Origin of the sequence: Pantoea allii (assembly GCF_002307475.1) — a bacterium.
GTDB classification, from domain to species: domain Bacteria; phylum Pseudomonadota; class Gammaproteobacteria; order Enterobacterales; family Enterobacteriaceae; genus Pantoea; species Pantoea allii.
Genome location: NZ_NTMH01000032.1, coordinates 57,127 through 172,189, shown reverse-complemented (window position 1 = coordinate 172,189; position 115,063 = coordinate 57,127). Strand labels below are relative to the sequence as shown.

Sequence of the window (115,063 nt, the reverse complement as noted above, 5' to 3'; positions counted from 1 at the left end):
CTGGCTGGCAGGGCAATCACCTGGTCGGCTTTTCCAGAGAAAACGCCTAAAACGGTCGAACCCAGTGCCATCGCGGCGGGCGGATCGGTCAGCATAACGCGGAGCCGCCAGGTGCGTGTTTGCGAATCGGCCTGCGGGCTGATATCGCGAAAACGGCCCTCTGCCGTTACGGCGGGGTTTGATAACAGCGCAATCTTAACTGGCGTGGTCGTTGCACTTTCAGAGAGTGTAGGTTCGGCAAGGTCAAAAACGGCATCGCGATCGCCGTCAGCAGCCAGCGTCATCACCGTCTGTGCGGCACTGACGACCTGCCCGGGTTGAACATTCACCGCCGTAATCACACCGGCCCCTGGCGCAGTAAGCTGTGTCCAGGCCAGATTATCGCGCGCGTTTTTAAGTGCGGCCTCACTGCTCTGGCGACGGGCGACTGCAGCCTGCCAGTCGCCTTGTGCGCTATCTAACTGCGCACGAGAAATGGCACCGCCCGGCATGAGCAGTTGCATACGGCGGAGTGTGAGAGCGGCAACGTGTTCTGATGCGCGTGCGCTGTTGAGGTCGGCAGTGGCACTGCTGAGCTGATTTTGGGCGGCATTATTCTCTAACGTGGCAAGTACCTGGCCTGCGTTAACGTGCTGACCAATATCGACGGCTCGGGCAATCACGCGGCCATCCAGCCTGAAGGCTAAGGCAATCTCCTCATGCGCCCGGATTTCGCCCGTCTGCGTCATCAGGCCCCCCGAGGAAAACGGCGGCACCGTTACGGTCCGAACAGGTCGTAGTGTTTCGTCCTGAGCAGGCTTTTCGTCTTTACAGCCTGCAAGCACCAGCATGCCCACCATCACGAGCAGTGACGGTACAACGTAATTAAAGATGGCAAGGTGACGCAGTGCCTGACGAGCAAAAGAAGGAAAAAAATCTGTCATAACCGTATTCCTTAAATGAGACAGGCTCATTTAACGTGGGTTATGTCCAGAAACCTTTTATGGATCATCAAGAAATGGTCAAGGTAAGCAAAAAATGCCTGACCAGGTTGGCTGACAGGCAGACTCGCGCGGTATTTTACGCAGTCTGCATGGCGTCATGTAAGGGCAGGGTAATGGTAACGTGCAGTCCGCCCTCTGATGGCAGCCGAGCCTGGATACGACCGCCATGAGCCTCAACGATAGCTTTCGCAATGGACAGTCCCAGACCGCTGCCGCCGGAATGGCGGGCGCGTGAAGACTCTGCCCGGGTAAAACGGTCAAAAATAACGGCTAAAAACTGAGGTTCGACGCCAGGCCCATAATCACGAAACTGCAGGGTGATCGCTGTGGCGGACGCCTGAGCATAAACGGAAATTCGTTTGCCTTCTGCAGCATAGCGCAACGCATTCTCCATCAAAATCGTCACGACCTGACCTAAGCGAGAAGCATCTCCCGTGTAAGGCAGCGATGCGGGCGACTGAACTTCTATTGCTACCTGCCCGGCCTCGGCCTGAAGCGCCAGCCAGGCGGTTCTCTCACGCAATAACTCAGCAAGGTTAAACCGGGTCAGACTCAGGCTGAGCTGACCTGCCTCTGCTAACGACAGTAAATGAAGCTCATCCGTCAGACGACTCAACTGCGTCAGCTGTTTCATGATCATGGAAAACTGCTGGGGTTCGGGTGCAAATACCCCGTCCACAATGCCTTGCAGGCGTCCCATTGCGGCGGTCAAGGGAGAACGCAGTTCATGAGCAATCGCGACATGCGACGCTTTAAGTTCACGTTCGTAACGCACCAGTTGCTGTGTCATCAGGTTGAAGTCTTCTGTAAAACGCACTAACTCTTGCGGCGCGCCATTAACCTGACCGACCGAGGTGCCGAATTTACCCTGTGCCACATCCCGTGCCGCGTGCGCCAGTTGACTAAATTGTTTCGCCAGTGGCAGGGCAAAGCGCAATCCCATTACGACAAAAAAGGGAATAATCACCGCGACCAGCACCGCTACGGTAATCCAGTCCGCAGACGCGATAGAGGGATCGGAGAAGCCGACGCCCCACCACTGATCGACAATCTGATGGAAACGAGCCGTATCGCGCTCCGGATGCACGCGCAGTCGAGAAAACTCCTCCCACAGCGCGGTTGGCATCCGGTAGTAAACCCAGAGCGTTTGCAGGGCAAACCTCAGCCACATACAGAACGCAATAAGAATGACGCTGCCTAAGCCGAGAATGAGTATACGAATGCAAATCCAGCGCCACATGGAGTCATGGGTTTTCTGCTTCATGGTTGTCTGAACCTGTAACCTACGCTGCGAACGGCGGGTAAAATTTCCGACATCCCTGCAGCTTCAAGTTTGCGACGCAAATTATACACATGCGTATCAACCACCCGCTCAAGGGCATCACTTTCTGGAAGGCAGTTCTCAAGTAAAAACAAACGGCTGAAAGGACGCGTGGGCGCGCGCATCAGGGTAACCAGAATAGAAAATTCCGTTGGCGTCAGATCGAGCCTGTGGACGCCATTAACCACGGCGGTAAGTGATTCAGGATCAACCTCCAGTCCCGCCCAGCAGAGCTTTTCATCTGGCACTTTCGCCTGCTGTGTGCGACGCAGTACAGCCTGAACACGTGCGACGACCTCTCCGGGATTATAGGGTTTGACGACATAGTCGTCAGCGCCATAACGCAATGCGCCAATCCTGTCGGGCGCTTCCCCCATCGCGGTTACCATGATGACAGGCGTATCACCGCTGCGCCGGATGGCAGCCAAAACTTCGGTGCCATTCATCACCGGCAGCATGACATCCAGCAGAATCAGATCGGGCTGCCAGCGCTGGGCCTGTTCCAGACCGGTCATGCCGTTGCTGGCGATCGCCACGTCATAGCCATCCCGTTTCAGATAGGCTTCAAGTACGCCCGCTGCATCAGCGTCATCTTCAATAATCAGCACGCGTTTCGTTTTCATTTGGGCCACCTTGACCGTTTCTCCATCGTTTCCTGGGCTTACGTTGACACGTTGTTTTTATACTCCAGCCTGGTCGCGACATCGTCGCCTTAGTGACACAACCTGATGAGATCAAGCAAAGTGATAATAACCGGAAAACATGCGCTTCACATGGTCAGTTTAATGCTGACGTTAAGTGTTCTGGCTAGAACCAAAGGAGGCAATTGCCTCCTTTGGCGCCCCTCGTCATCAGGCACGACAACGATCGTTCCATGAGTCTCTGTAGATAATATTACCCTCCGTATACTTCCAGGTAATTGCCTCATAACGTAATTCGAGTGTTTCCAGATGGTTGCTGCTCATACCTGTAGGGGCAAGGTAAGGGGAAACTGTCGTGATTTTGACGTTTTCCAGGATGATATTGAAATATTCAGACTCAATGCCCGATTCCAGTATTCGGTACATCTTGATCGTTGCTTTTTTCAATGTGCGGCCTTCACAGACGGCGCGATACAAAATAGGTGTCGTTTGGTCAAATTCTTTCACTATCGTGATCGGACTATGAACGCGCGTTCCGGTAAGTTTTCCCCAGCTTGGGTCAACTGGAATAGTGACACCGTGAGAGAATGATTTTAACTCGATAGAACCCAGACGGAGTGGCATCATGCAGCTACCGACTATCGGAGATCCGTTCTCATCTTCAAGCCATAAATGTGCGGGTGTAGACATATTATTTCCTTATAAATAAATTTACGATGATGCTAACGTTTGAACTTTACAATCTCACATATTGATAAAACAACCATCACAAATACAAAAAATACGGGGATAAGCCAGATTGGGCTGTCAGGAAAAAACAAACCCTGAACTAAAGCGAAAATTATTGTCAGCACTGCCGGGCCATAATACGAGATCAATGATCTGAATACCCGTCTGAAAAACCTTTTAATAAGATTCATCATGATTATCGAATCATCCTGGTGATGATATCTGCAATACCATCATCCGATGCCCATTGTGCTTTAAACGCCTCAGCCCGCTCAAACAATGGCTCTATGAGGAAGTACATCATTTCTAGTTGTTGCATGTAGAGTGCAGAGTAATAGGCTGGGTATTGGACGTGTAGGCGATGGGCACTATCTGCCGCTTTCTGTACCACGCCGTATATCCCAATAGCCCCTACAACCTCGCCCGCTCTTCGCCCTGCCAGTGAACTGAGTTCAAGACTTAGATTCATGCCTGCTGCGACAAATGATGCTGTTGCCAGAGCAAACCCAGCGTTTGTGAGTGAACTGGCGGCAATATGGATATTAACAGCCATAAGCATTTGTTTGATGCGCTCCAGTTGATCGGGGGTTTTATATTTAAATATTTCTTCGAAATATATTTTAAACATGTCATACGCAACATTGCCATGTTGCAAAAGATAAATAACGCTGTTTTTGAATCGAATGTCTTCGGTCTTTTGTTTCTGGCAGACATCCTGATATTCATCAGTAAAACAGGATGTGTAATACAGTGCTCGCGTTGTACCTGCAGCGATCGTCTCAATCTGATTTGATACGGCTTTTCCTGCACCCGCTAATGCATGGTCGAGTTTTAACGCAAGAATTTTATTAGCCTGAAAATAGCTGATAACTTCATTGCTGTAGTACATAAGTGCTCCTTGCTTATTTCATTAAATCCTCTTGCTCATTTTTGTCCAGGGGAAAGCGTCCGATAGACAGTCTGCCGCGAAACGGAAAATAATTCGGCCAGATCGCTTATTGAGTACTCACCGCTTCCGTGCATCCTGCAAAGCTCTTTTTGCTGTTTATCTGACAACTTTGGCTGTTTTCCTCGCCGTTTCCCTTTTGCCCTGGCGATGGCCATACCTTCGCGTGCAGAAAAATTCGCACTGTATGGCCTGATTTTGATGAAGGCCAGCAACTGGAGTATTTGGTCGCTTACGTCAGATGAGCTGGCGCTCGCAACCAGCCGCCCCGGAATACTGGCGCAAATTTATTGTATCCTGCAGACGAGTTATTTTAAGGCCAAACATGCTTTCTTTCATTTTCTACCGAAGGATGTGGAAAGTGATTTCGATTTTGTGATTCAGCGTTACTTTCGTTAAGTATCACTCACCGACAAAATCATTACCGGTCATCAATATTACGCCCAGCGTAAGCTTACTACCGACTTCTTTGGGTACCATCAGTGGTCAGGCTCTGTTGGTCTACAGTTAGATGCCCGTGCAGCGCAGATTGTGCGTCGTGATATCACTCCTGGATTTGTTGCCACCGAACTTATCTGCTGGCTGAATAAGAAAACCGTCCGGCCAGGATATTCCACGCTTCAGAACATCACCAGTAAAGCGCTGTCAACGGAACGTTAGCGCCTTTCCGCGATACAGAAACACAAAGTGCACTGAACTCACTCTTCTGCGCGGATGATCCAGAATGTTATAAAAGATGTCTTATCCAGCCTTTAGGCCAGATAAATCAGAAGGTTATCATCGATGAGAAACTTCATCTGGACCAGATGGTCTCCACGCTGGGGATGAAAGACATTACTCAGGGTGCCCTGATTCGCAAATGCCGTATGGCAAGCCCGCAAAATTTTGGCGGCTTCCCGCTCACAACCCTTAATGCGGATCAACATGCCCGTAGCGGATACAGTCAGTACAGTGCCAAGGGGGGGGGGTTTACGGTACGGATACCAGCGTAACGTGGAGTCACCAGTTTGCGTCAGGATGGGGGACCAGTTTAATCGGCGACTATCGTTGGCTGGATAAAAATGCTGCGGACAGTCCTGTGGTATTCCGTCACAATGATGCCTCTCTGACGGCGGCGATAACCTATTCTTTCTGATAGCGTTTGGACCAACAGCATAAACCTGACTGCTACTGGTCCATCATATCCTGTGACGATTAACTAAACCGTTGAAACAGGCGAGTAACAGCTTCAGCCTTTATGGCATGCCACACGTTCATAGCCTGTCGGCGATGTTTTTGAAGCGGCTTTGCGCTTTCTGCTATTGATTTTAGGCAGCCAGATTTTGAACTGTTCAGCCAGCAGTCTCGCCTGTTGTTCATCAACCGTACGGCAAATAAACAGCTTGCTCTTGGTTTGATGGGTCACATCGGTGGCGTAAATTTCGTAGCTACTGCCGCGCTGATCGTACTCAATATCGGTGAAATGCATGTGTGGCCACAGGCCTGTTCTGACCTCAAACTTACTCAATTCCATATTTGTTACCGTTCTGTTATTACTATGATTAATGTCGTTATCCCTGGTCGGGCCAGTAACTGTAGAACAAATTAGGATTTGTGCCACCGCCGGACAAATTTTTTACCTGACATTCCATTCTGTTGTATAAAATCAACGCATTATCCTCAAATGAAGACGGCTTTTAAGGAGAAGACGATGATTGTAAGAACGTGGCACGGATGCGTTCCGTTAAAACATGCAGAAGGGTTTGCCAGACATCTTCAAAGGACCGGCGTTGAACACGCCAGCGCGACATCGGGAAACAAAGCCGCATTCGTCCATCAGGAAACACAGGGAGAGTGGCAACACTTCTTTCTGGCGACGTACTGGGAGGATTTAACTGCGGTGAAAAATTTTGCTGGTGAGAACTACCACGTCGCAGTGACCTGGCCGGATGATGAACAGTTTGGGTTAATCTCTGATCCTTACGTTTTTCAGCATCAGGTGGACGAGATCGTGCCGCTGTAGATGCTTAAAATGGGCTCTATTCATGAAGAGGAAATGTGTTTGTCAGGGGCGAATACTGGCCCTTTGATATTATAAAATCCTTAACTTGATGGGCCCATTATCATCCTGTTTATGCGACAGACCTTTCCACGGCTAGCTGGATTTTCCTTCTGAATCCTGGATCAAAATGGCATATCAATAACGCCATCAGCGATGCCTTGTGCCAGTCCTTCACATTTATTTTGTAAAACGAAAATGCAGGCAAATGGAGCCCATCTGGACTATTGAAACGCTGGTCATCACCCGTTTGATGGCATCAATATAGCCATAATAATAGTCATAACAGCCTTGCAATAACTGAGCATCATCATGTTCAGTCAGAGGAAAGCGGCAGACATAACCTTTGCCTGTGGTCCAGCCGAATTTTTTATATCCTGATTAATGTCTGAGGAGGCATTCGCCCCGTCTGATGCCTTCTTATCAGGCAAAATAATGGTCGTTCCACGAATCATTTCCTTCCATATATTTCCAGGTGATCGCCTGGTAACGCACTTCAACCATCAGCACCCACTGTTATCGAATAAAACGATATGCACCACCCTGTTTGGACACATCCAGACGTAGGAATGCGCCAGCGCGACGTCGTGAAATTAAGCAGCCGGAAACACAGGGAGAGTGGCAACACTTCTTCCTGGCAACGTACTGGGAGGATTTAACTGCGGTGAAAAGTTTGCTGCTGAGAACGACAACGTCGCAGTGACTGACCTGCGTGATGATATGACGTTTGCGCTAACCTCGAATTTCAGTGCTGCGTCTGCTGAAAGTCCGTGCGTTTAACGGCTAAGGTGATCCACCGCCAGGCTGAAAAAATCGCAGAAGATAGCCGTCAGGGTCCTGAACCAGGAATTCTTTCTGACATTCATATTGAGCGCCGGTGTGATAACAATTTTCGCGCAGGGGACGAAAGAGGGGCGTTCCGTGCGTAAGCAGTCGATTGTAGAGCGTGTCGATATCCGCTACTTCAATCTGAAAATTGATCCCCCGTCCCAGAGGTCGGGCCAATTTTGCGGTCTGCCAGCCTTCTTCATGCATCTGCTCAATCATTAACTGTGCTTCACCATAACACAAATAGGCGAAGTCCGGCTGAGCACGTCTTATCCTGACTTTCCAGCCGATAACGTCAACATAAAAAGCATAAGACGCGGCAAAGTCCGCGACGGTCAGCTCGGGAACCATAGGGTTCCAGTAGAGAGTATCAGCTACGTTTTCGGCGCACATGGTTACGGGTAACTTTATGTAAATAAATAAAATAATGCGACTTGCGTTTTTTTTCAGCAATTGCCGCAACGCTATTTGTTTAAATAACAACAGGATTCTGCCGTCTAACTTTCAACGATATCAAGGCTTCTGTCAACCACCGCATATACCGAACACGCCCCTCAAAATTCTCTTTTTAGTACCTTCACGCAACTGTCAAACATATCTGTTTATTTAAAGTGATTAGTCTGGTAAAAGTGATAAATATCATGTCAATTTGTTAATTACATAAGGTGTTTAATGTTCGGTTAAGGTTGCGGGCGTATGATTTGATACCGGTATGAAATAAAGGTTTTGCTAATAATTTATTTCACCAGGCAGATTTTAATGATTTTGCTTGTTTTTCGCGGATTTTGGCGATTTTTGATGAACGTATACGACATTTTTTTCATTATTTTATTTCAAAATTGCGCTCAATTTGCTGGAAAAATTGCAAAACAGTTTAAGGATATTACTTAATGGCATTTCTTCCGTTTTCACGACCTTCTTTGGGTGAAGCTGAACTGTCTGCAGTGCGTGATGTGTTTGCATCTGGATGGATTACTACCGGGCCAAAATGTGCCGAACTGGAACGTGCATTCTGCCAGCTGACCGGGAATCAACATGCTATTGCCGTGACGTCTGCAACAGCCGGTATGCATGTGATGTTAATGGCGCTGGGCATCAAGGCAGGTGATGAGGTCATTACCCCTTCGCTGACCTGGGTTTCTACTCTGAACATTATTACCTTGCTGGGCGCAACCCCGGTAATGATTGATATCGACGTTGATAATCTGATGGTAACGCCTGAGGCCATTGAAGCGGCGATAACCCCTAAGACCAAAGCCATCATCCCTGTCCATTACGCCGGCGCGCCTGCCGACATCGATGCCATTTATGCCATCGGTAAACGCCACGGGATTCCGGTCATCGAAGACGCCGCACATGCCGCAGGCACTTACTACAAAGGCCAGCATGTTGGTGGACATGGCAATGCGATTTTTTCTTTCCATGCAATCAAGAATATGACCTGTGCTGAGGGTGGGCTGGTCGTCACGGATGATGCCGCGCTTGCCGATCGAATTCGCAGCCTGAAGTTTCATGGTCTTGGCGTTGATGCCTTTGACAGACAAACCCACGGCCGTCAGCCACAGGCTGAAGTCATCATGCCTGGGTTCAAATACAACCTGCCTGATATCAGCGCAGCTATTGCGCTGGTCCAGCTCGAAAAGTTGCCTGAAATTAACCAGCGCCGGGCGGCCATTGCGCAACGCTATCTGGAGGCGCTCAAAGACACGCCGTTCAAACCGCTGGTTCCGCCAGCCTGGCAGCATCAACATGCCTGGCATCTGTTCATCATTCGTGTTGATGAGCAGGCATGCGGTTTCTCCCGTGATGCGCTGATGCAGAAGCTTAAAGATCAGGACATTGGAACCGGTCTCCATTTCCGGGCGGCGCATACTCACAAATATTACCGTGAACACTATCCGCACCTATCACTGCCCGCCACCGAGTGGAACAGCGAGCGTATATGTTCGATTCCGTTGTTTCCCGACATGACCGACGATGACGTTGAACGCGTTATCAGCGCACTACGTGGACTGACTGGGGTTTAAATGTTCGACGATAAAGAGATTGAAAAAGTATCGGTGGTTATCCCGGTCTATAACGAGCAGGAGAGTTTACCGGCGTTGATTCAGCGTACCAATGACGCCTGTAAAACCCTTAATCTGGACTATGAAATCCTGCTGGTCGATGACGGTAGTCAGGACGCCTCCGCCGTGATGATTGCGGATGCAGCTTCACTGCCGGACAGCCATATTGTGGCTGTGTTGCTTAACCGAAATTACGGTCAGCACTCTGCCATTATGGCGGGCTTCAGCCATGTCAGCGGTGATCTGATTATCACGCTGGATGCGGATTTACAGAATCCCCCTGAAGAGATCCCGCGTCTGGTTGCTGCCGCTCAGGAAGGCTACGACGTTGTGGGAACCGTGCGCCAGAACCGCCAGGACAGCTGGTTCCGTCGTCAGGCCTCACGCACTATCAATCAGATGATTCAGCGCGTGACCGGCAAATCGATGGGCGATTATGGCTGCATGCTGCGGGCTTACCGCCGCCACATTATCGATGCCATGTTGAATTGCCACGAACGCAGTACGTTCATTCCAATTCTGGCTAACACCTTTGCACGGCGCACCATTGAATTACCCGTGACGCACGCTGAGCGTGAGCATGGCGATTCAAAATACAGCTTTATGCGCTTAATTAACCTGATGTATGACCTGGTGACCTGCCTCACCACCACACCACTGCGCATGCTGAGCGTCCTCGGCAGCCTGATCGCGCTGACGGGGTTTGCCTTTTCCCTGGTGTTGATTCTGCTGCGTCTGTGCTTTGGCGCAGCCTGGGCTGGTGATGGCGTCTTTATGCTGTTTGCCGTGCTGTTCATCTTCATAGGTGCACAGTTTATTGGCATGGGGCTGCTTGGCGAATATATCGGCCGTATCTACAACGATGTCCGTGCCAGACCTCGCTATTTTATTCAACGTGTTATCAATCCTCAGAAAGACCGTTCTGTACAGGAAACCGAGTAATGAAAACTATCGTCTTCGCTTATCACGACATGGGTTGTGCGGGCATCAATGCGCTGTTGAAAGCAGGTTACACCATCAGCGCCATCTATACCCATGCCGACACGGCGTCAGAAAATCACTTTTTTGGCTCAGTGGCGCGAATCGCGGCTGAAAATTCTATCCCGGTTTATGCTCCGGATGAAGTTAACCATCCTCTGTGGATCGATCGCATCAAATCGTCTGAACCCGATGTGATTTTCTCTTTCTATTACCGTAACCTGCTGTGCGATCAGATTCTGAACAGTGCGAAGCAGGGTGCCTTTAACCTTCACGGTTCACTGCTGCCAAAATATCGCGGACGCGCACCGTTAAACTGGGCGCTGGTTAACGGAGAAACCGAAACCGGTGTCACCTTACATCGCATGGTTAAAAAAGCGGACGCGGGCGAGATCATTGCTCAGCAGCGTGTCGCCATCGCCGATGAAGATAACGCACTAACGCTGCACCGCAAGCTGGTCGACTGCGCCACTGAGCTGCTGGAAAGCGCGTTGCCTGCCATGAAGCAGGGCAATATCGTCGGCACCGCGCAAAATGAAGCGGAAGCCACCGTAGTGGGTCGCCGCACGCCTGAAGATGGTCGGATTAACTGGGCATTGCCAGCCAGCCAAATCAATAATCTGGTGCGTGCGGTAACTGACCCATGGCCGGGCGCCTTTGCTTTTGCTGGCACCACCAAATTCGTGGTCTGGAAAGCAAAAGTATTATCTACTGCGCATAATGTTCGTCCTGGCACCGTGCTGTCTGCGGAACCTTTCGTCGTCGCTTGCGGCGAGGGTGCACTGGAGATTCAGACCGGACAGACCGCCAACAGTGTCTACATGAACGGTATCCAGCTGGCTCAGCATCTTGGCATGGTGAATGGCGCGCTGCTGTATTCCCAGGCCGTTGCAGCCGTTAAACGTCGTACGCGTGTATTGATTCTGGGCGTAAACGGCTTTATCGGTAATCACCTGACCGAGCGTCTGTTGCAGGACGACAACTTTGAAGTGTTTGGCCTGGATATCGGTTCAGACGCGATTAGCCGCTTTGTCGGTCATCCGCGCTTCCAGTTCGTTGAAGGCGATATCAGTATTCACTCTGAATGGATCGAATATCACATCAAAAAATGTGATGTCATCCTGCCATTAGTGGCCATCGCGACACCGATCGAATATACCCGTAACCCGCTGCGCGTTTTCGAACTGGATTTTGAAGAAAACCTCAAAATTGTGCGTGATTGCGTCAAGTACGGCAAACGCATCATTTTCCCATCGACGTCTGAAGTGTACGGCATGTGTACCGATGCGAACTTCGATGAGGATCACTCCAATCTGGTTGTCGGCCCGATTAATAAACAGCGCTGGATTTACTCCGTTTCCAAGCAACTGCTGGACCGCGTCATCTGGGCTTATGGTGAAAAACAAGGGCTACGCTTTACCCTGTTCCGTCCTTTCAACTGGATGGGCCCGCGCCTGGACAACCTGAATGCGGCGCGCATCGGCAGTTCACGCGCAATCACACAACTGATCTTAAACCTGGTGGAAGGATCGCCGATCAAGCTGTTTGATGGTGGCCGTCAGAAACGTTGCTTTACCGATATCAGCGACGGTGTAGAAGCGCTGTTTAAAATTATTGAGAATAAAAACAATAATTGCGACGGACAAATCATCAACATCGGTAATCCGGATAACGAAGCGAGTATCAAAGAGCTGGCCGAACGCCTGCTGGAAAGCTTTGAACGTCATCCACTGCGTGCCAGCTTCCCACCGTTTGCCGGTTTCCGCGAAGTGGAAAGCAGCAGCTATTACGGTAAGGGCTATCAGGATGTTGAACACCGTAAGCCATCCATCCGTAATGCAAAACGCCTGCTCGGCTGGACGCCAACTGTGGAAATGAACACCACGATTGATAACACACTCGACTTCTTCCTGCGTACCGTTGAGCTTCAGGACGACAAGGAATGAAGAAAGTTGGTCTGCGTGTTGATGTAGATACCTGGCGCGGGACAAAACTTGGCGTCCCCGCGCTCTTGGATCTGTTCAATAAACATGATCTTCAGGCGTCGTTTTTCTTTAGTGTCGGACCCGACAACATGGGACGCCATTTATGGCGTCTGATGAAACCGCGCTTTCTGTGGAAAATGCTGCGCTCACGCGCAGCATCACTTTATGGCTGGGACATTCTGTTAGCCGGAACGGCCTGGCCTGGAAAGCGGATCGGGGCAGGGATGCGCGATATCATTCGCTCAACCGCCGATCGCCATGAGGTCGGTCTGCATGCCTGGGATCATTTTGCCTGGCAAACCTGGGCGGGCGTCTGGAAAGAGCCGCAGCTCATTCAGCAGATTGCTATGGGCCGCGACGCGCTGGAGGCGATAACCGGTCAGGCAGTGACCTGCTCAGCAGTGGCTGGCTGGCGGGCAGATGGCCGGGTTATTCAGGCTAAAGAAACCTTTGGCTTCCAGTACAACAGCGACTGTCGCGGGACGGCGCCATTTCGACCGCAGTTAAGAAACGGCGAACTGGGTACGGTCCAGATCCCCGTCACGTTACCGACATGGGATGAAGTGGTCGGACCCACGCTCAGTGCCGAGCGTTTCAACGATTATATTCTGGAAAAAATCCAGGCTGATCAGGGCACGCCGGTTTATACCATTCATGCCGAAGTGGAAGGTATCAGTCAGCTTGATGCTTTTGATACGTTGTTGCAGCGTGCCCGTGCGCAAGGAATACAGTTTTGCCCACTGAGCGAACTCTTACCTGAAGACCTTGATACTTTACCCGTGGGTAAGGTCGTTCGTGGTCATATCGCTGGCCGGGAAGGCTGGTTGGGTTGTGAGAATTTAACAAGGTAAGCACCATGACTGCCACCAAAAAGACCCTTTTACTGGTTTCACTTTTTATCCTCTATTATTTAGTTCCTCTGGAGTTCCGTAATCTCTGGCAGCCTGATGAAACACGCTATGCCGAGATCAGCCGTGAAATGCTGCAAAACGGTAACTGGATTACGCCCCACTTCTTCGGTCTACGTTATTTTGAAAAACCTATAGCGGGTTACTGGATCAATACCGTGGGTCAGGCCATTTTTGGTCACAATAACTTTGCGGTCAGGATTGGTTCCGTCTTTTCTGTGCTGATGAGCGCGGTATTAATTTACTGGCTGGGATGCCGTATTTTTGTCCAGCGTAGCGTTGCTTTAACGGGCAGCGTCATCTTTTTAACGTCCCTGCTGGTGTACAGCATTGGCAGCTATGCTGTGCTGGACCCGATGCTGACGCTGTGGATGGTGGCTGCCATGTGCAGCTACTGGTTTGCCACTGAGGCGCAAAACACCCGGCAACGCATCGTGCGCTACCTGTTGTTGGGGCTGGCATGCGGCATGGGTTTTATGACCAAAGGGTTTCTGGCGCTGGCCGTGCCGGTGCTGGCTATCCTGCCGTGGGCCGTCTGGAATCAGCGTTTCCGCGAACTGATTATCTATGGCCCCCTTGCCATAATCAGTGCGGCGTTAATCAGCGCGCCCTGGGCGATAGCCATTCAGCAACAGCAGCCTGATTTCTGGCATTACTTCTTTTGGGTTGAGCATATTCAGCGGTTTGCCGAAGATAATGCGCAGCATAAAGCCCCTTTCTGGTATTACCTGCCTGTTCTGGTTGCCGGCTCGCTTCCCTGGCTGGCGTTGCTGCCGGGGGCATTGCGGTCGGGCTGGCGTGAACGTAAACAGTCCCCGGGTGCGGTTTATCTTCTGAGTTGGGTTGTTATTCCTCTGGTGTTTTTCAGTATTGCAAAAGGCAAACTGCCAACGTATATCTTGCCCTGCTTTGCGCCACTGGCCTTGCTGATGGCTGAGTATGCCTGGCAAAAGGCCCGCAATCACACGCGCGTGTTTAAAGTCAACGCGTGGATCAATGTCCTGTTTGGTAGCGTCTGCGTCGTGGCGTTGTTAGTGGTCTTTGCGCCCTGGGGATTAAGCCATCGACCTCTTTATGGTTCACACCAACTGCTGGCATTGACGATGGCCGTGCTGTCCTTTGCCGGCTGGGCCATCGTGGGCGTTTTCAGCCTGAAATCGCCACAACATCGTTGGCTGGCCGCAGCACTGTGTCCTTTAACGTTGGCGCTGTGTGTCGGCTCGGCCATCCCTGAAGGGGTTGAAAACACCAAGCAGCCGCAGGTGTTTATTCGCAGTATTGAAAGCAGCCTTGCTAACAGCCGCTATATCTTAAGTGATAATTCGGGTGTGTCATCGGCGATTGCCTGGACAATGAAACGCAGCGATATCATTGCATACAGTGAAAAAGGCGAACTGCAATATGGCTTAAGCTTCCCTGACGCACGATCAGCCTATGTCAGCAGCGAAGATTTCCCCCAGTGGCTTCAGGCGCACCGTAAACAGGGCAATGTCTCGCTTATTATGATGCTGGATCGAGGAGAAGCTACACCAACAGATTTGCCGCCAGCGGATGCCGTTTATCGCAACGGTCGGATGCTTCTGTTGCAATATAACGCGGCGGAGTAGCCGTGAGCCTGTTGTTGGTCTTACTGACCAGCCTGCTGACCTGCGCGGGTCAGCTCTGCCAAAAGCAGGCGGCGCGTCAAACAAACCGGGCTAAACTCACCGGCTGGCTGATTGCCAGCCTGGCGATGTTGGGCCTGGGGATGATCGTCTGGTTGTTGGTGCTGCAGCGTTTACCGGTAAGCCTGGCGTACCCGATGCTGAGTATCAACTTCATCTTAGTGGCGCTGGCTGCACGCTTTATCTGGCATGAAAAAATGACCCGCTGGCAATGGGCTGGCACCGTCCTGATTGTCGCGGGCGTCGCTATCATAGGGAGTTATGCATGACGGGCTATCTGCTGGCAATGTGTAGCGTTTTACTGGTGACGGTTGCTCAGTTGATGCTGCGCTGGGCAATGCACCAGTTGCCCGCGTTGTCTCTGCTAATGACGCACTATTCCTTCCACTGGCTACCGCTGCTGGTATTGTGCGGCGGGTTAACGGCTTACGCCTGCTCAATGGTGTGCTGGTTTTTAGCATTACGCCATCTACCGCTGAGTCGGGCTTATCCGCTGCTAAGCATCAGTTACGTACTGGTATGGCTCCTGGCTATCAGCCTTCCGCTGTTCGCTGAGCCATTCCATGCAGGCGCGATGGCGGGCGTGTTTCTGATATTGGCCGGATTACTCTGTATGTGCGTTAAACCTGGAAAAACAACATGAGCACCGCTCTGTCTCTCGGCAGATAAATCAGCCTTGCTGTTGGCTAATGGCAGGGCGCTTTTGCTGGGCATTGGGCGTGGGGAGCAAAGCGACGCTTTGGCCGCGCAGTCAGCATATTCGGATGGAGAAGGGCGCTTTCGCCTGAATGAAGCAGAGAAGGGATTGATCTTCTCTGTTCAACGGGAATCAGACGGGCTGGACAGTCATGCTGAATGTAGATGCGCCAGGAAGGCAAACGCCGGCATAAAGCCGGCGTTCGTTTTAGCAAGGATCAGAAAGTCTCCCAGTTACCTTCTGCCGTGCTGGGCTGACGTGGAGAGATCAGCGTCTTAGGTGCAGACTTCGGTGCGCTGTGGCTAATGGCCATACCACTTCTGTTCGCAGGCACACGGAAGACAGCGACGGTTTTCTCCAGCTCTTCCGCCTGGGATTCCAGCGAGCTGGCGGCGGCCGAAGACTCTTCAACCAGCGCGGCGTTTTGCTGCGTTGTCGTATCCATCTCCGTCATGGCCTGAGCGATTTGCGATATTCCGCGGTTTTGCTCATCGGAGGCTGCAGCGATTTCACTCATGATGTCTTTCACCTGGGTCACAGACAGTACAATCTCATCCATTGTGCTTCCCGCCTGATCGACCAGCGTTGAGCCTTCATTAACGCGGTTCAGCGAATCACGAATCAGTGTTTCGATTTCCTTCGCCGCAACGGAACTGCGCTGAGCAAGGTTTCTGACTTCGCCTGCCACGACCGCAAAACCACGGCCCTGTTCACCGGCTCGTGCCGCTTCAACAGCCGCGTTGAGTGCCAGAATATTCGTCTGGAAGGAGATCCCATTTATTACGCTGATGATTTCACCAATTTTACCCGAACTGGTCGTAATACCTTGCATGGTGGTGACAACGTTACGGATGATGTCACCGCCTCGCCCAGCGTTGACAGACGCTTCCGTTGCCAGTTGGCTGGCGTGGTGGGCGTTCTCGGCATTTTGCTTCACGGTTGAGGTTAACTCTTCCATGCTGGCCGCAGTTTGCACCACGGCAGCAGACTGCTGTTCAGTGCGCGATGACAAATCCATATTACCGGCGGCGATCTCAGAGGAAGCGCGTGCCACGCTGTTCACACCATCGCGCACGTTGGTGATGATGTTTTGCAGGCTCTCATTCATCACACTGACGGCCTGCATTAACTGCCCGAGTTCATCACGACGCGTGGTTGAAAGCGTAGCAGTGAGATCGCCTTCAGAGATACGCTGGGCAACGCTCAGGGTTTCTTTTAACGGAACAGTAATTGAGACGGTGATGCGCCAGGCCACTAACAAGCTAAGCAGAACACAAATAGCCGCAACGATTGCGATCTGGCTTTCAGCGCTACGTAATGCGTCAGCGGATTCAGACGCCTGATAGTTAAAGAGTCCAGCCACATATCCATTCAGCTTTTCTGCTGTAGCACTGAGCTCCGTCGATGCCGTTGATTCCTTACCCATGGCGGCAATGTAATCCACGAAAGCCTGTTTAAGTTTCGCTAAATCCGTTTTTTGCGTATTCAACACCGCCTGGATTTCGGGGACAGAAAGCGCTAACAACTGAGCACGTATCTGTTCGACAGAGGTAATGTTGCCATAAATTTCGGTCTTGCTGGACTCACTGGGTTTATCAATAAAGCGTTCTACATCACCCGCAATTTCCTTGAGGAGTGAGGCCAACCGCAATACCTGTAGCATCGCTTCGGGCTGAGCGGAAAGATTCAGCCCATCAAGGCTTTGTCCAAGAGAGAGGAGATCATTATCCTGAATCAACGTAGCCGCCGCTGAGGAGCTTTTCGCCGCACTGTAAAATGCCTGCCGCAGCGTCTGATAGTTTTGTATAGCGGTGCCTAATACACTGAGTTGTTCTTTGCCTTCGGTGTTCCAGTCAAATTTTTTCAGCTTATCAAAGTGGGTGCTTAACTGGTTGAGTGCACTGGCGTTAACCTGAGCATATTGATCATCTTTAGTATATTGATACAGCAGACGGTTCGTGCGTGCCTTGCTGAGAGCATTGACCATATCAACAGTAATATCCTGCTTTGCTGCATTCTCTTTGATGCTTTGAAAGCCTTTAAACGCTAAGAGAGCAATAGCCAGAGTGGCAACAATCAGCACACAAAAACTCAACCCCAGCTTTTTACCCATTTTCATATCGGAAAACGTACGCGTAATAGACATAATTTCACCCTGATAGGCCGATACAGAATTATTATTTTGCAGTCTGTATTTACACCACACTGCTTAATAAAACTTATCGACTGTCACAATGAAAACTTTAAAGACATTTTGAAATATAAATTCACAATTGTGACATGAATGCATTTATGTGGATTTTTATGTCTATTTCAGGCTTTGGTGTTAATAGTAAGGGCCAGGATAGTTAGGGAGCGAATAATTTATGGCGGATTTTTGCTGACATACTTTTACATTTATGGCCAATGTAAGCATAAATATTTAATATGATCTTAAGCGGAAGCCCAACTAATAATTTTATTAATATCAATAACATACATATAAATCCGTGCTCCATCAGTAAATTAACAGCTTAAAGCCTTAATAATCACTGGCGAAACCGAATCATTCACAAAAGATACGTTAACTTCTCTTAACATGTGTTAGCTGTTATGTAGCATTCTGGTTATAATTTGTATTAGTTAATTACAGAGATTAAATAATATTTCACCGACACTCCATCTATGAGAGGGACGTTTAATCTGATTAATCTTTTTCAACTATTTGGAAACAGGCTAACCAAACATGCAATATATGACCTTTCTTCTTGCTGCGTTAATTTTTTGCGGCTCTGCTGCTGCTGCCCCGTCGGCGTCAGAACCCGTTTCGCAACTCTCGCGTGCGCTTCATGAGAGAATGTTATTAATGAAGGATGTCGCCGCCTTCAAAAAAACCCACAATAAGCCGATTGAAGACCTGCCGCGAGAGCAGGATGTACTGGCAGAAGCCAAGGAGAAATCGGCACAAGCCGGGCTTGATCCGCAGTCCGTGACGGTGTTTTTTCAGGGTTTAATGGATGCCAGCAAAGCGATTCAGTATCGCTATCTGGCTGACTGGTTGGGCGCACCTCATTCCGTGCCGCCCGCAAAAGATCTGGCAGACCTGAGGAAGCAAATTAACCTGTTAGACGGACAAATTTTGCAAGCCATCAATCAGCAACTGTCACAGGGTGGTTTCACAAAAGATGAGCTGACCCATCTGCATCAGCAACTCAACGTCCAGCATCTGACGGATAACGATATCAACCACGTTTTACAGGGGCTTGAGCAAATCAAACTCAAAGGCTAACGCGTCGCAACGGGCCGACAAGCACGTTGAATACTTATGAACGCCTTCTCATACTTTTCGCAATGCCATCGTTAACACGCTATCCGCCCGTTAAGGCGGATAGCGTAAAATGTCGCCCGGTTAATTAGCCTGGCGGCTCTTATCACTTATTGTCCTAAATCGTAAATAGCGCGCCTTATCATGCTCAGCCTGTCGGGCGAGATAACGTACCCGGAAAATATCGTGCCGCGTGATCACCCCAACCACCTTGCCAGATTGTGGCACCGTCACGACGACAATACCGATTTCCTGATCTGCAATCTGACTGCACACCGTATCCGGGCAGGTACTGACAGGTTTTTCATCTTCCACCAGATCTTGCCAACGACTGTCTGGTGACTTGTTCTGCCTTTGCCAGTGAGTCCTGTCTTTACGCGACACTACAGATAAAAACACGACCACCGGGTAATGATGATGTGCATGGCGATCTGACATCCGTTCAATGACCTCACTCAGCGTGAGCGATGCATCCAACGTCGCGGGCGACGTTGAGATAATTTGCCGGGCTTTTGTGGTTTCTGGCGTATCGGTCGTATATTCCTGCTCGATGTGCGTGCGATGACACCGATGATAAGACGGTGCGGCCAGAATATGCAGCGCGTTGGCATTTCCCGACATCGGGTTTTCAGCAAATGAAAACTGTTTGTACCAGAACACATTCGTCATCAGTGCAATGAGCTTAAGCAAGGCAATGGCACCGAAAGCATTACCCGCGCCTGGCAGCAATCCCCTTAAAGTCAGTATAATGACGCGTTTCGTTACAGTGTGGTCGGCTAATTTGAGCCTGGCAGGTAAATCGACAGCGAGCTCCTGCATAATGTCTTCCTGAGCAAGGTAAAGGCGGGGAATTTACATCGCATCGCGACCTGGATTTAATGACAAAAGGTTATTGCATGTCACAGCCGAAGATGAAAGATGCTGATTACGCCTTACTGGCAAACTTCCGCGCGACGTTACGCACGTTTATCGCGTTTAGTGAAAGTCAGGCTCGCAGCGTTGGGTTAACACCACAGCAGCATCAGGCACTGCTGACCATTCGCGGTTCAGGAGCGGCAACCGCGACGGTGGGGTACGTTGCCGAGCGGCTGATTTTAAAACCGCACAGCGCATCAGGATTGATTAGTCGGCTGGAGGAAGCGGGGTTGATTACCCGCGAAGCGGATGCCGCCGATCAACGTAGGATGGCCCTAAAATTAACGCCTCAGGCAGAAGGCTTGCTTGAGGCGCTGTCTCTGGCGCATATAGAAGAGTTGAAAACCTTAAAGCCCTTGCTGGTGAATCTGGTCGATGATTTTGGTGGCTAAAACAGCCTTAAACGTGGCGGCAGAATAGCGGCGTGTTTCACCGTAAACTGTCTATATATTTCTGTGCAGATTGCATCACGACCTGTTTCGCATTGGGCGCAATGTCGCGTCCTTCAAACGCACTGTAAAGTCGTTCGAAATCATAGGGATCAAGGCGAGCGGCGATGTCGCTGATTTTAGCCGCCGGCAAAGGGAGCATATTGGGGTAACTCCACATAAAGGAGACGGCGTTCGCGCCAGCCGTGACCTGCACGACATCGCCTGACAGTAAGACGCCATCGTCTTTCGCCCAGTGCAGCACCGTGCCACCGTCGAAATGCCCTCCTAAACGTAACAGTGTCACTTCAGGCATGATTTCTTTGGCCTCGCCCTCCCATAACCGCAGGTACGGACTGTCGCGCATAATCCACTCGCTATCGCTGGCGTGCAGATAAATCGGCGCATCAAAAGCCGCCGCCCAGTCTTGCATCGTGCTGTAGTAATGAGGATGAGAAATGGCAATCGCACTAAGGCCGCCAAGTGCGCGAACAATATCAATCGTTGCATCATCAAGGTTAGGAATACAGTCCCAGAGGACGTTGCCCTGTGTGCCTTTCACTAAAAAAGCGCGCTGATCGATAGCAAATCCTGGCACCGTTTTCAGGCTCAACAAGGCTTTTTCATGCTGATACCATTTATTGCTGTGGCCTGCATGCAGTGCCTCAGGTGAAATCCATTGTTGCCCCTGTTTAGGGACATACTGACGTTCATCTTCACAAATTTTACAGTGCGCGATCTGAACATCCAGCTGTTGATAAGACGTGCCGCATGTGAGGCAAATTTTAATCATCACGGTCGCTCCGGTTAACCATTCAGATTAATTTTAGCGTTTTTACCCGGTGCAGGTTTCAATTTGTGCGAGGACAGTCGTCTAAAAACATGCCGGGCTGTATATCAAAAAGTCGCTGCCGTTCAGACTAAACCGTCCCACTTCACGCATTCCAAGGCGCTGGTGAGCCTGAATGGAATGATAATTGTCAGCCTGAATAAACAGAACGGGGGCTTTATTACCGTAATATCGGCACATTTCATCGTACAAACGCGCCAGTAAGCCCTGACCACGGGCGGCCGTGCTGATGCAGACCGGGCCGTAAATCCAGCACTGCTGCGCGGGCGGCCAGGCACGAAGCATCGTTTTCACGATCTCCGGACCTTGCTGGAACGATGTGGTGCTAAATAACACGCCGGCGATCCCAGAAGCGGATTGCGCGACCACCACAAAGGCCCCCGGATGATTCAACATCCCGGCAACCTTTTCGCCAGGAAAATCCCCGTTCAGCGTTCCGCCATTCCCCGCTGAGTTTTCCTGAAGCAGGGCAGTGATGCCTGCCAGGTCCTGCGACGTTGCTTGCCTGATGACATATTTATCCGAACTGACCATGCTCTCTCCCTCCTGAACCGGTGTTGCGGTGGCGTGTTATCACGCCTACCTCTTCGATGTGTTCCCTACTGTATCCCACGTCGCCCGCGACCATTTTAACAATGTCACGTTTACTGCCGACAGCAGGCAATGGCGGCGCGCTGGATTGGCGATATGTGATTTTGCACGATGTACCTGTGGAGGCGGAATATAAAGCCAGCTAACACATTCTCATAAAAAACCTGCTTCTAATCGCATAGAATACGCATACGCTTCCCCAGGTTTTTCGGGGATGATTTTAGCCATCAAAAAGAGGAAAAATGATGTCTGATAAACCGTTGAAAATCGTCACGCTACTGGGAAGCCTGAGAAAAGGTTCGTACAACGCAATGATTGCACAGGCGCTACCGCAACTGGCCCCACAGGGCGTGCTGATTGAGGCGCTTCCATCCATTCGGGATATTCCACTTTATGACGCCGATATTCAGCAAGAAGAGGGGTTTCCTGCCCCTGTTGAAAAGATCGCTGAACAGATTCGTCAGGCAGATGGCGTGATTATCGTCACACCGGAGTACAACTATTCTGTCCCGGGCGGATTGAAAAATGCGATCGACTGGTTATCCCGCGTTCCCAATCAGCCGCTCGCGGGAAAACCGGTGGCGATTCAGACCAGCTCCATGGGCGCGATCGGTGGCGCGCGTTGTCAGTATCACCTGCGTCAAATTCTGGTGTTTCTTGACGCCATGGTACTGAACAAACCGGAATTTATGGGTGGTGTCATTCAGAATAAAGTTGATGAACAGGCGGGTAAGGTGATTGAGCAGGGCACGCTTGAGCATCTGGCCAGGCAATTAGCGGCATTCAGTGATTTTATCCGCAAAGTTAATTAGCCTGGTTTTCCCGCAGGCGGTCTGAAAAAAACCACGCTTAAAAAAAGCGTGGTTTTTAAATTGAGGATTAGCGCAGTAAAGACAGCATGGTCTGTGGAACCTGATTGGCCTGTGCCAGTACAGATGAACCCGCCTGCTGCAGGATCTGTGCACGTGACATATTTGATACCTCGGTCGCATAGTCCGCGTCCTGAATACGGCTACGTGCAGCAGTCAGGTTAGTCACGGTATTATTCAGGTTGCTGATTGTAGATTCAAAGCGGTTTTGAGACGCACCCAACAGGCTACGTTGGCTGTCAACGGCCTTAATCGCTTTATCGATATCCGCCAGCGGGGTGCTACCAGAAGCGCTACCACTACTACCACCAGTGACTGCACCTTTCAGCACGTCGAAGCCGATAGCCGCGGTGCTGCGGGCTGTACCATTAACCGTCTGCCCGGTTGTCACACTGGTGTTCTGCACAGTACCTGAAGACGCGTTACCCGCTGCAGCCAAATCGAAGCTGTCACTTGAGCTAATGGTGATACCGATAGTCTGCCCATCCTGAGAACCGACCTGGAAATTATAAGTGCTGTTGCCTGAACCCGTGTTCAACACTTTAATGCCGTTGAAATCCGTCTGTTTCGTGTCACGGTCAATTTCCTGCATACGCTGGTTAACTTCGGCCTGGATAGAGTCGATATCAGAGGCTGAGTTAGAGCTATTCTGCGCCTGAACAGTCAGGTCGCGGACGCGCTGCAGGTTGTTGTTTATTTCATCCAGCGCGCCTTCAGCCGTCTGAGACAACGAAATCCCATCATTGGCGTTACGCGCCGCAACCGTCAGACCGTTGATATTTGACGTAAAGCGGTTAGCAATGGCTTCCCCCGCGGCATCATCTTTGGCACTGTTGATGCGCAGACCCGATGACAGGCGCTCAATCGCCGTACCGAGAGATGACTGAGACTTATTCAGGTTATTTTGAGTAATTAACGACAGGACGTTAGTGTTGATGACTGACATGGTAAATTCCTTCTTATGAGAACGTATTATTTACGCATTATTATTATCGAACCCTTCCTGCTAAACTTTAATAAAAAAAAGCCAGATAAGATTAATTATTGAATAAGTATTTTGTTGTAAAATCTCAGTTGTAAATATAAGAATTAACCGGAAAGAAATGATTATAACCCCACACAAAACCCAACCAAAAAACCAATTTCCTTAAGGTTAAACACGTTTTGTTACAGCGTAAGGCTTTAAAAAGCACAGATGATTAAAGGGGTTGCTCAGTATTCCACAAAGCGCTTATCTGCGACCTTTTCGCTAAAAGATGCTTTCATTAGAGAAACTGCATTAAATATTTAAAAATACATTGGGTAAGATATATCATTAACGAAATATAAAAAATGAATACTCACGTTAATGAGGTTTGTCCAGGCGCGAGGTTAAAGCAGTGGCGTTGACGATACCGCGCGGCATAAAAAATTCTGCATTAGTTTTTGGCTTATGACAAAGGCGATGTGTCTTGTCAGCGTGCGAGCACTCGCCTAATGGATATTGGCGCGGCAATGCGACGAGGTTCTGGATAAAGAGTTACGCCAAATTCATGGCTTATGGATGCGATAAAAAAGTGCTATTGAGGGAGTAACCAAATACCAGAGAAAACCAGGGCCTTATAATGGATAAATGCTGATGGCGCAGGAGCACCATCAGCATGAGAGGCAGGATGTTCAGCCTTGTGGCAAAACGGCGTGAGGCAGGCGTTACATCTTCGCGAACTGGGCAGACAGATAATCACCCGTCTGCGTCATTGAAGAGACCAGCGTACTCAGATTGGTAAATTCCGTTTTGTACTGTGCCATCACCGCAGTGATTTGATCGTTGACGGTATTGTACTGATCGGACAACTGTTTTAACGAGGTGTTAATCCCCGTGGTCGCATTTGATACTGTGCCGTTACTTGCCAGCATATCATTCAGTTTATTGGTCACCTGCGTGGCGAAACCTGTTGTTTTTCCATCCCCCGTCAAAAAGCTTAAAACATCTGCGGGTTGGTTGGTTAAGGCGGCATTCAGCTTCGTACTGTCTACCGTCAGATCACCTTTATCGTCCTGCGTTATTCCGAGCTGAGAAAGTACCTGAATACTTCCCGTACCCTGAGGATCGGAAAATTGACTGCGCAGACTGGTCTGGATATTCATTAATGTATTATCCCCCAGCAAATCGCCATTATCTGTACTCTGCGCCTGTCCTGCCTGAACCGGGGTATAGTTTGTCTGGTCAGCGATGGTTTTCTGCAGCGAATTATACGCATCAACATACGACTGAACGGCTGTCGCCATTGGCGAGGTATCTGTAGCAATGGATAAGGTTTCAGGCGATCCGCTGTTAACTTTATTAAGATTCAGCGTTACGCCCTCCGGCGCATCCGTCACGATGTTGCTGCTGCGCGTGATAGATAATCCGTTAACCTTCAATTGAGCATCCTCAGCGGCAACCTGCTGTGTCATACCGTTATTACTCCCGCCCTGGCTATAGTTAATATATTGCGACAATGTGGCATCATTTGTACTTACGGTCATGGCATTCGCCGTGCCGCTATCGCGCGCCGTCAGGGATAAATAGTAGGTATTGTCATTGGCCATAATCACACTGGCATTGACGCTACCTTGTTGCTTGTTAATCGCATCACGGATATCAGACAAGCTGGTCTGATTCTGATTTAACGTCACGGTTAACGGCGATTTCTGTCCAGGCTGGCTGATCGTAATCGTGCGTGAAGCCATGCTGCTGTCGCCCAGATCGGTCGTTTCGTCGCTTGCCGATTTGGAGAGCAGGGACTGCGACGCCGCTAGCTGGTCAACTTCAACAGAATAATTTCCGGCTGCAGCACCGCTGGCAAGCGTAGCCGTAAAGGCCGAATTCGAGCTGGTCACTTTTGTTGTCGCAATGCTGGAAGCATTTTCCAGCGCAGAAGCTGCAGTCTGCAATTTCGACATTGAACTTTGTACCACGCCCCAGGCCGTCAGTTGCGCATTATAAGACGCTTGCTGATTGGTTATGGGTGTCAGTTGCGCCTGTTCGGCTGACTGTATGTTGTCATATAAGGTATTGAGGTCGAGGTTAGTACCAGCGCCAAGTGTGCTTATGCTTGCCATATTCTTGTCCTGATGAAGTGACACCAGTGATTAAAATACAATGCATTAATTAGGTGTTTTTCTGATTTTAACGGTTGTTGCAAATCGGTTTATTGTCATTACACGACTATCAATTTTTTGTTAAGCCGGTAAATATATGTTAACAGAATAACAAATTGTAATTATTTGGTGGCAGCATTTGCCGTATTTCCTGACACCGTTATTCTCTCGTGTAAAACACCGTGATTATTAATCAACAGGTTATAGTCACGCCGCGCAACTTAAGTAAAATTCAGGCCAGCTAATCTCCAACGCAAGGTTATAAAGCATCCTTATAAGTTCCTGATCATCATTTCTGTCGCACGGATGCTAAACAGCCTGGTGATACTTAATACAAATTGCCTGTCACCTTAAAATTATCATCAATTAATCAATGAGATTACGTAGGGTTATCGCATCTTTCTTAATGCTTTTATTAAGTGCGACGTCTTCATCACTGCATAAAATATTTTATGAGCCCGAAACCTTACATTTGTTACATGGATTTACAGCTCATATCGAAAGGCTAACAAAGCGCTGTATCAGGGGGCAGTTTGGTCATCAAAAGCCTTATGCCCGTCAGGTTTGGGAGAAGTAGTAAAAATTTCTACTAATTGCCGTAGCTGCGCGTAGGCCAGTAGGAACGCTGCCACTTTAAAGTGACAGCCCTGCACAAACTGTGAAGAGAAGGGTTACAAAAGTAATAAATGGAATGACCTTCCCACTGTATTAGATACAACGATCAGTTAGTCATGTCGGGTTGTTTACCTTCTATTTTTACATGTTTCCAGCTTGCTGCTAAAAATCTCAATAAATCCGTTCTGGGCCGGCTTGCCCGGCTGGATAAGACGCAGTTCCACGCCATGCTCAAAGGCCCATTGATCCCGTGCGAGGCAGGTGAATTCCGGTCCCTGAACGGTTCTTATCTTAGCCGGATAGCCACGTAAGAGCGTGATACTGTCCAGAATACGCGAGACCTGAACGCCTGAAATACCGAAAGCAGCGGTGATCGTCAGACGCATATTTGTAAAATTACTAATAAAATTCAGTTACTTAAATTTACGGTTGCTGGTAAGTGCATCCATGGCAAATTCCATTGACCAGGTCCGGGCGAAGAAGCGGAAGCCGCTCAGGCGCCAGGCCCTTACGATGTCGTCTGCGCTTCACGCCCAGACCGTTAAGGTGGTAAATGCAGTATATCTGGGATGGGATTTTTTCTGACGTGTCAGAGGCAGCCTCTATTTTCAGATAATCGGGGATGAAGAGTGGCAGATGGCACGAGATATGCCATAAGTAGCGAAGCCATGCTATCTGTGATTTTGCCGACTGGCTCGCAACGTCAGCCGTGATTGTCTAGGGCATTTTTATACCGTTCATAAGCGGACAACCGGCAGGAAAAGCAGCCAGCGTTCTCCTAAAACGAACAGGATGTACAGCAAAAACGCCCGCGAGCCGTGGCTGCTTTTTACCAGCCTTATGGGATATAAGCCGCGGGTGATAATTAAAATATACAGCCGCCCTATGCAAACAGAGCAGAACTTCAGAGATGAGAAAAGTGAGCGGCTACGGTCTGGGACTTCGGGCAAGTAAAAGCTGGGGAGAAAAGCGGATATCGATGCTTTGCCTGGTCGCGACACTTTACAGCATCATCATGTGGCTGACAGGGTATTACCCTGAAAGTAAGGGAATAAACAGATGGTTTCAGGCTAACAGTGTGAAGTCGCGGAGGGTATTGTCGTATCTGACATTGAGTGAGAATGTCATCCGGCAGTCACCGGGGAGCCTGTCAGGCATTAACCCCGACAGGGTATATGCCGAGATGGCGAGAACCTATTGAAACATCATCATGGTGTATTGATGATGTTTCTGGGGATCCTTCAGACCGTAAGGGGCTTACTGATTTGGCCGTTCAGGTAAAACCTTACCGATCAGATAGACAACCGCGATAGACAAACCAATCGCTATCAGTCTTTCATGCCAGGTTTCATAGTGAAAGAACCAATAGCAGCACAGCAGGAGAAGCAACCCGCCTATGATTGCACCTGACGCTTCTATAAGGCTATACATGATGCGTTTACCTAAGCTCAATTTGGCAGGCCTATTATCTCTCATTAGCATTAACCTCCTTTTCTACCATCTCAATGATCCTTTCAAAGGCAGTGACCTGTCCCCCAGTATTAGATACAACCTTCAGTTAGTAATGTCGGTTGGTTTTTCTTAATGTTTCCCGTTTCGCCAGCCTGCTGCAAATTCAGACGGCGTTTGGTTATTCAGCGATGAATGAGGTCTGGAATGGAATGTACTGACGTTAAGGTTTATGGCTCCGGGGAGGATAATTTATCCGTACGAGCTGTACATGACGCTGCAATTAGTCATTTTTCGCGCCGTACGCCTATTTCTCCGTACCCGAACGGGCCTGCTTATTCGTAGCACCAGCGTCCTGCGTGGGCTGATTCGATTAACATTGCAATGGTAAAGTCAGGAACTTCAGGAACGCTTCGCCGACGGCGGAAAGGATTCAGTATCGTCAGCAGTGGCGGCTCGGGTGGATAGTACGTTTCAATAGAGAAATTCTCCCTGCTGACGTTGAATTGCATAAAAAATTCATTCATCAGCGACTGCGCCTCGTCTTTACTGAGATGGAGATCCGCATCCAGATCGGTTTCTGGCCTGAGTTCCTGCGCTGTGAAAACGCCGCGTCCGTTATGACGCTTAACCAGTGCGTAAATTTTCTCATCCAGTTCGTCGATTACCATAGTTTGTCATCCCCCCGTGCTATCCGGTTGTATTCCACAACGCTGTGATAACCAATCTGTGAAACATCAGCAGCCAGAATGACCCAGCCCGGTCCAGGTACCAATCTGCGCCACCATCCGTATTCTGAGAGTTGAAGGCGGATAACCTCCGACAAAGGAAGGGAGCTTTATGCCCCAGGGGAATTTGGCATCACCAAATACGCGCCTTGCAGCTTTTGAAGCATACGACGTTCCGGTAACCGTACCGCCAGGTTTTCTGCGTGTGGCGATGATATTGCGTCCTGAGAGTATGGCCACAATGGCACTGAAATCACGCACACCCAGTTGAAGAGCGACCTGTTCACAGAAAATTATAAAGAACAGTTCACCGGCAGAGAGATTCGGGCGCCCGGCATAGAAATAGGTCTGTCCCAGCTCCTCAGTTGTATCCACTTCCTGCTCCCGTAATCGCAGTTGCAGCTATATTCCTGATGTGAGTCTGAAGATACCGCTGAGAATGATGACTGGCAACCTGACCGTCAGGTATGCATGACCCGCCATCTGCGGGACTGACATCAGTTTCCTTCTGCCTTTTCCTCTTTCTGGTAAACCGGATCGGAGCCCTTTGGCAGAGTCAGGGAAATCTGGTGGTAACAGGCGAGGCGCTCACGGAAATATTCCCGCAGCGCCTCAGGATGCTGCAGTTCTGTTTCCATCGGGATGACAGGTTTATTCATCAGCTCTTTCAGGCAACGCCCGAGGCAGCATTTTCAATGAGGTAACAGATGGACGACGTTTACTCGACATTTTTCGCATAAAAAAATGACATTACTCGCCCGGATACCCGCCTTCTCCTCACCACCATTATTTCGGATCAATACAGCCCATAATCAGTGGGGTCAGGGATTCAACCAGCTTGCTGTATCACGAAAGCGACCTGAAAATCAGGGAGCACTGCACCGATACTGCTGGTTTCACTGATCATGTCTTTGCCCTGATGCATCTGCTGGGATGTGTGTTTTGTCCGCGAATCAGGGATCTCCACTTATAAAAACCCGGCGCTTCAGTCACTGATATCAACGACCACACTTAATCTGGAAGAGATCGAAATTCACTGGCGTGAAGTGCTGCGTCTGGCAACCTCGATAAAGCAGGGGACCGTGTATATAGAAAGAGTGATCGATGCCCTGAAACGTAAGGGGCTGAAGCTCAACGAACAACTGTTGTCGCATCTGTCACCATCAGGATGGGAGCATATCAATCTGACAGGCGATTAGATCTGGAAAGCAACCGTATACCGGCTTCCGATAAATTTCGTCGGCTGAGACCAGCTAAAGTCGAAAGGTTAAAAAAAAGCCTTAACGTACAATAATTTTCGATATCCAAACTGCCCCCTGTCAGGTATTAATTCCCCTGATCTGGACGCTTATTTTAAAACGCTCGGTCAGAAGTGACCGGGAATGACAGAGATAGAGAGTGTTAATTTTACAGGCGTTTTACCTGCAGCGGTTCAGCGCTACCGCAAAAAGCGTGCGTCAAACCGGAAGGGGATGTCGCGGGCCTGCTTAACAATCGCATTGAACGCGGGATGTTCAGGATTAAGCAGATAGTTTGATTCCACCGGCGAGAGGGCGCTAGGCACGCGTAATGCCACGGAACCACCACTTTGTACCCAGGCATCACCGAACAGGCGCAGTGCAGCAGGCCCTTCCGGTGCAGCCCAGTCGGCGGGTAGCTGATTGATATCAACCCACTCAATCAGTCGATCGGGAACCTCTATACTCAGGAGTGTAAAAGAGTCCAGCACGCTGGCGCTTTGCAGATGGATCAGCGTCTCCAGCATGGTCAGCGAGGCCGTTTCAGAAGCATAAACCATCGACACACCGACGCTGTTCCAGCGACCGCCACCTTCACGCGCACCAAAACCACTCCAGGCCGATCCCAGATAACGCGTCTTAGTCATGCGGTAGAGCTTCACGAATAAACACCGTGTTCGAGTCGGGTAATGAGTTTCAATACTTCATAAGCCCCGGTTTCAGACGCCACCAGATCGGCCGGTTTTTTATTGCCCAACGCGCGTGCAGGCTCATTGAGCCACTGGCGTGCTTTTTCTTTATCGCCCTCAAACAGCTCCACGGCACGATCCATCACGCGAATAAATCGCACCAGCCGTTCGCTCTGTTCTGCAGTGAAGCGACTCTTTACGCTACGAGTAAATGTCGAGCCGGCGATGCCGGTCATCCGGCGCAGCTCTGCCTGAGAAATTTGCGCCCACGTGACAATGCGACTGGCGACCGTACCGTCAAGGCCATCATCGATTTGATCCATCAGCACAACGCCGTCCGCACTGCTCAGACCGGCAAACTGCCACAGGCGATCGGGTTCTGCCGCGGATGCGGGTAATGTGAATTGTTTCATGATCACCTCCATTTGGTTATTTGATTATAGCCAAATGGCGATAGGGTTCAATGCACCATTTTTGCGCTGTCATATTTAGAAAATAAACCCGGTTTATTCTTTTATTGGCGGAGAAAACGGGGAGGGTAAGCAACACATCCTCTGGTTTTGATCTGGCATTCTGTGGTCAACAGCTGACAGAAGAAAGGGACATGCGCAGTAAGAGGGATGAACAGGGGCGATAACAGCCGAAGTCGCCTGTCTGCATGCGGCTGACGACAAACAGGTCGGTCAGCTGAACGTCATCATCACAGGTAAGCGGCACTCTGTGCTGTCTCTCGCTGTTTCGCATGACTTTTGCCATGACAGGATAGTCACCGTGACGAAAGATTGTCGGTGACTGTGATATATTGCCGCTCTTAGTAGTGCAGGCGCTGGGTTCAACCGATAGGGACTATCCGTTATGAAACGACACGATATCAACTCTTCAACATTATTTCGCAGTGCGGGATTCGATCCGACGTCTGGGGTGCTGGAACTTGAGTACCGCAACGGTACGTGCCGACGCTGGCTTGCTGTTCCGGCCCATACCTATCAGGGATTCTGTGCAGCCGTCGATCAGGACGCGTTTTTCCGCGAAAGCATCGACAATCGCTTTTTTTCTATGTATCAAAAGAGCGATGCATAGCGATACAAGATGACGGCTCATTTTTTCAGGCATGGCGGTGAAGATAAGCGTCAAACGCCGTCTTTCTCGCTAAGTGGATAGGGCGACGGCGATAAGGTGATTTTGCGGGTCCGTGCGAATTATCTTCCCTTCAAGGCAATCATTGAAACACTCACTGATTGCCTGAAAAAGACCGCTCAGATAACCCACTAATGGGCCACTCACCGCCGCTGAATTACATCATTTGCGGTTCGCGAATCGCATTACCTTTCTCGAAACGTGAAAGACGATAAGGTGCGATGTCTGTATAAACGGGATTATTCGTCAGCAATTGTGCGCACAAAAGCCCTGCGCCAGGACCAATGGCGAAACCATGTCCACTGAAGCCGGAAGCAATAAACATCCCTGGTATTGCACTTACCTCATCAATGACGGGCACTAAATCAGGTGTGGTGTCAATCCAGCCCGCCCAGGCATAATCAACTTTTATCCCATTCAATTCTGGAAATAAACGGGTCAACTCCGCAAGACCATTGCGAATGATGCTGTTATCCGGGTTGGGATCAAGGACACGGATTTTTTCAAACGGTGAACGGCTGTCATGATGCCAGCTTCCAGCCGCTTCAGGGCCCGAAAAGAACGAGCTGTTAAGCCGGACCTTGAGCTTTTTAGCCACTTTACTGCGATACATTGGATAGAACTTTGCAGCATAACGGATGTTTTGCGGTGCCAAATCAATTTGTCCAAGACCGGGCACGGCAACGGTATAACTGCCATCCTCACGGCGGCGAAGGCAAAGGTTAGGTGTGCTCAGACATCCTTTCACCACTTCAGGCGCAGCGGTCGTTTTGAACACCGTGCCCAAAATATTCGCTGCTGGGAGTTCAATGCCATATTGTCTGCAAAAACGTGAACTCCATGCTCCACCACAACAGATAACCCGGCTGGCGTTTACCCGCCCGCGTTCTGTCCATACACCTGAGACCCGGCCCGCACTAATGTCCAGTGCGCGCACCGCGCAGTGCTGAAATATGCTGGCACCCAAATTTTGCGCACCGCGAGCGATGGCCGGTGCTGCCTGCGAAGGTTCCGCGCGACCATCGGTAGGTGACCACACGCCGCCTCGCCAGGCCGTTTTATCTCCAATCCGTGCCTGAGCTTCCTGCGCAGATAAGAGATGACTGGTAAAGCCCATTTGCTTCGCTTGCTGACCCCATGTTTCCCAACGCGCCAGATCAGCATCGTTGACTGTGCCATAGAGAATGCCGCTGCGCCTGAAACCAAGATCCATTCCGATTTCGGCACTCAGTTCATCCCAGCGCTGTAGGCTGCGCATCGCCATAGGCAGTTCATACAAGTCACGATTCTGCTGGCGCACCCAGCCCCAGTTCCGGCCAGACTGTTCACCGGCAATAACGCCTTTTTCAAACAGGGCCACTGAAACGCCCTGTTTCGCCAGTTCATAGGCCGTTGACGTACCAACAATGCCACCGCCTATCACAACAACATCGACAGTGGTGGGGAAGACGGAGCTGTCATGGACGCTATCGACCTTGATTCGCATGGGTTAACCTTGTTTCAGATATGATGTCGCGGCGGAATATGCATAATCCACAATACACGGGCTTCTGTGTCGCTATCGTTGAAAATATTATGCGGGAGATGGCTTTTAAACTGAAAACTGTCACCCGCTTCGATTAAGGTTTTCCCCCCCTCTACTTCAAGGGTAAGTTTACCTTCCATTACTACACCTGCTTTTTCACCCGTGCCTGTCAGCATCTCTTCTGAACGTGTGCGCGGAGGAATACTGATATACATAAACTGAATATCGTGTTCGCCTGAGGGCGATAACATCTCTTTAGTTATCCCCAGTTTGCCAACATGAAAGTGCGGCCGCTCATGCCTGCGTCGCACGTAATGCTCTGCGCCCGGCCGCATTACGTCATCTTGTTCAAGGAAGGCTGTCAGTGGCACATCTAAGACCACACGAAGTTGCTCCAGAACGCGTATCGTAGGGTTAGCCAGATTACGTTCAATCTGGCTAATTGCGCCCGCTGACACATTAGCCTGTTGCGCCAGCTCTTTGATCGTCATGCTACGAGACTTACGAATTAATTTTAAACGTATACCAATGTTAGCCTCTGCTGCACTCAGCTCCTCTGCGTGCATTACCGCTGTTTTCATAACCATGCTCCTTAAGGTTTGTCGCGTCCCTGTGTGAAAGCGCGATCAGGGCATTCCCCATTTAGCTTTAATTTTTTGCAGTGACCCATCTGCTTTCATTGCTGTCAGCGCGTTATTAATATCGGCAAGCAGCTTATCGTTGCCTTTTTTCACACCAAACGCCATGGGCGAAATATGCTCGGGTTTATAATCATCTACAACATGCATACCTTTAAAAGATCCGGTTTTTTCCTGAACTTTCAAAATAGGATAATCATTCATGCCTGCCGCGATACGACCCAGTGACAAATCGCGCATCATATCTGAAGGGCTATCGTAGACTTTGACTTCTTTAGCAATGCCGCTTTTTATAAGGCTTTGCGTGTAGTCAGTGCCTGTCATAGTACCCACGATTTCGTCCTTAAGATCTTGTTGCGAATGGTAGGTTTTTTTATTGTCATCACGCACGACGAGTCCAGGCCCAAATGCAGTCACCGGCTGAGAAAAGGAGATGCGTTTTTCCCGCTCTGGCGTCGGTGTCATTCCCGCCACGATCATGTCAATTTTGCCTGCAATAACAGACTGAATAAGGGTGGAGAAGGGCACAGCGCTAAAATTAATCTCCAGATGCTGACGCCTGGCCACTTCGGCGGCGACATCGGGCATGAATCCTTCGATTTTTCCCGTTTTTGTATCCAGAAAGGTCGTTGGCGCACTGGATGGCGGGGAGCCCGCCGTCAACAACGCCGCATTAACACTGCAAGTGAAGCCTAATGCGGCAAACAACAAAGCCACACTTACGCACGATCGGTTAGACATGACGCACTCCTGCTTAAAACGGGGACCATTAACTTCAATATAATGAAATTAATTATCCTGCTGTCAATCATTTCTTTTCTAAAAAAAACCCCCCCTCACAAATGAGCATCAAACCCTTTGATTTGCGACTATAAGCGATCTTAAATGAAGGTTGTCGTACAAATAAGTTAATGCTATGACGCCATGAGAGGAAAAGTTTGACAGTATTTAACGGGGGAATATTCATTAAAATGAATTTTTAGCATGCCACCTAACACCGGCTGGAGCGCATAATGGACTGGAGCAGCATTCATGTATATCTCCCTTTTCTCTTGAAAGGGGCTGAAATGACAATCTACATCACACTGTTGTCGTTACTTATCAGTACGCCGCTCGGCCTGATCTTTGCTGCTGCAAAAATGTGCCCTTTTAAAATCATTTCATGGCCTGTCGCTGTCATCATTAACATCACCCGTGCGTTGCCCATGATTGTGGTGCTGTTTTACATCTACTTCGTTTTTCCCGACATTGGTATCACCCTTACCTCTTTTCAGGCCAGCGTGATCGGTATTGCTTTCTGTTTTTCTACCTTCCTCGCAGAGATCTTTCGTTCTGGCATTGAATCCGTGGATCGCGGTCAACTGGAAGCTGCACGTTCTATGGGAATGAGTTTTAGTAAAGCGATGCGGCGGGTCATATTGCCTCAGGCCTTTCATGTTGCACTGCCGCCTTACAGCAACACCTTGGTGATGATGCTTAAAGATTCGGCTCTTGCTTCAACGATCGCGGTAACCGAAATGACACGCCAGGGACAGCTTCTTGCTGCCTCGACCTTTGATAACACAACGGTATATACCCTGGTGGCGTTACTTTACCTGACGTTATGCATGCCATTGCTGGCCTTTACCAAACACCTTGAAAATCGTCAGAAAAGAGGAGCCTGAGATGATTGAAATTATTGATGTTCATAAGCGCTTTGGCTCAGTAGAAGTGCTTAAAGGGGTCAGTTTTCGCGTCGAAGAGGGCGAAGTGGTCTGTCTGGTTGGACCTTCAGGCTCCGGGAAGTCCACGGTGCTGCGCTGTATAAACGGGCTTGAGACGTATGAAAACGGTCAAATTCGCGTTCTCGGTCAGCATGTTGATAATAAAAGCAAAAATATCAATTTGCTCCGACGCCAGATAGGTATGGTTTTTCAGCGCTTTAATCTCTTTCCCCATCGCAATGTGCTTGAGAACGTAATGGAAGGCCCGATTTACGTTAATGGCGAATCACGCAATGCCGCAGAAAAACGCGCGAGAGAATTGCTGGAAAGAGTAGGGCTGGCAGACAAGGTTTCCGCGTGGCCTGCGCAACTTTCAGGTGGTCAGCAGCAACGTGTGGCCATTGCCCGAACACTGGCGCTACAGCCCAAAGCAATTCTTTTTGACGAACCCACCTCCGCCCTGGACCCCGAACTGGTCGGTGAAGTGTTGCAGGTTATGCGTAATCTGGCACAACAAGGCATGACAATGATCGTTGTCACACACGAGATGCAATTTGCACGAGAGGTCGCGGATCGCGTTTGTTTCCTGCATAGCGGTCAAATTGTGGAACAGGGGCAAGCCGAACAGGTCTTGCTGCGTCCTCAGGAAGCACGCACCCAGGATTTCTTGCGTCGGGTTCTGAGGGACTCCGGCGTGTCGAATATGATGAATGCGTAAACGTCAGAAAAGCAGTTCTGATCACGTAAAAATGGTTATTACGCGTTGTCAGTGCTGCGTCTTTCTGGCAGCTGCGGGGCCGGGAGAGTAAATGAACATATGAACGGGGGATCGGTGAACCTGTGTTGTGTTCATTCCCACGTTCATTTACCACCAGACCGTTCTGCTTTGCTGCATGGTCCTTTTAAGACCGAAGCTGAATGCCTTTGATAATGATGTCCTGAACACTCTTAACCGTTTGTTCAAAAAACACCGGATCGCTGAGCGTTTTACCGGTGATCGCCTCAACCTGCACGCCAAAATCCGCGTAATGCTGCGTAGTTGCCCACAGCATAAAAATCAGCTGCATCGGATCGACCGGTGCGATCAGCTCGTCTTTAATCCAGCCGCGAATAACATCCGATTTATCTTCCACCAGCGTTTTCAGGCTGCCACCCAGTTCCTGTTTTAGCAGTGGCGCGCCCTGCACCATCTCCAGACAAAACAATCTCGACGCCTGCGGATGGTCACGGGATACGCACAGTTTCAGACGGATATATTCGCGTATGGCTTCCAGTGGATGCTGATCGGACTGCAATGCTTTAAGCGGTGCTAACCAGATATCCAGCAGCCCTTTCAGCACCGCAATATATAAATCTTCTTTCGAGGGAAAGTAATAAAACAGATTGGTTTTTGAGACGTCAGCACGTTCCGCTACCTGCTCCAGTCGGGTGCCGTGGAAGCCATACAACGAAAAAAATTCCAGTGCAGCCGCCATGATAGCGCTACGTTTGGCGGCGACCGCCCGCGAGCGGCGCGTCAATGATTTCGACGCTGCCTGAGGGGACTTGCTTTCGCCGGCGGCAGATTCCGGGCTTTTGACCAATGGCTTCACAACGTCTCCATGACATAAACATCAAGGTGGAAAGCATAACAAATAGGGATAGGGGCGACTATCGTCATGCACGCCATTTATGAAAGCGGCGAAATAAGATCCCGCTTAACCGACTATTTAATAAATTTGCACCATTTGCGCTCAATCCTGCCTGATTTATGTGCAGTTATTTTTGAACAGGTGGTCCAAAACAGACCATCTGCTCCATAAAAAAATCAAACTCCGCTTTAACCTAATGAAAATAAACACTTTTAAAAACATGGCATCCACTTTGCAGTTGTTCTCTCGTCAGGAGATTTCAGCACGGTGCAATCAGTAACCCGCAGGACGCACTTAAGCCGCGCAGATATTTTCGCAAGCCCTTGTTGTGGTCCTTATTATTTTCAATCGAGGTGAGCTATGAAAATCGGTGTCTTTATTCCTATCGGCAACAACGGTTGGCTAATTTCAGAAACTGCGCCGCAGTACAAACCTACCTTCGAACTGAACAAAACCATTGTGCAGAAAGCCGAGCACTATCATTTCGATTTTGCGCTTTCGATGATCAAACTGCGCGGCTTCGGCGGTAAAACTGAATTCTGGGAACACAACATGGAATCGTTCACGTTGATGGCCGGTCTGGCTGCCGTGACCTCCCGCATTCAGCTTTACGCGACTGCCGCTACGTTGGTGATGCCACCGGCAATCGTTGCACGTATGGCTGCCACTATTGATTCCATCTCCAATGGCCGGTTCGGCGTGAACGTCGTCACCGGCTGGCAGAAACCGGAATACGAGCAAATGGGCATGTGGCCAGGCGATGACTATTTCAGCCGCCGCTATGATTACCTGACCGAATATGTCAGCGTGCTGCGCGACTTGTGGGGCACGGGCCACTGCACGCTCGACGGTGAATTCTTCAAAATGGACGACTGCCGCGTCAGCCCGCGTCCGCAAAGCCAAATGAAAGTCATCTGCGCCGGGCAAAGCGACGCAGGCATGGCGTTCTCCGCCAAACACGCCGACTTCAACTTCTGTTTCGGCAAAGGCGTCAACACACCCACCGCTTTTGCGCCGACCGCCGCGCGCATGAAAACGGCGGCAGAAGCCGAAAACCGCGACGTCTCCTCTTACGTTTTGTTCATGGTGATTGCCGACGAAACCGACGATGCCGCCCGTGCCAAATGGGAATTGTACAAAGCCGGAGCCGATGCCGAGGCGCTCTCCTGGCTCACCGACCAGAGCAGTAAAGACACCAAATCCGGTGCGGATACCAACGTCCGCCAGATGGCCGATCCGACTTCCGCGGTCAATATCAACATGGGCACGCTGGTCGGTTCTTACGCCAGCGTCGCCAGAATGCTCGATGAAATCGATACGGTTCCCGGCGCAGGCGGCGTGCTGCTGACCTTCGACGATTTCGTCAACGGTATCGAAAACTTTGGTCGTTACATCCAGCCATTAATGAAAACCCGCCAGCACATCGGCATTGAGCAGAAAGAGGTCGCATGATGAATGTTGTTGAGAATCAGACAGTGGTCCGCCGCGCGCCCCAAAATACCGGCGAGGAAACGATCCTCACAGCCCGTCCTGAAGCCATTGCCTTCACGCCGCAGCAAACGGCGCTGATTGTGGTGGATATGCAAAATGCCTACGCGACTCAAGGCGGTTATCTTGATCTGGCAGGCTTTGATGTCTCTGCCACTGCGCCAGTGATTGCCAATATCAAAGTGGCGATAGCCGCTGCACGCGTTGCGGGCATCAAAGTGATTTTCTTCCAGAACGGCTGGGACAATCAGTACGTCGAAGCCGGCGGTGCCGGTTCACCGAACTACCATAAATCCAATGCGCTGAAAACGATGCGCAAACGCCCGGAACTGATGGGTAAACTGCTGGCGAAAGGCGACTGGGATTATGACCTGGTCGATGAACTGCAGCCGCAGCCGGGCGATATTGTATTGCCCAAACCGCGCTACAGCGGTTTCTTTAATACGCAGCTCGATAGCCTGCTGCGCAGCTACGGCATTCATCATCTGGTATTTACCGGCATTGCGACCAACGTATGCGTCGAATCCACCCTGCGTGACGGCTTCTTCCTGGAATATTTCGGTGTTGTGCTGGAAGACGCGACACATCAGGCCGGCCCGGAATTTGCGCAGAAAGCCGCCATTTATAACATCGAAACGTTCTTTGGCTGGGTCTCCAGCGTGGGTAACTTCTGTGACGCGCTAGGTTACAAAACTGAACAAAATGCGGCCTGACCGCTTTATAAAAAGGACGATTAACGATGCCTAAAAGCGCCATTATTCCGGCTGGCAGCGGTGTTCCGCTGGCGCCTTTCGTTCCAGGTACTCTCGCCGATGGCGTGGTGTACGTTTCGGGTACATTGCCTTTTGATAAAGACAATAACGTCGTGCATGTCGGTGATGCCGCCGCGCAAACCCGTCACGTGCTGGAGATCATCAAAAGCGTGATCGAAACCGCAGGCGGCAGCATGGATGACGTCACCATGAACTCGATTTTTATCACCGACTGGGCAAATTACGGCGCGGTGAATCAGGTGTACGCCGAATACTTTCCGGGTGAAAAACCGGCCCGGTTCTGTATTCAGTGCGGCCTGGTGAAACCTGATGCGCTGATCGAAATCGCGTCCATTGCGCATATTGGCCGGTGATCCGTCCGAGTGTCCCCGTCCTCCTGAAGAGGAAACAGCATGTATTACAAGGTACTGGGTAGGAAAAATGCCGATGCAGAAACCGTGGTGCTCTCATCCGGGCTGGGGGGTTCTGGCAGTTTCTGGCAGCCGCAGTTGGCGATGCTCGCGGAGCATTTCCGGGTGGTGGTCTATGACCAGCACGGCACCGGGCACAGTCAGGGCACCGTGCCTGCCGGTTACCGGATGGAGGACATGGCCGACGAGCTGGCGAGTATGCTCAATGTGCTGGAGATCAGCCGCTGCCATCTGGTCGGTCATGCTTTAGGCGGCATTATTGGCCTGCATCTTGCACTGCGTTATCCGATGCTGTTGCAAAGTCTGGTGGTGATTAACGGCTGGACGACGCTTAACAGTCAAACGCGTCGCTGCTTTCAAGTCCGGCAGAATTTGCTGCTTAACAGCGGTGTCGATGCCTACGTCCAGGCGCAGCCGCTGTTCCTGTATCCGGGCGACTGGCTGTCTGACCATGAGGCGTTATTGCAGGAAGAGCACACGCACCAGGTCGCGCATTTTCAGGGAATGGAAAACCTGCTGCACCGCCTGCAGGCACTAATGGAGTCTGATCTGACGGCGTCGCTCAAAGAGGTGATCGCGCCGACGCTGGCTTTCAGTTGTAAAGACGATTTGCTGGTGCCGTGGTCGTGTTCGGTCGATCTTGCTTCACGTCTTCCTCATGGCGAGCATCGACACATGTTGTACGGCGGTCATGCAATGAGCGTGACCGACCCCGATACGTTTAACCCGATTTTACTGGATTGGTTACTACGGCACTCATCACAAGCGTCCGTTACGCCGTCCGGTTACATTTCCACGGAGACATCATGACCGATGCATTAACCGCCAGCGCACTGGCTACCTTATTCACTGAAGCCCGCACCCATAACGGCTGGCTGGATAAACCGGTGACAGGCGAACAGCTGAAAACGATTTACGCACTGGCGCGCATGGGGCCGACGTCGGCGAACTGCAGCCCGGCTCGTATCGTGTTTATTCAGAGTCAGGAAGCTAAAGAAAAACTGGCACCGGCACTTTCCAGCGGCAATCTGAAGAAAACCCTGAGCGCCCCGGTGACAGCGATTATTGCCTGGGACCCGGAATTCTATGCGTTATTGCCTGAGCTGTTTCCTTCTGGTGATGCCCGTTCATGGTTCACCTCCAGCCCACAACTGGCCCAGGATACCGCGTTTCGCAACAGCAGCTTGCAGGCTGCGTATCTGATTATGGCCTGCCGCGCGATCGGCCTGGATACCGGACCGATGTCCGGTTTCGACAACGCCAAAGTCGATGAAACGTTTCTGGCGCAGGAAGGCTGGAAATCCAATTTTCTGATCAACATCGGTTACGGCGACAGCAGCAAAGTGTATCCGCGCGCGCCGCGCCTTGATTTCGACCGCGCCTGCCGCGTGTTGTAAGCATCATTGATTAATTCTGAGGACCGGACCATGCAATCAACCCTGAACGCCACACTGCCCGCCATCGATGCGCCTGAAGTTGCAAAACAGGCGGCTGTAGAAAAACAGGAATACCGTGATGCGATGGCGTGCCTCGGTTCCGCTGTCAATATCATCACCACTGACGGCCCTGGCGGACGGGCAGGGTTCACTGCCTCCGCCGTGTGCAGCGTAACCGATGCGCCGCCGACATTGCTGGTCTGCCTGAATCGCTCTGCGTCGGTGCATCAGGCGTTTACCCAAAATCAGGTGTTATGTGTAAACACACTGGCCGATTGTCATGAGTCGCTGTCCGGTTTATTTGGGGGGAAAACGCCGATGGAGCAGCGCTTTGCCGCCGCCGAATGGACAGGTCTTGCCACCGGTTCACCGATCCTCACCAACGCGCTGGTGTCGTTTGACTGCACCATTACGCAGATCACCCGCGTCGGCACCCACGATATTTTGTTTTGTGAAGTCGTTGCACTCCAACGCAACGATGACTGCCACGGACTGGCGTATTTCGATCGACGCTATCATCCGCTGATGCGTCAGACAGCCTGTTAACTCAGTCCTCCCTCAACACAGTAAGGGTCGTGCATGGCAAATACCTGGTTTCCGCAATGGCGTAAAAGAGAAGGCAATCTGGATGGTGCGGTGATCGCGCCGGATGAACGGCTGCCGTTGGGCGCAACGGTGATCATGGGGCTGCAACATACGGTGGCGATGTTTGGTGCCACCGTATTAATGCCATTGCTGATGGGGTTTGACGCCAATATGGCGATCCTGATGTCGGGCATCGGCACGCTACTGTTTTTTCTGGTGGTTGGCGGGCGCGTACCCAGTTACCTCGGTTCCAGTGCGGCGTTTGTCGGGCTGGTGATTGCGGTAACCGGCTACAGCGGTCACGGCTCGAATCCAAATATCGGCGTAGCGCTGGGCGGCATTATTGCCTGTGGCCTGATTTATACGCTGATCGGTTTTGTGGTCATGGCGGTCGGCACGCGCTGGATTGAGCGCCTGATGCCGCCAGTGGTGACCGGGGCGGTGGTGATGGCGATTGGTCTGAACCTCGCGCCCATTGCGATTAACAGCGTATCGGCTTCATCGTTTGACAGTTGGATGGCGGTGATGACCGTGCTGTGTATCGGCTCGGTGGCGGTATTTACCCGTGGTCTGGTGCAGCGGTTGTTGCTGTTGCTGGGTCTGGTGGCGGCGTACCTGATTTACATGGCGATTACCAACGGCCTTGGGCTGGGCACACCGGTGAATTTCAGCGCAGTAGCCCAGGCACCCTGGTTTGGCGTACCCACCATTACCACACCGGTATTCAGCACTCACGCAATGCTGATGATTGCCCCGGTGGCGGTAATTCTTGTAGCGGAAAACCTTGGCCATATTAAAGCCGTGGCAGGGATGACGGGTAAAAACCTTGATCCTTATATGGGCCGCGCCTTTATCGGTGACGGCCTGGCGACCTTACTTTCGGCTTCAGCGGGCGGCACCGGCGTGACGACTTACGCTGAAAACATCGGCGTAATGGCCGTTACCAAAATTTACTCCACGCTGATTTTTGTCACCGCAGCGATCATCGCCATTGCCCTGGGCTTCTCACCCAAATTTGGTGCGCTGATCCACACCATTCCCGGCCCGGTGCTTGGCGGCGCGTCGATTGTGGTGTTCGGATTAATCGCCGTGGCGGGCGCCCGCATCTGGGTACAAAACCACGTCGATCTGGGGCTGAACGGCAATCTTATTATGGTGGCGGTCACGCTGGTACTTGGCGCGGGTAACTTTACCCTGACGCTTGGCGGCTTCAGCATGGGCGGTATCGGCACCGCGACTTTCGGCGCAATTTTGCTTAATGCGTTTTTGAGCCGTAGCAAAATGGCAAGCGCACAGCCGGAGATAAAGACTGAGGTGGTGGTGAAGGAGTAAGCCTCTAATTGAGAGTTAAGAAGGGCGGGCAGGGAGTGTTTCTGAATGAAGAGCCGGGTGTTTTCGTCACGTCTAAAGCGTGGTGGGAAATGCCCGGTTTTTGCTTTTAGTAGTAGGGGGCAGTTTGGATATCGAAAATTATTGTACGTTAAGTGACCTGCCAACCTTCAGTTAATAATGTCGGTTGGTTTTTCTTGATGTTTCCCGTTTCGCCAGCCTGCTGCAAATTCAGACGGCGTCTGGTAATTCAGCGATGAATGAGGTCTGGACTCGTTATAGTCCTGCCGCCAGTCATTGATCATTTTCCGGGCATGAAGAATATCGCTGAAACAGTGCTCATTCAGGCATTCATCCCGAAAGCGACCGTTGAAACTCTCAATAAATCCGTTCTGAGTTGGCTTGCCCGGCTTGATTAAGCGCAACTCAACACTATGTTCAAAGGCCCATTGATCCAGCGCGCGGCAGGTAAATTCCGGACCCTGATCGGTTCTTATCGTCGCAGGATATCCACGAAACAGCGCAATGCTGTCCAGAATACGCGCGACCTGAACACCCGAAATCCCGAAAGCGGCGGTGATCGTCAGACACTCCTTCGTGAAATCATCCACACAGGTCAGGCACTTCATCCTGCGGCCGCTGGCAAGTGCATCCATGACAAAATCCATCGACCATGTCAGGTTCGGCGCATCCGGGCGAAGAAGCGGAAGCCGCTCAGTCGCCAGTCCCTTGCGGCGTCGCCTGCGTTTTACACTCAGGCCGTTGAGATGATAGATGCGGTATACCCGCTTGTGGTTGACGTGAAGGCCCTCCCGACGCAGTAGCTGCCAGATGCGCCGGTAACCAAAGCGGCGGCGCTCAAGTGCCAGCTCTGTGATGCGTAGAGACAGCTGCGCGTCAGCAGCCGGACGCTGAGCCGAGTAACGGCAGGTCGACAGGGACAAACCTGCCAGCCTGCAGGCACGACGTTGCGACAGACCTGCGGCCTCACACATGACTTCCACGGCTTCCCGCGTCTGGTCTGTCGTCAGAACTTTCGGCCAAGAGCTACCTGAAGCGCCTCCTTATCCAGCATGGCTTCAGCGAGCAGCTTCTTGAGGCGGGCGTTCTCCTCTTCAAGCGACTTGAGCCGCTTCACTTCGGGAACTTCCATGCCACCAAACTTCTTGCGCCAGGTGTAAAAGGTAGCGTCTGAAATAGCATGCTTACGGCAGAGTTCCCGGGCTGAAACCCCGGCTTCGGCCTCGCGGAGAATACTGATGATCTGTTCGTCGGAAAATCGCTTCTTCATGGGGATGTCCTCATGTGACTGATGAAGACATTACTAACATCGCGGTGTGTTAATCAACGGGGAGCAGGTCACTACAGCCAGATAAGCCCAGCGTTTTCCCGTCCAGATATAAGTCACATCACCGCACCAGGCCTGATTAGGCTCGGTAACAGCAAACTGGCGATCCAGATAATTAGGGATCTCAATGTGTTCCTTAGACACCTTCTTATAACGATGGCCAGGTTGCTGACAGCTGATAATATTGAGCGCTTTCATTAGCTTTGTTGCCCGCCAGCGGCTCAGTTTTATACCTTTGGTGGTGACCATCGCGGCAATGCTTCACGCTCCTGCTGAGCCGTTACTTTCGCGATAAACTTCACGCACAAGGCTCAGTAATGCCACTCTCGTGGCGTCAGGCTTCCTGGGCTGCCGCCAGTATTTATAACTGCTGCGATGAACCCCAAACACGTTGCACACAACGGCAACAGGAAACCGCGCCCTGAGTTTCTCAACTAATGAGAATTGTTCAGGGAGTCTGACATCAAGAGCGCGGTAGCCTTTTTTAATATATCCCTTTCCATTTCAACGCGTTGAAGTCTTTTCTTTAGCTCGCGTATTTCAATCTGCTCAGGTGTCATGGGTGAAGCAGTGGGTGATTTTCCCGCTCGCTCTTCTTTCAATTGTCGAACCCATTTGTCCATTGTGGATTTGCCGACGTTCATTGCCGTAGCAGCGGCGGCAACGGTGTAATGCTGATCGAGTACAAGCTGGGCAGCTTCGAGGCGAAACTCGGGGCTAAAATTGCGTCTGTTACGTCCGGTCATAATGTCACCTGTTTTTACTGTGAGGTGATGATATCACCTCTATTCAGGTGGCCAAATTCAGTGTGCCACTACATTTACCCGGTATTCATTCTGCCGGCGTTAATCACAGAGACAGAGAAATGTGGCGTGGTCGATTACCAGACGGGCAAAATCTGTATTCCTGTAGCAGGTTTCCAATAAACCAGAGTTTTTATATGGAAATTTCATGTAACAGCGAAACAATAAACATGCATTTAGTTTATATTTTAATTGCGGTGTATCTTATCAATAAAACATCTTGTAAACCGTTTTACTAATCATTTTTACTCCTGAGATTTTTCTTATTTTTCGAAAAAAATTCAGTTTTAAAAAGACTGAAAACGTTAAGAAATTGATTAATATGAAATTATTATTCAGTTATCAGCTGTTTATCTGTAAGGGATTCCCGTTAAAGCCTAAAAAAAAGCATTTAAAAACATAAGCGTAACGACAAAATTTAAGCTTTTCTTATTGATTACTTTCCGTGATCCATTAATTCTTGTTGATGATGAAAAAAAATTAATCTAGATTGGACTTCGCTTAATCCTCACCAAGAAAAGTGTTTTTATGTCATCCATGAAAGAGCCCGTTGATTGAACTCATCTGTCTGGAGGTAAGTGTGATTTCAGAATTTGCTAAATCTTTTGACCTTGAGGCCCATTTCGCTGGCTGTGAGGCGGAAATAGTTAAATGGAGCAGTAAATTTCAGGAGCTCGGCTTTGTCAGTATGGACAATTTTATTCCTGAGCAGCTCCGTTACCTGATAGAGCTGGAAGTGGCTAACTGTCTTACTGAAACAGCAAAGCGGCGGGATACCAAAGTATCATCAACAGACAACAGCCCCCGCAAGTACATGAGCTGTAGTCGTCATGATATTTTCGCAATGGCCCGCCTTCTTCCGGCTTTTTACAGCGATCCTGCTCTTTTCAGAGTCCTGGAGCAGATTACTGCCGACAAGGTAATCAAAGTACCTTTCGAACCTGAGGAAATTGTTATCAACAGTCAGCAGTTACCTCAGGATGAACACGGGTGGCACTGGGATGATTACCGGTATTCATTGTTATTCATTGTCAGGGCCCCAAGAGAAGGTAACGGGGGGCTGGTCGAATTTGTTCCAAACACGGAGTGGGATAAAGAGAATCCTAATATCCAGGCCTACCTTGATAAGGGACCTGTATACCGTGAATATGTGCCGCAGGGTAGTTTCTATTTAATTAACGGTGCCGCAAACCTGCACCATGTGTCACCTTTAAAAGAAGCAGACTTAAGGATCATCGTATGTTTCTCCTATGCCGGTGCTGATGAAATTGATCGGGTCGTGTCACACGAGTCGATGGAAGAGATATATTCCCTTTAAAGGTATCTCTAACATCATTCAGGATTAAATATCGAGGTTACTTCAATGCCTACAGAAATTTATCCAAATTATTATGGCCCTGTTCAGGAAAGAAAAGGGCAGAATCTTTACGAATTATGGGAAAAGGGGATCCCGTTCGGTGACTCAATTACACCATCCGGTTTCTCACCACAATACATTTCCCGCATAATGGCCATTATTACTGCTAACACCCCCAAGGGGGCTCGTATAGTTTCCCTCGGGAGTGGTAACGGCTTCATCGAAGAGCGACTGATGAAAGCGGGCTATCAGGTAGTGTGCGTCGATTGCAACGAGGAGGCTGTGGCGATCACCACCCGAAAAGGTCTGGAGAGCATCTGCGCGGACTTCTTCGAGCTTTCCCCCCATATTTTAAAGGATGCAGCAACGATATATGCTGATGGCTTTTTTGGTCATTTATATGATTCCTGCAGCGGCCTGACACGCTCGTTACACCACCTGCAGGCATTACATCTTGATGATAATGCTAAAATTATCGTTTCAAATGATGCCCCGATAAAGGAGGGAGCGGATGTTGAGCCACATGGTTCGGTACCGAACTTCAGTTATTTATCATCAGAATATCTCAGAAAGCAGTTTAAAAAAATTGGTATTGATGAGCTGAGATCTGAAATATTTGAATATCACCGGCCAATATCAGGAATTCGCAAAAGAACGATTTACGTCGGAATATTAAATCGTTAAACAACATAACCTCCTGGTATTTTATAAAATCTAAATATGTGAATTACTATGACCCAATATAATAGCAGTGCCGCTCATAGCGAAAGCGCGGTACAGGGGGCCATGCCTCTCCTGTTTGTCGAGCTGTCTGAAGCTCTTGGGAGATATGACCATACTGTTTTAGATTCCATCGCGATATCTAAAATTATACCGCCAGGGAAATATAATAAAATCTTAGACGTTTGTTGTGGTATCGGCAGGGTGTCGCACGCGCTTGCAAACCTTGGCTATACCGTCACGGGGATTGATTTATCCTCGGAGCAACTTGACGTTGCAAGAAATCTGAAATCTGATGCTGTGTTTCAGCTTTGTGATATGGCCAGTCCGCCCGCCGGACCGTTCGACGCAATAGTAAATGTTTATACGAGTTTTGGTTATGCGGAAAATGAGACTGCAGATCAGAAAATCCTTTCTTCATGGCTTCAGTCACTGCGGACTGGCGGGCGGCTTATAATGGAACTGTCAGATATGGAAAGAGCATCGTGCGTTTTGGAACAGGACGGCCATACGCACAGAGAAAAGAACGGTGTTAAGGAAACTCTGATTGTTCAGGATAAGATGCTGACAGTAGATTACCGGTACAAAGGTCAGCTTCTGACGTGTAAAACACGTCTTTACTGGAAGGAGGAGCTTAAAGAAATGCTGATTAAGGCAGGATTTAAGGACATCCGCTTCTACGGCAGTTTTGACTTAACGCCTAAGTCTCCCGGAGACAATCTCGTTATCGTAGCGGAGCGTCCATGAAGAAAATTGTAATCTGTGATGCTTACTCCACTGGTGCCAAACTCGCATCCCTGTTTCGGGAGCAGGGTTTTACCGTTACGCATATCAGGTCCGGCGAAACACCTTCTCCTCATTATGAAAAAACGTTTCGTCCGGGCGACTTTGAAACCGACTTTGGTTTTTCGGGCGATGATTACTTGCAGGCTTCAGAAAAAATCTCACGGTTTGCCCCCGACTTTGTCATTGCAGGAACAGAGTCTGGCGTGGTTTTGGCTGAAGCGATAAGCCATCATCTTTCGCTGCCAAGCAATACGATCGAGAAAAGTGAAAGCCGGCGCGATAAGTTTGCCATGATCGAAGCAGTTAAAGATGCGGGATTAGATGTGCCGATGCAAGTTAAGGTAATGAATGCAGAAGACTTAAACTATCTGGATTTTAAAAATTTTTCATTCCCTCTTGTTGTAAAACCGGCTAACAGCGCTGGAGGTGATGGCTTCAGAATTTGCGACTCACGAGAAGAGGTTATTGCGCATTCAGGCCTGCTTTTCGGGCAACAAAATGCAATTGGGGAAACGAATTCCAGTGTACTGATTCAGGAATATCTGCAGGGGCAACAATATTTTGTAAACTGTACGTCTGTTAATGGCCGGCATTACGTTAGCGAGATCTGGAAAGATGATCGCATGCCCGGCCATAACGGATCACTCGTCTGCTGGAAAGAAGACCTGATGGAACTGACGGGGCATGTCCAGGCTGAACTCATTTCTTATACAACCGGCGTACTTGACGCACTCGGTATCAGAGAAGGAGCCAGTCACACGGAGCTCAAATATACGGACAGAGGTCCGGTTCTGATCGAAACCGCAGCCCGTTTACAGGGCACGATAGATGAGAGCGCGGTTCGTCGATGTACTGGGACGGATGTTGTCTCTCTGACGGTACTGCGTTACTCACAACCCGAAGTTTTTTCAGAATTATTTATTAAGTCATGTCCACGGCGCGCTTCCGTTTCATGTATCAGCCTGATTTCGAATCAGGAAGGCCGCATTGTTAACGCTCAAGGACTTCAGCACATCCGCTCGTTGCCTTCATTTCATTCAGCCATTCATCTCCCTCAGGTAGGCTCTCGTATATCAAAGACCCGCGACCTTTTTACTTCCCCGGGCATTATTTATCTTGTGGGTGACGACGCGACAATATCAGAGGACCATAAACGAATAAGGGAAATGGAGCTGGCCGGAGAAATTTTCCATGTTGTTGAATGACAGTAAACAGGTCAGTGAAACGCTGGCCAGACGTTACTCCTCCACGGGCGCGATATTTGTCCTTATTTATTCTGTGATGTCAGCGGCCAAAGAAGTGGTAATTGGTCATGTGGTTCAGGATACAGACCCAAATCTTCTTGTATTTCTATCGTTTGGTTTAGTGACCTTAATCTTTAACGCTGACATTATTTTTAACTTCCGGTCGTTCAGGAAAGGGTGGTCGATCTTTTCGAAAAGCTTCAGGGAAATTGCGCTGCTTAACCTGGAGACCGCTCTGGCCTGGGGATGCTTTTTTTGGGCAGTCAGGTACCTTGAGCCCGCGGTTGTCAGCGCTGTGACAGTAGGCATAAGCCCACTCTGCTCACAACTGCTCGGGATAGAATGCGATAATAACCGTAATGTTAAAATCCGGGTGTTTTTTTCGGCACTTACCGCCTTCTTTCTTCTGAGTTCAACCTACCTGGGGGTCAGCGCGATTGGAGATATAAATTCCGGCGCATTCTGGACTGGCGCATTGTTGTGCGGGCTTGGCGGTGCTGCAATTGCGCTGGTCACGTCCCGCTCCCGCCGACTTTATAAGCACGGGTACAACGCTTTCGATTTGATGCGTACGCGTTTTGTTTTACTGGTATGCCTGTCGGGTATATCTGCCTTCATGTCTGGTGATCTGACCCCCGGGTCCGGTACTTTCATCCTTGCCGGGATCATCGCGGTTCTCGGAATCGCTGTTCCGATTTTTGCTCTGCAGAAAGGGCTTGAGCGTTGTGGTTCAACGACCGTACTCCTGATCATTGCATGTGCTCCCGGATTTACGTGGCTGTTCCAGTTATTCGACTCGAGGCTCCACTACAGTGTTTCAACGGTGGTGGCAATCTGCTCACTTTTTCTTATTGCTTGCTGGAACGTTGTCTCTGAACAGAGGCAGTTAGACAGGAAAAACTGATCGCCCATCATTTTTCAATAACCACTGAGAGATATGCTCATGCCAATGTCTGGAACATTTCATCAGCGTTTAATACCACAACTCAGGGAAATAGCGCTGGAGTTTGGAACGCCTTTCCACATTTATGATGAAACAGGCATTCGCGAGACCTGCCGACAGTTCAGGTCTGTCGCAAAGGCAATTCCCTTTAAGCAGTACTTCGCTGTTAAAGCACTGCCAAACCCCTACATACTGGCTATCCTTCAGGAAGAGGGGATGGGATTTGACTGTGCCTCGGTCCCTGAAATTGAATTAGCATTACTGGCTGGTGCCCGAGGCCATGACATCTTTTTCACCTCCAATAATACGCGACCCGATGAATTTGAGGCAGCTGTGAGAGCCGGTGCAGTTGTCAATCTTGACGATATCTGTTTCCTCGACACCCTGCGGCCATTCCCTGAACGCGTCTGCTTTCGCATGGCTGCAGGCGCTCTTGATCAAAAGTGCACGTTCATGGGGGCGGCTGAAAACAGTAAATTCGGCGTTCCCCATTCTGAACTGGTGCAGGCCTTTCGACGTGCAAAAGACTTAGGCGCAAAGCGTTTCGGCCTGCATGCAATGCTGTGTTCAAACCAGAGATCGGCAGAGAGGGTGCTGGACGTCGCCGAATTAGTTATCACTCACGCCTTACATGTTGCAGAGAGTGCTGACGTCGCTCTGGATTTCGTTAACATCGGTGGCGGCATTGGCATACCATACAGGCCCGATGAAGAAGCATTTAATTTCCCTTTTTTTTCTGACGGTCTGGCAAAACTTCACGGGAAACACTTCGCTGATACCACGCAGCTCTACACAGAATGCGGCAGGTATGTGACGGGCCCACACGGGGTTCTGGTAACGGCGGTAAATACTGTCATGCACAAGTTTCGGACTTTTATTGGTGTCGACGCGGGAATGAGCGCCCTTATGCGTCCTGCTCTCTATCCTGATGCCTACCACCACATCACTGCTCCCTTTGTAGAACGTCCTCCCGTCACCGCTGATATCGTCGGATCACTCTGTGAGAACAATGATAAATTTGCCACCGGACGCCTCCTTCCGGAACCACAGCGAGGCGATTTGATAGTGATTCACGACACCGGCGCACACGGTGCAGCCATGGGTTTTAACTACAACGGGCGTCTTAGGCCAAAAGAACTGCTGCTTCAGCAAAACGGTACAGTGAAATTAATTCGCGAAGCCGAAACGACACGACACTATTTATCCACAATCCCTGATTTTGACCGGTTTTCTGCGTCCTTAGCTGAGGAAAAAAATTATTAAAGCTTAAAGCTGTCATCTTTCCTGATGTCGTCCATGAAACGAAAAAGGGGCCGACCGTCTTTATCAACAGCGTACTTTTTTGAATTCCCTGTATGAGTGATAGGACGGTTTATCAATATCATCAGTCCGGATCTCAGGAAGGGTATGAACACTTTCCGGATTAATCCCCGCGAGGAGGGAGGCAGTGCGGCCATCACGTTGGCGCGCACAGTTTGGTCTGAAATGGCGAAGGCTGAGACGCAAAACCCAACATTACCTGATCTGTTCGAGCTCCGGGAGTATACGATGCAACCTGAAAAAATTGATGAAAGTTTTTCTGCCTTCGAGCGCCTTCGACAGCTTTTGCATGGCGTTATGCCGGGTGCGTATCCGACACGACTGGACCTCGGTGAACCCCAGCAGCAGCTTCCTCCTTTCATTCAGGCCGCATTGTGCCAACATTCACATCTTCTGGCGAAGTATCCGGATAATTACGGTTCAGATAATCTATTACATGCAATATGTGACTGGATAGCCCGCCGCTACGAAGTCCGCTTATCAGAGGAAAACCTGCTGGTCCTTAACGGAAGCAGAGAGGGACTTTTCACCGCCATGCTGGCTTTATGCAAAGGAGGGCATGGTTCACGGGTTCTTATGCCGAATCCGGCTTACCAGGCCTACCGTGCTGCGGCTCTGATCATTAATGCTGAGCCCGTGCCAGTGCCTGCCGATCCGGCGTCAGGGTATATGCCGGATTACGGGGCTCTGCCTGACAGAATCCTGAACTCAGTTGAAGCCGTATATATATGTTCACCCTCCAATCCCCAGGGCGGAGTGGCATCAGCAGAATACCTTCTTGAGCTGCTGGCCCTGGCAGAGCGTTATGACTTCCGTATCTTTGCTGACGAATGCTATTCAGAGCTTTATGCCGGTGAACCACCAGCCGGCTATCTCGGGCTGGTTTCAGGAACCCAGTACAATCCGGAACGGATAGTCGTATTCAATTCGCTCTCGAAAAGGTCAGGTCTGCCGGGTCTACGCTCAGGCTTCGCCGCAGGCGGAGTGCAAAGCATAAGGCGAATGAGGAATCTCAGAGCAAAAGGGGGGGCACCTGTGCCGGGTGTGCTGCAAGAGATATCGGCCCTGGCGTGGGCGGATGAAGCACATGTGATTAAGGCACGTCAGGAGTGTCAGGAAAAATACGCACTGGTCGCTTCGGTTCTGGGGGATGTGTCAAATTTTGTCATCCCCAGGGCCGGTCTCTTTACATGGCTGAACGTAGGTGACGGAGTCGCCACAGCAACAGAGCTCTGGCGACAGAGCGGCATCCGTGTGCTTCCCGGTGAGTATCTTGCCCAGACTGTTGATGGCCGAAATCCCGGTCATGAATTCATACGCATCGCTCTGGTTCCTGAAATTTGTGTACTGGAGCAGGCTCTCCATAAGATAAGAAATGTGCTCTGTCTCTAACAGGGGACGCATTGACCGGGAGGAGAATGGAGTATGCCTTATCTGAATAATTTTCGATCTGGTCATTCAGTACAGGGAGAATCGCCAGCTTTTACGACGCGCGACAGGGTACATGGGCGGACCGAAAATAAAACCATATCAGTGCAGACACCTTATCTGTAAACGGTGTCTGCAGGTTTCAGTTATTATGCGTTTTCATCTTCCCCACAACCCGTACCAAGTGAGGGATCGTCACAGGCTTTATTAATCTCCAGATGGTGATGCCACGTAGCCAGTTTAACTGCACCTTCATTAACAGAAACATCAGGTTATATAAGAGGCATTGAACTAGTTGAACCTGGACCCAAATTTGCCGGAATGCGAAATAATGAGAAAAAAACAGTTGCTGCCTGTATTTTTATCTCCAGCATCGAAGACAAGACCGACCCTCAGTTATCTGATGTAGCTTATGCCATTTTTAACTCCCACAACCCCACCAAAGTATTTGTAGGTGACATTTATTCTATCCCCTTATCAAGACTGAAGGTCAATTTGGATAATGGCACCGTCGAAGAGGCATTTTCAGAAACTGAAATTGAAATGTTATATTCTGACTTTTATTTCAAAAACAGTACTGAAGGTAATGCTTAACAGCTAAATGCAGTTTTAACGGTGACTCATTGCTAAACTTATTTAATTGAATCTTATATATAAAATGCAGTCTTTATGGCCGTACCTAATGTGCAAAACAGTCCAAATCGCCAATTTTTGCTCAGTAATATGTAACTGTCTTTGTCGAAATTTTCAGGGTTGCTAATAAAATAACAGCAACAGAAGTGCACACTGACTTTTATGCCCAGATGTCGTGAGGACAGGCTCAGCCCGTGAACAGTGCCGCTGGTAACAGCAAACATGTAATTCGAAAGGTGCTTAGTTTTTGGTTTATACGTTAAAAGTTGATTATTTAACATAAATAGCATTTCCCGCTCTGCCTTAACGAACAGTGCACCTGCATCACGAGCAGGGATGCTCGCCATCTGGCAAATCATTACCGCCTGTTTCTGGTCATCCGGCAGTCTGACAAGCTGAATACGTGTTTCAGGTTGAGTGCGACCAGCTGCACCTTGAAATCCGTCCATAAATCAAAAAAACGAGCCTTGCCAGTGTGTGTCCGAAGTGTATACTTTTAACTCACACTCTGGAGGTGCGCATGAAATACAGAACTAACGTAACCATCGATAAAGAAGCCTATGAGGTTTTTTCATCTGCTGGCTTAAATCTCTCTGGAATGGTTAACGAACTTGTCATCAATGAGGCCCGCAGAATCCGAGCCGAACGCTGGAAAGAAGAAAACCGTGAAAGCATGAAAGCTTTCTCTGACTTTGTGGGAGAAGAGGGCTCGCTTTCTGATATGTACAGGAACTGGTAACGATGCAATTTGACGTTTACCCGCACATAAACGGAATAAAATACCCCTATCTTGTTGAAGTACAGAGCTATCTAATAGAAACACCAGGCCGTTTAATGGTTGTACCACTTGCACGTCCGAGCGAGTTTAAGGGGACAGGTGAACTTTATCCTCAAGTGCTTGTTAATGGCATCAAATACCGGGTTGTGACAACCGACGTGTCATCAGTCCCGATGAAAGCGTTAGGGGATAAAGTCGATGATGTCAGACAGTATGAAGAAATAATCAAAAACGCGATTTTCAGGCTCTTTTGGGGGTTCTGACACGTTTTCTCATCGCGCCGATGGACGGCGAAAAAACCTGCCATTGTTCTATAGGCCTGAAAATGTCATGTCGACGCGTCCACACAGCAGCGTTACGTCTGGTTGAATTTAGAATTCGCTGGAGCTTTTTATCTGCCGCAAACAATTGCTCGCGGCAGAAAATCGAAAACACCGCAACGCTATTCGGTAATAAACCAGAAAGCAGAGATTACGTAATCAGGCTGCGATCGTTCCAGAGTCGAAATCCACCCTCGAACGCCAGAGTGTTGTCGCCTTTGCGGCACTTTGGCGGAAGTGAAGCGAGTTTATCCACATTGCCGCCACCCAGCACCACGTAGTCAGGCTCCAGGGCTTTGGTCAGCATCTCCACGACATCGAAAACCCGCTCCTGCCATTTTTTGTTTCCCTTATCTTTCCGATAGGCTTCGCTCACATAGTGTTCGTAGCTGTTGCCCTTGCGGTAGGGTAGATGACCAATCTCCATGGGTTGAGCGACATTCTCGACGATCATGGCAGCACCCAGTCCGGTGCCGAGACCGAGGAACAGCATTCGTCCTCCCTGATAGGAGCCGAGCGCTTGCATCAGGGCGTCATTGACGATACGGACAGGGCAGCCAAATGCGTCCGCATAGTTAAACCCCACCCAGCCCTCACCAAGGTTGGCGGGCTCACTGAGCGGTTTATCGTGTGCCACTGGACCGGGAAAACCCATCGCGATCACATCGTAAGTCATGCCTTCAGCCATGGCCTTGACCGCCGCAACCATGTCAGCTGCAGACATGGTCTTTCCGCTTTCTGCCTTCTTTTCTTCACCGCCAGCGCTGGAGAGGATCTTCACATGACTTCCGCCGATGTCGATGGACAGAACGATAGGCTCTTTCTTTTTTAAAGTATGCTTTGTCATTTATATTTATCCATCAGCTCAAACGGGGTCAAACCAGCCGCCGGGGGGCGCAAAGTCCGCCATCGCGGCGGGTCCCCATGTCCCTGGCTTGTAGGCAGCGGGAACGGTTTTCTCATCCAGTATCGGCTCGACGATCTTCCAGGCCAGTTCCGCTGCATCTTGCCTGGTGAAAAGCTGTCTGTCTCCAGCCATGGCATCTCCGATCAGCCGCTCATAAGGCAGCATATCGCCAATACCATCGTCAAGCGCCGTTAGCTCGACGGCTTCACCTCGCATCTTTTCGCCGGCAGCCTTGCGTCGCGCGCCAATGCCGATCGTAATATCCGGGCCGAGACGAAAGCGGATATAGTTGGCAGGCTCGTCGGTAATGTCATCGAAAAGGGTAACCGGCGGTCGCCTGAAGCGCACGACCACTTCCGTCGCATGTGCAGGCAAATTTTTGCCGGCACGGATATAAAAGGGAACGCCACTCCAGCGCCATGTTGCAATGTGGAAGCGAACCGCAGCGAAGGTCTCCGTCGGAGAGAAACGGGCGACACCTGGTTCGTCGGTATAGCCTTCAAACTGACCACGAACCACGTCAGCGTCTGACAGGGGCGGCATGGCCTTTAGCACCTGTACCTTCTCATCAACCAGATCGTCGGACGCGCCGGACGCGGGAGGTTCCATGGCAAGCAACAGCAGCACATTGACCAGGTGGTTCTGAATCACGTCACGAATGCAGCCAACTTCGTCATAGAATTTGCCGCGTCCCTTGATGCCGAAGTCCTCGGCCATGGTGATCTGAACGCTTTCGACATGATCGCGATTCCATATTGGTTCAAGGAAGCTGTTGGCAAAGCGAAAGTAGAGGAGATTCTGGATGGCTTCCTTACCCAGAAAGTGGTCGATGCGGAAAATCGCGTCCTCATCGAAAACCTTATGAAGCACGTTGTTCAGTTGTTTTGCCGACGCGAGATCGCGTCCGAACGGCTTTTCCACCATCAGGCGGGCACCTTTCGCGATTCCGGCCTCTTCCAGACTGTTGGCGACAGTTTCGAAAAGGGAGGGCGGAATGGCAAGGTAATAGAGCGGATTATGATGGCCTGCCAGCGCATCCCGCAGCCCGTCGAATGTTGACTGAGTACGATAATCGCCGGAAACGTAGGACAGTCTGTCCGCCAGCTCGGCAAAGACCGTCTGATCGATCACATCGACATGCTTTTCAACCGCATCTCTTGCCCGCGCGATCAACTGATCGCGCGTCCAGTCCTCAAATGCCACACCGATGATCGGCGTCTTGAGCGCGCCATGCTTCACCATTGCGTAGAGCGAAGGAAAAATCATCTTGTGGGCAAGGTCGCCGGTGACACCAAACACCACCAGCACGTCTGAACGCTGCTGCGCCATTGCTGTGCTCCTCTACGTTACCTGGTTTTTTCCAAATGGCCGCCGAAGGCATGCCGCATGGCTGAGAGAACTTTTTCGGCAAACTGTGCTTCGCCACGAGAAGAGAAGCGCCCGAAGAGGGCCGATGCAAGAACCGGAGCAGGGACGCCCGTTTCCACCGCCGCCTGCAATGTCCAGCGGCCCTCACCGGAATCGGACACACGGCCATCATAATTGTCGAGATGCGGGTCCTGTTTCAATGCCTCGGCTGTGAGATCCAGCAGCCAGGAGCCAATGACCGAGCCATGCCTCCACACCTCTGTAACGGCGGGAAGATCGACATCGAAACGATAATATTGCGGGTGGGAAAGGGGTGCAGTTTCCGCATCAGCCTCTCGCTCGACGGTCCCGGCATTAGCGGCTTTCAATATGTTCAGGCCTTCGGCATAGGCAGCCATCACACCATATTCAATGCCATTGTGTACCATCTTGACGAAGTGTCCGGCGCCTGCCGGTCCGCAATGAAGATAGCCTCTTGGAGCCGTGCCCACGGCCGGGTCTTCCGCGATGCTCTGACCCGCACCGGGCGCAAGTGATGCAAAAATCGGGTCCAGGCGTTTTACAGCCGCCTGCGGGCCCCCAATCATAAGGGAATAGCCACGCTCCAGGCCCCAAACGCCACCCGATGTGCCGACGTCGATATAGTCGATGCCAAGAGATGAAAACTCCTCGGACAGGTCGATAGCCTCACGGTAAAAGGAGTTGCCGCCATCAATGATGGCGTCGCCCTTGGTAAGCGTTGATGCGAAGTCCCGCGCAATCTTCGGTGTGATCGCGGCAGGAAGCATGAGCCAGACCGCGCGCGGCGTCTCCAGCTTAGCAATAAGATCCGCTGGCGATGACGCGCCGGTTGCTCCCTCTTTGATGAGTGCTTCAACGTTATCGGCGTTCACGTCGAAGACGACGCAATCGTGGCCCTGTTTAAGAAGGCGGCGTACCATGTTGGCGCCCATGCGCCCGAGACCTACCATTCCAATCTGCATATCATTTTCCATTATCGATGCGTGTTTGATCTTCCTGTTCATTCACGACGTGAACGGTAAAGTCGGTGTGTTCCCAGTGTCCGACGTCAGGCCAGTAGAAGGTGAAGACAACGCAGGTTCCTGCGTCTTCATGTTGCAAAGGCAGGTCGACATAATAGGTTTTCAGCCCGGAACTGACTGCAGGCGTGTCAGAGACGGTAGCCCAGCCATCCGTGCTCCAGTGCACCAGGGCGTTCGCTTCCGTTTCCAGCCTCAGTTGCTTCCCGACAGGAAGCGAGGTCAGGCGGTTGTTAAAGCGCCATATGCGCAAATGCGATGCGGTCTTATTTCTGATATAGCGCTCGACGCCTTGCGGTGGCATATCGAAGACTGCGCCATCGTGGAGCGATCGCAGGAGTTTGATATGTTCGGAATGCGCCCAGACAAGCGGCATGGCGCTCCCGGAAGGCCGCCCGAAGAACAGTTCCTTTTCGGGAATATCGGGGCCGTCCCATATCTGTTCCGGTAACAGCCCGCCCGGGCCTGCCGATTTTTCCAGCGTGGATAATAGCGCCTCAGCCACATCATGCCTGCCCGCTGCCAGCTCGTAATGCGCACGTTCGCCCGCCAGCAAAGGCCAGGGACGTCCCTGGCCGATACCATCAAACGGCGCGCCGTCTTCATGCTCGCCATAGCCGTCGCCGGTGTACCGATACCATAGTGGACCCTGGGGTAGCTCGACACGAAGACTGTGGTCGATTGCCTTTATCGTATCAACGATGTGCGGGTCATCAGCGGCGCGCAGTCCAAAACGCACTAACGCCAAAGCATCCGGGCTCAGTACATCGGTGGTCGACAGAAGCGCCCGATCCGGCGTCTGGTTGCGGATCTCGGTATTGCCGGATGCACTGGCCTCATCCGTTACGCCCGACGGAGCAATGCGGACATAGTGACCGGAAATGCCGATCGAGCCGCAGAAATTTGGCTCTCCCGCAAAGGTCCATTTTTCAATCTGTTCATTCCAGCAGTCCGCAGTTTCTCGCAGGTGATTTGCCGCCGCCTCGTCTCCATCGACAGAAAGCAGGTCCGCGGCAGCAAGAAGGGCGCTAACCTCTACCGCCAGGGTAAAGGGGCTGTAGCCCGAGTCTTCCTCCCAGCGGTCCTCGCTGGTCGTCGGGCCGTTGGTCAGAATGTAGCTGGCCGCGCTGCGCAGCATCGGCATAAAATGTTTCTGCGCTTTCTTGTCGAGATGACCGAGTCGACGCAACATATCGGTAAGCAGAATGGGGAAGGCGCACTCATCCATCTGGATACCGGGCCAGTAAGGTTTTCCATCGAGCCACAGGTTCTGTGGCCAGCGCCCGGAGGGCTCTTGAACGTGCCGGAGATATTCGAGAATAGCGAGTGCTGCGTCGGCGTCGCCAGCGGCCAGGAAACCCCCTGCCGTTTCAACCAGGTCCCGCGGCCAGACCAGATGATAGCCGCCAAGATCGTCATCACCCTTCGAAAATCCCCAGGGTATTGTCAGGCTCGCGACAACGGCGCCGGGGGAATCGGCGTCTCTGTGCGAGGCCAGAACTGCTGTTGAAACCCGGTATGTATTTACGCCGTCCCGCTCTTTCTGGTCGAGTGGCATGAGCTTGTCCTGCCACGCTTGCCAGTTGCCGATATAGTGATTCCGCGCGGTGTCAAAGCCCGCTTTCAGACTGGCGGTTGCCGCCGCTGCGGCCTCGAATTCCGTTTGGCCGAAACCAACAGCCAGCGTGGCTTCACGGCAGTTGCTTGTGAACACCAGTTCCCCAGCAAGCGCGACATTGCCGTCATCCGCGCGCTGATATTGGTTGGCGAGGCGTCCGTGTTTTTTCAGCTGTTGCCAGCCGTCTGAAGTACCGACAAAACCCGCGCTCACTGCTGTCCAGGGTAGGTCGCAGACGAGCGCCAGGTAGCAAGAGCGACCCGTGGCAAAAAGCACGGGCTTGTCTTCAAATTCGCCGATCCATGCAGCGTTCATTTGTCCCGCATTCACCAGATGGGGTGCAAGCAGTGCGGTGACCTTGTAATCCTCGATATCACCCTTCAGAGCGGTGAAACGGACGCGTTGCAGCACGCAGGCACGAGCCGGATCTGTAATGATGTCCTTTTCAAGCCTGTAACGTCCGTCACGGGACGTGTTGCTGATTGAAAAGGCCGGAATGCCTGGCGAGCAGGTATTGATTTCGGTTGAGCAATCGCGCTTTTCTTCGGAAAAATACCCTTCCGGCCCCGTGATGACGAAAACGAAATCACGGGTGCAGGCGCTGTCGACGCGCGGATAATAGATTTCGTTGAGAACACCATGGCTTAAGGAGAACCAGACAGGGGAGTCTGTTGAAAGGGCCGTGCCGATTCCGCTCTTGGCACTTGATGTCCAGCGGGGTGCGATACCCGGCGCTCCCGGGGCGGAATCAACTTTAGCGCTTATTTGCTGGTCGCCCTCTCTCATGCACTTTTGCAACTGCAGGGCATCGCTGTCAGAATCTGCCATTTTTAGGCTACCTTGGCTGTATGCGTAGAAAAAATCTCAACCACGAGATTGCGGATAAAATCCTCTCTTCTCGCGGGCAAGACTGAAATATTTCTATACCAAAGCAAATTGCTTCAACGTAATTTTTTGCGGTTTTAATATCAGAGACAATATTGTTATAGCTGGTGTAGCTTTTTGGGTCAACTACCTGAAAAGTTTCAATACAATTGAAAGTGTAAAAACAAAAAAACATCTTAGTCATTAAGGATAAATAATCAATTAAGTATTAACTAAGCCTTTCGCACTTAAGCCAGCAGCAGGGAGAAATCAATTTTATTTTATCTCATTGACTAATGGATGGTTACTGCAGGGGCTATACGGACACACTGACATTGTTCTGATATGACGGAACCTGTACGCCAGGAGGCTTAAATGTGGTTTTTTGCACAAAAATACCCTCAGTCTCACGGGTATGTATTTCGCTTGAATTTATGATGAGCAGATGTTCGGTTCCACATCAGATGTAAATTTCAGTAGCGCATTTTTACACTCTGAATTCAGACGGGTTCTGTTTTTATCAGCGTTAGCTGAACCAGCGATGCCCGCTACATTATTTTTCGCCTGGGCCACCATCTTTTAAGCAGTGGCAGGCACCCGATGCAAAATGACGCCTGTTCATTTCAATATTATTTAGTCGGGATTGTCTGAAGCCATAATCGGAGGCGCACTGAATTCAGAACAGGAGAAACATTGTCGATTAATTATAAGGGCAGGGTGAGTAATACACGGATGAATAGCTTCTTGATCATTTTATATATCCTGATACGACTATTATTGAGTCAGATAATTTTTGAGTCATCTTCGATGAGGCGCTTAAATTATTTTAAGGATTTGATCGTCCCTCGAAATTTATTGCTTCAAAACATAAAAATAGAAATCGTTAAGTCGTTAAATACCATTAAAAAGAAAACCTATCACCGCTTTAATCACTGTCTGATAAGGCAAGGCATCACAGAACAGTGGGCCTGACGCATGAGCGGGGATACTCGCCATCTCGTGGGTCATAACCGCATATTCACGCTCATCTGGCACTCTCACAAGCGGGATAAGTCTTTCCGGTCGGGTGCGAGCTGGATACTTTCAACGGGCAGAAGAGGGATAGCAATCCTGCGATTTCACTGGCCAATAAGTCGCGGATTTTATCACGCAGAAAGGAATAGAGAGTACGTTTGCCCATATTGCGGTAGACAGTGAACTAAATTATTAAAACGCCTGTAATCATCACTGAAGCAACTATTTTCATCGTGAAAACAGTTTAATGCATCAAGCGCTTCAGTGTTTTCTTCCTGGTACTTGCGTGCTTTATATTGACGCAGTTCGGCGTCAAGCGCGGCACTAAGATTGATTCCGGCCTCACGTGCACGGCCAAGTAAGTTACGTACGTTCTACTGTCATCGTGACAATTTGTGGGACTCGCTGTTTTCCAGACATAATTAGCTCGCGTCTGACTCCGTCCAGACTACACGGCTTATTTAAGCGTAATATTAACGCGGCTGACAACGCTATGTGAATTCTGCGAAACCCGCAGGGGATTTATGGGCCATTTTTCGCGTAGCGCGATCGGTGCAGAACAGGCTTTAGAACGAAAAGGTACGCAGGTGAGGAGCCAGTGATGCCGGGGAGTCATCTGAGTACGTAATTAGATATCTTATTTAACATAAGATAGATTATGTGCACCGATATGATAATGGCTAAATTCAGATGTTCGCCTCTGGTTATATTGAGATGTCCGCATTATCGTCCTTTTTCCAGGCTTTCACAGCTGAGAACGCAACTGATGACGGCTTAGGATTCGGGGTGCATTACAATGAATGACGTTCCCCGCCTTAAAGTGGTTCATGACTTTGCCACCTTTTCTCATGGAACTCTGCTTAAGCACCTGCGCCCGCTGACGGATATCGGTCAGCAGGCGCAGGATATTTAGACCTTTGCGACAATTCGTCGCCAGGGATAGTCAGATGTACATCAGATCCCAGCCAGGTTAAGCATTATCCTCAATAATCACCGCTACGCACTGTCCTGCGCGTACTGCGCTGCCCGGTTGCACATTAACCTGCTGGATCACGCCGTCGCAGGGTGCCAGAAGCGGAATCTCCATCTTCATCGATTCCAGCACAACCAGAACATCGCCCGCGCGCACCCGGCTACCCACAGTGGTTTGCACTTGCCATAAATTGCCGGAAACAGGGCTTTCCACCCCCTGTTCACCCGGCTGTAGCGGCGCATCGCCGACTTCATCAGCCACAATCTCCTGACTGTCAAAATGGGCCTGACCGCTGGCGATCCAACGGTCGCGTTCAGCATTAAACGCCTGCCGCTGATGGTCGCGAAACGCAGTGATGCTCTGTGCTTCGCGTGCGAGGAACTGCTGATATTCTGCTAACCGTAGCGTGCTGTGTTCAATACGCAGCGGATAGCGGCCAAGTGGAAAATCACGACGAATATGCAAAAGTTCCTCTGCCGATACGGGATAAAAGCGTAGCTGATCGAAAAAACGCAACAGCCAGGGTTGACCAGCAAAATCAGCGACGTCGTGATATCGATTCCACATCTGAAGCGTGCGGCCCACAAACTGGTAGCCGCCAGGCCCTTCCATGCCGTAAACGCACAGATAGGCACCGCCAATGCCAACCGAATTCTCTGCCGTCCAGGTACGCGCCGGATTGTACTTGGTGGTTACCAGACGATGGCGCGGATCAAGCGGCGTCGCGACTGGCGCACCGAGATACACATCACCCAGCCCCATCACCAGGTAGCTGGCTTCAAACACCGTATTCCATACTGCTTCTTCATCAGGCAGATCGTTTATCCGGCGGATAAACTCAAGGTTACTCGGGCACCACGGCGCGTCATGGCGTACGGTGGTCATATATTTCTCTATGGCTTTCCGGCAGGCCGGATCATCCCAGGAGAGCGGCAAATGCACCACGCGTGTGGGTACCTGCAGGTCGTCGCTAACGCATACTGCCGCCCATTCATCGCGCACCCAGGTCAGCAGCGAGGCCAGCGTCAGGGTTTCAGGCTGAAAATGGATTTGCAGTGAACGAATCCCTGGCGTGATATCAATTACGCCCTTTCGGGATGGCGCTTCCAGTGCCTGCATCAAGGCGTGAATACGAAAACGCAGCACCAGATCCAGCTCCGGCTCGCCTGCCTCAAGGAGCAAATGGGTGTCGCCGGAAAGGCGCGCTACCAGGCGTTTATCTCCCTCGCCGCAGGTCATGATGATCGGTGACGTCAAGGGGGCCGGTTGCCAGGTGATTTTCTGCACCTCGAGTGTGGCTAACTCGTTGCGTCGTCCTTCAGCCAGTCGGCGGGCGGTAGCTAAATCCACGGCCACAAAACGCACTTTATCGCCGGCTTTAAGTTGCCCTAACTGCCAGAGGTCGGCTTCTATCACTGTCACCGGACAGACAAAACCGCCCAGGCTGGGGCCATCCGGCCCCAGAATCACCGGCATATCGCCTGTAAAATCTACGGCACCGACGGCGTAAGGATTATCGTGAATATTTGACGGATGCAACCCCGCTTCTCCCCCGCTGTCGCGCGCCCAGATCGGCTTTGGTCCGATCAGGCGCACACCGGTACGGCTGGAGTTAAAATGCACTTCCCAGTCTGTCGCAAAGAAAGTCGCAATATATTCTGGCTCGAAGAACTCCGGCGCGCCATGCGGGCCATAAATCACCCGCAGCGTACGCACCTGCGGGAGTGCCGTACGCAGCGCGATGGGCAGCGTTGCGCTGGTCTGGCTGGCAGCTCGCGGAGCCAGATGCAACACATCGCCGCCGCGCAGCGCCCGTCCGGCGTGACCGCCAAACTGACCAAGCGTAAACGTGCTTTTACTGCCCAAATAATCCGGCACCTGAATGCCGCCGCTCAGACAGAGATAGCTTCTGACGCCCGCGTGGCTAATCGCACCCAGCTTCAGCGTTGCGCCAGCCGGAATGCTAAAAACACAGTCCATCGGCACAGCAACATCCTCTAGCGTGGCAGCCAGGGGCGCACCACATATCACCGCCTGAACATAGGCATTAAATTTCAAAGTTGGCCCCATAAGGGTGATTTCCAGCGCGGCTTCCCCTTCGGCATTGCCCAAAAGCCGATTGCCGAAACGCAGGGCGCGGTCATCCATCGGTCCCGACGGCGGCACGCCCACCGCCCAGTATCCCAGCCGCCCAGGGTAGTCCTGAACGCTGGTTTGGGTTCCGGCACTCAGCACCTCAACCGTGGCGGCTCGATAACACAGTTGCTCAAGACAGCGGGTCCAGGGTTCGCCTGCGGCAAAGGGAGCGAACGCCAAAATTTGCATCAGGTACAAGCGATTAGTTTCTACGCCGTATAACCGGGTCTCCGCCAGCGCCTGCGTCAGCGTGGCGATAGCCTCATCGCGGCTGGGACGCCAGGCGATGGTTTTTGCCAGCATAGGATCAAAAAACGGCGGGACTTCGCATCCCGCTTCGACCCAGCGGTCAATACGTAGCGTTTCACCATCGGCAGGCGGGAAGACGACTTCGGTTAACAGGCCGGGCGAAGGCTGGAACTGTCGGCCGGGATCTTCCGCATAAATTCTTGCCTGGATAGCATGCCCCTGTGGTTTTAGCCCGGCAAACAAGTCATCCAGTGGGGGCAAATCGCCCGCCGCCAGTTCAATCATCCATCGCACCAGATCAACGCCCCAGACCTGCTCCGTTACGCCATGCTCCACTTGAAGGCGCGTATTTACTTCAAGAAAATAAAACTGCTGCGCCACGCTGTCATAGACAAACTCAACCGTTCCAGCGCTGCGATAGTTTACGGCTTTGCCCAGCGAAATGGCCGCCGCGCAGAGCGCCTGCGCCATGCCTTCAGGGAGATTGGGTGCCGGTGTCTCTTCAATCACTTTCTGATTACGCCGCTGTACCGAACAGTCACGTACGCCTAAAGCGATAACCTTCCCCTGCCCATCGCCAAAGATCTGCACCTCAAGATGACGGGCGCGCTCAATGTATTTTTCAAGAAACACGCCGGCATCGCTGAAATTGTTTTGCCCCAGCCGCTGGACCGTTTCAAACGCCTCCGCCAGTTCCTGCACATCCCGGCAGACGCGCATACCAATTCCGCCGCCTCCGGCGGTGCTTTTGAGCATCACTGGATAGCCTACCGCCTCTGCTGCGCGGCTGGCGTCGTCGATATCAGCCAGCAGTTCACTCCCTTCCAGCAGCGGCACACCTTCTGCTTTGGCCAGGGCTCGGGCGGTGTGTTTCAGGCCAAAGGTACGCAGCTGCTGTGGCGTTGGTCCGACAAAAATCAGCCCTGCTTTTTCACAGGCTTCGGCGAATGCGGCGTTTTCTGAGAGAAAACCGTAGCCAGGGTGAATCGCGTTGGCCCCGCTTTGCTGCGCCGCGGCGATGATTTTTTCAGCCACCAGATAGGTTTGCATCGCCGGGCCGTCACCGAGGCTTAAAGCTTCATCCGCATCGCGGATATGCAGACTGCTCAGGTCTGCTTCAGAGTACACGGCGATGCCCTTCACCTGCATGGCGCGCAGGGTACGCAAGATGCGGCAGGCGATCGCGCCGCGATTGGCAATCAGTAAGCTATCAAACATAAGCGGAACTCTCAGGGAAGCGGGCCGTCCCGCAACATTCGATGTTCCCCTGGGGCCGTCCCCGGGGCCAACCGGCACGTAAGATGGGTGCGTCGGTGTACGTGTTCAGGTGGTCGGTGCTAACAGCGAAAAGCCGGAAGGCCAGACATCGCTGTTACTGCCGTTGACTCAGTTCCATACCAGCACCTCTGCAGGCGTAGGGTTCCAGCCATTGCAGGGGTTGTTCAACTGCGGACAGTTGGAGATCAGCACCACGGCGTTACATTCGGCAAACAACTCAACGTATTTTCCTGCGGCCGATATACCGTCCTCAAAGGTCAGGCTGCCTTCCGGCGTCACGGGGACATTCATAAAAAAGTTGATATTGGCCCCGATATCGCGCTTATGCAGGCGGCCATCGTGTAGGCAGGCACAGAGAAAATTATCCCGGCAACTGTGCATATAGCGTTTGTCGTGGGCATAGCGCACGGTATTACTCTCCTGCGCGCAGGCACCACCAAGGGTATCGTGGCGTCCACAGGTATCGGCAACGATAGTCAGCAGCGGATTGCCGAGATTTGAATAGAGGACGCTGCCCGCCGTCAGGTAAGCGTTACCTTGACGACGTAGCGTGCGCTGCGGATCGTAGCGTTCGCGTGGGTTATCAGCATTGTAAAACAGCGTATCAATCGCCTGATTACCTTCGAGGTCGAGCAGGCGCAGCGTTTGCCCTTTCTTTACCTCAAATAGCCAGGGCTCTCCCGCCGGGATCACATGGCGATAAACGGCATCTTCAGGACGACGGTTACTGTTGATAAGGGTCATCACAGCCTCCTTACAGGGAAAAGAGTTGGGTATTGAGGAACGCGCGCTGATTTTCATCGCGTGTGAATAGCGCTTCCGTCACTGCCTGCACATCGTCAGCCTGATACCAGCTCAGTTGGATCGGGCGCGGATCGTATTCAGCGGCGGGGTCCTGAGGATGTGGCAGCGCAGTCAGTACTATCAGCGCATCCATAGGTGAAAACAGCTCGACGTAATCCCCCGCGCGACTATTGTCCCGGTGAAACGTAAAGCGGCCGTCTTTATCAACACTCACTTTGCTAAAGAAGTTGACAACCATCAGCAAATCTTCAAGGCCCAGATCCCATTTGCCCATCTCCACCAGGAGATTATCGACACCGTTACGGTAGAAGCCGTTACGCAGTTCCTGGTAGCGGCCCGTACCGTACTTATTACGCGTTTCCTCTGCATTGAGTACCCCGCCGAACGGGTCGTGCCAGCCGCAACTATCCGCGACAATACCGGCCAACACACGGCCCATATCGGAATAGAAGCAATGCCCGGCTGTCAGGCGAGCGGTATGTTGGCCCTTAAGCGTATCCGGCAGATTCAGGCGTTCACTTTTTTCGTGAGGGTTAAGCATCATCATGCTGACGTTAGCCCCGCCGTCGATATCGGTCAGGCGCAGAATTTGCCCCTTGCGCAAAATGAACGAGGTATGCGCCCCGCCGGGAAGCCGCTCTTCGCGCAGGCTGGGTGAGGAGTGAAAAAGTGCGGTCATCAAACTATCTCCTTAATGCATAAAGATTATTGTTACTACCGGTTACCAGTTGCGCCATGCGCGCTTCATTGAGCGGGATGTCGTAAGTCACGCGCGCGCCCCATGCGTTGGGTGCCTGGGGGTCAAGGCGCACTTTGTCGAAAACCAGCAGCCGGGTGCCCAGGTTGAAGCCTTCCGCAAGATCGTGGGTGACCATAAACACCGTCATTCGGGTTTCGCTCCACAGCTGGAGCAGCAACGCATGCATATCTTTGCGAATGCCGGGGTCCAGCGCGCCGAAAGGCTCATCAAGCAGCAGCACCCGCGGCTGCATGACGAAAGCCTGAGCAATCGCCAACCGCTGCTGCATCCCGCCGGAAAGCTGCGCCGGGTATTTATCGAGCGCGTGCCCTAGCCCTACTTTCTCCAGCATCAGTTGCGCCCGCTGACGGGCATCGCGTTTTCTTGCGCCAAACAAACGGCCAAACAGCGGTGAAGCCGCCAGTTCGAGACCAATGGCGACGTTATCCAGTACGTTAAGATGCGGAAATACTGAATAGCGCTGGAATACCACGCCACGGCTGCGATCGGGTTCCGCCGCCAGCGTCTTGCCATCGAGCATGATTTCTCCCCTGGTTGGCTTTTCCTGGCCAAGCAGCAGACGTAAAAACGTCGATTTACCGCAGCCGGACGCGCCAACCATTGAGCAGAACTCGCCCTCTTTCACCTGCAAATTGATGCGCTCCAGCACCACGTGGTCACCGTATTCCTGCCAGATATTTTTGATATCGATAAAACTCATCCCTGGCCTCCTTCCGCCCACTTGAAGCAGGTTTTATGCAATTGCCTTAAGGCCAAATCCATCAGCCACGCGATGAGCGTTATCCAGATGACATAAGGAATAATCACGTCCATCGCCATGTAGCGTCGAACCAGGAAAATGCGGTAACCCAGACCGGCAGTAGCGGAAATCGCCTCACCGGAGATCAAAAACAGCCAGGCCGATCCCAGCAGCAGTCGCAACGAGGTAATAAGGCGCGATAAAAGCTGGGGTAGCACTACCCGCAGGACGACCGTCCAGCTATTAGCACCAAGGGTTTGTGCTTTGATAAACAGCTCTGCGGGGATTTCGCGCGCGCGCTGTTCAAGGTCACGCGCCAGCATTGGTGTAATGCCGATAACGATGAGCATGACTTTCGATAGCTCATCTAACCCGAAAACGATAAACAGCACCGGCAGGATAGCCAGCGGTGGGATCATCGAAATCACGGTCATGAGCGGCGAGAGCGCCGCGCGATACAACGGGAAGACGCCAGCGGCGATACCAATACACAAGCCAATCAGCGAAGAGAGCGTCAGGCCAATCAGCAAACGGCTGAGGCTAATCAGCGTGTCAGCCCACAGCAGATACTCACCACTGCGCTTATCGGGGGTCAATGCCATCCGGTCAACGGCTGCGATCATTTGTGACAGACCAGGCAGCAGCTTGTCCTGCGGATTAGCCTCCAGCCGCACCGCCGAACCGATAAACCAGGTGGCGATCAATAACACAAACGGCAATAGCATTAGCGTCAGGCGCATCCCCTGTCGGGGATGGCGATTGATGTGGCGCATGACATGAACTCCCGAGATCAGTTATTACAGCTTGCCCGCAGCAGCCATCTTCAGATAGCTGTCGTCGAAACGCAGTTTGATGTTTGCTGTATTGCCGACGGTGGTGTTGCCGGGAAACATCATGCCGATAAAGTCAGCACTTTGTGCGCCCTCTCCCAGCAATCCTTTATCGAAGGAAAATGTCGCAACCCGCTGCATGGTTTTCGCCAGATCCGGCGAGGAGATAAAGGTCAGCGTGTCGGCAGGGGTCCAGAACAGATGGGTCGTTTTCAGCTGTGCTTTGTAACCGGCGAGATCAATGCCGGAATCGGCAGCCATGGCACTCAGCGCCTGCGTATCGCCAGCCTGCATTTTGCTCATCATTTCAAACCAGGCACCGGTCAGCGCTTTGCCCAAGGCGGGATTATCTTTTAAGGTTTGGGTATTCACGACCATCATATCAATCAGTTCGCCGGGCACTTCCGAAGAGCTGAACACTTCTGTGGTTTGCGGGGTCTTTTTGATAACCGAAAGCTGTGGATTCCAGGCCACTGCCGCCCGTACGTTGCTGGTGCCGAAAGCCGAGACAATATCCGCATCTGAGGTATTGACGACTTTAACGTCTTTTTCCTGCAGTCCGGCTTTTTCCAGACCACGGACCAGCAGATAGTGCGACACCGAAAGCTCAGGCAGATAAACCGACATCCCTTTCAGATCGCTGAGTTTTTTATTCACCCCTTTTAGCACGACACCGTCATTACCATCGGAATAGCTGCCGGTAATCAGTGCTGTCGTATCGACGCCGCCTGCTGCTGGGATGGTCAATGCATCCATATTGGTCATGGTGCAGCCGTCAAACTGACCCGCCGTGTACTGATTGATGGATTCGATATAGTCATTGAGTTGCACGATATTAATTTTGATGCCGTATTTACTGGCCCATTTATCGATGATTTTTTCGTTGCTGATGGTGCCCCAGGGCATCCAGCCCGCATAGATAGTCCAGCAGATGTTGAACTCTTTTTTTACTGCGGCGAAAGAGGGAAAGCTGGCCAGCAGCGCCAGCGACAGAAAAAGTGAGCGGAGGAGCGGCGATGTCTTCATGGTTAACCTCTGGTTGGCACAAAAAAAAACGGGAGCAGCGCGACACCCAAAGGTGCTGCTGTCTCCCGGGCTTTTGTCCCGCCGTGTAACCTCGCAGAGGTCGCCTGCTCTCGGACCAGACGTTCACCTGTGTGAACCGGAACCCTAGCTGGCTATTCGATAACAAATTGTGTGATGCGCTGCTTTCTTTTAAAACTTTAGCAATTGGCGTGCCAGAAATTAAAGGGTGATAAATCAGTAGAATGCATAATTTAAGGGCATCATGAGCACCAGAATGATGAGCGTTGAATGTGCGTTGCACATAATCAGTGCTGAGAGTGGCTTGTTTTGATAAAGAAATGGGCGCGGCCAGGCGAGATATTGTTCACTTACGTGCATACTTCCAGTGCCATGCTCCTCGTCATCAACTACAGTTAACTGATTCAATATTCAGTCAAAACAGGATTACCATGTCCTCTTCCCTGACATCACATCTCTTTGCTCGCCTGCGCCTGCTGATCTCCATCGCCGCAGGCGTAATCTGTTATTTCTTCTTGCCTGAGCAGTTAGGGGAATTACAGCGTTTGTTGATCGGCTGGAACGTGCTGGCATGGCTTTATCTGTGGTTTATCTGGTTTCGTATGCTGCGCACGGAGGCAGACCAAATCAAGCACATCGCCCAGATGCAGGATCAAAGCGCCACGTTGGTTCTGGGGATGGTGATTGTTGCCTGTATGATCAGCATCGTCGCGATCATGAGCGAGCTACCAACGCTAAAAAGTCTCACGGGTACGCCGCGCGCCCTGCATATGTTACTGACTGCATTGACGCTCATTGCGTCATGGGCCTTGCTGCCCAGTTCATTTGCTATGCACTATGCTCATCAGCACTACCTGCATCGGAGCCATGGCGTTATCCCGCTGATCTTCCCGGAAAAACCTGCCAATCCCGCCTATTGGGATTTTCTGTACTTCTCATTTACCATCGCGGTGGCATCCCAGACGGCTGATGTGGCAACGGGCATGATGGAAATGCGTAAACTCGCGCTGTTACAGTCGGTCATCTCGTTTATTTTTAATCTGGCTATTCTGGGGCTATCCGTCAATGTGGCAGCCAGCTTACTGAGCTGAGGTACTGCGGCGAAGGAGAAAAGAGGACAGCAATGCGTGGAGGAGCTGAACAGGGTGTGACAGGACAGAGAGGCGCGGGCGACCAAACCTGTGTAGCCCGTTCCTGCCGCCTCTCAGAGAGGGGCAGGAATAAACAGGAGGATTAACCGCCCTGCTGTTGCCCCTGCTGTTTACTGTCAGCCTCTTTCTGTTTCTTTTTGGCCATATGGTGGCCAACTGCGCAGCCTGCTGCTGCACCGGCAACGCCGTGATGTTTAACGTGACCCGCCACACCGCCCACGGCCGCGCCCTTCAGACAGCCTTTTGCCTCTGCCTGTGAACTCATCGCCATAAGCAGACCTGCGGTAACAAGAATAAGTGAAAGTTTTTTCATCGAATGACTCCCTGATAAATAGCGAAAACGGGTTACTGTCTTCTGAGCATAGCTAACCAGAACACTTCTGCTGGCCGGGGTGAGTAAATCTTCAAACCGTTTAACCGCCGTTAAGAATTTTATTTATCGTGGCGCAGATCGTTCATTTTTAAAGCGAAACGGTTAACCGGTAAGGAAAGATGTGATGGCAAACCGCGTTAAAAATGGGCATTAGCGATGCGATGCACATACCGTCTGAGCCGCGCAGGACAATATTAAAAAACCGCCCTTCGGCGGTTGAGATCCAATCGAACCATCACTATTCAGCTCAGGAAGTGCGGCAGGTCGAATTCAGGACATGTCATCCTGAGTGTCATCGTGCGGGCAGGGTTCACCGGTATCATCACAGGCAGTATTAATACGCAGACCGCTTGACAGCTTTTGATGTGCTGCAAGCTCAATTTTACCCGTATTATCCGGCTTGTTTTTCTGGAACAAAGAAGAAACTGGCTGTTGATCATTTATTGAAAATAAGTGATGCGCGTCGGGAGCCGCTAATGCTGCATTCTGAAAAGTAACAAACGTCGCGATCGAGAATACCGTTGTTTTCAGTGCCATTTTGACGGAGGAATTTTTCATAGCTTACCCTTAAGAGATTGCTCCTGGGATGACAGAACGCTCTGCTGTTCTGCTCTGTGCTGTATCTAACCTCAGCAGTGGCAAAATAGATCCTTTATATTTCCATTGTAAGACGGACCTAATAAATCAGATTATTCCTTGCCAGATCGTGACCTGTTTACATCACGCTTAAATTAAAATTATTCAATAAAATCATATAATAAATCAGATTAATGTCGTTTAACCTGGCTGCGAATACTCTCAGTAACGCACCGCGAATAACGTACCAAACCCAATTAGAGCAACGGGGAATAAAAGGCTGATGTTACCGCCTGGCTCCAGTCTTAAACGTGGCTTCAAACCGTAATGCCAACATCCGCGTGCGTGTAAACCCTGTGCCCAAGGCTGTCAGAAATTTCATGCTTTTACGGCGATCTTATTTGCGCATAACTTTCATGAGGAAACGTTAAAGACGCGCTTTGTTTTTCTGCTTTTGTTTACCCTGAAGCATCATTCACTATCAGGCCGCATTCGTGGCGGCTGGCTCGGGAAGCCTAAAATGAAAGTACAAAAACTTGAACAACCTGCTTCACTCAAGACACTTGAGCCATGGGGAACCGTGGAAGGTCTGCCTGGCTCACCCGAAATCGCACTGGCAGGACTGCAAAAGGTGATTCCGGGCCATGAAAACATTGATATGGGAATTTTTGAATGTACGCCTGGAAGTTATCGTCGCGGCGTTAAGCAAGCAGAGATGATGCATTTCCTGTCAGGAACGGGGTCGTTTACAGCAGATGGCGAAGCGCCGCAGCATTTTAAACCCGGTGACACCTTGTTCTTCGAAGCCAATACCGAAGGCACCTGGGTGATGGACACAACCATGCGCAAGCTCTACGTTATCTTCGACACGCTTTAAACGCCTGTGCACTGATTCACTCTGTAAGGGTGAATCAGGACAGCATGAAATTCACCGCATCGCTGGCATGAATTTTGGTGGTATCGAACACCGGTAACGCACTTTGCTGTTCTGGAATCAGCAAGCCTATTTCCGTGCAGCCAAAAATAATGCCTTGTGCGCCTTGCGTAGCCAGTTGCTGTATCACGTCAAGATAATAGTGCCGGGAAGCGTCCGTAAATATCCCCATACACAGTTCATCAAAAATGATGCGGTTAATGACCTCACGTTGCTCCGCATCGGGTACGACAGTGTTTATTGAGAACGACTTAGTCAGGCGACCCAGATAGAAATCCTGTTCCATCGTATATCGTGTGCCAAGCAAGGCAACACGGTTCATTCCTTTGCTCACTATCTCACGGCCCGTCGCGTCGGCAATATGTAAAAACGGCAAATCACAGCGAGATTCAATCGCGCCGGCAACCTTATGCATGGTATTGGTGCACAACACGATGGCATCAGCTCCGGCCATTGCCAGACCTTGTGCTGCCTCGGCCAGTAACTCACCTGCCCGATCCCAGTGACCACTGCGTTGGCAGGCTTCAATCTCATGGAAATCGACGCTGTGCAGAAGCAGTTTTGCAGAATGCAGGCCGCCTAACCGGGACCTGATCCCCTCATTAATTAAACGATAATAAGGGATTGTCGATTCCCAGCTCATGCCGCCAATAAGCCCAATCGTCTTCATCATTATCCTGTGAAGGGTTTTGCTACAAAAGCCATGAAACTGCTGATAATAGCGGCCTTAGCCCAACGGGCTATGGCCGTTTATCAGGCATTCACGTTCTGCTTTTGCCACTAAGATTTTTTGCCTTTTTCACTTGCCTGCTGCAAGGCAGTAATTACCGTTCCGGGGGTTAATACCTGAGGCAACACCACCGGTTTTCCGCCATCAGCCGGATAAACCACATAAAGCGGCAACCCACCACGACCAAAGTCACTGAGCGCCTGTTCAACGTCAGGATTGTACTTTGTCGAGTCTGCAATCATATAGATGGTGTTCGTGCGTGCCATGGCTGTTTTTACCGCCTGGGTAGACAGCGAGGTGCGTTCGTTTACCTGGCAGGTAATGCACCAGGAGGCGGTAAAGTTCACCAGGACCGGTTTACCCTGCCCTTTAATGGCATCAACGTTCTGAGGTGACCACGCAACCGCCGCCGCCGCAACAACATCTGACGAATCCGCTGCCGCCGTTGAGCCCTTAAGCGTGACTAAAGGGGGAACCAGCAAAACGATCACGACAGCCGTAGCGATGTGTAAAGCCCAATGCCGCCTCCCCATCATCTGCCGCTTCTGTGCCAGCCCATACAGCCAGGCGGCAAAACTCAGTAGCAGGCAGCAGGTTAGTATCGCCGCCAGCGCGGTTGAGCCTGCCTGGCGCTCCAGTACCCAGATTAACCAGCCAGCCGCACCTAACATCGGAAATGCCAGGGCATGTTTTAAGGTGATCATCCAGGCGCCAGGCGATGGCAGTATCCTGGCGACGATGGGGAAAAAGGAAATCATGGTGAAAGGCGCGGCAAAGCCCAGCGCCAGCGAAAGGAAAATAATAAAACTGATAAAGGGCGGCTGCGTCAGCGCATAACCTACCGCACTGGCCATGAAGGGCGCACTGCAGGGAGTGGCAACAATGATGGCCAATGCCCCTGTCAACGCGGAACCAATCAGCCCACCCTGGCTGCCCCCGACTTCGCCGACCCGCTGAAGTGATAATCCCACTTCAAACAGGCCGAACAGATTGAGCGCCGAGGCCAGCATCACCAGGACTAACACTGCAATCACCAGAGGTGATTGCAGTTGAAAGCCCCAGCCCACGGATGCCCCACCCAATCGCGCCAGCAATAACAGACTGACCAGTAAAACCATGGTGACAACAACGCCAACCAAAAACGCGAGCCCTTCTGCGCGAGCATGGGCTGGCCGGGCGTGATGCCGTATCAGGCTCAACGCTTTGAGCGAAATAACCGGAAACACGCATGGCATAAGATTAAGCATGATGCCACCCAGAAAAGCGGCGGCGATAGCAGTCAGCATGATTTATCTGTCCAGATCTGAGATTAAGCCGGGTTAGCCTGGCGGTATTTTTTCACGGCATCCAGCGTTTTCTGGATATGGGATTCCGGGTTTTTATCCGTATAGCTCAGTAAAATTTTGCCATCTGGCGCAATAACATAGGAGGTACGATCGGAAAGCGTTTTACCTTTCATCTCCATGGTACTTTTATATTCCGCGGCCACTTTTGCACCCGGATCGGCGGCAACGGTGAATTTATCGCGGCATTCAAGCTTTGAGAATTTCTCAATCTGGTCGGTGTTACCTGCGGTCACGCCGATAACTGTCGCACCCTGTTTTTTAAATTCATCGGTGGCTTCAGCAAATGCGTGTGCTTCTAACGTACAACCGGCACTAAACGCCGCTGGGAAAAAATAAAGCACGACCGGGCCTTTTTGCAGCGCCTGCTGCAAGGAGAAGGTTGTTTCTTTACCTGCCAGTGCGGCTTCCAGTTTAAAATCTGGCGCATTTGCACCGACCGGTAATGCAGCAAATGCGGAGGTCATCGGCAGGCTCAGTGCCAGGAGCGTTGCGGTCGTCAATATTTTCAGGTGATTCTTGATACGCATTATTTTTTTCTCCGTCGACAAGCAGGCAAAAGTGCCCTTGTACTTTAATACTAGGTTCGTTAGCTAAAAATGGAAAAATTAACGTCATGTGATAACGCGACTGCGTTGCCAGCGTGGTGATACGAAATAGTCTGGCATGTACTGTAAGATAGCCACACAACCGGTCATTTAGATATCCGGTTAACCGATAATTTTGTGTCAGACGGTAAATAAGGCACATTTAGGGAAAAGAGAGACGACCAACCTCGTAGTGTTGCGTGTGCAGTGCATTTTGCGCAGGCGCTTTTGTCCACAGGCAAAATGCTATGCGCCGCCAGTGAAAGGTATCCAGAGCAGAGACGCGTGCTACAGCCACGGATTGATTTGTGCACTGAGTAAGCCCGGAAAGTTCGCTGTATGCAGGAACGCGACTCACCGCCAGGGATGCAAAGCCAGCATGCGAGATATCTGGCCCTAAGTCAGCCGATAAGACCGGAAAGGTGTGCACCTGTGGCCAGCCGAAGTCCTCGGTAAGTTTTTTAAAACCGGCCCCGGACAGAAAACGGTGCAGGCTTTCTGCGTTCTGCCACAGATAAAATGGCGCATAGCTGTTTTCTTCACTGTATGTCGGGCTGTTGGATTTGCAGGCATAAAGCCAGGCTTTAAACAGGAGACCCGGAAATCCATCTTATGCCCATGGTCATTAATCCGGCGTTTAATGATTGTCATGTCGTAATCAGCAGGAAGAACAAACCGATATTGCATAGCAAGCATACTTTTCTCCTTAAGCGTGTGGAATAGCCGTCAGGCTAAACATTTTCCCATGACTGAAAGACCAGTCTTCAGATTGTGTGAAATGAATAATGACCATGACATCGCGGGGGTTTATGCCAATCGCTTGTTCAAGACGCCCGATCAGATCGCGATAAAAAGCCTGCTTTTGTTGAGTGCTGCGCGCTTTACCGGCGGTAACAGTAAACATAAGGAAGTCATCGCTACGGCCCGCTTCCCCGTCACACAGATAGTGTCGATCAAAAATGCGGCTACGATCGTCATAACAATCAAAAAACTGAAAGCAGTCACCGCGTGGTACGGCAAACGACGCTTCAAGTGACTGCTGTAAAGCATCAGAAACAGCCTCTCGCCACTGCTGAAAACGCGGTGTTGAGATAGCGATACGAGTGACAGGCATACAGGCTCCTTACTCAGGCTGTGCATTTTTGAAGACGGTCAACGCAGAAACGGCATTTGGCCATCCGCAATAAAAGGCAAGATGCGTTATCACTTCTGTTATTTCCTCATCAGAAACACCATTCTTCCGCGCGAACTGAAGATGCCAGTCCAGTTGCTCATGTCGAGACAGCGCAATAAGTGCACTGACCGTCACTAAACTTCTGTCCCGCGGGGAAAGCGCTTCCCGCTGCCAGATATCGCCAAACAACACCTCTTCACTGAGCAATGCCAGCTTTGGGGCAAGTTCAGCCATGTTTTCTCGGGTCACCTTTATAGCGTTCATTTATCTTCCTCTGGTGGATGTGGTAAAAAGATAAAACGCCTCAATAATTTATAAAATCAGAAATAATGGGACACTTAATCCCAAAAAACAGGACAGATAATGGCTAAAAGACCCGTTACGTTCGATGCGGAAACCTTACGCACTTTTGTGACCGGCATTGAGCTGGGTAGCTTTGCTTCCGCCGCTGAACGCTTAGGTCGTTCAACATCGGCCGTGAGCGCCCAACTTAAAAAGCTCGAACAACAGGCAGGTGCAGCGCTGGTGCAAAAGTCAGGGCGACATCTGGTTCTTACAGCCCAGGGTGAAATTATGCTTGCTTACGCGCGCAGGCTCATGAGTTTGAACGATGAAGCTTATGCAGCCGTTAAGGCCGTTGGTATCCGTGGCGAGCTACGTCTGGGTTTGCAGGAAGACTTTGGAGAGTCACTCCTTCCCACCATTCTTGGACAATTTTCACGTACGCATCCCGATGTGCAGATATCAGCAACGTTCACCCGTAATAAACCTCTGTTAGAAGCTATTCGCCAAAACGAACTCGATATCGCACTGAGTTGGCAGGGTAAAGAGAGCAGTGCTTATAGCCAGTCGCTTGGCACGTTACCGCTATGCTGGATAGGCGCAAAGGATCTGGATATCGGCACATTTTTCTTGCAGAACCGACCGTTGCCGTTACTGGTTTTTGATGCACCCTGTATGATGCGTAGCGCAGCGACAGCCGCACTGGACAGCATGAATATCCCGTGGCGTATTGCGTTTACCAGCAGAAGCCTGAGCGGTATATGGGCGGCGGCCGCAGCGGGGCTGGGCATTACGCTACGCACTGAAACAGGCATGCCGTCATCGTTAGGGATTATTACCGGGCAAAAATTGCCTGATGCAGGAAGCATTGGCGTCACGCTGCATTACGCAGAAAAAAATGTATCCGCAGCAGCAGCTTCACTCTGTCAGATGATAAAAGTACACTTTCCCGGTGCTCAGGCGCACTGACAGATTAAGGCGTTATTTTTTACTCTCCGTTATAAATATTCATGCTGTCCTGGTGAGTATGAAAACAAGAGACAATATTTCAGCGCGACAACGTATCTCTGTCCCACCAGCCGCTGATAGCACGATGAGCCAGGCGGAAAATATATAGCCAGGGTCTGAATGACACCACATTCATTTAATCGATCGATGAACGGTTAAGCGGAGCGTTAGCGCACGCTGGCTTAACAGGGTTCGCCGTTTCAACTAAGCGCCTTCATTCTCTAAGTCGCCATTACGCTTTAACTTACCCGCCGCTCTGCGCCTGATTCGGGCACCTTAATGATTTCACCTACAGTATGATGTAACTAAATCATCTTTAAAAAGAGGGGAAAAGAGGTCTGATTAGGAATGGTGTTGATTAAACGCGATTTAATGTCCTTGAGCAGTGGCTTACCTCTCCCTCAAAGCCATGTAACCTGAGTGTGTTATCGTCTATTTCCACCCGCGCAAAGGGCGCATCTGACGGACCATTCAGCATTCCTTTCATAGTGAAAAACTCGGTGTGCCCGATACGTGCATAGCCGCCACGATGATCGTGCCCGGCAAAACAGGCGCGTACCCGATAGCGAGTGAATAAATCCACCAACTCTCCGGCATTCATCAACATATGTGTATTCTCGGGTGCCAGAGGATAATGCCCCAATACCACGACGCTTTCCCCGCACTGTTGGGCGGCCTGTAACTGCTGCTCAATCCAGTCCAGTTGCTGTTTACCCACTGCGCCATTCCAGGGCTGTGCCTGGGGCTGCTGCTGGCGCTGGAGTCGGGCCAGCAACGCCGCGGCCTGTTCACGGTCTGTGCCGTTGAGTGCATTGCAGTAAACACTGATATCGTTGCCATCGTAGACAATGAAACGCCATCCGTTGAAACGGAAGGCGTAATAGCTCTTAGGTAAGGGAAGCTTTCCCTCAAGCCGTGCGGCTATAGTCTGCGCATCGTGATTACCCAGCACCACGGCATGAGGATGCTGTAAGCCTTGATACACAGGCAGCACCGCCGCATAGCTTTGCCAGTCGCGATCGACCAGATCGCCCAGCGTGACAACAAAATCGAGCGGCTGCGCGTTAAGCACCCCGATGGCCCGCTGTAGCTTTTGTAGTCCGTTGCGATAATAGAGATTATTGTCGATATCCGGCTCGATATCCGCATATTGCGGATCGGCAATCAGACCAAAACGAACCCTGTTATCCCCTGCCGCCACCGTCCGCAGCGACGGCGGTTGATAAAGCTGAGCGACTTCCGCCAGTAATGCGCGTTGTGGCAGACTAAGCGAGTGAGGCATTAACATGCGGGACACCTTAACGTATGCCAGCACGCATAAACGACTGGATAAACTGGCGCTGGAAAATCAGAAACAGCAGCAGTAACGGCAGCGTTGTCATGATCGTCGCCGCCCCAATAAGCGCCCACTGAACGCCCTGCTCCGGCGAAGAAAATAACTGCAGCCCGACCGTTAATGGCCGCACCTTAACAGAATCGGTAATCACCAGTGGCCAGAGAAAATCATTCCAGTGGAAGCTAACAGAAACCAGTGCAAAGGCGATATAAATCGGCCTGGCCAGCGGGATATAAATTTTACGTAAAATATAAAACCGGCTGGCACCTTCCACGACAGCCGCTTCTTCCAGTACCACAGGAATGCTTTTAAACGTCTGGCGCAGCAGGAAGATGGCAAAGGCCGAGGCGAAATAGGGTAAGGCAATGCCAGTCAAGGTATCGCGCAACCCGAGCGCGCCAATCGTTTTGTAATTGTTGAGGATCAACACATCGGGGCTGATCATCAGCTGTAACAGGATAAGCGCAAATAAAACCCCCGAATACTTCAGGCGAAAACGCACCAAAGGGTAAGCCGCCATGGTGGCCAGCACCAGCTGACATACGACGATCATTAACACCAGCAAAATGGTGTTGAGAAAGTAGCGGGCAAAGGGCGCAGCGTGCCAGGCGTCAATAAAATTCTGCAGCGTCAGGGGAGCAAAGAGCGTAAAGCTCCCCTGCTCTGCCGCCGGATGTATCGCCACCCACAGCGCGACCAGGATGGGAAGTAACCATAGCACCGCCGTCAGCCAGATAACGGCATTCAGGCACAGGCGACCAACAGCACATTGAGGCTTCATTGATAATGGGCTCGCTTGTCCAGTAACCTAAACTTAACCACAGCAATGGCCGCTAAAATCAGCAGTAACACCACGGTCATTGCCGCCGCTGCCGGTAAATCCCAGTAACTGAATGCGGTGCGGTAGATGTAAAACAGTAACAGGCTGCTGCTGTTGTCCGGGCCGCCATTGGTCATGGCAATCACCTGATCGACAATGCGAAATGCGTTCATTGATGCGTTGATTAGCACAAATAACGTGGTCGGCATCAGTAATGGCCACTGGACGCGTCGGAAGAAGTACCCGTGAGATGCACCTTCAATTTGTGCCGCTTCACTCAGTCGCGGATCAATCTGCTGCAGAGCGGCCAGATAGAAGATCATAAAGAATCCGGCTTCACGCCAGACGGAGACCGCCATCAGACACCACAGCGAGGTGCCTGGCTCCCCGAGCCAGTTAATGGGGGCAAAGGAAAACAGCGCCAGCAGCTTGTTCAGCAGGCCAAGCTGCGGCGTGTAAAAAAACAGCCACAGGTTGGCAATGGCAATCATTGGCAGCAGAGAAGGAATAAAAAACGCCGCACGAACCATCGCATTCCCTGCCAGCCGCCGGTTAACGGCCAGCGCCATCAGTAAAGCCAGCGTGACCGCCAGCGGAATAGTGATCAGGGCATACAGCAGGTTATTCCACAACGAGCGGATAAACACATCGTCATCCAGCAGCGCAGCATAGTTATCCAGCCCAACAAACTGGGCCGGATGACCATTACGTGAGACGCTGAACAGACTTTCCCACACCGTCGCCAGTGCAGGATAGTGGGTAAAGAGCAGCAAAAAAACCAGTGCCGGTAAAATCAGCAGATAGCCACACAGCTGTAATGACCCGCCACCAGAGCGAGAGGCTGACGCTGCCGGTGTAAGAATGCGCATCGCCATAGTGTTACTGGTAAGCCTTCAGCAAACGATCGGCCTGTTTCTGCGCCGCTTCCAGAGCTTCTGCTGGTGTTTTAGCCTGGGTAATGGCGGCTTCAATGGCGTGGTTCAGCGCCTCCTGAATTTGTACGCTGTTGTAGGTCGACAGTTCTGGCTGGGCATATTTGAGTTGCTCACGAGCCACCAGCGCCTGGGGTACCTGTTTCACATAAGCTTTCATTGCCGGTGTTTCCCATGCGGCGGGAGAGGTCGCCACGTAGCCGGTGGCAATACTCCAGCGAGCGGCCTGTTCAGGGGCGGTGACCCAACGGATAAATTCCATTGCCGCTTTCTGCTGCGCTGCCGATGCATTTTTGAAGACGTAGAGATTTCCGCCGCCGGTTGGGCTACCGCGCTGGGTTTTTTCAGGAAGCATTGCGATGCCAAACGGGAATTTGGCATTTTTGCGCACGACACTCAGGTTCCCGGTGGTCGTCACCATCATCGCAGTTTTGCCACTGAGAAAATCCTGCGGCGTCGTGCCCCAGGCGATAGCGCCTTTCGGTGAAACGCCTTCTTTCTGGCCTAAATCGGCCAGCCATTGCAGCGTTTCACTATTTTTAGGTGTATTAAAATAGACGGCGGTGCCCTTGCCGTTATCAAGATGCGCGCCGTTTGTCGCAGCAAACCCCTGAAACACCCAGTAGCCATTGGGCGTAGTCGGGATTTCAATGCCCCACTGGCTGACGTTATCACCGTCTTTCACGACCAGTTTTTTACCAAAGTCCACCACCTGCTGCCAGTTCGCCGGCGGTGTATCCGCATCCAGACCCGCTTTTTCAAACGCCTGCTTATTCCAGTACAGCACCACCGTCGAGCGCTGAAAAGGAATGCCCCACACTTTACCGTTGATATGACGCAAAAAAGCAGGATAGAAGCTGTCGATCCATTTTTTACCGTCATCGTCCTTTGCCAGGTCGCTGGCCGCCACAATGGCACCCGCGTCCATCAGTGAATAGGCTTCGATATCACCAATGACCGCCATTTGCGGTGCATTACCGCCGCGAAACGCAGTCAACGCTTTGGTCACCGTCGTGGCGTAGTCACCGGTATATACCGGCTGAATACTGACTTCAGGATGAATTTTTTCGAAATCAGCGACCAGTGCTTCGACGGTGTGGCTGATTTCTCCGCCCACCGCGATGGGATAGTACATCTGCAACTTAACCGGATCGGCGGCAAATACCGACGCGCTCGTTGCGATAAGCAATGCAGGAAGCAGATGTGACAGACGAATGGCAGACATGATTTTCCCTTAGGTAAAAAGACCGTTAAACCGCATATTTTTTGGATGACACAGACATCAGCTGCTCAGCGTGCAAACAGCGTTTACCGCTATCAGTTGAAAACAGGTATTGCTTATCGGCAGGCCATTGCAGCCCGGTCTGGCTTCCCTCGATAAACCGTTTCATTCCCGGGACCGTGACGGTTAACGACGCATGGCTGTGAGCAATCTGGCACTGTAATAAGGTGTCCGCCCCCATATATTCATAACTCACGACGTTGGCCGTCAGCGCCGCGCCATCGGCGTTAATGAGCTGGATATCTTCTGCCCTAATCCCAAGACTGAGCGCGCCATTGCTAAAACCTTCAACGACGGGCTGCGTAAGCGGGCTCAGGTAGTGATTCATGTGGTCAAAGGTCAGCGGTAAGATATTCATGGGCGGTGCGCCTATAAACTGTGCCGCAAACACACTGGCTGGATTGTTATAGAGGTTATCTGGCGTGTCATGCTGCTCAATTCGCCCCTCATTCAGCAAGATGATGCTGTCGGCCATGCTCATCGCTTCTGTCTGATCGTGCGTCACGTAGAGCATCGTCAGCCCCAGTTTTTTCTGTAAGGCACGAATTTCACGACGCATGCTTTGGCGCAGTTTGGCATCAAGGTTAGAAAGGGGTTCATCCATCAGGCACAGCGTATTGTTAGCGATAACGGCACGGCCTAACGCCACCCGCTGTTGTTGACCACCGGACAGTTGGGACGGTAAGCGATCCAGCAACGTCTCAAGTTCCATCAGCTTACTGACCTGACGCAGACGATCGGCAAACGTGAGTTTATCCTCGCCGCGGGCTTTTAAACCGAACAACAAATTCTCTTTGACGCTCAGATGAGGAAATAACGCATACGACTGAAACACCATGGAAAGCTTGCGCTGGGAGGGCGGTAAGTGGGTGATATCCAGATGGTTAAAACTGACCGATCCGTTGTCGGCCGTCTCCAGCCCGGCAATGGTGCGGAGTAAGGTCGATTTACCGCAGCCTGAAGGGCCCAACAGTGCAACAAACGTCCCTTCTGCGGCGTCAAAATTGATATTATCCAGCGCGATTTTCTCGCCCCAGCGTTTGGTGATGTTATGAAGCGCCAAATGGCTCATACATGCGCCGCTTTGCAAATGAGAATTGCAGTAAGCTAGCGGAGAAAAATGAACGATTTATGGCTGAAAAATGACAGAAAAATGATAAGCCTGCTTTTAATCATCCAGGCTTATCCTTCATCAGTTGCCCGTACCCTGTTTATCCCTTCAGACAGGTATCCGCCTTTCCCGTGTGGTGGCGAGGCCTGCCGCACCCTTCCCGCCAGCGTGCCACTCGCCAGAGTGGTAAAAACGCAAACCGGGTGTTATCTCAGGCACATTAGTCATGCTTAACGTCTCCAGGTTGCCTGTCCGTTAAATTTGTTATTAATCGACAGGTTAAGGCCAGTGCGGTTAAAGAGTGGCAGACATAAATTTGTTATCCTCAGGCAACTGAATTTTAGGTTAACGTTTTGGAGCAACGATGAGCGATATTATTAACCTGTTTACCAGCCATAAAAGTGAACGCAGCTTTACCGACAAACCCGTCGACGATGCCATCCTGGATCGCATCATCAGCACCGCCTATCGCGCGCCGACTTCTGTTAATTCACAGCAGGTTTCACTGGTCGTCACGCGGGATGCCGGGAAACGTCAGGCGATCTCCCAGATTGCCGGTGGACAGCCGTGGATTGCTAAGGCCCCGGTGTTTATTACCCTGGTGCTCGACATGCATAAATCCCGTATGGCAATGGCGGCAGTAGGCAAAGAGCAGGTTGCTCAGGAAAGTATTGAGAGTATTGTTTCTGGTGCTACCGATGTCGGCATTGCGCTGGGAAGTATCATGGCCGCGGCCCGGGCAGAAGGCTTAGGCATCGTGCCCATTGGGGGGATTCGCCGCGATCCTGACGCGATGATCTCACTGCTTAATTTGCCAGAATATACGTTCCCGGTGGCGGGCGTGGTGATTGGGTATGTCGATCAACCCGCATTTCAAAAACCACGCCTGCCGATGCAAACCTTCCGTCACGAAGAAAGCTATCACACCGAAGGTCTGGAGCAGCAAATCGCGGCTTACAATGCTGAAATGGTTCAGCACTGGCAAGCAACCGGGCGTGCGGACGGCGAAAGCTGGAGCGACAGCGTGAGCGGATATTACCAGCACATCTATTTCCCCAACGTCCTGCCAGCGCTACACAAGCAGGGATTCGGTAGCGACAAATAATCTTTACCCGCCCGGGCAATGCCCGGGCGGTTTCCCTGCCAGATCGGCTCGACGTGAGCTAGATGCTGGCCCCGTTTCGTCCCTGGTGTTTGACACGATAGAGCGCTTCATCCGCGCGTTTAATCAATAATCCTGCGCTTTCCGGTCCTTCCCCGGACGCCGAAGACGCCACGCCGGCGCTTAACGTTACGCACCCCGTCTCCAGCCCCGTAGAAGTATGCGGTATAGCTAACGCTCTGACCGCCTCAACCACACTCAACGCCATCCTTAATGCATCCTCGGCGCGAGTATCGGCTAGCACGATGGCAAATTCTTCACCGCCATAACGGGCAGCAATATCGGTCCGACGCTGGGCGAACGTTTTCAGCACACGGCCCACCTGTTGTAAACAGGCGTCACCTGCAACGTGACCGTAGGTATCGTTGTAGCGTTTGAAATAATCGATATCGAAAAGTATCAACGATACCGGTCCTCCGCTACTGCGTCCGTGCAACAGGCTTTTTTTCAGAAAGTGGTCAAAATAACGACGGTTGGCCAGTCCCGTTAGCCCATCGGCGTTCGCCAGATTTTCCAGCGAGTGGTTGGCGGCGGTGAGTTCATCCCTGAGATGGGTTAATTCAATTTGGTAGCGTAAACTGCGCCGGGCTTCATGCCGCATTAACATCCACAGCAGGATGATCGCCATCAGTAACACCAGACTCAGTACCACTCCCTGCACCCTGCTTTCAGCCCAGTGCACGAAAAGCCCTTGTTTATCAAAGCCGGCGGCAACGACGAAAGGATAACGGCTTGAGCTAGCGAAGCCAAAAATGCGCGTTATACCGTCAACTTCAGCCTTCCACTGACCACTACCGCGCTGTGAATTTTCGAGTAACTGATGGAAAAGCGGGCTGGATGAGAGGTTTTTACCAATGTAGCTGTCTGGCAAAGGGCGAGCATAAAGCACAGTGCTGTCTGCCAGCATCAGCGCCAGTAAATCCTTGGGGCCAATGACAAAATAATCATAATAATGGCGAAAGTAATCGACACTCACCGTGGCAAGAAGTACACCACGGAAATCACCGTAGTTATCGCTGACGCGCAAAGAAACAGGGATCACGTAGCGTTCCGAACTGCGGCTACGTAAAGCGGGCCCGACGTGCACGCTGTTACGGGGATTATTGCGATGGTAGGCAAAATATTCCCGATCGGCGTTATTTGCTGAAGGTGTCTGCGTTAAGGAACTGGCTATCCATTTACCCTGCGCGTCGTAATAAAAGATGCCATCCATCTGAGGCAGACGGCTCTGTAAGGTGCGCATGATGTTATTGATTGCTGAAACATCCACGCCGGTCTCAGTCTGGGACTCAATTTCTCGCTGGACTTCACGCAGTGACAGTTCTGTCTGGAGAAACGTGTCTTCTGCCTGACGCGCCTGTGCCAGAGAAAGATCGATCGCGCGCTCTTCAGCTAATCGAACCGTCCTTTGCCAGTCCAGGTGAAGCGTCCAGACATTAACAACAATCACGCCAATCGTTAATAAACTCCCCGCCAGGGTAATACTTCTGAGCAGCGGCGAAATGCGCATCATTGCAACATCTTTTTTTCGACGTAATTCCATGCCGGTTTACCATTCTCTCGCTACGGGATAATGCAAAATATCAGAAACAGCGTGTTATCAATCACATCCTGACGGAATACTTATATCAGCTGTTTTCAGTTTAGAGTAAAGGAGAGGCTTCAGTATAGCGTTGCGCGCGGTCAGAAATGTGTTCAGAAGGCATGTAGCTGACTGCCGTAATAAGCAGCCGGGTCTTATCCGGGGACCACACCGATGTCACGGCGATTCTCCACGTCCACGGGGACGTGGAGAAAAAGCGACTAGCGTCGGCGACGCCACCACCAAAACAGCAGCAGTACGACCGCCAGCACAGCCACCGCTATGCCTGCGCGGGCTAGCGGCAAGAGTAGTGATGGCTCGCCGCCCTGACGCAGTGATTTCACCCGGTCCGGGGTAATGCGCACCGCACTGTTACCGATATCCTGCATAACATAATTGGTGACGTCAGCAATTTGCGTATCATCCAGCGTATGGGCAAAGCCAATCATACCCTGCCCCTTCGCTGGCCAGACACCGCCAAGCACAGCCATCGCAACGTTATCCGCCGTAGGTTTCTCTAATACCGGATGTTTAGTCAGAGCGGGGAATCCTGTTAAGCCCTGTCCTTCCAGGTTATGGCACGAGGCACAATTATTGCGGTAAACACGCTCGCCATCCGTCATGTCCGATAACATATCTGGCGTATCATCACCGGTTACTGGTGTGAGTCCGCTGGCCGGTTCCTGTACATCTGACTCGGTGTCGGCATCGCTGTCTTCCTGCTCGGCGACAGGCATCAGATAGGTCGCAATCGCGTTCCGGTCTTCCGGCGTCATCCTGGAAAAGCTTTTATCGATGGCTTCAAGCATCGGCCCCGCTGCGGTCGCCCCGTTATCGGCGTGACCGCTCGCCAGGTAGGCAGCCAGCGATTCTCGTGACCACTGATCGTCACTCTGTAAGGTATTCGCCGTGATATCCGGCGCAAACCAGGTTCCCAAAGAAGCACCCTGTAGCGATTTGCTCTGTTGCTCCGCCATCAAAAAATTCCGCGGCGTATGGCAGGTGCTGCAGTGGGTTAATCCTTCGACCAGATAAGCGCCACGGTTCCATTCTGCTGACTGGCTGGGATCGGGCCTGAAGGGTTTGGTATCGAGGAACAGTACATTCCATGCAGCCATACTAAAACGCAGGTTGAACGGAAAAGGCAGCGCGGTTTTTTCCGGCTGTGTGTCAACGGCTTTGACGCCATGCATAAAGTAAGCATAAAGCGCCGAAACATCGCTGTCGCTCACTTTGGCATAAGCGGTGTAAGGCATGGCGGGATAAAGATGGCTGCCATCGGCACGCATGCCCCTGCGTAGCGCATCGGCAAACTGTTTCTCGCTGTAGTCACCTATGCCGGCCGTTTTTGATGGCGTAATATTGGTGCTGAAAATGATCCCTAACGGGCTACCAATGGCATGTCCGCCGCTAAAAGGTGCCTTGCCTTCATCTGTGTGGCAGGCGGCACAATCCCCGGCGACAGCAAGGTATTCACCCCGTTTTATAAGGTCAGTCTGGCTTTCTGCCTGCGCACTGCCCTGGGTTGCAGTGAGCATGAGCACCACTAAAGGCAGTAACCGATTTAATCGCTTACCCATGCTGTGTCTCCTGCAAAATCTTGTCAGCGGTGCGCAGCGCAAGCGCCATGGCGGTGAGCGTAACATTACAGGTACCAACCGTTGGCATCACGCCGGTACCAACCATGAACAGGTTTTCATGATCGTGCGCCCGTCCCCAGGCATCAGTTACGCTGGTGGCGGGATCGTGCCCCATCGACAGGGTGCCGGTGATATGTTGGCGATTGGAGAATTTGCCGCTTTTGCTGTGCTGGATATTGGTTGCGCCAAGCTTGGCCGCTATCGCGTCATAGCACTCACGCGTTTTTTCTGTGCCTTTCTGCACATAGTCATCCACATCCCAGAACAACGCAGGTGTGGGTAATCCCAATGCATCTTTATTGCGGCTTAAGGTCACGCGATTGTCAGGATTGGGGAGCTGCTCCAGCGCATTTTTAATGCTAAGACGGCGTGCCGCACGGAAACGGACTTGCTCCTGGAGTTTTTTACCAAAGTATCCCTCTTCCAGCACTTCTTTTGTCACCGCCGCCACCTGCGAGGCATTGGAGATATCCAGACGGAATGGCGCATGTTCGCGGCGGAATTCGCCGTCTCTGAACTGACCAATCGAGCACGGGCTGACAGGGCCACGTCCCGGCCAGATCTCCTCATCTACGTCGAAGGTGACGCCAATCGCGGGATGATCGCAGAGATGACGCCCGACAGTATCCCGGGCATTGGCAATTCCCTGCGGAAATTTATCGCTGGTGGACATCAGTAACAGCTTCGGCGTTTCAATCGCGTTGGCCGCGAGGACAAATGTCTGTGCCGTGATGCGATGGCTGGTTTTATTCCAGTCATAATAGTTCGCGGCAACAATCCTGCCCTGCCCATCGTGTTCAAGCTGATAAACCACCGCCTCGGTAATGACCTGGACGCCGCTGTCTTCTGCCTGCTGGGCGGCCAGCCCGCCATGATACTGGGCATCGATCGGGCACAACGGCATACAGTTATTGTTGCCGCAGCAGGCTGGTCGACCATCATAACTACGGCTGTTGCGCCCCGTGCTGTCATCCAGCACGGTGAAATCTGGCGCGAGCCGTGCCGTTACACGCTGCTGTAGCCATGACGCCGGTACGCGCTCCATCGGGAAAGGCTTGCTACGTGGCGATCCGTTATCCGGCGATCCCCCGACACCAGCGATAACTTCAGCCTCATAGTAATAGGGTTCCAGATCCTGATAGCCAATCGGCCAGTCTTTTCCCACGCCATAACGTGTGTATTGCTGGAAATCATTGGGCACAAAGCGCCACAGTTGGGCAGCCCAGTGCCAGCTGGTGCCACCAAAGATGCGGATGTACTGTGCATTAAACGCCTGCGGGCCTAATTGCTGCAGATAGTCGTTGGGTTCAGGTGTATATCGCGGCTGCGGCGCCATGGGCGAAAAGGGATAAGGGGACATAAAGTCAGACTTAAAGGCGGAGCTACGGAAGCGCTCGACCAGCTCATCCCGGCCGACTTTCGGCCCGGACTCAAGTAATACAACGGTTTTACCGGCTTTAGCCAATCGGGTAGCCAGTAATGCGCCATTCACGCCCGCGCCAATCACGACGACATCAGCCGACTCATTCTTCTTCATTGATGACATTACTCTTAAAAAGGATCACGGTTGACTCGCCCAACTGCCACAGACGCCATATGAGAAGCTCGGCGGAACCAGTTTGTCATTGACGACCTGATTCGCAAGGGTATTGATGTAGGTGATGTATCGCGCATTTTTACCTTTCCCCACCACCCCGGTGTACCAACCGCTAAGAATGGCGCCCGCCAGCTTCGCACAGCCCGCATCGCTCTCGGCAAACTGCAAACGTTCCTGTTGCAACAGATCGGTCTGACGCGTCAGCAGGTTACTTAAATGTACCAGTGCAGCCGAGAAATTCTTTTGCGTCTGGCTTAAGGTGTCATAGAGCGCACTGCCCACGGTTTCGTTAAGCTCATCCCGCTGTGTGAGTTGCTGAGAAACCTGCATGAAAACGTCCAGCTCATCTGCCTGGGCGTCCGGTTGTGCGGCATTAAGGCGGGCCAGGGGGAGCAGATGTCCGGCGGCGCTGGTCACAGCCACCAGTCCGACCATCTTCAGCACGCGTCGGCGTGAATAGTGATTCATGATATCTTCCAGTAAAAGCCGCCTGTCGCTGGCAGCAAATCAGTCTGCGGAATACGGGTTATGATGAGGGTAGTGCCCATGATGTCAGACATGTCGCCGCCTGGGTTAAGAGCGAAAGCCTGACGCGTTCGCGCCTGAACCTGCGCGTAAGAGAAAATCAACTGAGGTTGCAGAATCACGTCATCCGATTCTCTCCATGCCTGCGAATCATGGACGTCTCTTTTTTAATAATCCACTGGTAATTAACCAAATCATAACAATCTGCAGAGGATAAACCTGATAGTTGTTTGGGTTATAAATATATTAAATCGATATTAAACAAATTTGATACAAAGCGGAACTCACCCGCAGGACCGGCCATGCTGCACGGCATCACGATCTCCGCTTAGCCGTCAGCCTGTCCTAAGGCAATTGCCTCTGGGGCTGGCTGAAGTAAACTGCTCTTCTGTCCTACTGTAGCGGCAGAATTTCTCAAGGAAACGGAGTTGATAATGCCCCCTTTGCGTTTACTGTTATCAGAATCGAACGATCCCTGGTTCAACCTGGCGGTGGAGGAGTGTATTTTTCGCCAGATGCCGGCGAGCCAGCGGGTACTGTTTTTGTGGCGAAATGCAGAAACCGTGGTGATTGGTCGGGCGCAAAACCCGTGGAAAGAGTGTAATACGCGTCGAATGGCAGAGGATGGCATCAAACTGGCGCGGCGCAGCAGCGGGGGCGGAGCGGTATTCCATGACCTGGGAAACTGCTGCTTTACATTTATGGCGGGCAAACCCGAGTATGACAAAAGTGTCTCAACCGCCATCATCCTGCAGGCACTGGCAAAGCTGGGCGTGAATGCCCAGGCGTCCGGACGCAACGACCTGGTGATCGATACGGATGAAGGCGTGCGCAAAATTTCCGGTTCGGCTTATCGTGAAACCCCCGATCGTGGCTTCCATCATGGCACAATCCTGATGAATGCCGATCTGTCACGCCTGGCAAATTATCTCAATCCGGATAGCAAAAAATTACAGGCTAAAGGGATCGCCTCGGTACGTGCACGCGTAACCAATCTGCAAACCCTGGTTCCCGATATTCGCTACGAACATATCTGCCACGCTATCACTGAAGCCTGTTTTGAACATTTTGCCACGCGTTGTAAACCCGAGCACATCTCACCCGACCGGCTGCCCGACCTGCCCGGCTTTGAACAACAGTTTGCCCGGCAAAGCAGTTGGGAATGGAATTTTGGTCAGGCGCCGGACTTTTCACACGTACTGGATAATCGTTTCGTCTGGGGCGGTGTGGAAATCCATTTTGACGTTGAGCGCGGCACGATTAGCCGCTGCCAGATTTTCAGTGACAGCCTGAATCCTGCGCCTCTGGAAATGCTGGCCTCACGCTTACAGGGTGCAGCCTATCAACCTGATGTGATGGCGCAGCACATTGAAGCGTTAAAAGCGGAATACCCACTGCAGCAGCATGAACTGGACGAACTGACGCCATGGCTGGTGGCAAGCGTCAGTTAACAGGTGATGCGCGGCTGCCTTTGCCAAAGCCCGCCAGCATGTGGGCAACGACAGGCGACGTTACTGCCGTGCCGTTGCCCCTTTCGCGCTTAGCTTCCTGTATTCACGCGCTGACCTATATCTTTGAGTTGCGAGTATTTTTCAAGCAGGCGCGGCCCGTCATCCAGGCTCATTGCGAACATCCACAGATAGGTCATCACGGAATAGATATGTCCTGCATCACCAATCCCTTTTCGGGTCATGGCGAGGATCGTAAAGGCAAACAGCAGCGCCGCAGCCGTACCGATGGTCAAAAAACCCAGCGCCTCACGATCGGAGAGTCCAATACGTAATCGCGCCAGCACAGCGTAGTGCTTCGCCAGTGTGGGTGCCTGCGCCATCGTCACCAGACTCACCTCTTTTTCAAGCCGGTTATTCAGACGACCAAACAACGCCTCATTCTTGCGTGAGAAGCCGGGTAAAAAACAGGCAAGAACCAACAAAATGATCACACAGCCCACGCCGGTCCAGAATTCAATCACCAGCAGCATGATGGCTGCGCCGCTGATCGATGCCAGAGAAGTGATCAGCATGGGCAGATGAAGTTCGAAAAAGTCCACAAACTCACGTGACAACGTCACACGAGCGGCAACCGTTGACGCATTATGCTTTTCGTGACGCTGCGCCACGATAACCGGCACCGCCAGTTCGGCATAAATACGGGCGAAGGTGCGGGTATCGACGCTGCGTCTTGCGGCTCCGATGACCCACATCGTAAATACCATGACCGCATAGAGCACAGCATAGAGCGCCTGCCCGGTGACAATGGCGTTTATGGCAAACCCGGCTAATAGCGGATAAAGCAGGTAGGTGACGTTTTCTGCCACGACTAAAAGCAGAGTGAGCGCGAGCTTTTTATTGTGACGTCGACCTAACCTCTTTAAGGTCGCAATAGCGTTTGGTGGTGCGAGATCCGGTGGTGTCGTTCGGGTAGAACACATGATTTTCTTTTCTTAAACGGTTAGAATTGAGCGAATGCTCAAGTACCAGCGCATCGTATTTGAGCGTTTGCTCAAAGTCAATTCGGGAGTGATGATGAAAGCACCAATGGCAACATCTGGGGAAACCTTGAAAGAAAAAATCCTCACAGGCGCCGTCGCGCTTTTTATCGAAAAAGGCATTGAGAAAGCCACGACGCGGGAATTAACGGAATCGCTGGGTATATCGCGTAGCCATATTTATCACTATTTCCCTGACTGGCACACGCTTACCTTAACCGCGCTGGAACACTTCATGCAGCGCGAGTTAGAGGAATTTACCGCTGAACTGGCCGGCCTGGAACCTGAGCAGCAACTACACTGTATGATTGAAGGCCATATACCTGATACTTCAGATTCGGTCTGGCGGCTCTATGCTTCTTTCTGGCAGATGGCGGCACATAACGCCGATTATGCAGACTTAGCCGACAAGATTACGGCGGGCTGGGATGCGTTGCTCTGTGACATTATTCGTGCTGGCGTTGCACAGGGTTGTTTTCATACGGATGATGTCGCGCGCAGCGCGCGCCAACTCAATGCCATGCTTAATGGCTATGCTGATATGTTGAGCATTAAATCTTCGCCAGAAAAAATTGAGCAGGTCATGGCCGACATTAATCACTTTATACAATTTATGCGTTAACGGAGCGGGAAGGACGCAAAGCGTCTTTTTCTCGCGTATTGGCTTTAATGGAATGTTAAATAGAAGTTATACGAATATTCATTCTTAGCTTTTTAGTGTGTCATTCAGATGGCGTGCGTTTTACATTTTGTTGGTTGATTAATCTCAAATTTTATCGCTTATCTGTCCTGAAATGCTTGCTAACACACTTTATTTTTCGCTGGCAGATTCTCACGGGAATGCGGTAAGCAGGTGTTTTTAGGCGCTTTATTGTTTACTCATTTTAACATAAGCGGTTTACCTCGCTTCCCTTTTCGGGCTAAGTCGCTGGTTTATAAAGTAAATACATCCACAAATCCTTATAAAATTAATCATTGAGTCCTGTGTTAAAAAACCCTATATTGGCCGCGTTTTTAACACCAGCTCTAAATTTTATTCACTTATCCAACTGCAGCGTGATGCCACGCCCGGTTGTAGGAGAGATATGATGACGGATAAAGTCCGTATTGATAGTTTGAATGCGAATACATTAAACGGTAACAATGAGACTTATCTGGCCCGCCAGGCCGAGTTTGAATCAAATGTTCGAAGTTATCCGCGTAAATTACCGTTAGCGATTGCGAAAGCTAATGGTGTCTGGATCACAGACGTCGAGAACAAACAGTATCTTGACTGTCTTGCCGGTGCCGGAACGCTTGCGTTAGGTCATAATCACCCTGACGTACTGCAAAGCATCCAAAATGTCATTACCAGCGGCTTGCCGTTACATACTCTGGATCTGACCACGCCATTAAAAGATGCGTTCTCAGAATATCTGCTCTCCCTGTTACCGGGTCAGGGCAAAGAATATTGCCTGCAATTCACCGGGCCTTCCGGCGCGGATGCGGTCGAAGCGGCGCTCAAGCTGGCGAAGAAACACACCGGCCGTTCAGGTGTGATCAGCTTCTCCGGCGGTTATCACGGCATGACGCATGGTGCACTGGCTGTTACCGGCAACCTGTCACCTAAAGAAGCCGTCAATGGCATGATGCCAGAAGTCCAGTTTATGCCTTACCCGCATCTGTACCGCTGCCCGCTGGGCATTGGTGGTGACGCCGGTGTGAAAGCCCTGACCTACTACTTCGAAAACCTGATCAACGATGTTGAAAGTGGTGTCCGTAAACCTGCTGCTGTGATTCTCGAAGCGGTTCAAGGTGAAGGCGGCGTGAATCCGGCACCGGCTGAATGGCTGCAACGCATCCGTAAAGTGACGCAGGAGCACGGTATCCTGCTGATTCTGGATGAAGTTCAGGCAGGATTTGCCCGTACCGGTAAATTCTTCGCGTTTGAGCATGCCGGCATTGAGCCCGATATTATCGTGATGTCAAAAGCGGTAGGCGGCGGTTTACCGTTAGCCGTGCTGGGGATCAAAAAGCAGTTTGATGCCTGGTCACCGGGCCATCATACCGGCACGTTCCGTGGCAACCAGCTGGCGATGGCGACGGGCCTGACAACGCTGAAGCTGCTGAAAGAAAACAATATCGCTGACAGCGTCGCGGAAAAAGGTGAGTGGCTGAAAGGCAAACTTGGCGAACTGCAGCAACGCTATCCGGCCATCGGTAACGTGCGTGGTCTTGGCCTGATGCTCGGTATTGAAATGGTCAAGCCAAACGACGCGCAGGATCATATGGGCTGCTACCCGGCTGATGGTGATTTATCCGCTCTCATTCAGAAGAAATGCTTTGAAAATGGCCTGATCCTTGAGCGCGGTGGACGCCACGGCAGCGTATTACGTCTGCTGCCTTCCCTGCTGATCAATCATGATGAAATGCAGGTCTTCCTGGATAAATTTGAAAGCGCCCTGCTTGCCGCTGGCGTCGAAGCAGTTTGAGTGGAGTAAAGTCGATGTCACGGTCAAATCCAATTCTGGCGTCCTCAGTGCAAAGCACTGAGGCTTACCAGCAGGCTATCGCACAAAGCAGTGCGGCAGTCGTTAAGTGGCTGGAACAGCCTGAGATGTATCAGGGTAAAACGGTTGCAGAACTGCGCGAACGCATCAAGCTGGACTTTAATCCAGAGGGCCTGGGCAACCAGGTCGCCATCGAACGCGCGATTGAGTATTTCCTGAAAGACAGCCTGTCGGTGCATCATCCGCAGTGTGTTGCGCATTTGCATTGCCCTAGTCTGGTGATTAGCCAGGCGGCTGAAGTGCTGATTAACGCCACGAACCAGAGTATGGATTCGTGGGATCAGGCACCCTCTGCCACCCTCATTGAAATGAAGCTGATCGAATGGCTGCGTTCCCAGGTTGGCTATCAGGCGGGCGATGCCGGCGTGTTCACCAGCGGCGGAACCCAGAGCAATCTGATGGGTTTGATGCTGGCGCGTGACGCGTTCTTTGCCCGCCAGGGTCATTCTGTACAGCAGGACGGTCTGACTGGCGATCTCAGAAAGATCAAAGTCTTTTGTTCAGAGAATGCCCACTTCTCAGTGCAAAAGAACATGGCGCTGCTCGGCTTAGGCTACCAGTCCGTGACGTTGGTGAAATGCGATGCGTTTGCACGCATGGACATGACCGATCTGTCGGAGAAACTGGCACAGGCCAGGGCCAACAACGAACAGGTGCTGGCCATTGTCGCGACGGCAGGCACCACCGACGCCGGTGCTATCGATCCGCTGCGTGATATCGTCAAACTGGCCGCAGAACAACAAATCTGGGTGCACGTTGACGCGGCCTGGGGCGGCGCGCTGCTGCTGTCAGAGAAATATCGTCATTACCTGGATGGCCTGGATCTGGTGGATTCCGTGACGCTGGACTTCCACAAACAGTTTTTCCAGACCATCAGCTGCGGGGCGTTCCTGTTAAAAGAAGCCCGTCACTACGAGTTGATGCGCTATCAGGCTGCGTACCTGAACTCTGAGTTTGATGAAGCGCAGGGCGTGCCAAATCTGGTCTCAAAATCGTTGCAGACCACCCGCCGTTTCGATGCGTTGAAACTGTGGATGGGGCTGGAAGCCCTCGGCCAGAAACAGTATGCCGAGATCATCGATCATGGCGTAACCCTGGCACAGCAGGTCGCTCAGTTTATTGAGCAGCAAGATGCGCTGGAGTTGGTAATGAAACCACAGCTGGCGAGCGTGCTGTTCCGTTATCGTCCACAGCCGCTAACGGGCTGGAGCGATGCAGACGTTGCCCTGTTCAATCAGCGTATTGGTGATGCGTTGCTGGAATCGGGTCGCGCCAACGTTGGCGTAACCGAGCACAACGGTGTGACCTGTTTGAAAATGACGTTGTTGAATCCAACGGTCACGCTGGAGGATATTACTGTCCTGCTGACGCTGCTGGAGAAGACCGCCGAGTCATTGCGCTAAGTGCGATAACCGTCCGGTGACACTGTCACCGGACGGTTGCTTTCTGCCAGACCTGCCTACTGCCATTATCGCCTTACCAACTGTCGCCGATATTAAAGTGGCATTTCCCCTGGTACCTGTTCCATTTTACTGGCTGACAACCGTGGCGTCGTCTGCTGTGTGCTCTGGAGACAACACGCTCATCCTTCATTGCAGCCCTCATGGACGTCCTGAAGGGTAAACCGTCTTCCCCTCGGTCTTTTTCAAAGCGAAGAGCCGGCAAGATGCCGATGTTGTGTATTCCTTTCCAGGCCCTGCCACCGGGAAAAACGCGCCAGGTCAATGCTGACCATCGCTGACGTCAATCATCTCTGAAACGCACCTGAAACAGTTCTGTTAACGCAGGAAGGACGTTATAGCACTGCGAAAAAACGTCATCCTCCAATGGCTTCACGCAGCGATCTCTGTGGCCGCAAACAGCGAGTACTTCCGACCAACAAAGGATACTGTCCGTCTGTTAATTAGCGGAGGATGAAATGAAATACCGAATCTCAGGCCTGAAAGCCGATCCCTTTATCCATCTTTTTGGACAGGATGAAGGCTATTTAAAACAACATGGGGTGATAAGAAAAAAGGTCGATAGTCATCCTGGCTATCCCGACAGAATTTCCCTGCGCGATATCCCGGCAGGCGAAACCGCGCTACTGATTAATCATCTCTATCAGCCCGCCCAAACGCCCTATTTTGGTTCTCATGCGATCTATCTTTGGGAAAACTGGACCCAGCAGGGAATTTACACAGATGAAATACCTGCGGTCATGACGCACCGGCTGCTTTCGTTACGGGGTTTTGATGCGCATGATTATCTGACACAAGCAGACGTCTGTGAAGGAAGCGCCGCAGACGAGATGATAATGCGTTTTTTTGCCAACCCGGCGGTCTGTTATATCCAGGTGCACAATGCAAAACAGGGATGTTATTCCTGTCTGGTTGAGCGCATTACGTAACCTCTTTACCGCATCCGTGCAGCAGATCTCCAGGGCAAGCAGGGTTTATGTTCAGTAAACACTTGCGCCATGCAACGCCATCCCGCAGGATCAAGGTTTGACAGCATTAAGCGGAAAGACGATGAACGTTCACGCCTCTAAAGATCCCCTGCATGGCATTACGCTTGAAATGCAGGTCAACAGCCTGGTCGAACAGTATGGCTGGCCTGAACTGAGCAAGCGTATCAATATTAACTGTTTTAAAAGCGATCCCAGCGTAAAGTCCAGCCTGAAGTTTTTGCGCCGAACGCCCTGGGCGCGTGCCGAAGTGGAAGCGCTCTATCTGGCTTCATTGAGTGAATCTGAGCCGGATTCTGCGCCCCCAGCCACTGATGATCCCTGGGCTAACTGGCGCGGCGATAAAACCTGATAATTTTTACCGCATTGTTTAGACGTAAAAAAAGCCCGCGTCATCAATGACGCGGGCTTCGTTTTTTCTCAATTACAGCATTACAGCGCCATATCGTGCTTAGCCGAGGCTGGAGCAGGTGCTTTTTCGCTTTTGGCGGCAGGTGCTTCAGTTGGCTGATTTCCCATCTGAATAACCGGTGGCTTGGTCAGCTGCAGCGTTGCTGCTGTTTCATCCCAAACCTGCTGCGTGAGCGCAGGATTGTCGTTAAGTTTCTGACCATAGGCAGGAACGATTTTACGGATTTTTTCCTGCCATTCTGCTGACTTGAATTGTTCAGGGAACAGTTTCTGCATCACATTGATCGCGATGGGCGCGGCGGTCGACGCGCCAGGCGATGCGCCCAACAAGGCGGCAACGGTTTTCTGCTGATCGGTCACGATTTCCGTACCCAGTTTCAGCACGCCGCCTTTCTCCGCATCTTTCTTGATGATCTGTACGCGCTGACCGGCCTGAATCAGTTTCCAGTCTTCTTTCTTCGCGTCAGGATAGTACTCTTTCAGCGCGGCGAAACGGTCATCATCGCTCAGCATAACCTGACCGATCAGGTATTTCACCAGGTCGAAGTTATCCATGCCCACGTGCGTCATCGGCATAACGTTGCTGGTGGTCGTAGTGCTCAGTAAATCAAACAGCGAACCATTTTTCAGGAACTTGGTTGAGAACGTTGCAAAAGGTCCAAACAACACTACACGTTTACCATCAAGATAGCGGGTATCCAGATGCGGAACCGACATCGGTGGTGCACCTACCGACGCCTGGCCATAGACTTTCGCTAAATGGCGATCGGCAATGGCAGTGTTCTCTGTGACCAGGAAAGAGCCCCCGACCGGGAAACCTGCATAGTTGTCGGCTTCCGGAATACCGGTTTTTTGCAGCAGTTTAAGCGCACCACCACCTGCACCAATAAACACATATTTCGCGTCGACAGTACGTTCGCCGCCGTTTTTGGCGTCTTTGATGGTAACGTGCCAGGAATTATCACCGTTACGTTTGAAATCGGTCACTTCTGAAGAGGTTTCCAGACGGAAATTATCGTTCTTCTTCAGGCTGCCAATTAACTGACGGGTAATTTCACCGTAGTTAACATCGGTTCCCACTGGCGTCCAGGTTGCTGCCACTTTTTGTTGTGGATCGCGCCCTTCCATGACCAGCGGTGCCCACTGTTCAATCTGCTTGTGATCGGTTGAGAATTTCATGCCCTGGAACAGCACGGTTTTCTGCAGCGCAGCATAGCGTTTGGTCAGGTAATCAACGTTATCACCCCAGACGAAGCTCATATGCGGCGTTGAGTTAATGAACGAGCGCGGGTTATTTAACACGCCATCTTTAACCTGAGAACTCCAGAACTGGCGAGAAATCATGAATGCTTCATTGATTTCCAGTGCTTTGGTCACGTCGATAGAACCGTCTGCACGCTCGGGCGTGTAGTTCAGCTCCATGTTGGCAGAGTGGCCGGTGCCGGCATTATTCCAGCCATTAGAGGATTCCAGCGCAACACCATCAAGCTTCTCAACCATGATCTGTTTCCAGCCAGGCTGCAGCTCTTCCAGCAGGGTGCCCAGAGAGGCGCTCATGATACCGCCGCCAATTAGCAGGACATCTGTTTTTTCTGGTGAATTTTCAGCGTGGGTAACTGAAGAAACGAGTAACGCTGCAAGCGACAATGCAGGTACAAATTTAGTTGATTTAATCATTCGGGATCTACGATTTTTGTGGAGAACTGGTTAAAAAAAGTCCCGAAATTTTAAAATATTGTTATTGCGTAGTTAATATGAAAATAGTTAAAAAATTAAAAGGCAGGATGGTGCAGTTAATTTAGTTACAAAAGGTTAACTTTGTTATCGATATATTTTAACCACACAATAAACGGGCGTTTCGCAATATTCAATGCCTTAACACAAATATTCTGTGTGAGGCTAAAAAACAATAATAAGAGCAGCTCCGGCCTTACTCTGCGTCTCTATTAGCCTGGCAGGCAGCCTGAAGGGCTTTTACAACTGTTTGCGAATAAACGCCGAGGCTATTGACGTTGTCTGGCAATAGCCTGCCGCTATGGGCACCGCTTAGTGACGGATCAGCGCGAGGTCGTCTTCGTTCAGCCCGGTCATTTTCATTACCGTCTCACGATCAAGGCCGCTTTGCAGCATTGTGCGGGCAATTTTCAGTGTCGCTTCGCGTTCCCCTTCAGAGCGACCTTCTTCGCGACCCAGCTGGATGCCTTTTTCCATGCCTTTTTCAATCCCTTTTTGTTCAAGCTGTTGTGCAATGGTCATCAGTGCATCTCCGTGTTGCGGCACGCGATGTGCCAGTTCTCTTACCAACGCCTCAGCATCGGCGGTTTCGCCCGCCTGCACAATATAGTGTATCAGCGATATGACCTGTGATGAAGAAAGATAGCCCGCCAGCAATACTGGGACCAGCTTATCCACCAACTCCGCTAAATCACGCTGGTGAATATGCTTCTGCAGCAGGGTTAGTGCCGCCATACTGCGGTGCTCAGCAATCTCCTCGTCAGGAATAATGGTGACATCCACCAGCGGGAACGCCTCGCCGTATAGCCTGCTGGCCAGCGCAGGATCGGTAAACTCATCCAGCCAGCGCGTGGAATAAGGATACGGGCTACGTTTACCGGTATAGAACAAGACCGGAATCACCAGCGGTAATGTTTTATGGCCGGCTTCAAGGTGGCGCTGCATCGCGGCCACAGCGTAACGCAGCAATCTCAATGCCATGTGCTTATCAGGTGAGGACTGATGTTCGATGAGCACATGGACGTAGCCATCGTCACCATGGGTGGTTTTCAGGCTGTACAACACGTCACTGAAATATTGGCGTAGGTCATCTTCAACGAATGATCCTGATTCGAGTTTTAACGTGCTGAGGTCGCAAACCGCCCGTAATTCCGCAGGCAGGTGCAATTCCATAAAATCCCGCGCAATCTCTGGCTGTGTAAGAAACTGTCGGAAGGTCGCATCGTGAGGCGTGGGCGTCGTGTTTTTTTTCTTCATCTTTCCTGACTCTGAAATCGCATCCTGGTGTAAAGGGAACGCACGCGAAACCGAATTTGTCGATTCACACAGACATTTTGCACAGCACGCGCTGATTTACCTGCCATGCTGTCAGAAGGAGCCACAAGCGTTGCTCGTTATCATGCCAGACATACGCGGTCGAAAGCACGCTAACCGGCTTAATTTGCCGGATGTCAGGCTCAAACTGTACTGGTGCCACGACTTCGCGTATGTTGCACCGCGACCCTTAACACTTCTGATGCACACTATGAATGTATCCCGGCCACACCGTTCGTCAAAAAAGCGCCCGATGAAGCTCAGCACCTTATCGTCACTGATGATGGCAGCCGTGCTGATGACCGTATTACTCAGCGTCCATCTGCTTTACTACATTCAAATCGATAATTTCACACGCTCGCATGTGAAAGATAAAGCGCTGGCGGTGGCACGGACCCTGGCTGACAGCCCTGAGATTCAGCAGGCGCTGACCCGGCCTGACGGCAGCGCTATCATCCAGCCCATTGCGCAGGCAACGCGTAAACGTAACGATTTGCTGTTCGTCGTGGTAACCGATATGCGCGGCATTCGTTTTTCTCACCCAAACCCTGAAGTGGTTAATCAGCACTTTGTCGGGGACGATATCAATCCGGCGCTGCGTGGCAGGGAAAATGTCGCGGTCAATCATGGCGTACTGGTTGAAGCACTCAGAGTCTTCACGCCTGTTTTTAATCAAGCGCATCAGCAAATTGGTGTGGTGGCGATAGGGATTTCTGTTAACGATGTCGCGGCGCAGATCGCCAAAAGCCGCTGGAATATCCTCTGGACGGTACTGTTTGGTGGCCTGGTTGGCATGCTCGGCATTTTAATCTTAGTGAAACGCCTGAAGCGCATCTTACTGGGATTAGAACCTTATGAGATCTCCAGCTTGTTTGAACAGCGTCAGGCTATTCTCGATTCCATCAAAGAGGGCGTGATTGCCGTTGACGATCAATCCCGCGTCAGCCTTATCAACCAGGCCGCCCAGCAGCTGTTAAAAGAAACCACCCGCGAAGCCTTTCTGAGCGGCGACCGCGTGCCGGAAAACGCACAAATGCTGGCCCACCTGCGCGAAGCATTACATGATGGTAAGGCCTCGTATGACGAAGAACTGAACGTACGGGGCAAAATACTGATCAGTAACACCGTGCCGGTGCGGAGCCGCGACAGCATTATCGGCGCGGTAAGTACCTTCAGGGATAAAACAGAAATCAGTCAGCTGATGCAGCGTCTTGATGGCATGGTAAACTATGTCGATGCACTGCGGGAACGCTCCCATGAGTTCATGAACAAACTCCATGTGATCCTTGGGCTGCTGCATATGAAAAACTATGCGCAGATGGAAGAGTACATTCTTAAAACCGCCAATAACTATCAGACAGAGATTGGCTCGCTGCTGCAGAAGATTAAGTCGCCTGTCATTGCGGGCTTCCTGCTGAGCAAAATTAACCGCGTGACCGATGAAGGCCATCAGTTGATCCTGAGCGAAGCCAGCTACCTACCCGACAACGGCAGTGAGCAGCAAGTCGCCGCATTAATCACGGTGCTGGGGAATCTGATTGAAAACGCGCTTGAAGCGCTTGATCCGGAAGTGGAAGGGGAAATCCATGTCATGCTGCATTATCAAAACGGCTGGCTGTCATGTGAGGTCAGCGACGACGGCCCCGGGATTCCTGCCGATCAGATAGCCGCTATTTTCGAACGCGGCGTCTCTACCAAAGGTGAAGATCGTGGCGTTGGACTGTTTTTACTCAAGCAACAAACGGAAAGCCTGGGCGGTAACGTCAGCGTTGAATCCGAGCCGGGCGTGTACACCCAGTTCCTGGTTCAGCTTCCGTGGGAAAGAGGAAATATTAACGAATGATCAATGTGTTAGTTGTAGACGATGATGCCATGGTGGCCGAACTGAACCGATGCTATATCGGGCAGATTGACGGTTTTACCTGCTGTGGCACTGCGTCCACCTTACTGCAAGCCAAAGAGCGACTGTTAAAGACAGATCCGGCCGTTGATCTTATTTTGCTGGATATTTATATGCAGCAGGAAAACGGACTGGACCTGTTACCCGAGCTGCGTAGTGCAGGTCGCCCGATTGACGTCATTATCATCTCTTCTGCTGCCGATGCGGCGACGATCAAAACGTCTCTGAATTATGGTGTCGTCGATTATCTGATTAAACCGTTTCAGTTTTCGCGCTTCGAAGAAGCCCTGACCGGCTGGCGCCAGAAAAAACGATTGATGGATAATCATCAGTTTTATCAGCAAGCCGATGTCGATCAGCTGTTGCACGGTAATCAGGCCAATGCCAACGAGACAAAACGTCTGCCAAAAGGGCTGACGCCGCAAACACTGCGCACCCTCTGTTTATGGATTGATGCGCATCCCGGTACAGAGTTCTCGACCGATGAGCTGGCAACCGAGGTGAATATATCGCGCGTATCCTGTCGTAAGTATCTGATTTGGCTGGCTCAGAGCAATATTTTATTTACCAGCATCCATTATGGTGTAACGGGTCGACCGGTTTATCGCTACCGTCTGCAACCTGAGTACCACGCGCTTTTACGCCAGTACTGTCAGTGAGGAAGCTGATAGCTATTATCCAGTAAGGTGAAGCTGAAGTGGCGTTGTGACGAACAAATAACCTGCTTGTCGCGCGTCACGAAGATGGCTTCAATGTCAGGAAAGGTTTTCAGATAGTCGATGCCCTTTTCAACGCCCATGCCATAAATCAGCGTGGTGAAAATATCACCATCGATTGACTGGTCCGAAATAATGGTCACGCTAAGCAATTCATTATCCAGCGGATAGCCGGTACGCCGGTCAAGAATATGGTGGTAACAGACGCCGTCCCGTTCGAAGTAACGCTCATAGATGCCGGACGTCACTACTGATTTGTTAACCACATGAATGACGCCAATCAGCGCATCCTGCGCTGCAAACGGGGTTTTCAGACCGATAGTCCATCCCTGCTGCGGCGCATCGCGTGGTGCGCCCAACGTCTGCACGTTGCCGCCAAGGTTAATCAGGGCACTGTCCACGCCATGCTGCTGCAAAAATGCCTGCACACGATCGGCGATGTAGCCTTTAGCGATCGCGCCTAAATCAATCTCCATCCCCGCTTTTTTCAGAAAGACTGCACGACTGTCAGCATCAAGCTCGACGTTCTCCGGATCGGTTAAGGGCAACGTCGCCAGCAAGGTCTTCCGCGCAGGAACGCTGTCGCCCTGAAAGCCAATCTTCCAACATTTTACCAGCGGACCAATCGCCAGATTAAAACTGCTGCCTGGCAACAGGCTGACCGTTAACGCGCGCTGAATCAAATCAAAGACGGGTTGACTGACGCTCACAGGATGCAGACCTGCAGCATGGTTAACAGCCATCACTTCGGAGTGCGCCCGGTTAACCGTCAGCAGATTCTCATACTGTTTAATTAACCTGAAAGCCTGAGCGGCAAGCTTTTCGTTATGATCAAACAGCTTAAGCAGAATGGGCGATCCCATCAGGACGGCAGAATAAGCATAAACTTGCGAATCGGTTTGCATAAGCGACACGGCCCTGAATGAAATAAAACCGGCATCTGCGTGCTGGCAGATGCCGGATGTCACGGCTTAACGTTTGGCGAAAGCCGCTGCGTTTGCGCCGGCCAGAATACCAAAGATGATGATATCCGCAACGGCGTTACCGCCGATACGGTTTGCGCCGTGAATACCGCCGACGACTTCACCGCACGCCCAGGCACCGTTGATGGCCTGTTTGTCACTGTCAAGCACCGCCGTGGTGGTATCGATGGTGACACCGCCCATCGTATGGTGAACGCCAGGGGCGATACGAATGGCATGGAAAGGCCCTTCATTCAACGGATGGCGCAGCGCCGTCTGTCGGTCAAAATCGACGTCTTTCTGCTGCACAACAAACCCGTTGTAGCGTTGCAATGTGTCTTCCAGCGTCTGATGCTCCATATTCAGTTTCACTGCCAGTTCACCGACGGTGGGAGCACTGATGACAAAACCTTTGGCAATATACTCATCAGCCGCTTTGTTATTCATACGGACCTGCTCGTCAAACACAATCCAGGCGCTTTTCTCTGGCAGCGCAATAATCTGTGCCGAGACTTTATCGCGGGTTTCCATTTCATTACAGAAACGCTGTCCCGCCTGGCTGACCAGAATGGCCCCACCGCCACGAATGGACTCGGAAACCAGATAGGATGTTGTCTGTTCAACCGTTGGGTGAATCTGAATTTCACCCATGTCCACGGTATCTGCGCCGATTTTTTGCAACATTGCGATGCCCGCGCCGGTGGCACCTTTATGGTTAGTGGTAACAAAGCCATCCAGCTCAGGACGGTATTTGACCACCATTTCCCGGTTAGCGCTGAAACCGCCCGTTGCTACGATGACACTTTTCGCGTTGAGGATGCGGCTGTCGTTGTATTCGTCCACCACTTTCACACCGCTGACCGCCCCATTTTCAAACAGGATTTCCTCTACGGCAGTTTCCAGCAACACATCGATGTTGCGGTTATTGATATTTTTCACCAGCCCACTGATCAGGAAGCCCCCTACCGCTGAGCGGTCGGCAGGGCGGTGTGTACGGTCAATACTCATGCCACCGGTGATGGTAATGTCATTCAGTTCAATACCGTGATCAGCCAGCCAGTCAATCGCCTCGGGCGCCAAATCCACAAATTCGCGCAACAGAGTTGGGTTATTTTTAAATTTGCCGCCCTTGAGGGTTTCTTCATAAAACAGTTCTTTACTGTCTTCAATCCCTTTTAGTTTCTGAAAGCGCGTTTCAGCCGCGTTCATTCCGACAGACGCTTTAATGGTGTTGCCACCGATAGTGGGCATTTTTTCAATGACAACCACTTTGGCGCCTTCATCATGAGCCTGAATAGCCGCAGCCAGCCCGGCACCACCACTTCCCACGACCACGACATCATACTGCTGCGGCGCGTTCGGATTGCCGCCCTCCTCAATCACATGGGCTTTATTGGATGTGGTCATCGCACGTGAAACCGCTTTTTTCAGCGCCTCACTCTGCGTTGTCGCACCGGTGATAGCATCCACGTGCGGGCTGTTAGCCACCAAAATACGATTACGCAGGCTTTCAAACGTGGTGGTGAAGTCGACGTCGAGCGTATCGTCCGGCACCAGAGAAATATCCGTAATACGGTCAGTATCCAGCGTGACGTTGATTTTCAGCTTCAGCGCCTCGGCCTCCACTTTCTCCTGATAAACCCCGGCTTTGTATTTACGTCCGGTTTCGCTCATGTCACGAATCATCGCGTCAACCAGCGAGAAGCGCCACAGCGGCTCAGGGATCAGTAACGCTTCACGTTTGTTACTGTCGATATAGAGTTCGAGGTGCTCATTATTGATGATGCGGTCTGTCCAGTCTGGATAAGCGATACAGGCTTTCCCGATCGCAACCAGGTCGTAGCCTTTTTCCAGCGCTTTCTCTGCATCTTCTTTGTTTATCACGCCGCCAACACCAATCACCGGCACTTTTGCCAGGGTTGCGGAGCGCATGGCGACGAACTTTTCAATGAGCGGCGTCGGATCGCGGGTATCTACGATTGACGGGCGCATGAGCTGTCCAACGGAAAAGTGAACATAATCCAGCCCGCGTGCCGCCAGCTTTTCCAGTAGGTACAGGGTATCTTCAAAGCGGATACCCGGGACTTCAATTTCTTCAGGGGAAAAGCGATAGCCGATAATAAAACCGTTATGCGCAAATCGCGCGGCCATTTTATGGGTGATTTCCAGGACTTCTAAGGGAAACCGGGCACGGTTATCGCGGCTGCCGCCCCACTTATCCTCGCGTTGGTTTGAATTGGGGGAGTAAAACTGCTGAATCAGATAGGTATTTGCACCATGGATTTCCACACCATCAAAACCGGCTTTGATGGCGCGGTTAACGGCATCACCAAACTTGGTGATCATGGTTTCGACTTCCTCAGCCGTTAATGCACGTGGTGTCGTTGCGCCTTCCCGCGGTGCGGCAATCGCGCTTGGAGCAACAGGCGTTTTACCGCCTATTAGCTCAGGCTCAACCATACGACCACCATGATAGATCTGTAAAATCGCCGTCGATCCTTCTTGCTTGATGGCGTCAGCGATTCTCTTTAAACCCGGTATTTTGTTATCACTGTCGATGGCAATGGCACCTGGAAACGCGGGGCCATGCGGATCGATAAAGCAGCATTCAACAATGACCGTTCCGATACTGCCAGCACGGGCACGATAATATTCAACCAGTTCACTGGTGACGGTTCCGTCATAAAATCCCGTACAGGTCGTCATCGGTGCCATTATCAGACGATTTTTTAAAACCGCGCCCCGCGGCAAAGTAATGGGATTGAGAATGGGGGTGAGTGTATTCATTGCGATTAACTCCAAAATTTCAAAAGCTGGGAATTTTTTGCGGACGCTATTTTATTAATAATTAAGTGGTCCGATGTCATGACACTAATATACCAATTATTTTAGTTTCATAAGCTATAATTTTAATTATTTAACTTTTAAATATTTCTGCCTGGCTATTTGCGAAAAACAAAATCGTAATGTATATTTATTGTTAACCAATAGTTAACTAAAATCAATTGAAAGCATAAAATTAAAAAATAACCAATAAAAACAACATATTAATAAGATAATTTTGTTGGGCACCATTCAAAAAATCGCCAAAAAATATTATTAATTAATATATCTAATCTATTTATACGTTATAAAAAATATGATTGTTAAAAAATTAAAAATATAATTTAACTTACTTGATCTGGATCAATATTTTATTTGGAATAAATCGCATCATATCGACATGACCTCTTAAAGTTTCTGCATCGCATTCGTGGAAACGCTTAAAAAATATAAAGCATCACGGTTTATTCGCATAAACAAGAATAAAAAGGCAAGTATTGATGAATAGCCGGGACGCAGATCGAATTATCCTTAACACGTAGAAAAATACTATGAAAACACTCTCAAACGTCAAAGAGCCCCCAAAAGCAGCCCCTGCAGCTGCGGGCAAAAATAAAGCGCTGATGTTAATTCTACCGATTGTGGTAGCCGTGCTTTTATTACTTGTTCCCGTGCCATCAGGTCTTGAGCCTTATGCATGGCACTTCTTTGCTATCTTCGTTGGCGTTATCGTCGGGCTGATTTTTGAACCGTTACCCGGCGCAGTAATTGGCCTGACCGGAGTGGTCGTCATTGCCCTGTTCAGTCAGTTTCTGCTTTTTAGCCCGGCAGAGCTGGCCAATCCCAAATTTAAGCTGGCCACCGAGTCATTCAAATGGGCGGTGAGTGGCTTTGGTAACTCAACGGTGTGGCTGATTTTCGGCGCATTTATGTTTGCCGCCGGCTATGACAAAACCCAGTTTGGTCGCCGTCTGGCACTGATTCTGGTGAAATACCTGGGCCGCCGGAGTTTAACCCTGGGCTATGCCATTACCTTCGCTGACTTACTGCTGGCCCCTTTCACCCCGTCTAATACGGCGCGCAGTGGCGGCACCATTTATCCCATCATAGCTAACCTGCCACCGCTGTATGGTTCAAAACCCAATGATCCCAGTGCGCGTAAAATTGGATCTTATCTGATGTGGGTTGCCATCACTGCCGCCTGTATCACCAGCTCTATGTTTCTGTCTGCTCTGGCTCCCAACCTGCTCGCCCTTGCGTTAGTCAAAAGCGTTATTGGTTTTGATATTTCATGGGGAATGTGGTTCCTTGCCTTTCTGCCACTGGGTCTGCTGCTGATTCTGACGATGCCGCTGCTGGCGTACTGGTTCTACCCGCCTGAAGTGAAAGTGAATGATGAAGTGCCTCGCTGGGCCATCGCTGAGCTGGAAAAACTGGGTAAGCTAACCCGCAATGAAATTCTGTTACTGGTGTTTGTGGTCTGTGCGCTGCTGATGTGGATTTTTGCCACCGCCTGGATCGAACCAGCGATGGCAGCCCTGCTGGTCATTATCCTGATGCTGTGGACCGGCGTTCTCAACTGGAATGACATCACCAGCAACAAAGCCGCCTGGAACACTTTTGCCTGGTTTGCCACGCTGGTTGCCCTGGCTGATGGTTTAGCCCGTGTAGGCTTTATCGCCTGGCTGGGCAAAGAAGGGGGAATGTTGCTGCAAGGGTACGACCCACAAATATCCGCTGTGGTACTGCTGATTGCCTTCTTCCTCTTGCACTATCTGTTTGCCAGTACCACCGCGCACACTACCGCGTTGCTGCCTGCCATGTTGACCATTGCGGCCTCAATTCCAGGTATCAATATGCCGGTGTTCTGCCTGATGCTGTGTACTTCGCTGGGTGTCATGGGCATCATCACACCTTACGGTACTGGCCCAAGCCCCATTTATTACGGCAGCGGCTACTTACCGACAAAAGATTACTGGCGGTTGGGTACCATCTTTGGCGCTATCTTCCTGATTGCTATGATGCTAATCGCCTATCCCTGGATGGTGTGGATGTTCTGATGGTGCCAAATGCAATTCGACGCGTCATAAGATAACATGCCAACACTTGCCAGCCTGTGTTAAAGGCTGGCAAGCATAATAAACAACTCATTCGCCTTTGATGTTGCTCCTGTCAGCCTGCCTTAATGGAGCCAGCACGTCATTAAGTGAGATACTATGTCGAACAAACCTTTTTTTTATCAGAACCCCTTTCCTCTTACCCACGAGGACACCGAATACTATCTGCTCAGCCCTGATTATGTTTCCGTTGCTGAGTTTGACGGCCAGTCCATCTTAAAAGTGGATCCACAGGCATTGACCCTGTTGGCACAACAGGCATTTCATGATGCCTCTTTTATGTTGCGCCCCGCCCACCAGCAGCAGGTGGCGTCAATTCTGGCCGATCCTGAAGCCAGCGATAACGATAAGTACGTTGCGCTGCAGTTTTTACGCAATTCAGAGATTGCGGCTAAAGGTGTATTGCCCACCTGTCAGGACACGGGCACGGCCATCATTATGGGGAAAAAAGGCCAGCGAGTCTGGACCGGCGGGGGTGATGAGGCGGCGCTGTCACAAGGTATCTACAATACCTATATCGAAGATAACCTGCGTTACTCGCAAAACGCCGCGCTGGATATGTACAAAGAAGTGAATACCGGCACCAACCTTCCGGCGCAGATTGACCTGTACAGCGTGGACGGTGATGAATACAAATTCCTTTGTATTGCCAAAGGCGGCGGTTCCGCGAACAAAACGTATTTGTATCAGGAAACCAAAGCGCTGCTCAGCCCGGGCAAGTTGAAAAATTATCTGGTTGATAAAATGCGCACGCTGGGTACGGCGGCTTGTCCTCCTTACCATATCGCCTTTGTGATAGGTGGAACCTCTGCCGAAAGTACGCTGAAAACCGTAAAGCTGGCCTCGACCCATTACTACGATGGCTTGCCAACAGAAGGTAACGAGCATGGTCAGGCGTTCCGTGATGTTCAGCTTGAGCAGGAGTTACTGGAAGCGGCGCAGCAGCTTGGGCTGGGAGCACAGTTTGGCGGCAAATATTTTGCGCATGACATCCGCGTAGTCCGCTTGCCTCGCCACGGCGCATCCTGCCCCATTGGCATGGGTGTTTCATGTTCCGCCGACCGCAATATCAAAGCAAAAATCAACCGCGACGGTATCTGGATTGAAAAACTGGAAACCAATCCGGGACGCTTTATCCCTGAAGCATTGCGCAAGCAGGGTGAAGGCGAAGTGGTTCATATCGACCTGAACCGTCCAATGAATGAAATCCTTGCTCAGCTTTCGGAATATCCGGTTTCAACGCGTTTGTCTCTGACCGGCACCATTATTGTTGCCCGCGACATTGCGCATGCCAAATTAAAAGAACGTATTGATAACGGCGAAGGGCTGCCGCAGTACATTAAAGATCACCCGGTCTATTATGCTGGTCCGGCAAAAACACCGGAAGGCTATGCATCGGGTTCACTGGGCCCGACCACCGCAGGCCGTATGGATTCCTATGTCGATCTTCTGCAGGCCAATGGCGGCAGCAAAGTCATGCTGGCAAAAGGCAACCGTAGCCAGCAGGTCACCGATGCCTGTCATAAACATGGCGGTTTCTATCTTGGCAGTATTGGTGGACCCGCTGCCGTTCTGGCGCAACAGAGCATCAAGAGTCTGGAGTGCGTGGAGTATGCAGAGCTGGGAATGGAAGCCATCTGGAAAATTGAGGTAGAGAATTTCCCGGCCTTCATTCTGGTTGATGACAAAGGAAATGACTTCTTCCAGCATATTGAACGTGAACACTGCTCGCGCTGTGTGAAATAAACTTACGCAGTCAGCAATACAAAACGGCCCCTGTTACGGGGCCGTTTTTTTAATCGCGCTGCAGGCGATGCATTGCGTCGCTTATCCTTTCATCACCTTCGGTCAGCTCGATAATTTTGTGTGAAATTTGCGGTGTTTCGACCAGCGCCACCAGCGTGGCGGCTACGTCCTCGCGCGGGACCGACCCGTAAGGGATAGCTAAATCTGCACGTACCCTGCCCGTGCCCGCAACATCGGTTAACGTACCGGGCCGAAGAATAACCCAGTCAAGCGCGCTTTCAACTAAACGCACATCGGCGAGTCGCTTCACGCGCATATAGTTCTCGAATCCCTCGGAGGTTTTTTCACCACGACCGGCATCCGGGAAGGCCGAAACCAGCATAAAGCGCTTCACATGGGCTTTTTCTGCTGCGTCGACGGCGAGAGCCAGACCCTCACCATCAATGGCATTAGTCAGTTCAACGCCCGCGCCACCCGCGCCCGCGCTAAAAATCACCACTTCATGATGTGCCATTTTTTGCGCCAGTTGGTCCACAGTCAGTTGCTGAATGTCGCCAGCCACAGGAACAGCACCCGCTAACTTAAGTGCTTCGGCCTGCTCGGGTTTGCGATGCAGTGCAGAAACCGCATGTTGCTTAGCACTGAGCTGCTTCGTCAGATGAGAGCCGACTTTGCCAGCTGCGCCAATAATAAAACATGTCGTCATCATTCTGCTCCTTATCTCACATCAGTCAGACAATCAGTATAGACATAAGCACAACGATAAATGAGCGCCGGATAAGGCGCTCTGTAAGGCGTTATGACGGAATGATTTTCTCTTGCTTCAGCTTATCGAAAAGCTGAATAAACGCGTCCAGAGTGCTCCGGTAGCCGGTGAAGCCCGCTTTGCGACTTTTGCTCATGTCAGTAAAGGCTTCCATTGGGCGGCCCAGATCGGCATCGGTGTGCCACCAGGAAGCCAGTCGGGTAATATCTTTCTCACGCAGGTTCTCGCGCTGGGCAAGTTCCTGCCATACACTGGCGGCCTCCTGCATGCGCCCGTCAAGCGGCATCATCTTCGCCGGATAATCTGCGGCCTCTACACCAAAATACTCAGCCAGTTTTGGCCACATCCAGTTCCAGCGGAAAACGTCACCATTCACCGCATTAAAATCCTGGTTAGCGGCAGCGGGGCTGGTCGCGGCCCACGCGAGTTGCTCCGCCAGAAGGCCAGCGTCGGTCATGTCAACCACGCCATTCCACTGCTCAGGCGAGCCAGGGAAGATAAACGGCCAGCCTTTCTCTTTACACAACGTCGCATAGACGGCGAGGGTTTGCCCCATGTTCATGGCATTCCCCAGCGCATAACCAATGATGGTGTGTGGACGATGTACGCTCCAGCGATAGCCATACTTGTCTGCGCCAGCAAAGACTTCGTCTTCTTGCGCATAATAGAAATTGTCTACCGGCTGACGGCCTTGTTCTTCACGGAAAGGTGTTACCGGAACGGCACCTTTTCCGTAAGCTTCAAATGGCCCCAGATAGTGCTTAAGGCCCGTCACCAGAGCCACATGGGCACCCTGCAGACGTTCGCCGAGTGCTTCGATAACGTTGCGAATCATGCCGCCATTAACACGAATATTCTCTTTTTCCGTATCCTGTCGTGCCCAAACGCTGAAGAAAACCGCATCGGGTTTGATCGCTTTTAGTGCCGCCCGTACGGCTTCAGGATCGGTGAGATCGGCCGTTAAGCTGCTGCAGCCTTCGGGCACTGCGCCGCGGCCGCGCGACAGTCCGCTGACCTGCCAGCCCTCATTGTGTAGTCTTTCAGCTAACGCCCGACCGATCACGCCACTAATGCCGACAATCAAAGCCTGTTTTTGCATGTTAATTCTCCTCGTTTTACGTAATGCTAAGGGTAATAGAGAATTTCATTCCCATTTCGGGTAATAATTCACACCATTATCAACCTGAGTTCATCAATCATGCACGATCAACGTTTGAAGGACATTGTCCCTTTTGTGGCCAGCGTAGAAAGCGGAAGTTTTACCGCTGCCGCTGCGCGTTTACATGTTACCGGCTCAGCCGTAAGCAAAAGCGTCAGCCGGCTGGAGACGCGTCTGGGATCGCGCCTGCTTGAACGCACAACCCGTAAACTGCAACTGACCGATGCGGGCAGCGCCTATTACCAGACCTGCTTACGTATTATGGAAGAGCTGGCTGAAGCGGAAGCCGTACTGGCAGCGCAACGTATTATTCCTTCTGGACGTCTGCGGCTTGCGGTACCTCATACTTATGGTCGACTGAATGTGATGCCGTTGCTGATTCCGTTTTGTCAGCAACATCCTGAACTTGAGTTGAGAATGCGTTTTTCGGATCGCTTCACCGATCTGTTTGATGAAGGGATTGATGTTGCGGTCAGAATTGGGGGATCAGACGATTTGCCTGCCTCAATGGGTTGTCGTCACATAGGACGTGAACGAATGGTGTTTTGTGCTTCGCCTGACTGGCTGGCGCGCGAAGGGCGGCCGCAAAGCGAACAGGCGCTGATGCAGCATCGGGCGATTCTGTATGAACGTGCCGATAATACGCCAAAGCCGTGGTTGTTTACCGGCAAAGACGGACATACCTACTGGCGCGACGTGCCTTTTCGCATGGCGCTGGCTGATGTGGATGCACAACTTCAGGCAGTCATTGCCGGGTTGGGCGTCGCGCAAATGCCATCGTGGCTGGTGGAGAGCGCCGTCGCCCGCGGTGAACTGGAAATCGTATTACCGCAACTGCAACCTGATGGTCTGCCGCTGAGTGTCATTTGGCCACGACGTAAACAGCTCCTGCCCAAAGTGGATGTGTTATTAACGGCATTAACCCAGTTGACCATTCGTTGATCCTGTCAGGACACGATGTCTCCGTTGCCACATTGCCAGGCGGGTTTATGCCGGCCCTTTCAGAAATGGACAAAACACGTTATCTCATCATTTTTCAGTCTTTTCTGGCGTTTCCAGTGGTGTTCATTACCGAGTGGCGCTAACTTACGGGATAGCAGACCGCTCAGACGAAAGGACAAACGCGATATGGCATGGGAAGGATTGAGCGGTACAGGTAGCAGAGGCAGTGAACGCTTTTCCGATCCCCACAGGTTATTCCTGGCTGTGAACGGTTGAGTTTATGCTGACGCTGCTCTGTCGCCT

Annotated in this window: 105 protein-coding genes, 10 pseudogenes and 1 riboswitch (2 of these 116 running past the window's edge); of the genes and pseudogenes, 51 read left to right on the top strand and 64 right to left on the bottom strand. The window is 51.2% G+C overall.

Annotated features, from left to right (window positions below; genetic code table 11):
- The 6 genes and pseudogenes from CMR03_RS12735 to CMR03_RS12705 all read right to left on the bottom strand — a co-directional run.
- A protein-coding gene (locus CMR03_RS12735; RefSeq protein WP_096011608.1) for an efflux RND transporter periplasmic adaptor subunit crosses the window boundary here: on the bottom strand, positions 1-923 show its 5' portion. 211 nt of this gene lie to the left of the window's left edge; only the first 923 of its 1,134 coding nucleotides appear in the window; it begins with the start codon at positions 921-923; its stop codon lies off the left edge, out of view.
- A gap of 136 nt (positions 924-1,059) precedes the next feature.
- Positions 1,060-2,247, bottom strand: a complete 1,188-nt coding sequence (locus CMR03_RS12730) for a sensor histidine kinase (protein WP_096011607.1) — start codon at positions 2,245-2,247, stop codon at positions 1,060-1,062.
- Complete coding sequence (locus CMR03_RS12725; protein WP_096011606.1) at positions 2,244-2,927, bottom strand: response regulator; 684 nt, start codon at positions 2,925-2,927, stop codon at positions 2,244-2,246. Before CMR03_RS12725 ends, CMR03_RS12730 begins: the two co-directional genes overlap by 4 nt.
- Before the next feature lie 228 nt (positions 2,928-3,155).
- Positions 3,156-3,635: an Hcp family type VI secretion system effector gene (locus tag CMR03_RS12720; RefSeq protein ID WP_096011605.1), complete on the bottom strand. Its 480-nt coding sequence runs from the start codon at positions 3,633-3,635 to the stop codon at positions 3,156-3,158.
- A 235-nt stretch (positions 3,636-3,870) separates the two neighbouring features.
- Entirely contained in the window at positions 3,871-4,563 is a 693-nt protein-coding gene (locus tag CMR03_RS12710; RefSeq protein ID WP_096011604.1) for a hypothetical protein, read from the bottom strand.
- Positions 4,564-4,598: 35 nt separating this feature from the next.
- Positions 4,599-4,787: pseudogene (locus CMR03_RS12705) on the bottom strand (helix-turn-helix domain-containing protein); the annotation flags it as partial.
- A gap of 250 nt (positions 4,788-5,037) precedes the next feature.
- On the opposite strand from CMR03_RS12705, the gene CMR03_RS25890 reads away from it, so the two are divergent.
- Together CMR03_RS25890 and CMR03_RS25580 are read left to right on the top strand one after the other, a co-directional pair.
- Complete coding sequence (locus CMR03_RS25890; RefSeq protein ID WP_096011602.1) at positions 5,038-5,280, top strand: DUF4158 domain-containing protein; 243 nt, start codon at positions 5,038-5,040, stop codon at positions 5,278-5,280.
- A 277-nt stretch (positions 5,281-5,557) separates the two neighbouring features.
- Entirely contained in the window at positions 5,558-5,755 is a 198-nt protein-coding gene (locus CMR03_RS25580; RefSeq protein ID WP_244181376.1) for a MipA/OmpV family protein, read from the top strand.
- Between the two features lie 93 nt (positions 5,756-5,848).
- Here CMR03_RS25580 and CMR03_RS12685 read toward each other — a convergent pair whose 3' ends face one another.
- On the bottom strand, positions 5,849-6,133 hold the full coding sequence (locus CMR03_RS12685; RefSeq protein ID WP_063876912.1) for a hypothetical protein: 285 nt from the start codon (positions 6,131-6,133) through the stop codon (positions 5,849-5,851).
- Positions 6,134-6,310: 177 nt separating this feature from the next.
- Here CMR03_RS12685 and CMR03_RS12680 point away from each other — a divergent pair, with 177 nt between their 5' ends.
- A complete protein-coding gene (locus CMR03_RS12680) occupies positions 6,311-6,622 on the top strand; it encodes a hypothetical protein (RefSeq protein WP_096011601.1) in 312 nt (103 codons plus the stop codon).
- A 161-nt stretch (positions 6,623-6,783) separates the two neighbouring features.
- Here CMR03_RS12680 and CMR03_RS25885 read toward each other — a convergent pair.
- Positions 6,784-6,982: pseudogene (locus tag CMR03_RS25885) on the bottom strand (hypothetical protein).
- Positions 6,983-7,441: 459 nt separating this feature from the next.
- Positions 7,442-7,837 carry a bleomycin resistance protein gene (locus tag CMR03_RS12675; protein WP_096011600.1) on the bottom strand — a complete coding sequence of 132 codons (396 nt, stop codon included), beginning with the start codon at positions 7,835-7,837 and terminating at the stop codon, positions 7,442-7,444.
- A 539-nt stretch (positions 7,838-8,376) separates the two neighbouring features.
- Between CMR03_RS12675 and arnB the strand changes: the two genes are divergently transcribed.
- The 7 genes from arnB to arnF are packed head-to-tail and all read left to right on the top strand — an operon-like array spanning position 8,377 to position 15,730.
- Positions 8,377-9,513 carry a UDP-4-amino-4-deoxy-L-arabinose aminotransferase gene (gene arnB / locus CMR03_RS12670; protein WP_096011599.1) on the top strand — a complete coding sequence of 379 codons (1,137 nt, stop codon included), beginning with the start codon at positions 8,377-8,379 and terminating at the stop codon, positions 9,511-9,513.
- Entirely contained in the window at positions 9,514-10,494 is a 981-nt protein-coding gene (arnC, locus tag CMR03_RS12665) for an undecaprenyl-phosphate 4-deoxy-4-formamido-L-arabinose transferase (protein ID WP_096011598.1), read from the top strand.
- The gene (arnA, locus tag CMR03_RS12660; RefSeq protein WP_063876908.1) at positions 10,494-12,476 is read left to right on the top strand and encodes a bifunctional UDP-4-amino-4-deoxy-L-arabinose formyltransferase/UDP-glucuronic acid oxidase ArnA; all 1,983 of its coding nucleotides are present in this window, start codon (positions 10,494-10,496) and stop codon (positions 12,474-12,476) included. Before arnC ends, arnA begins: the two co-directional genes overlap by 1 nt.
- On the top strand, positions 12,473-13,366 hold the full coding sequence (gene arnD, locus CMR03_RS12655) for a 4-deoxy-4-formamido-L-arabinose-phosphoundecaprenol deformylase (RefSeq protein ID WP_096011597.1): 894 nt from the start codon (positions 12,473-12,475) through the stop codon (positions 13,364-13,366). Before arnA ends, arnD begins: the two co-directional genes overlap by 4 nt.
- A gap of 5 nt (positions 13,367-13,371) precedes the next feature.
- A complete protein-coding gene (arnT, locus tag CMR03_RS12650) occupies positions 13,372-15,030 on the top strand; it encodes a lipid IV(A) 4-amino-4-deoxy-L-arabinosyltransferase (RefSeq protein WP_096011596.1) in 1,659 nt (552 codons plus the stop codon).
- 2 nt (positions 15,031-15,032) lie between these two features.
- Positions 15,033-15,356: a 4-amino-4-deoxy-L-arabinose-phosphoundecaprenol flippase subunit ArnE gene (arnE, locus tag CMR03_RS12645; protein ID WP_063876905.1), complete on the top strand. Its 324-nt coding sequence runs from the start codon at positions 15,033-15,035 to the stop codon at positions 15,354-15,356.
- On the top strand, positions 15,353-15,730 hold the full coding sequence (arnF, locus tag CMR03_RS12640) for a 4-amino-4-deoxy-L-arabinose-phosphoundecaprenol flippase subunit ArnF (protein WP_096011595.1): 378 nt from the start codon (positions 15,353-15,355) through the stop codon (positions 15,728-15,730). Before arnE ends, arnF begins: the two co-directional genes overlap by 4 nt.
- A 271-nt stretch (positions 15,731-16,001) precedes the next feature.
- Here arnF and CMR03_RS12635 read toward each other — a convergent pair whose 3' ends face one another.
- Positions 16,002-17,930, bottom strand: a complete 1,929-nt coding sequence (locus CMR03_RS12635) for a methyl-accepting chemotaxis protein (protein WP_096011594.1) — start codon at positions 17,928-17,930, stop codon at positions 16,002-16,004.
- A gap of 579 nt (positions 17,931-18,509) precedes the next feature.
- Here CMR03_RS12635 and CMR03_RS12630 point away from each other — a divergent pair.
- Complete coding sequence (locus CMR03_RS12630) at positions 18,510-19,052, top strand: chorismate mutase (RefSeq protein ID WP_096011593.1); 543 nt, start codon at positions 18,510-18,512, stop codon at positions 19,050-19,052.
- Positions 19,053-19,172: 120 nt separating this feature from the next.
- On the opposite strand, the gene CMR03_RS12625 is transcribed toward CMR03_RS12630, so the two are convergent.
- A complete protein-coding gene (locus tag CMR03_RS12625; protein WP_096011592.1) occupies positions 19,173-19,907 on the bottom strand; it encodes a CBS domain-containing protein in 735 nt (244 codons plus the stop codon).
- Positions 19,908-19,984: 77 nt separating this feature from the next.
- Here CMR03_RS12625 and CMR03_RS12620 point away from each other — a divergent pair, with 77 nt between their 5' ends.
- Positions 19,985-20,395, top strand: coding sequence for a MarR family winged helix-turn-helix transcriptional regulator (locus CMR03_RS12620; RefSeq protein ID WP_063876901.1), 411 nt, complete (start codon positions 19,985-19,987; stop codon positions 20,393-20,395).
- A 37-nt stretch (positions 20,396-20,432) separates the two neighbouring features.
- Here the strand turns inward: CMR03_RS12620 and CMR03_RS12615 are convergent, their stop codons facing one another.
- Complete coding sequence (locus CMR03_RS12615; RefSeq protein WP_096011591.1) at positions 20,433-21,224, bottom strand: MBL fold metallo-hydrolase; 792 nt, start codon at positions 21,222-21,224, stop codon at positions 20,433-20,435.
- Positions 21,225-21,305: 81 nt separating this feature from the next.
- Positions 21,306-21,815 (bottom strand): GNAT family N-acetyltransferase, encoded by a 510-nt coding sequence (locus CMR03_RS12610; protein WP_096011590.1) that lies wholly within the window; start codon positions 21,813-21,815, stop codon positions 21,306-21,308.
- 302 nt (positions 21,816-22,117) lie between these two features.
- Between CMR03_RS12610 and CMR03_RS12605 the strand changes: the two genes are divergently transcribed.
- Positions 22,118-22,684 carry an NADPH-dependent FMN reductase gene (locus CMR03_RS12605; RefSeq protein ID WP_063876898.1) on the top strand — a complete coding sequence of 189 codons (567 nt, stop codon included), beginning with the start codon at positions 22,118-22,120 and terminating at the stop codon, positions 22,682-22,684.
- A 67-nt stretch (positions 22,685-22,751) separates the two neighbouring features.
- On the opposite strand, the gene CMR03_RS12600 is transcribed toward CMR03_RS12605, so the two are convergent.
- The 3 genes and pseudogenes from CMR03_RS12600 to CMR03_RS12590 all read right to left on the bottom strand — a co-directional run.
- Complete coding sequence (locus CMR03_RS12600; protein ID WP_096011589.1) at positions 22,752-23,687, bottom strand: flagellin N-terminal helical domain-containing protein; 936 nt, start codon at positions 23,685-23,687, stop codon at positions 22,752-22,754.
- Between the two features lie 743 nt (positions 23,688-24,430).
- A complete protein-coding gene (gene fliD, locus CMR03_RS12595; RefSeq protein WP_096011588.1) occupies positions 24,431-25,825 on the bottom strand; it encodes a flagellar filament capping protein FliD in 1,395 nt (464 codons plus the stop codon).
- Positions 25,826-26,616: 791 nt separating this feature from the next.
- A pseudogene (locus CMR03_RS12590) lies at positions 26,617-27,046 on the bottom strand (DDE-type integrase/transposase/recombinase); the annotation flags it as partial.
- On the opposite strand from CMR03_RS12590, the pseudogene CMR03_RS12585 reads away from it, so the two are divergent.
- A pseudogene (locus CMR03_RS12585) lies at positions 27,044-27,680 on the top strand (IS4 family transposase); the annotation flags it as partial. The pseudogenes CMR03_RS12590 and CMR03_RS12585 overlap by 3 nt on opposite strands.
- A gap of 583 nt (positions 27,681-28,263) precedes the next feature.
- Here the strand turns inward: CMR03_RS12585 and CMR03_RS12575 are convergent.
- From CMR03_RS12575 to CMR03_RS12565, 3 genes and pseudogenes are all read right to left on the bottom strand, one after another.
- Entirely contained in the window at positions 28,264-28,599 is a 336-nt protein-coding gene (locus CMR03_RS12575; RefSeq protein WP_063876894.1) for a DUF1493 family protein, read from the bottom strand.
- A pseudogene (locus tag CMR03_RS12570) lies at positions 28,593-29,031 on the bottom strand (STM2901 family protein). Before CMR03_RS12570 ends, CMR03_RS12575 begins: the two are co-directional and overlap by 7 nt.
- A gap of 122 nt (positions 29,032-29,153) precedes the next feature.
- Positions 29,154-29,315 (bottom strand): DNA polymerase III subunit theta, encoded by a 162-nt coding sequence (locus CMR03_RS12565; RefSeq protein ID WP_082875117.1) that lies wholly within the window; start codon positions 29,313-29,315, stop codon positions 29,154-29,156.
- A gap of 89 nt (positions 29,316-29,404) precedes the next feature.
- On the opposite strand from CMR03_RS12565, the pseudogene CMR03_RS12560 reads away from it, so the two are divergent.
- Positions 29,405-29,950 (top strand): annotated as a pseudogene (locus CMR03_RS12560) (Tn3 family transposase); the annotation flags it as partial.
- 144 nt (positions 29,951-30,094) lie between these two features.
- Here CMR03_RS12560 and CMR03_RS12555 read toward each other — a convergent pair.
- On the bottom strand, positions 30,095-30,556 hold the full coding sequence (locus CMR03_RS12555) for an RES family NAD+ phosphorylase (protein WP_063876891.1): 462 nt from the start codon (positions 30,554-30,556) through the stop codon (positions 30,095-30,097).
- Positions 30,553-30,996: a type II RES/Xre toxin-antitoxin system antitoxin gene (parS, locus tag CMR03_RS12550; RefSeq protein WP_096011587.1), complete on the bottom strand. Its 444-nt coding sequence runs from the start codon at positions 30,994-30,996 to the stop codon at positions 30,553-30,555. Before parS ends, CMR03_RS12555 begins: the two co-directional genes overlap by 4 nt.
- Before the next feature lie 442 nt (positions 30,997-31,438).
- Between parS and CMR03_RS12545 the strand changes: the two genes are divergently transcribed.
- Entirely contained in the window at positions 31,439-31,663 is a 225-nt protein-coding gene (locus CMR03_RS12545) for a KTSC domain-containing protein (RefSeq protein ID WP_063876889.1), read from the top strand.
- Between the two features lie 214 nt (positions 31,664-31,877).
- On the opposite strand, the gene CMR03_RS12540 is transcribed toward CMR03_RS12545, so the two are convergent.
- From CMR03_RS12540 to CMR03_RS12530, 3 genes are read right to left on the bottom strand one after another with little or no spacing between them, the layout of a single operon-like run.
- A complete protein-coding gene (locus tag CMR03_RS12540) occupies positions 31,878-33,206 on the bottom strand; it encodes an NAD(P)/FAD-dependent oxidoreductase (protein ID WP_096011586.1) in 1,329 nt (442 codons plus the stop codon).
- Positions 33,207-33,220: 14 nt separating this feature from the next.
- Positions 33,221-33,826: a helix-turn-helix domain-containing protein gene (locus CMR03_RS12535; protein ID WP_096011585.1), complete on the bottom strand. Its 606-nt coding sequence runs from the start codon at positions 33,824-33,826 to the stop codon at positions 33,221-33,223.
- Between the two features lie 45 nt (positions 33,827-33,871).
- Entirely contained in the window at positions 33,872-34,624 is a 753-nt protein-coding gene (locus CMR03_RS12530) for an ABC transporter substrate-binding protein (RefSeq protein WP_063876886.1), read from the bottom strand.
- A gap of 272 nt (positions 34,625-34,896) precedes the next feature.
- Between CMR03_RS12530 and CMR03_RS12525 the strand changes: the two genes are divergently transcribed.
- Positions 34,897-35,547, top strand: coding sequence for an amino acid ABC transporter permease (locus CMR03_RS12525; protein WP_063876885.1), 651 nt, complete (start codon positions 34,897-34,899; stop codon positions 35,545-35,547).
- A gap of 1 nt (position 35,548) precedes the next feature.
- Complete coding sequence (locus CMR03_RS12520; RefSeq protein ID WP_063876884.1) at positions 35,549-36,304, top strand: amino acid ABC transporter ATP-binding protein; 756 nt, start codon at positions 35,549-35,551, stop codon at positions 36,302-36,304.
- Positions 36,305-36,488: 184 nt separating this feature from the next.
- Here CMR03_RS12520 and rutR read toward each other — a convergent pair whose 3' ends face one another.
- On the bottom strand, positions 36,489-37,178 hold the full coding sequence (gene rutR, locus CMR03_RS12515) for an HTH-type transcriptional regulator RutR (protein WP_096011584.1): 690 nt from the start codon (positions 37,176-37,178) through the stop codon (positions 36,489-36,491).
- 399 nt (positions 37,179-37,577) lie between these two features.
- On the opposite strand from rutR, the gene rutA reads away from it, so the two are divergent.
- Genes rutA through rutG form a run of 7 tightly spaced genes read left to right on the top strand, consistent with a single transcriptional unit; the run spans position 37,578 to position 43,241 of the window.
- On the top strand, positions 37,578-38,669 hold the full coding sequence (gene rutA, locus CMR03_RS12510) for a pyrimidine utilization protein A (protein ID WP_063876882.1): 1,092 nt from the start codon (positions 37,578-37,580) through the stop codon (positions 38,667-38,669).
- Positions 38,669-39,418 carry a pyrimidine utilization protein B gene (gene rutB / locus CMR03_RS12505; protein ID WP_096011660.1) on the top strand — a complete coding sequence of 250 codons (750 nt, stop codon included), beginning with the start codon at positions 38,669-38,671 and terminating at the stop codon, positions 39,416-39,418. The genes rutA and rutB overlap by 1 nt, the downstream gene beginning before the upstream one ends.
- A 26-nt stretch (positions 39,419-39,444) precedes the next feature.
- Positions 39,445-39,831, top strand: a complete 387-nt coding sequence (gene rutC / locus CMR03_RS12500; protein WP_096011583.1) for a pyrimidine utilization protein C — start codon at positions 39,445-39,447, stop codon at positions 39,829-39,831.
- A gap of 39 nt (positions 39,832-39,870) precedes the next feature.
- Positions 39,871-40,698, top strand: coding sequence for a pyrimidine utilization protein D (gene rutD, locus CMR03_RS12495; protein ID WP_096011582.1), 828 nt, complete (start codon positions 39,871-39,873; stop codon positions 40,696-40,698).
- Positions 40,695-41,285: a malonic semialdehyde reductase gene (locus tag CMR03_RS12490; RefSeq protein ID WP_096011581.1), complete on the top strand. Its 591-nt coding sequence runs from the start codon at positions 40,695-40,697 to the stop codon at positions 41,283-41,285. Before rutD ends, CMR03_RS12490 begins: the two co-directional genes overlap by 4 nt.
- Before the next feature lie 30 nt (positions 41,286-41,315).
- Entirely contained in the window at positions 41,316-41,870 is a 555-nt protein-coding gene (gene rutF, locus CMR03_RS12485; RefSeq protein WP_096011580.1) for an NADH-dependent FMN reductase RutF, read from the top strand.
- Between the two features lie 33 nt (positions 41,871-41,903).
- Entirely contained in the window at positions 41,904-43,241 is a 1,338-nt protein-coding gene (gene rutG, locus CMR03_RS12480; RefSeq protein WP_096011579.1) for a pyrimidine utilization transport protein G, read from the top strand.
- A gap of 167 nt (positions 43,242-43,408) precedes the next feature.
- Here the strand turns inward: rutG and CMR03_RS12475 are convergent.
- A protein-coding gene (locus CMR03_RS12475; RefSeq protein WP_096011578.1) for an IS3 family transposase occupies positions 43,409-44,529 on the bottom strand; the annotation gives its coding sequence in 2 pieces (ribosomal slippage) (positions 43,409-44,271 and positions 44,271-44,529; 1,122 coding nt in all).
- Positions 44,530-44,598: 69 nt separating this feature from the next.
- Positions 44,599-45,332: pseudogene (locus CMR03_RS12470) on the bottom strand (IS3 family transposase); the annotation flags it as partial.
- A 637-nt stretch (positions 45,333-45,969) separates the two neighbouring features.
- Here CMR03_RS12470 and CMR03_RS12465 point away from each other — a divergent pair.
- From CMR03_RS12465 to CMR03_RS12430, 8 genes are all read left to right on the top strand, one after another.
- A complete protein-coding gene (locus CMR03_RS12465; protein WP_063877086.1) occupies positions 45,970-46,707 on the top strand; it encodes a HalD/BesD family halogenase in 738 nt (245 codons plus the stop codon).
- A 45-nt stretch (positions 46,708-46,752) separates the two neighbouring features.
- Positions 46,753-47,430 carry a class I SAM-dependent methyltransferase gene (locus CMR03_RS12460; RefSeq protein WP_063877085.1) on the top strand — a complete coding sequence of 226 codons (678 nt, stop codon included), beginning with the start codon at positions 46,753-46,755 and terminating at the stop codon, positions 47,428-47,430.
- A gap of 48 nt (positions 47,431-47,478) precedes the next feature.
- Positions 47,479-48,213, top strand: coding sequence for a class I SAM-dependent methyltransferase (locus CMR03_RS12455; RefSeq protein ID WP_082875126.1), 735 nt, complete (start codon positions 47,479-47,481; stop codon positions 48,211-48,213).
- On the top strand, positions 48,210-49,457 hold the full coding sequence (locus CMR03_RS12450; protein ID WP_096011577.1) for an ATP-grasp domain-containing protein: 1,248 nt from the start codon (positions 48,210-48,212) through the stop codon (positions 49,455-49,457). Before CMR03_RS12455 ends, CMR03_RS12450 begins: the two co-directional genes overlap by 4 nt.
- The gene (locus CMR03_RS12445) at positions 49,444-50,400 is read left to right on the top strand and encodes an EamA family transporter (RefSeq protein WP_096011576.1); all 957 of its coding nucleotides are present in this window, start codon (positions 49,444-49,446) and stop codon (positions 50,398-50,400) included. Before CMR03_RS12450 ends, CMR03_RS12445 begins: the two co-directional genes overlap by 14 nt.
- Before the next feature lie 39 nt (positions 50,401-50,439).
- The gene (locus CMR03_RS12440) at positions 50,440-51,702 is read left to right on the top strand and encodes a diaminopimelate decarboxylase family protein (RefSeq protein ID WP_096011575.1); all 1,263 of its coding nucleotides are present in this window, start codon (positions 50,440-50,442) and stop codon (positions 51,700-51,702) included.
- 144 nt (positions 51,703-51,846) lie between these two features.
- Complete coding sequence (locus CMR03_RS12435) at positions 51,847-53,151, top strand: aminotransferase class I/II-fold pyridoxal phosphate-dependent enzyme (protein ID WP_208625020.1); 1,305 nt, start codon at positions 51,847-51,849, stop codon at positions 53,149-53,151.
- Between the two features lie 357 nt (positions 53,152-53,508).
- Positions 53,509-53,781, top strand: a complete 273-nt coding sequence (locus CMR03_RS12430) for a hypothetical protein (RefSeq protein WP_096011574.1) — start codon at positions 53,509-53,511, stop codon at positions 53,779-53,781.
- A gap of 53 nt (positions 53,782-53,834) precedes the next feature.
- On the opposite strand, the gene CMR03_RS12425 is transcribed toward CMR03_RS12430, so the two are convergent.
- The gene (locus tag CMR03_RS12425) at positions 53,835-54,269 is read right to left on the bottom strand and encodes a hypothetical protein (protein WP_096011573.1); all 435 of its coding nucleotides are present in this window, start codon (positions 54,267-54,269) and stop codon (positions 53,835-53,837) included.
- 71 nt (positions 54,270-54,340) lie between these two features.
- On the opposite strand from CMR03_RS12425, the gene CMR03_RS12420 reads away from it, so the two are divergent.
- On the top strand, positions 54,341-54,559 hold the full coding sequence (locus CMR03_RS12420; RefSeq protein ID WP_063877079.1) for a type II toxin-antitoxin system CcdA family antitoxin: 219 nt from the start codon (positions 54,341-54,343) through the stop codon (positions 54,557-54,559).
- Between the two features lie 2 nt (positions 54,560-54,561).
- Entirely contained in the window at positions 54,562-54,861 is a 300-nt protein-coding gene (locus tag CMR03_RS12415; RefSeq protein ID WP_096011572.1) for a CcdB family protein, read from the top strand.
- Between the two features lie 208 nt (positions 54,862-55,069).
- On the opposite strand, the gene CMR03_RS12410 is transcribed toward CMR03_RS12415, so the two are convergent.
- The 12 genes and pseudogenes from CMR03_RS12410 to CMR03_RS12355 all read right to left on the bottom strand — a co-directional run bounded on the left by CMR03_RS12410 (position 55,070) and on the right by CMR03_RS12355 (position 70,524).
- The gene (locus CMR03_RS12410) at positions 55,070-55,765 is read right to left on the bottom strand and encodes an ROK family protein (RefSeq protein WP_096011571.1); all 696 of its coding nucleotides are present in this window, start codon (positions 55,763-55,765) and stop codon (positions 55,070-55,072) included.
- Positions 55,766-55,783: 18 nt separating this feature from the next.
- Positions 55,784-57,154: a glucose-6-phosphate dehydrogenase gene (gene zwf, locus CMR03_RS12405; protein ID WP_096011570.1), complete on the bottom strand. Its 1,371-nt coding sequence runs from the start codon at positions 57,152-57,154 to the stop codon at positions 55,784-55,786.
- Between the two features lie 17 nt (positions 57,155-57,171).
- Positions 57,172-58,176 carry a phosphogluconate dehydrogenase (NAD(+)-dependent, decarboxylating) gene (gene gnd / locus CMR03_RS12400; protein ID WP_063877075.1) on the bottom strand — a complete coding sequence of 335 codons (1,005 nt, stop codon included), beginning with the start codon at positions 58,174-58,176 and terminating at the stop codon, positions 57,172-57,174.
- Between the two features lies 1 nt (position 58,177).
- On the bottom strand, positions 58,178-60,679 hold the full coding sequence (locus tag CMR03_RS12395) for a glucan 1,4-alpha-glucosidase (protein ID WP_096011569.1): 2,502 nt from the start codon (positions 60,677-60,679) through the stop codon (positions 58,178-58,180).
- A gap of 927 nt (positions 60,680-61,606) precedes the next feature.
- Positions 61,607-61,895, bottom strand: a pseudogene (locus CMR03_RS25880) (CcdB family protein).
- A 28-nt stretch (positions 61,896-61,923) separates the two neighbouring features.
- Positions 61,924-62,149, bottom strand: a pseudogene (locus CMR03_RS12385) (type II toxin-antitoxin system CcdA family antitoxin); the annotation flags it as partial.
- Positions 62,150-62,699: 550 nt separating this feature from the next.
- On the bottom strand, positions 62,700-66,305 hold the full coding sequence (uca, locus tag CMR03_RS12380; RefSeq protein ID WP_096011568.1) for an urea carboxylase: 3,606 nt from the start codon (positions 66,303-66,305) through the stop codon (positions 62,700-62,702).
- 168 nt (positions 66,306-66,473) lie between these two features.
- Positions 66,474-67,109 (bottom strand): urea amidolyase associated protein UAAP2, encoded by a 636-nt coding sequence (locus CMR03_RS12375; protein ID WP_096011567.1) that lies wholly within the window; start codon positions 67,107-67,109, stop codon positions 66,474-66,476.
- A 10-nt stretch (positions 67,110-67,119) separates the two neighbouring features.
- Positions 67,120-67,848, bottom strand: coding sequence for an urea amidolyase associated protein UAAP1 (locus CMR03_RS12370; RefSeq protein WP_096011566.1), 729 nt, complete (start codon positions 67,846-67,848; stop codon positions 67,120-67,122).
- A gap of 4 nt (positions 67,849-67,852) precedes the next feature.
- Entirely contained in the window at positions 67,853-68,629 is a 777-nt protein-coding gene (locus tag CMR03_RS12365; RefSeq protein WP_096011565.1) for an ABC transporter ATP-binding protein, read from the bottom strand.
- Positions 68,626-69,441 carry an ABC transporter permease gene (locus tag CMR03_RS12360; RefSeq protein WP_096011564.1) on the bottom strand — a complete coding sequence of 272 codons (816 nt, stop codon included), beginning with the start codon at positions 69,439-69,441 and terminating at the stop codon, positions 68,626-68,628. Before CMR03_RS12360 ends, CMR03_RS12365 begins: the two co-directional genes overlap by 4 nt.
- A gap of 24 nt (positions 69,442-69,465) precedes the next feature.
- A complete protein-coding gene (locus tag CMR03_RS12355) occupies positions 69,466-70,524 on the bottom strand; it encodes a putative urea ABC transporter substrate-binding protein (protein WP_096011563.1) in 1,059 nt (352 codons plus the stop codon).
- Positions 70,525-70,584: 60 nt separating this feature from the next.
- Positions 70,585-70,683: riboswitch (guanidine-I (ykkC/yxkD leader) on the bottom strand.
- A gap of 290 nt (positions 70,684-70,973) precedes the next feature.
- On the opposite strand from CMR03_RS12355, the gene CMR03_RS12350 reads away from it, so the two are divergent.
- Positions 70,974-71,633, top strand: a complete 660-nt coding sequence (locus CMR03_RS12350; protein WP_096011562.1) for a DUF1345 domain-containing protein — start codon at positions 70,974-70,976, stop codon at positions 71,631-71,633.
- A gap of 142 nt (positions 71,634-71,775) precedes the next feature.
- On the opposite strand, the gene CMR03_RS12345 is transcribed toward CMR03_RS12350, so the two are convergent.
- Positions 71,776-72,006, bottom strand: coding sequence for a hypothetical protein (locus CMR03_RS12345; RefSeq protein WP_096011561.1), 231 nt, complete (start codon positions 72,004-72,006; stop codon positions 71,776-71,778).
- Positions 72,007-72,336: 330 nt separating this feature from the next.
- On the bottom strand, positions 72,337-72,624 hold the full coding sequence (locus CMR03_RS12340; RefSeq protein ID WP_096011560.1) for a hypothetical protein: 288 nt from the start codon (positions 72,622-72,624) through the stop codon (positions 72,337-72,339).
- Positions 72,625-73,162: 538 nt separating this feature from the next.
- On the opposite strand from CMR03_RS12340, the gene CMR03_RS12335 reads away from it, so the two are divergent.
- The gene (locus tag CMR03_RS12335; RefSeq protein ID WP_096011658.1) at positions 73,163-73,519 is read left to right on the top strand and encodes a cupin domain-containing protein; all 357 of its coding nucleotides are present in this window, start codon (positions 73,163-73,165) and stop codon (positions 73,517-73,519) included.
- Between the two features lie 34 nt (positions 73,520-73,553).
- Here CMR03_RS12335 and CMR03_RS12330 read toward each other — a convergent pair whose 3' ends face one another.
- The 6 genes and pseudogenes from CMR03_RS12330 to CMR03_RS12305 all read right to left on the bottom strand — a co-directional run bounded on the left by CMR03_RS12330 (position 73,554) and on the right by CMR03_RS12305 (position 77,674).
- Positions 73,554-74,246 carry an aspartate/glutamate racemase gene (locus tag CMR03_RS12330; protein ID WP_063877074.1) on the bottom strand — a complete coding sequence of 231 codons (693 nt, stop codon included), beginning with the start codon at positions 74,244-74,246 and terminating at the stop codon, positions 73,554-73,556.
- A 110-nt stretch (positions 74,247-74,356) separates the two neighbouring features.
- Positions 74,357-75,592, bottom strand: a complete 1,236-nt coding sequence (locus tag CMR03_RS12325; protein ID WP_096011559.1) for a protein-disulfide reductase DsbD family protein — start codon at positions 75,590-75,592, stop codon at positions 74,357-74,359.
- 23 nt (positions 75,593-75,615) lie between these two features.
- The gene (locus CMR03_RS12320) at positions 75,616-76,179 is read right to left on the bottom strand and encodes a peroxiredoxin (RefSeq protein ID WP_063877072.1); all 564 of its coding nucleotides are present in this window, start codon (positions 76,177-76,179) and stop codon (positions 75,616-75,618) included.
- 220 nt (positions 76,180-76,399) lie between these two features.
- Positions 76,400-76,923 (bottom strand): annotated as a pseudogene (locus CMR03_RS12315) (DUF4865 family protein).
- A gap of 19 nt (positions 76,924-76,942) precedes the next feature.
- Positions 76,943-77,350, bottom strand: a complete 408-nt coding sequence (locus CMR03_RS12310; protein ID WP_096011558.1) for a tautomerase family protein — start codon at positions 77,348-77,350, stop codon at positions 76,943-76,945.
- 9 nt (positions 77,351-77,359) lie between these two features.
- The gene (locus CMR03_RS12305; RefSeq protein WP_063877069.1) at positions 77,360-77,674 is read right to left on the bottom strand and encodes a carboxymuconolactone decarboxylase family protein; all 315 of its coding nucleotides are present in this window, start codon (positions 77,672-77,674) and stop codon (positions 77,360-77,362) included.
- A gap of 99 nt (positions 77,675-77,773) precedes the next feature.
- On the opposite strand from CMR03_RS12305, the gene CMR03_RS12300 reads away from it, so the two are divergent.
- Entirely contained in the window at positions 77,774-78,661 is an 888-nt protein-coding gene (locus CMR03_RS12300) for a LysR substrate-binding domain-containing protein (RefSeq protein WP_096011557.1), read from the top strand.
- Between the two features lie 397 nt (positions 78,662-79,058).
- Here the strand turns inward: CMR03_RS12300 and CMR03_RS12295 are convergent, their stop codons facing one another.
- From CMR03_RS12295 to CMR03_RS12275, 5 genes are read right to left on the bottom strand one after another with little or no spacing between them, the layout of a single operon-like run.
- A complete protein-coding gene (locus CMR03_RS12295; protein WP_096011556.1) occupies positions 79,059-79,988 on the bottom strand; it encodes a metallophosphoesterase in 930 nt (309 codons plus the stop codon).
- A 10-nt stretch (positions 79,989-79,998) separates the two neighbouring features.
- Positions 79,999-80,817: a carbohydrate ABC transporter permease gene (locus CMR03_RS12290; RefSeq protein WP_096011555.1), complete on the bottom strand. Its 819-nt coding sequence runs from the start codon at positions 80,815-80,817 to the stop codon at positions 79,999-80,001.
- The gene (locus tag CMR03_RS12285; RefSeq protein ID WP_096011657.1) at positions 80,814-81,725 is read right to left on the bottom strand and encodes a carbohydrate ABC transporter permease; all 912 of its coding nucleotides are present in this window, start codon (positions 81,723-81,725) and stop codon (positions 80,814-80,816) included. Before CMR03_RS12285 ends, CMR03_RS12290 begins: the two co-directional genes overlap by 4 nt.
- Before the next feature lie 10 nt (positions 81,726-81,735).
- Positions 81,736-83,013, bottom strand: coding sequence for an ABC transporter substrate-binding protein (locus CMR03_RS12280; protein WP_096011554.1), 1,278 nt, complete (start codon positions 83,011-83,013; stop codon positions 81,736-81,738).
- A gap of 25 nt (positions 83,014-83,038) precedes the next feature.
- Complete coding sequence (locus tag CMR03_RS12275) at positions 83,039-84,142, bottom strand: ABC transporter ATP-binding protein (protein WP_096011553.1); 1,104 nt, start codon at positions 84,140-84,142, stop codon at positions 83,039-83,041.
- A gap of 403 nt (positions 84,143-84,545) precedes the next feature.
- Between CMR03_RS12275 and CMR03_RS12270 the strand changes: the two genes are divergently transcribed.
- Positions 84,546-85,286: a nitroreductase family protein gene (locus CMR03_RS12270; RefSeq protein WP_096011552.1), complete on the top strand. Its 741-nt coding sequence runs from the start codon at positions 84,546-84,548 to the stop codon at positions 85,284-85,286.
- A 58-nt stretch (positions 85,287-85,344) separates the two neighbouring features.
- On the opposite strand, the gene CMR03_RS12265 is transcribed toward CMR03_RS12270, so the two are convergent.
- The 4 genes from CMR03_RS12265 to CMR03_RS12250 all read right to left on the bottom strand — a co-directional run bounded on the left by CMR03_RS12265 (position 85,345) and on the right by CMR03_RS12250 (position 90,630).
- Entirely contained in the window at positions 85,345-86,886 is a 1,542-nt protein-coding gene (locus tag CMR03_RS12265) for a sensor domain-containing diguanylate cyclase (RefSeq protein WP_063877061.1), read from the bottom strand.
- Between the two features lie 260 nt (positions 86,887-87,146).
- Positions 87,147-88,505: a c-type cytochrome gene (locus CMR03_RS12260; protein ID WP_096011551.1), complete on the bottom strand. Its 1,359-nt coding sequence runs from the start codon at positions 88,503-88,505 to the stop codon at positions 87,147-87,149.
- The gene (locus CMR03_RS12255) at positions 88,498-90,102 is read right to left on the bottom strand and encodes a GMC family oxidoreductase (RefSeq protein ID WP_096011550.1); all 1,605 of its coding nucleotides are present in this window, start codon (positions 90,100-90,102) and stop codon (positions 88,498-88,500) included. The genes CMR03_RS12260 and CMR03_RS12255 overlap by 8 nt, the downstream gene beginning before the upstream one ends.
- Before the next feature lie 24 nt (positions 90,103-90,126).
- Positions 90,127-90,630, bottom strand: a complete 504-nt coding sequence (locus tag CMR03_RS12250; RefSeq protein ID WP_063877058.1) for a sugar dehydrogenase complex small subunit — start codon at positions 90,628-90,630, stop codon at positions 90,127-90,129.
- Between the two features lie 491 nt (positions 90,631-91,121).
- Here CMR03_RS12250 and lplA point away from each other — a divergent pair, with 491 nt between their 5' ends.
- On the top strand, positions 91,122-92,138 hold the full coding sequence (gene lplA / locus CMR03_RS12240; RefSeq protein WP_096011549.1) for a lipoate--protein ligase: 1,017 nt from the start codon (positions 91,122-91,124) through the stop codon (positions 92,136-92,138).
- Positions 92,139-92,227: 89 nt separating this feature from the next.
- Here lplA and CMR03_RS12235 read toward each other — a convergent pair whose 3' ends face one another.
- Complete coding sequence (locus CMR03_RS12235; protein ID WP_096011548.1) at positions 92,228-93,118, bottom strand: ABC transporter six-transmembrane domain-containing protein; 891 nt, start codon at positions 93,116-93,118, stop codon at positions 92,228-92,230.
- A gap of 94 nt (positions 93,119-93,212) precedes the next feature.
- On the opposite strand from CMR03_RS12235, the gene CMR03_RS12230 reads away from it, so the two are divergent.
- From CMR03_RS12230 to CMR03_RS12210, 5 genes are all read left to right on the top strand, one after another.
- Entirely contained in the window at positions 93,213-93,797 is a 585-nt protein-coding gene (locus CMR03_RS12230; RefSeq protein WP_096011547.1) for a TetR/AcrR family transcriptional regulator, read from the top strand.
- 466 nt (positions 93,798-94,263) lie between these two features.
- Entirely contained in the window at positions 94,264-95,646 is a 1,383-nt protein-coding gene (locus tag CMR03_RS12225; RefSeq protein WP_063877053.1) for a diaminobutyrate--2-oxoglutarate transaminase, read from the top strand.
- Between the two features lie 14 nt (positions 95,647-95,660).
- The gene (locus CMR03_RS12220; protein WP_096011546.1) at positions 95,661-97,127 is read left to right on the top strand and encodes a pyridoxal phosphate-dependent decarboxylase family protein; all 1,467 of its coding nucleotides are present in this window, start codon (positions 95,661-95,663) and stop codon (positions 97,125-97,127) included.
- A 515-nt stretch (positions 97,128-97,642) separates the two neighbouring features.
- The gene (locus CMR03_RS12215) at positions 97,643-98,113 is read left to right on the top strand and encodes a DUF1203 domain-containing protein (protein ID WP_096011545.1); all 471 of its coding nucleotides are present in this window, start codon (positions 97,643-97,645) and stop codon (positions 98,111-98,113) included.
- Between the two features lie 121 nt (positions 98,114-98,234).
- The gene (locus tag CMR03_RS12210; RefSeq protein ID WP_063877050.1) at positions 98,235-98,522 is read left to right on the top strand and encodes a VF530 family protein; all 288 of its coding nucleotides are present in this window, start codon (positions 98,235-98,237) and stop codon (positions 98,520-98,522) included.
- 80 nt (positions 98,523-98,602) lie between these two features.
- Here the strand turns inward: CMR03_RS12210 and mqo are convergent, their stop codons facing one another.
- Both mqo and CMR03_RS12200 read right to left on the bottom strand, forming a co-directional pair.
- Entirely contained in the window at positions 98,603-100,258 is a 1,656-nt protein-coding gene (gene mqo, locus CMR03_RS12205) for a malate dehydrogenase (quinone) (RefSeq protein ID WP_096011544.1), read from the bottom strand.
- Positions 100,259-100,627: 369 nt separating this feature from the next.
- Positions 100,628-101,572 (bottom strand): Rpn family recombination-promoting nuclease/putative transposase, encoded by a 945-nt coding sequence (locus tag CMR03_RS12200; RefSeq protein ID WP_096011713.1) that lies wholly within the window; start codon positions 101,570-101,572, stop codon positions 100,628-100,630.
- A gap of 268 nt (positions 101,573-101,840) precedes the next feature.
- Between CMR03_RS12200 and CMR03_RS12195 the strand changes: the two genes are divergently transcribed.
- Positions 101,841-103,472 carry a sensor histidine kinase gene (locus CMR03_RS12195; protein ID WP_096011716.1) on the top strand — a complete coding sequence of 544 codons (1,632 nt, stop codon included), beginning with the start codon at positions 101,841-101,843 and terminating at the stop codon, positions 103,470-103,472.
- The gene (gene dcuR, locus CMR03_RS12190; RefSeq protein ID WP_063877047.1) at positions 103,469-104,188 is read left to right on the top strand and encodes a two-component system response regulator DcuR; all 720 of its coding nucleotides are present in this window, start codon (positions 103,469-103,471) and stop codon (positions 104,186-104,188) included. Before CMR03_RS12195 ends, dcuR begins: the two co-directional genes overlap by 4 nt.
- Here the strand turns inward: dcuR and CMR03_RS12185 are convergent.
- Both CMR03_RS12185 and CMR03_RS12180 read right to left on the bottom strand, forming a co-directional pair.
- Positions 104,182-105,150: an FAD:protein FMN transferase gene (locus CMR03_RS12185; protein WP_096011712.1), complete on the bottom strand. Its 969-nt coding sequence runs from the start codon at positions 105,148-105,150 to the stop codon at positions 104,182-104,184. The genes dcuR and CMR03_RS12185 overlap by 7 nt on opposite strands.
- A gap of 66 nt (positions 105,151-105,216) precedes the next feature.
- Complete coding sequence (locus CMR03_RS12180; protein ID WP_096011711.1) at positions 105,217-107,994, bottom strand: flavocytochrome c; 2,778 nt, start codon at positions 107,992-107,994, stop codon at positions 105,217-105,219.
- 587 nt (positions 107,995-108,581) lie between these two features.
- Between CMR03_RS12180 and CMR03_RS12175 the strand changes: the two genes are divergently transcribed.
- Positions 108,582-110,090, top strand: coding sequence for a DASS family sodium-coupled anion symporter (locus CMR03_RS12175; RefSeq protein WP_063877044.1), 1,509 nt, complete (start codon positions 108,582-108,584; stop codon positions 110,088-110,090).
- A 156-nt stretch (positions 110,091-110,246) separates the two neighbouring features.
- Positions 110,247-111,893 (top strand): class I fumarate hydratase FumA, encoded by a 1,647-nt coding sequence (gene fumA / locus CMR03_RS12170; RefSeq protein WP_096011710.1) that lies wholly within the window; start codon positions 110,247-110,249, stop codon positions 111,891-111,893.
- Positions 111,894-111,942: 49 nt separating this feature from the next.
- Here the strand turns inward: fumA and CMR03_RS12165 are convergent, their stop codons facing one another.
- The gene (locus tag CMR03_RS12165) at positions 111,943-112,599 is read right to left on the bottom strand and encodes an SDR family oxidoreductase (RefSeq protein ID WP_096011709.1); all 657 of its coding nucleotides are present in this window, start codon (positions 112,597-112,599) and stop codon (positions 111,943-111,945) included.
- A 91-nt stretch (positions 112,600-112,690) separates the two neighbouring features.
- On the bottom strand, positions 112,691-113,758 hold the full coding sequence (locus tag CMR03_RS12160) for an SDR family oxidoreductase (RefSeq protein ID WP_096011708.1): 1,068 nt from the start codon (positions 113,756-113,758) through the stop codon (positions 112,691-112,693).
- Positions 113,759-113,857: 99 nt separating this feature from the next.
- Between CMR03_RS12160 and CMR03_RS12155 the strand changes: the two genes are divergently transcribed.
- Both CMR03_RS12155 and CMR03_RS12150 read left to right on the top strand, forming a co-directional pair.
- On the top strand, positions 113,858-114,760 hold the full coding sequence (locus CMR03_RS12155) for a LysR family transcriptional regulator (protein WP_063877040.1): 903 nt from the start codon (positions 113,858-113,860) through the stop codon (positions 114,758-114,760).
- Between the two features lie 280 nt (positions 114,761-115,040).
- Positions 115,041-115,063, top strand: partial view of a CDP-diacylglycerol diphosphatase gene (locus CMR03_RS12150; RefSeq protein WP_096011707.1) — the 5' end (the start) only. 802 nt of this gene lie beyond the right edge of the window; 23 of the gene's 825 nt are visible here — the first part of the coding sequence; it begins with the start codon at positions 115,041-115,043; its stop codon lies off the right edge, out of view.

Bases quoted from the DNA above. Each gene is read 5' to 3' on its own strand.
- CMR03_RS12730 (WP_096011607.1), bottom strand. From the start codon at position 2,247: ATGAAGCAGAAAACCCATGACTCCATGTGGCGCTGGATTTGCATTCGT.
- CMR03_RS12725 (WP_096011606.1), bottom strand. From the start codon at position 2,927: ATGAAAACGAAACGCGTGCTGATTATTGAAGATGACGCTGATGCAGCG.
- CMR03_RS12720 (WP_096011605.1), bottom strand. From the start codon at position 3,635: ATGTCTACACCCGCACATTTATGGCTTGAAGATGAGAACGGATCTCCG.
- CMR03_RS12710 (WP_096011604.1), bottom strand. From the start codon at position 4,563: ATGTACTACAGCAATGAAGTTATCAGCTATTTTCAGGCTAATAAAATT.
- CMR03_RS12685 (WP_063876912.1), bottom strand. From the start codon at position 6,133: ATGGAATTGAGTAAGTTTGAGGTCAGAACAGGCCTGTGGCCACACATG.
- CMR03_RS12680 (WP_096011601.1), top strand. From the start codon at position 6,311: ATGATTGTAAGAACGTGGCACGGATGCGTTCCGTTAAAACATGCAGAA.
- CMR03_RS12675 (WP_096011600.1), bottom strand. From the start codon at position 7,837: ATGGTTCCCGAGCTGACCGTCGCGGACTTTGCCGCGTCTTATGCTTTT.
- arnB (WP_096011599.1), top strand. From the start codon at position 8,377: ATGGCATTTCTTCCGTTTTCACGACCTTCTTTGGGTGAAGCTGAACTG.
- arnC (WP_096011598.1), top strand. From the start codon at position 9,514: ATGTTCGACGATAAAGAGATTGAAAAAGTATCGGTGGTTATCCCGGTC.
- arnA (WP_063876908.1), top strand. From the start codon at position 10,494: ATGAAAACTATCGTCTTCGCTTATCACGACATGGGTTGTGCGGGCATC.
- arnD (WP_096011597.1), top strand. From the start codon at position 12,473: ATGAAGAAAGTTGGTCTGCGTGTTGATGTAGATACCTGGCGCGGGACA.
- arnT (WP_096011596.1), top strand. From the start codon at position 13,372: ATGACTGCCACCAAAAAGACCCTTTTACTGGTTTCACTTTTTATCCTC.
- arnF (WP_096011595.1), top strand. From the start codon at position 15,353: ATGACGGGCTATCTGCTGGCAATGTGTAGCGTTTTACTGGTGACGGTT.
- CMR03_RS12635 (WP_096011594.1), bottom strand. From the start codon at position 17,930: ATGTCTATTACGCGTACGTTTTCCGATATGAAAATGGGTAAAAAGCTG.
- CMR03_RS12630 (WP_096011593.1), top strand. From the start codon at position 18,510: ATGCAATATATGACCTTTCTTCTTGCTGCGTTAATTTTTTGCGGCTCT.
- CMR03_RS12625 (WP_096011592.1), bottom strand. From the start codon at position 19,907: ATGCAGGAGCTCGCTGTCGATTTACCTGCCAGGCTCAAATTAGCCGAC.
- CMR03_RS12620 (WP_063876901.1), top strand. From the start codon at position 19,985: ATGTCACAGCCGAAGATGAAAGATGCTGATTACGCCTTACTGGCAAAC.
- CMR03_RS12615 (WP_096011591.1), bottom strand. From the start codon at position 21,224: ATGATTAAAATTTGCCTCACATGCGGCACGTCTTATCAACAGCTGGAT.
- CMR03_RS12610 (WP_096011590.1), bottom strand. From the start codon at position 21,815: ATGGTCAGTTCGGATAAATATGTCATCAGGCAAGCAACGTCGCAGGAC.
- CMR03_RS12605 (WP_063876898.1), top strand. From the start codon at position 22,118: ATGTCTGATAAACCGTTGAAAATCGTCACGCTACTGGGAAGCCTGAGA.
- CMR03_RS12600 (WP_096011589.1), bottom strand. From the start codon at position 23,687: ATGTCAGTCATCAACACTAACGTCCTGTCGTTAATTACTCAAAATAAC.
- fliD (WP_096011588.1), bottom strand. From the start codon at position 25,825: ATGGCAAGCATAAGCACACTTGGCGCTGGTACTAACCTCGACCTCAAT.
- CMR03_RS12575 (WP_063876894.1), bottom strand. From the start codon at position 28,599: ATGGTAATCGACGAACTGGATGAGAAAATTTACGCACTGGTTAAGCGT.
- CMR03_RS12565 (WP_082875117.1), bottom strand. From the start codon at position 29,315: ATGAATAAACCTGTCATCCCGATGGAAACAGAACTGCAGCATCCTGAG.
- parS (WP_096011587.1), bottom strand. From the start codon at position 30,996: ATGAAACAATTCACATTACCCGCATCCGCGGCAGAACCCGATCGCCTG.
- CMR03_RS12545 (WP_063876889.1), top strand. From the start codon at position 31,439: ATGAAACGACACGATATCAACTCTTCAACATTATTTCGCAGTGCGGGA.
- CMR03_RS12540 (WP_096011586.1), bottom strand. From the start codon at position 33,206: ATGCGAATCAAGGTCGATAGCGTCCATGACAGCTCCGTCTTCCCCACC.
- CMR03_RS12535 (WP_096011585.1), bottom strand. From the start codon at position 33,826: ATGAAAACAGCGGTAATGCACGCAGAGGAGCTGAGTGCAGCAGAGGCT.
- CMR03_RS12530 (WP_063876886.1), bottom strand. From the start codon at position 34,624: ATGTCTAACCGATCGTGCGTAAGTGTGGCTTTGTTGTTTGCCGCATTA.
- CMR03_RS12525 (WP_063876885.1), top strand. From the start codon at position 34,897: ATGGACTGGAGCAGCATTCATGTATATCTCCCTTTTCTCTTGAAAGGG.
- CMR03_RS12520 (WP_063876884.1), top strand. From the start codon at position 35,549: ATGATTGAAATTATTGATGTTCATAAGCGCTTTGGCTCAGTAGAAGTG.
- rutA (WP_063876882.1), top strand. From the start codon at position 37,578: ATGAAAATCGGTGTCTTTATTCCTATCGGCAACAACGGTTGGCTAATT.
- rutB (WP_096011660.1), top strand. From the start codon at position 38,669: ATGAATGTTGTTGAGAATCAGACAGTGGTCCGCCGCGCGCCCCAAAAT.
- rutC (WP_096011583.1), top strand. From the start codon at position 39,445: ATGCCTAAAAGCGCCATTATTCCGGCTGGCAGCGGTGTTCCGCTGGCG.
- rutD (WP_096011582.1), top strand. From the start codon at position 39,871: ATGTATTACAAGGTACTGGGTAGGAAAAATGCCGATGCAGAAACCGTG.
- CMR03_RS12490 (WP_096011581.1), top strand. From the start codon at position 40,695: ATGACCGATGCATTAACCGCCAGCGCACTGGCTACCTTATTCACTGAA.
- rutF (WP_096011580.1), top strand. From the start codon at position 41,316: ATGCAATCAACCCTGAACGCCACACTGCCCGCCATCGATGCGCCTGAA.
- rutG (WP_096011579.1), top strand. From the start codon at position 41,904: ATGGCAAATACCTGGTTTCCGCAATGGCGTAAAAGAGAAGGCAATCTG.
- CMR03_RS12460 (WP_063877085.1), top strand. From the start codon at position 46,753: ATGCCTACAGAAATTTATCCAAATTATTATGGCCCTGTTCAGGAAAGA.
- CMR03_RS12455 (WP_082875126.1), top strand. From the start codon at position 47,479: ATGACCCAATATAATAGCAGTGCCGCTCATAGCGAAAGCGCGGTACAG.
- CMR03_RS12450 (WP_096011577.1), top strand. From the start codon at position 48,210: ATGAAGAAAATTGTAATCTGTGATGCTTACTCCACTGGTGCCAAACTC.
- CMR03_RS12445 (WP_096011576.1), top strand. From the start codon at position 49,444: ATGTTGTTGAATGACAGTAAACAGGTCAGTGAAACGCTGGCCAGACGT.
- CMR03_RS12440 (WP_096011575.1), top strand. From the start codon at position 50,440: ATGCCAATGTCTGGAACATTTCATCAGCGTTTAATACCACAACTCAGG.
- CMR03_RS12435 (WP_208625020.1), top strand. From the start codon at position 51,847: ATGAACACTTTCCGGATTAATCCCCGCGAGGAGGGAGGCAGTGCGGCC.
- CMR03_RS12430 (WP_096011574.1), top strand. From the start codon at position 53,509: ATGCGAAATAATGAGAAAAAAACAGTTGCTGCCTGTATTTTTATCTCC.
- CMR03_RS12425 (WP_096011573.1), bottom strand. From the start codon at position 54,269: ATGGACGGATTTCAAGGTGCAGCTGGTCGCACTCAACCTGAAACACGT.
- CMR03_RS12420 (WP_063877079.1), top strand. From the start codon at position 54,341: ATGAAATACAGAACTAACGTAACCATCGATAAAGAAGCCTATGAGGTT.
- CMR03_RS12415 (WP_096011572.1), top strand. From the start codon at position 54,562: ATGCAATTTGACGTTTACCCGCACATAAACGGAATAAAATACCCCTAT.
- CMR03_RS12410 (WP_096011571.1), bottom strand. From the start codon at position 55,765: ATGACAAAGCATACTTTAAAAAAGAAAGAGCCTATCGTTCTGTCCATC.
- zwf (WP_096011570.1), bottom strand. From the start codon at position 57,154: ATGGCGCAGCAGCGTTCAGACGTGCTGGTGGTGTTTGGTGTCACCGGC.
- gnd (WP_063877075.1), bottom strand. From the start codon at position 58,176: ATGCAGATTGGAATGGTAGGTCTCGGGCGCATGGGCGCCAACATGGTA.
- CMR03_RS12395 (WP_096011569.1), bottom strand. From the start codon at position 60,679: ATGGCAGATTCTGACAGCGATGCCCTGCAGTTGCAAAAGTGCATGAGA.
- uca (WP_096011568.1), bottom strand. From the start codon at position 66,305: ATGTTTGATAGCTTACTGATTGCCAATCGCGGCGCGATCGCCTGCCGC.
- CMR03_RS12375 (WP_096011567.1), bottom strand. From the start codon at position 67,109: ATGACCCTTATCAACAGTAACCGTCGTCCTGAAGATGCCGTTTATCGC.
- CMR03_RS12370 (WP_096011566.1), bottom strand. From the start codon at position 67,848: ATGACCGCACTTTTTCACTCCTCACCCAGCCTGCGCGAAGAGCGGCTT.
- CMR03_RS12365 (WP_096011565.1), bottom strand. From the start codon at position 68,629: ATGAGTTTTATCGATATCAAAAATATCTGGCAGGAATACGGTGACCAC.
- CMR03_RS12360 (WP_096011564.1), bottom strand. From the start codon at position 69,441: ATGCGCCACATCAATCGCCATCCCCGACAGGGGATGCGCCTGACGCTA.
- CMR03_RS12355 (WP_096011563.1), bottom strand. From the start codon at position 70,524: ATGAAGACATCGCCGCTCCTCCGCTCACTTTTTCTGTCGCTGGCGCTG.
- CMR03_RS12350 (WP_096011562.1), top strand. From the start codon at position 70,974: ATGTCCTCTTCCCTGACATCACATCTCTTTGCTCGCCTGCGCCTGCTG.
- CMR03_RS12345 (WP_096011561.1), bottom strand. From the start codon at position 72,006: ATGAAAAAACTTTCACTTATTCTTGTTACCGCAGGTCTGCTTATGGCG.
- CMR03_RS12340 (WP_096011560.1), bottom strand. From the start codon at position 72,624: ATGAAAAATTCCTCCGTCAAAATGGCACTGAAAACAACGGTATTCTCG.
- CMR03_RS12335 (WP_096011658.1), top strand. From the start codon at position 73,163: ATGAAAGTACAAAAACTTGAACAACCTGCTTCACTCAAGACACTTGAG.
- CMR03_RS12330 (WP_063877074.1), bottom strand. From the start codon at position 74,246: ATGAAGACGATTGGGCTTATTGGCGGCATGAGCTGGGAATCGACAATC.
- CMR03_RS12325 (WP_096011559.1), bottom strand. From the start codon at position 75,592: ATGCTGACTGCTATCGCCGCCGCTTTTCTGGGTGGCATCATGCTTAAT.
- CMR03_RS12320 (WP_063877072.1), bottom strand. From the start codon at position 76,179: ATGCGTATCAAGAATCACCTGAAAATATTGACGACCGCAACGCTCCTG.
- CMR03_RS12310 (WP_096011558.1), bottom strand. From the start codon at position 77,350: ATGCCTGTCACTCGTATCGCTATCTCAACACCGCGTTTTCAGCAGTGG.
- CMR03_RS12305 (WP_063877069.1), bottom strand. From the start codon at position 77,674: ATGAACGCTATAAAGGTGACCCGAGAAAACATGGCTGAACTTGCCCCA.
- CMR03_RS12300 (WP_096011557.1), top strand. From the start codon at position 77,774: ATGGCTAAAAGACCCGTTACGTTCGATGCGGAAACCTTACGCACTTTT.
- CMR03_RS12295 (WP_096011556.1), bottom strand. From the start codon at position 79,988: ATGTTAATGCCTCACTCGCTTAGTCTGCCACAACGCGCATTACTGGCG.
- CMR03_RS12290 (WP_096011555.1), bottom strand. From the start codon at position 80,817: ATGAAGCCTCAATGTGCTGTTGGTCGCCTGTGCCTGAATGCCGTTATC.
- CMR03_RS12285 (WP_096011657.1), bottom strand. From the start codon at position 81,725: ATGCGCATTCTTACACCGGCAGCGTCAGCCTCTCGCTCTGGTGGCGGG.
- CMR03_RS12280 (WP_096011554.1), bottom strand. From the start codon at position 83,013: ATGTCTGCCATTCGTCTGTCACATCTGCTTCCTGCATTGCTTATCGCA.
- CMR03_RS12275 (WP_096011553.1), bottom strand. From the start codon at position 84,142: ATGAGCCATTTGGCGCTTCATAACATCACCAAACGCTGGGGCGAGAAA.
- CMR03_RS12270 (WP_096011552.1), top strand. From the start codon at position 84,546: ATGAGCGATATTATTAACCTGTTTACCAGCCATAAAAGTGAACGCAGC.
- CMR03_RS12265 (WP_063877061.1), bottom strand. From the start codon at position 86,886: ATGGAATTACGTCGAAAAAAAGATGTTGCAATGATGCGCATTTCGCCG.
- CMR03_RS12260 (WP_096011551.1), bottom strand. From the start codon at position 88,505: ATGGGTAAGCGATTAAATCGGTTACTGCCTTTAGTGGTGCTCATGCTC.
- CMR03_RS12255 (WP_096011550.1), bottom strand. From the start codon at position 90,102: ATGAAGAAGAATGAGTCGGCTGATGTCGTCGTGATTGGCGCGGGCGTG.
- CMR03_RS12250 (WP_063877058.1), bottom strand. From the start codon at position 90,630: ATGAATCACTATTCACGCCGACGCGTGCTGAAGATGGTCGGACTGGTG.
- lplA (WP_096011549.1), top strand. From the start codon at position 91,122: ATGCCCCCTTTGCGTTTACTGTTATCAGAATCGAACGATCCCTGGTTC.
- CMR03_RS12235 (WP_096011548.1), bottom strand. From the start codon at position 93,118: ATGTGTTCTACCCGAACGACACCACCGGATCTCGCACCACCAAACGCT.
- CMR03_RS12230 (WP_096011547.1), top strand. From the start codon at position 93,213: ATGAAAGCACCAATGGCAACATCTGGGGAAACCTTGAAAGAAAAAATC.
- CMR03_RS12225 (WP_063877053.1), top strand. From the start codon at position 94,264: ATGACGGATAAAGTCCGTATTGATAGTTTGAATGCGAATACATTAAAC.
- CMR03_RS12220 (WP_096011546.1), top strand. From the start codon at position 95,661: ATGTCACGGTCAAATCCAATTCTGGCGTCCTCAGTGCAAAGCACTGAG.
- CMR03_RS12215 (WP_096011545.1), top strand. From the start codon at position 97,643: ATGAAATACCGAATCTCAGGCCTGAAAGCCGATCCCTTTATCCATCTT.
- CMR03_RS12210 (WP_063877050.1), top strand. From the start codon at position 98,235: ATGAACGTTCACGCCTCTAAAGATCCCCTGCATGGCATTACGCTTGAA.
- mqo (WP_096011544.1), bottom strand. From the start codon at position 100,258: ATGATTAAATCAACTAAATTTGTACCTGCATTGTCGCTTGCAGCGTTA.
- CMR03_RS12200 (WP_096011713.1), bottom strand. From the start codon at position 101,572: ATGAAGAAAAAAAACACGACGCCCACGCCTCACGATGCGACCTTCCGA.
- CMR03_RS12195 (WP_096011716.1), top strand. From the start codon at position 101,841: ATGAATGTATCCCGGCCACACCGTTCGTCAAAAAAGCGCCCGATGAAG.
- dcuR (WP_063877047.1), top strand. From the start codon at position 103,469: ATGATCAATGTGTTAGTTGTAGACGATGATGCCATGGTGGCCGAACTG.
- CMR03_RS12185 (WP_096011712.1), bottom strand. From the start codon at position 105,150: ATGCAAACCGATTCGCAAGTTTATGCTTATTCTGCCGTCCTGATGGGA.
- CMR03_RS12180 (WP_096011711.1), bottom strand. From the start codon at position 107,994: ATGAATACACTCACCCCCATTCTCAATCCCATTACTTTGCCGCGGGGC.
- CMR03_RS12175 (WP_063877044.1), top strand. From the start codon at position 108,582: ATGAAAACACTCTCAAACGTCAAAGAGCCCCCAAAAGCAGCCCCTGCA.
- fumA (WP_096011710.1), top strand. From the start codon at position 110,247: ATGTCGAACAAACCTTTTTTTTATCAGAACCCCTTTCCTCTTACCCAC.
- CMR03_RS12165 (WP_096011709.1), bottom strand. From the start codon at position 112,599: ATGACGACATGTTTTATTATTGGCGCAGCTGGCAAAGTCGGCTCTCAT.
- CMR03_RS12160 (WP_096011708.1), bottom strand. From the start codon at position 113,758: ATGCAAAAACAGGCTTTGATTGTCGGCATTAGTGGCGTGATCGGTCGG.
- CMR03_RS12155 (WP_063877040.1), top strand. From the start codon at position 113,858: ATGCACGATCAACGTTTGAAGGACATTGTCCCTTTTGTGGCCAGCGTA.